Below are 113,003 nucleotides of genomic sequence, written 5' to 3'. Positions count from 1 at the left end.
GGTTTCGACCTGCCGTCCGGCGCCACGCTGCTTGCGACCGGCCATCACTACGAAAACCAGGCCTTCCGCTATGGCGACAAGGCCTGGGGCATCCAGTTCCACGGCGAGCTGACGCTCGCCATGATGCATCGCTGGGTCGTGCGCGGCGCACACCGCTTCGAGCTGCCGGGCGCCCAGATGGGCCGCGCCCATCTCGATGGCCGCCTGCTGCACGATGCGGCGCTGCGCCTCTGGATGACGTCCTTCCTCGACCGCATCTTCCACGAAGACTGACGGCAATTAAACATGTTGGCGGCGCATCCGGCGCGCGGCCTTGCTGGCTGCGCCCGCAATGGCTACATGTCAGCACGAAACCAATTGGAGACATCAATGATAGCGGTCATCAACACCCTATTGTTCATCATCAACATAGCGTGGTTCCTGGTGATCGCCTCGGCGATCTTCTCCTGGCTCTACGCCTTCAATGTCATCAACGCGAACAATCAGGTGATCGCGACCATCGGCCGCTCGCTCTATCAGCTGACCGAGCCGATCTACCGCCCGATCCGCCGCATCCTGCCGAATTTCGGTGGCGTCGATCTCTCGCCGCTCGTCGTGCTCGTCATCCTGTTCTTCCTGGAACAGGTGATCCGCACCGTGCTGGCGCCGGCGCTGCTGTCCTGAGCCAGCAGCAGTAGCCAGAAAAGAAAATCCTCCGGATCGCTGGCGACCCGGAGGATTTTGTCGAACGGTGCGAAGCGCTGGGAGCGCTTACTTGCCTTCGTTGTAGCGGGCGACGGCTTCGAGGATCATCCTCTTGGCGACGTCGACATCCTGCCAGCCGGCGATCTTCACCCACTTGCCGGGCTCCAGATCCTTGTAATGCGTGAAGAAGTGCTCGATCTGCTTGAGCGTGATTTCCGGCAGGTCGGTGTAGTTGGCGACCTTGTCGTAGCGGCGCGTCAGCTTCGGTACCGGCACGGCGATGATCTTCTCGTCCTTGCCGCCATCGTCTTCCATGACCAGCACGCCGATCGGGCGCACATTGATCACGCAGCCCGGAACGAGCGGGCGGGTGTTGGCGATGAGCACGTCGATCGGGTCGCCGTCTTCCGACAGCGTGTGCGGCACGAAGCCGTAATTGCCCGGATAGGTCATCGGCGTGTAGAGGAAACGGTCGACGACGAGCGCGCCGGCTTCCTTGTCCATCTCGTACTTGATCGGGTGGCCGCCGACCGGCACCTCGACAATGACGTTCACGTCGTCCGGCGGGTTCTTGCCAACGGAAATCGCATCGATACGCATGGAGGGGCTCCCTGAACTGCGGTGGTTTGTTTGCGGGCTTCCTAATGCGAATCCCGTTGCAGCGCAACATGACTTTCGCCGCAGGCCGAATAGACCGGCCCGGTCCGCCGTCTCCAAAAGGACCCGGAGGATTACAGATGCGCCCGATACACCTCGTTCTCGCCGCCGCGCTTGCCGCCGCCTCGGCCACGGCTGCCTTGGCCAATGAAAGCACCTATACCGAGCGCAATCTCGACGCCTGCGAGACCCTGTCGCAAACCGACGAAGGCCCGAGCATCACGATGAAATGCGCCGGCTACAAGGACCTGGGCGTCTATTTCAAGGAAGGCGACCTCCGGCAAAGCCAGGCCTATGGGCCGATCGGCAAGGTCTGGCTCGACGAGGCCTTCGAGAGCTTCGGCCCATTCAACCACACCAATGCAAAGGTCGAATGGCGGCTCGGCGCGGATGGGGCGCCTATCGCCACCATCGTGCGCTGGTTCGTCTCCGATCCGGAAACGACGAGCGACACCACCACGCGCTACGGCCAGGTCCTCGTCGTCTCGACGGTGGCGACGGCGGAAGATCCGACAAGCTGCGTCGTCGGTTATGTCGATGCGCTGGAGAACAAGGATGCCAACACGCTTGCCCGCACGGTAGCGGACGAAGAGGCATCCGGCTTCACCTGCGGCAAGAGCGAGCCGCAATGGCATGGCACCCGCGGAAAACTCGCCGGGGAGCCGATGCGCTATCTGCCGCAGAAAACCGAATAGGTCTCGGCTAGCGCCTGCCGTTATCGGGAGGCTTCAGGACCAGACGAAACCGACCTTCTTGAGTTCCTTCTCGCCGAAATTCTCCATGCCTTCGGCAATGTCGCGCCCGCCGGCGGAGCGGAAGAAGCGGTCGGCGTGCTCGCTGTCCTCCAGGCACCAGACGATCATGCCGTTGCAGCCGAGCGACTTCAGCAGGCGCTGCGCCTCTCCGAACAGCAGCCGGCCAAGGCCGATGCCCTGGTATTCCGGGCGAAGGTAAAGCTCGTAGATCTCGCCTTCCTGCGGCAGCGCACGGGCGCGGTTGAGGCCGAGCGTGGCATAGCCCGCCACGGTGCCCGCGACATCGAGCACCAGAAGGGTCGCGGGACCGCGCGTCGCCTTGCGCCACCAGGTCTCGTTGCGGCGGTCGACCATCTGGATCAGCGGTTTGTGCGGAATGAGGCCGCCATAGGCCTGCAGCCACGACACCCGATGCGTTTCGGATATCGCGCGCGCGTCCTGCGGCTCGGCGCGCCGCACATCGATCGACAGTGTTTTCATAACACGACTCTTATTCCGGCACCGATTCCACCGGAATCCCGCGGCAGGAGAAGTCTCTCTTTCCCCACAGGCGAGTTCCGTATGGCACACGGAAAAGTTAACGCTTTTTTAACAAACGTCACAAGTCGTAAAACGATGGCACACACATGAAAAACCCCGGTGCAGGCACCGGGGTTCAAAATGTCTCATTTCGGGAAGAAGCGCTTATGCCGCGCCGGCGGCACGCTGTTTGTCGAATCGCTTACGGTCGTTGGCGTCGAGGAACATCTTGCGCAGACGGATCGACTTCGGCGTCACTTCCATCAGTTCGTCGTCCTGGATCCACGAGAGAGCGCGGTCGAGCGTCATGCGGATCGGCGGGGTCAGCTTCACGGCTTCATCCTTGCCGGCGGCGCGGATGTTGGTGAGCTGCTTGCCCTTCAGCACGTTGACCTCGAGGTCGTTGTCACGGGTGTGGATGCCGATGATCATGCCCGCATAGACCTTTTCGCCCGGCTCGATGATCATCGGGCCGCGGTCTTCGAGGTTGAACATGGCATAGGCAACGGCTTCGCCCGACGCGTTCGACAGCAGCACGCCGTTGACGCGGCCGCCGATCGCACCCTTGTAGGGCTGGTAGTCGTGGAACAGGCGGTTCATGACAGCCGTGCCGCGCGTGTCGGTCAGCAGTTCCGACTGGTAGCCGATCAGGCCGCGGGTCGGCGCCAGGAACTTCAGGCGAATGCGGTTGCCGCCCGACGGACGAAGCTCCGTCATCTCGGCCTTGCGCTCGGACATCTTCTGCACGACGATACCCGAATGCTCTTCGTCAACGTCGACGACGACTTCTTCGATCGGCTCCATCGTGGTGCCGTTCTCGTCCTTGTGCATGACGACGCGCGGACGCGACACGGCCAGTTCGAAACCTTCGCGACGCATCGTTTCGATCAGCACGGCGAGCTGAAGTTCGCCACGGCCGGAAACGTAGAACGAATCCTTGCCTTCGGCCTCTTCGATCTTCAGCGCGACATTGCCTTCGGCTTCCTTGAACAGGCGGTCACGGATGACGCGGCTCGTCACCTTGTCGCCTTCGGTGCCGGCGAGCGGGCTGTCGTTGACGATGAAGGACATGGTGACGGTCGGCGGGTCGATCGGCTGCGCCTTCATGGCTTCGCTAACCGAGGGATCGCAGAACGTGTCGGCGACGGTGCCCTTGGAGAGACCGGCGATCGCGACGATGTCGCCCGCATGCGCTTCATCGATCGCCGTGCGCTCGATGCCGCGGAAGGCGAGGATCTTCGAGATGCGCCCGGTTTCGATCAGCTTGCCGTCCTGGCCGAGAACCTTAACGGCCTGGTTCGGCTTGATCGAGCCGGAATGGATGCGGCCGGTGATGATGCGGCCGAGGAAGGGGTTGGCTTCGAGGATCGTGCCGATCAGGCGGAACGGGCCTTCGGCGACCGTCGGCTCCGGAACGTGCTTCAGCACGAGGTCGAGCAGCGGCGCCATGCCTTCGTCCTTCGGGCCTTCCGGGTTGACGTTCATCCAGCCGTTACGGCCCGAACCGTAGAGGATCGGGAAGTCGAGCTGCTCGTCGGTGGCGTCGAGATTGGCGAACAAATCGAAGACCTCGTTCAGCACTTCCTCGTGACGGCCGTCCGGACGGTCGATCTTGTTGATCGCGACGATCGGCTTCAGACCAACTTTAAGGGCCTTACCGACCACGAACTTGGTCTGCGGCATCGGGCCTTCCGAGCTATCGACGAGAACGATCGCGCCGTCCACCATCGAGAGGATGCGTTCGACTTCGCCGCCGAAGTCGGCGTGGCCGGGGGTGTCGACGATGTTGATGCGAACGCCCTTCCAGTCCACCGAGGTCGCCTTGGCGAGAATGGTGATGCCGCGTTCCTTTTCGAGGTCGTTCGAGTCCATCACGCGTTCGGCGACGCGCTGGTTTTCACGGAACGAGCCGGACTGCTTCAGAAGCTCGTCAACGAGCGTGGTCTTGCCATGGTCGACGTGCGCGATGATCGCGATATTGCGGATGGACATGGTATAATCTCTGAGGTTCGGGGCGCGCAGGGTATGAGGGCGCCGTCTTCAATGGCCGGGCTCTTACATGTTTTTCCGCAATTGCGAAAGGGGCGGGACGCAACTCTGTTATCCTTCCGGCTCAAGGCTCGCCCGGATGCCACACCTCACGACGTGCGCACCGGCGGCAGCGTGACCCGCCATAGCTCCTGGTCCTCCCGGTCCATCAGCCGCACGGTCATCTCTTCGCTCGCCCCGTGGATGTCGACCAGGCCGAAGAATTGCAGGCCGGCGGACGGCGGAAGATTGCTGTCGACGCCGCCCTTCGACGATTTGATGAAGCGGACCTCGGGGCCGAAGGTGCTGTCGAGCGGCTTCGGGCCGTAAGTGCCGGAATGCAGCGGGCCGGAGACGAATTCCCAGAACGGATTGAACTCCTGGAATTTCGCCCGCGACGGATCGTAGTGGTGCGCGGCGGTATAGTGCACGTCCGCCGTCAGCCAGACGACATTGTGGATAGCATTGTCGCGCATGAAGGAGAGCAGGTCGGCGATTTCCCGCTCGCGCGCCGCCGGCGGTCCGTTCAGCCCGTCCGCCACGCCCTCGTAGCCGAGGCTGTTGGAATAATCGTCCCAGATGACGAGGCCGAGCGGCATGTCGCAGGCGATCACCTTCCACACCGCCTGTGAAGCCGCAAGCTCGCGCCGCAACCAGTCCGCCTGCCGCCAGCCGAACAGGCCGTTCTCCGTGCCGCCCTGGTTGGGGCTGCGATAGGAGCGCAGGTCGACGAAGAACACGTCGAGCAGCGGCCCATAGGCGACCTTGCGGAAGATGCGGCCGGGCTCGGTGGGGAAATAGCGGATCGAGGTCATCTCATGGAAGGCGCGCCGCGCGCGGGCCTCGTAGACGCCGATCTCCTTGTCCGGATAGCGCCGGTCCCCGGTGAGATCGCTCGATTCCGACCAGTTGTTCAGCACCTCGTGGTCGTCCCACTGGAAGAAGGTCGGGCACTGGCTGTTGAAGGCGAGCAGGTGCTCATCGAGCAGATTGTATTTCCACTGTCCCCGGAATTCTTCCAGCGTGCGCGCCACGTTGCGCTTCTCGTCGGTGACGATGCGGTTCTTCCAGACCCCACCATCGCGCAACGGGATTTCGTCCGGGATCGGGCCATCCGCATAGACCGTATCGCCCGAGTGGATGAAGAAATCCGGCTCGTGGCGCAGCATGGTCGAATAGGTCTTCATGCCGACATCGTCGATGCCCCAGCCCTGCCCGGCTGTATCGCCCGACCAGACGAAGCGCACCGACCGATTGCGCATCGGCGCCGTGCGAAAGCGCCCGACGATCGGCTCGGAGACGAGATGGCTGGAATAGGGGTCATTCGCCGTGAAGCGGTAAAAAATATCCTGGTCCGGCAGCAGGCCTTGCAGCATGGCCTTGACCGTGTTGTCGGACGTCCCCAGCGCCTTCTGCACCGGCATCCGGGCCGCATTGGTGAAACTTTCGGTGGTCGAATATTCGAGCACCACCTCCGCCGGCCGGTCGGTTCGTGCCCAGACCACGCCGGAGGAACAATCGACATCGCCGGACTGCACGCCGTGGGAGAAGGCCGGACTGCCATGCCGCCGCGCATAATAGGGAACCGCCAGCGCCGAGGATGTGGCCAGCGCGCCGGCCCCCGCAGTCAGAAGAAACGAGCGCCGCGTCAGCGTCTCGGGAACAATCGCCATGCCACCTCCGGCCTGACCCGCGAATCGAAACGCCAGGCGGGCAGACCATGAGTCTTCGCCATGTCAGTCCGGTAACGGGAGCATGACGTTTCGCCGAAAGTTCGGTGACGGAAGGATGACGGTGCGAGGTGGCGCGAGCGGTTGCCAGGGGAAGCAACCGCACCCATGCCGGAGGTTTCCGGCCACAGCCACAACCTCTCCTCCGTCATGGTCGGGCCTGACCCGACCATCCACCCACCGGCACGCCGTGGATGTGGATCCTCGGGTCAAGCCCGAGGATGACGTTGGTGGGTTGTGTGCCCGTCTCCAGAAAGGGTTTAGGCCGCCAGCCCCTTCTTCTCCAGCATCGCCTCCGGGCTCGGCAGCTTGCCGCGGAAGGCCTTGTAGGCGTCTTCCGGGTCGACGGAGCCGCCGACGGCGTAGATGTAGGTCTTCAGCCGTTCGGCCATGGCCGGGTTGAAGGCGTCGCCCGTCTCCGTGAAGGCGGCGAAGGCGTCGGCGTCGAGCACTTCCGACCACATGTAGGAATAATAGCCGGCCGAATAACCGTCACCGGAGAAGACGTGCTGGAAGTGCGGCGTCGCGTGGCGCATGACGATCGATTTCGGCAGGCCGATCTTGTCCAGCACCTCTGCCTGCACCGCCATCGGATCCTCCACCGGACCGCGCGTATGAAACGCCATGTCGACCAGCGCCGAGGAAGTAAACTCCACCGTCGCGAAGCCGGAATTGAAGGTGCGGGCGGCAAGCACCTTGTCGAGCAGCGCCTGCGGCATCGCCTCGCCCGTCTGATAATGCACCGCATAACGCGTCAAAATTTCCGGCACGGTCAGCCAATGTTCGTAGAGCTGCGAGGGCAGTTCGACGAAATCGCGCGACACGCCGGTGCCGGAGACCGAGGGGTAGGTGACGTCGGACAGCATGCCGTGCAGCGCATGGCCGAATTCGTGGAACAGCGTGCGTGCATCGTCGAGCGACAGCAGCGCCGGCTTGCCTTCGGCAGGCTTCGCAAAATTGCAGACGTTGTAGATGATCGGGATTTCGCCGACCGTGCCATTCTTGAGCGGCAGGCGGTGCTGGCTCTGGTAGGAGCTCATCCAGGCGCCCGAGCGTTTCGAGGAACGGGCGAAATAATCGCCAAGGAACATGGCGACAAGCTTGTCGTTGCGATCGCGGATCTCGAAGACCCGCACGTCGGGATGATAGGCCGGCACATCCTTCTTCTCGATCGCGTGGATATCGAACAGGCGTTCGGCGACATCGAAGCAGGCCTCGATGATCTTTTCGAGCTGGAGATAGGGTTTCAGTTCGGCCTCGGAGAAGTTGAATTTCCGGGAGCGCTGCTTTTCCGCATAATAGCGCCAGTCCCAGGGCATGACCTCGTGGTTGCGCCCTTCCTCCGCGACAAGGGCGGCAAGTTCCGCCTCCTCCTCGCGCGCCCGAGCCACAGCCTTTTCCCAGACCTGCATCAAGAGGCCGTTCACCGCCTGCGGCGTCTTCGCCATCGTGTTGTCGAGCTTCAACGCCGCAAAATTTTCGTAGCCGAGCAGGCCGGCCTTTTCGGCGCGCAGCGTCAGCGTCTCCTTGACGATGCCGCGATTGTCCGTAGCCCCCTCGTTTTCGCCGCGCGCCACCCAGGCCCTGAAGGCCTGCTCGCGCAGGTCGCGCCGTGCTGAGGCGGTGAGGAACGGCTCGATGATCGAGCGCGACAGCGTCACCGCATAGCGCCCGTCATGGCCGCGTTCCCGCGCCGCCGCCGCCATGGCGTCTTTCAGGAAATCCGGCAGGCCATCGAGCGCATCGCCCTCGTCGAGATAGAGCGCCCACTCCTTCTCGTCGGCGAGCACGTTCTGGCCGAATTTCGCGCCGAGACCGGCCAGCGTCTCGTTGATCGAGGAGAGCCGTTCCTGCTCGGGCTTTTCGAGCTTGGCGCCGGATTTGACGAAACCCTTCCAGTGCCGTTCCAGCACCCGGGTCTGCTCCAGCGAGAGCCCTAGGGCCTCCCGGCCTTCCCACAGCGCATCGATGCGCTGGAAGAGCGCGGCGTTGGTGCCGATCTTCGAATAGTGCCGCGACATTTTTGGCGCGATCTCGCGTTCCAGCGCCTGGATCACGTCGTTGGTGTTGGCGCCCGCCCGGCTCCAGAACAGCGCCGAGACGCGGGAAAGCTCATCGCCGGCGGTTTCGAGCGCGACGATGGTGTTCTCGAAGGTCGCGGGCTCCGGATTGCCGGCGATCGCGTCGATCTCCGCCTCGTGCGACGCCAGCGCCACATCGAAGCTCGCCGCGAAGGCCTCGTCCTTGACGAGATCGAAACGCGGCAGGCCGTTGAGGCCGGTCCATTCGACGAGGGCGGGATCGATGCGCGTTTCGGTCATGGGGCTGGTCCTTCCTGGCAAATCATCGTGCGGCGAATATAGGAAGGGACAGGGGCATTGGTACAGGGCGCCCACCAGAAAATACGGGAACCGGACGCGCCTGTCCGCGTTTGGACGATGTGGCGCCCTGCCTCTTGACGCGGAAGGCAACTTCGGAGAGAACAGCCCCATCCGCGGCCTTTGACTTGGGTTGCCGCGGGAACCCTGGTGCCGGGCCCCTCTGGCGAGAGTTTTTACGGCGCTCTCGTGATGTCGGTACCGCCAGCAATTAGCCGGCGGATTCATACGCACATGAACATCCTGACCATGCCTTACCCGCATGCCCGTTGTGGTATGCGCAAACTCGTTTCTTCCCTCACCGTGGCTTCCAGAATGGAGGCGCTGTCATGATCGGCAACGGCGAAGGCAAGACCACCCTCTCCTATCTCAAATGGGCATTAATCTCGACCGGCATCGGCCTGGCGCTCGGCGCCTGGCTCGGCTGGCAGACGACCGGAACGATCTCCGGCATGGCGACCGTCTTCTTCATCTGCGCCGTTCTCGCGGTGCTGGAGATTTCGCTCTCCTTCGACAATGCCATTGTGAATGCCAACAAGCTCAAGGACATGACGCCGGTCTGGCAACGCCGGTTCCTGACCTGGGGCATCCTGATTGCCGTCTTCGGCATGCGCATCGTCTTCCCGCTGCTGATCGTCGTCATCGCCGCCGGTATCGGCCCGATCGACGCGCTCATCCTCGCTGCCCGCGAGCCTGCGGAATATGCCCGCATCATGAACGACGCGCATCTGCCCATCGCCGCCTTCGGCGGTACCTTCCTGATGATGGTCGGCCTCACCTACTTCTTCAACCATGAGAAGGATGTGCACTGGATCGGCTTCATCGAGAAGCACATGGCTCGGTCTGCGACCGTCAAGGGCATCGAGATCGCCTTCGTTCTCGCGCTCATCATCGGTTTCTCGAAGCTTCTGGAACCGGCAGAGGCCAACACCTTCGTGCATGCGGCGGTCTACGGCCTCCTCACCTTCCTTGCAGTGGAAGTGATCGGCGGCCTGCTCGATGCGTCGCAGAAGGCGATGTCGGAAGCGGCCAAGGGCGGCCTCGGCGCCTTCATCTATCTGGAAGTGCTGGATGCCAGCTTCTCCTTCGATGGCGTCATCGGCGCCTTCGCGCTGACGCAGAACCTCTTCGTCATCGCCATCGGCCTCGGCATCGGCGCCATGTATGTGCGCTCGATGACCATCATGCTGGTGGAGAAGGGCACGCTGGCCGAATACCGCTATCTGGAGCACGGCGCGTTCTACGCGATCCTGATCCTCTCGGTGGTCATGTACTGCCAGACGCTGGTGCACATTCCGGAGGTCATCACCGGCCTTGGCGGCGCCACGCTCATCGGCATCTCGCTCTGGTCCTCCATCCGCTACAACAGGCGCGAGAAGGAAATGGGGCATCACAGCGCCCCGCATGCCGGCGACCGCGTCGCGGCACAGCTCGGCGAGAAAGCCTAAGAAACCGAGCCGGCCGTTTCGACCGGCCGGCTTCTTCTTACGGAAAGAAGTAACCCCGAAATACAGAAGGCCCGCTGGTCTTGCGACCAGCGGGCCTTTTCATTGGGAAAATTCGCTGACCCGCGTTAGACGCGCGGGAAATCGGCGGGGTTGATGCCGAGGGTCTTCAGGTCGCGTTCCTTCGGGCGGCGGTGCCCTTCGACTGCCGCGGCGGCTGCATTGGCAGCGCTCAGTACGGCGAAGGCCCGGCCGAAGAAGCCCTGGGCGAAGGAGTTGCGGAGGGTGGTCATTTGGATTGCTCGCTTTCTGTTTTAGCTTACGAGCAGAAGATGATGCTTCGGGCCCGAAAGAACAACAGACGGATTGTCAGGCCAGCCATGCAAATGATGCAGGCCGGAAACGAGGTTTCCGGCCTGCATGTTTTCAATCGTTAAAGAACAGTATCAGTCTTCGTTCGCCGCAAACTGCGAGAGAACTTCGCCCTTGCCGCGCGCGCGCAGGATGAGCGGCACGACGACGGCGAGAACCGCGACCGCGAAGAGCACGGCGGCGATCGGCGACATGAAGAGCGAGGTCACGTCGCCCTGGCTGATCGCCAGCGCGCGGCGCAACTGCTGTTCCGCCATCGGCCCGAGGATGAGGCCGACGACGACGGGCGCGATCGGATAGCCGAAGATGCGCATGGCAAAGCCGAGCAGGCCGAAGGTCAGCAACATGCCGAGCTCGAACACCGACGGATTGGCGCCGATCGTGCCGAGGGTCGCAAACAGCAGGATGCCGGCATAGAGCCAGGGCTTGGGGATGGTCAGCAGCTTTACCCAGAGGCCGATCAGCGGCAGGTTCAGCACCAGCAGCATGAAATTGGCGATGAGCAGGCTGGCGATGAGGCCCCAGACGAGCTGCGGATTGGTGGCGAACAAGAGTGGGCCGGGCTGGAGCCCATATTGCTGGAAGCCGGCGAGCATGATCGCCGCCGTCGCCGTCGTCGGCAGGCCGAGGGACAGCAGTGGCACGAGCGTGCCGGCGGCGGACGCATTGTTCGCCGCTTCCGGACCGGCGACGCCCTCGATGGCGCCCTTGCCGAACTCGTCCTTGTGCTTGGAGAACTGCTTTTCCGTCGAATAGGAGAGGAAGCTCGCGATGTCGGCACCGCCGGCCGGCATGGCACCGATCGGGAAGCCGATGAAGGTGCCGCGCAGCCAGGGTTTCCAGGAGCGCGCCCAGTCCTCCTTGCTCATCCAGACCGAGCCCTTGACCGCCTCCACCTTCTCGGGGATGCGGTCGCCCTGACAGGCGACATAGAGCGTCTCGCCGATGGCGAACATGGCCACGGCAAGCGTCGTCACCTCGATGCCGTCGAGCAGGTCCGGAATGCCGAAGGAAAGCCGCGCCTGGCCGGTCTGCTGGTCGATGCCGATGACGGCAAGGCCGAGGCCGACGAAGAGGGCGGTGAGGCCGCGCAGCGTCGAATCGCCGAAGGCGGCCGATACGGTCACAAAGGCGAGCACCATCAGCGCGAAATATTCGCGCGGGCCGAAGGAGAGCGCAAATTTCACCACGAAGGGCGCGATGAAGGCGAGGCCGAGCGTCGCGATGAGGCCGGCGACGAAGGAGCCGATCGCCGCCGTCGCAAGTGCGGGACCGCCGCGCCCGGCGCGCGCCATCTTGTTGCCTTCGAGCGCAGTGACGACCGAGGCGCTTTCGCCCGGCGTGTTGAGCAGGATCGACGTCGTCGAGCCGCCATACATGCCGCCGTAATAGATGCCGGCGAACATGATCAGCGAACCGGCCGGATCGAGCTTGTAGGTGACGGGCAGCAGCAGCGCCACGGTGAGCGCCGGGCCGATGCCGGGCAGAACGCCGACGGCGGTGCCGAGCGTGACGCCGATCAGCGCATAAAGCAGGTTCATCGGCTGGGCGGCGATGGCGATGCCCTGCAACAGGAATTCGAAAGTACCCATTGTCAGGCCCTCAGAAGAACAGGTGCTCGAGCGGCCCGGCGGGCAGCGAGAGTTGCAGGAAGCGGCCGAAGATGATGAAGACGACGAAGCTCAGCGCGATGCCGATCGGCAGCGAGATCCAGAGCTTGCGCCGGCCGAAGCCGAAGGCGGTAAGCGCGAAGAGCACGCCCGTGGCGATGGAAAAGCCCGCGGTCTTGAGCAGCAGCATCTGCGCGGCAAGGCCGGCGACGATCATCACGACCGGCTGGATCTCGATGGGCTCGCGCTCGGGAAAATCACCGCGCCAGGCTTCGAAACCGGTCCAGATGGCAAGCAGTGCCAGGCCGATGGCCACGACATGCGGCACCGTGGCAGGCCCGATTCGGGAGTAGTTGCTCATCTCCGCAAGGCGTCCGGCATCCCACCAGATCACGGCGGCGAGGATGAAGAGGACCGGTGCGATGACCAGCGCCGCCCGATCAGGGCGGCGCTTTCCGTGTGAGGACGGGACCTCGCTCATTTGACGAGCCCGATGTCCTTGAGGATGGCTTCCGTCGAGGCGACATCCTTGTCGAGCTGCGCCTTGAAGGCGTCGCCGGCGAGATAGGTGTTCTGCCAACCCTTGGTCTTCAGGATTTCCTTCCAGGAGTCGGAATTGACCACCTTTTCGATATCGGCGTTGATCGCAGCCACCTGCTCGGCCGAAAGGCCGGGAGCGGCAGCAACCATGCGCCAGTTTTCGACGACGACGTCGAGGCCGCCTTCCTTGATGGTCGGCGCGTCGATGCCTTCGACACGCTCGGCGCTGGAGATGGCGATCAGGCGCAGCGTGCCAGCCTTCACCTGGGCTTCGAACTCGCCATAGCCGGAAATGCCGGCCGTCACCTGGTTGCCGAGGATCGCGGCGAGCGCTTCACCACCGCCCGCATAGGCAATGTAGTTGATCTTGGTCGGGTCGACGCCGGCCGCCTTGGCGATCAGGCCGACGGCGATGTGGTCCGTGCCACCGGCGGAGCCGCCAGCCCAGGAAACCGCGCCCGGATCTGCCTTCAGCGCGGTGACGAGGTCCTGCATGTTCTGGATCGGCGACGATGCCGGAACGACGATCGCTTCATATTCGCCGGTGAGGCGGGCGATCGGCGTGACATCCTTGAGGGTGACCGGCGACTGGTTGGTGAGGATCGCGCCGACCATGACGTAGCCGCCGATGATGAGGGCGTTGGCATTGCCGGAATTCTGGCTGGCGAACTGGGCAAGGCCGATCGTGCCGCCGGCGCCCGGAACGTTGATCACCTGGACGCTGCCGGAAATCTTTTCATCCTGCAGGACCGTCTGCAGCGAGCGGGCCGTCTGGTCCCAGCCGCCGCCGGGGCCGGCCGGTGCGATGATCGAATAATCTGCGGCGAAGGCCGGCAGCGCCATGGCGCCGGCGATAAGGGATGCCAGGAAGAAATGTTTCAAGAGTGTGTCCTCCATCAGGCGCGGCTGAAATCCGCGCGTCGTTGCTTATGGGGGGAGGAACGGATCGGCCGCGGGCAACGCGAACAGGGTTCGCGGGCGCGATTTCGGCTGAAGTCTCCTCCCAGGTCTTCCGTCCGCCTCCACGGACGATAAGAGCCCTAAACCAGCACAAGAAGCTGACATCTACCTGACATGGTAGCGCACGAACCGGCATTGTCGAGCGCCAAGGCCATTATTGCGTGCGCAGGACCTCGTTCCAGCGCGCAATCAGCCGCGCGCGCTTCACCTGGTCGAGATAGACCATGAGGCCCGGGCTCACCGGCACCGGCTTCAGCTGTGCGCCGAGCAGCGCGCTCATCGTGCGCGCCGTGTTGGAACCGGAGACCTCCGGGCTGACGGCGGCGATCTGCAATTCGCGCGCCATGATCGTCTGGCCCTCCTTCGACATGAAGAAGGCGAGGTAGCGCCGGCCAAGTTCCGGCGACGCCGCCGCCTGCGGCACGAGGCCGATGCGCGACATGACGACGGTATAATCCTTCGGCAGAACGATGCCGACATCCGGATGGCGCGACGCCCAGTCCGCGGCGTAGGAGCCGAGAATGTTGTAGCCGAGCACGAAACGGCCGTCGGCGACGCGCTCCAGGATCGCCGAACTCGTCGAATAGAGCTTCACCCCGGCCGCGCCCATCGCCTGGATCACCGTCCAGATATCGCCGAACTGCTCCTGGTCGCGCGCCATGAAGAGGAAGCCGACGCCGGAGCGCTCGATGTCATAGGTGCCGATACGGCCATAGACCTTCTCGCCCTGCCGCTTCAGGTATTCGACGAATTCGGCACGCGAGGCCGGCGGCTTCTCGTCCTTGAAGCTCGGCTTGTGGTAGACGAAGACGGCGGGCTCGAAGGTCAGCGCATAGGCGGTGTTGCGCCAGTTCGCCCATTGCGGCCAGCGGTCGCTCATCGGCAGGTCGCTGCGCTGGGCATAACCGTCATTGCTGAGCTTCACCTGCAAGTCCATCGCCGAGGAAAAGGCGAAGTCGGCGGTCTTCTGGCCGGCATCCGTCTCGCGCACGATGCGGTCATGCACCTCGCCGGTCAGCATCTCGTCATAGCGCACCGCGACGTCGGGGTTGGCCTCCTGGAACCCCTTGATCATCGGTCGGGCGAGCGGCTCGTCGAGCGAGGAATAGACGACGAGCACCGGCGCATCCGCATTGCCGTCGTGCGCCGGAAAGAAGGTCGGCTCGGCAAGAGCGGAAAGGGGGGCCGCAAGCAGCGCAAGAAGGGTGAGGACAAGACGCATGAGATGACCTTGCCAAAGCGGACGCCCGTTCACAAGTGCACCCGCCGCCGTTAGACTTGACCCAGGAGGACGAAACGACGTGCGCATTCTACTGGTCGAGGACAACGAAGCGCTCGCGGACGGCCTGTCCGCCATCCTCAAGGGCACCGGCCATGCCGTGGACGTGGTGCGCGACGGCGCGTCGGCGGACGCGGCCATCGCATCGGAAAATTTTGACCTCGTCATCCTCGACCTGACGCTGCCGGAAATGGACGGCCTCGACGTGCTGCGCGCCATGCGCGCCCGGAAAGACAAGGCATCCGTGCTGATCCTGACCGCGCGCGGCGCGCCGGAGGAGCGGGTGCGCGGCCTCGATCTCGGCGCCGACGACTACATGATCAAACCCTTCGACATTTCGGAATTCGAGGCACGCGTGCGCATGCTGCTGCGCCGCCAGGCGGGCCTGCGATCCTCCGCCATCACCTATGGCGGCGTGGCGCTCGATCTCAATTCGCGCACCTTCTCCGCCGAGGGCGCGCCGCTCGACATTCCAGCCCGCGAACTCGGCCTGCTCGAAATCCTCTTCATGCGTGCCGGAAAGGTGGTGGCCAAGGAGGCGATCATGCAATCGCTCGCCGCCTTCGACGACGATCTCTCGGCCAATGCCATCGAACAATATGTGAGCCGGCTCCGCAAACGCCTCGCGCCGCACGGCCTGACCGTGCGCACCGCCCGCGGCATCGGCTACTACCTCGACAAGGCGCCCGCCGCTTGACCCTCTTCCCGGCCTCCTCGCTCCGCCGGCGCCTGCTTTTATGGCTGCTCGTCTCGACGGCGGTGATCGGCATCGTCGCGCTCGTCGATACCTATCGCGAGGCCGTGAAGACCGCCAACACCGTCTCCGACCGCGTGCTCGCCGGCTCCGCGCTCGCCATCGCCGAACGCGTCGTGGTGACGGAAAACGGCAGCCTGGAGGTCGACATCCCCTATGTCGCGCTGGAAATGCTGACCTCGGCCGCGCAGGACCGCGTCTTCTACCGCGTCGACGGGCCGCCAGGCCAGTTCATCACCGGCTACCAGACCCTGCCGACCATCCCGGACATGCAGGGCCAGTCGATCGGCTTCGAGGATGCGACCTTCCGCGGCGAGCCGATCCGCATCGCCGTGCTGCAACGCTCGGCCTCGACAGGCATCAACTCCGTGCCCTTCGCCGTGACTGTGGCGGAAACCACCATCGCCCGCCGGCAGCTGGCCCAGGCCATCCTGCTGCGCTCGGCGCTGCGCCTCGCCTTCATGATCGCCGGTGCCGCCACCATCGTCTGGATCGCCGTCACCGTGTCGCTGCGCCCGCTCTACCGCCTCAGCGACGCCATTTCCGAGCGCAACCCGAACGACCTGCACCCGATCGAGCAGCGCGTGCCGAGCGAGGTGCAGGGCGTCGTCGATACGGTCAATTCCTTCATGGTGCGCCTGCAATCGGCGCTCGACGCCTTGCGCCACTTTTCCGGCAATGCCAGCCACCAGCTGCGCACACCGCTCGCCATCATCCGCACCCAGCTTGCGCTCGCCAGCCGTGCGGCGACGCTGGAGGAGGCACAGGAGGCCGCCCGCAAGGGTGACGCCGCCGTGGCCCATGCCGAACGCATCCTCGCCCAGCTCCTCCTGATGGCGAAAATCGACGCCGCCGGCTCGAACGAGCCGCAAAAGCCGCCGCCGATCGACATTGCGGCCCTCGCCCAGCAGCTCACCGCCGACCGCGTGCCCGCCGCCGCCGAGGCCGGCATCGACCTCGGCTACGAGGGCGAAGGACCGGCGCTCGCCCGCGCCGAGCCGCTGCTCTTCGGCGAGCTGCTGCGAAACCTCATGGAAAACGCCATCGCCTATGCCGGCCGCGGCGCGGAAGTAACGGTGAGCGTGCGCGAGGCCGCGGATGCCGTGCTGCTCACCGTGGAAGACAACGGCCCCGGCATCGCACCGGAGCGCCGCGGCCTCGTGCGCCAGCGCTTTTCGCGCGGTGAGCACCGCGATGCGCCCGGCATGGGCCTCGGCCTGCCGATCGTCGAGGAGATCGCGGCGCTGTTCGATGCATCGATGGTGCTCGACGACGGGGCGGACGGGCGAGGCCTCAGAGTGACGATCCGCTTTCCGGCAACGAACCTTTAGGGCCGGCGCCAGCCGAGAAGGCCCGGAGCGGCGTGCCAGACCGCCTGCACGGCAAACCCCATGAAGAGCAGGCCGGACATGCGCACGATCGCCAGTTCATGGCGGCGGTAAAAGCGGCGCACCAGGCTGGCGCCGATGATCGCGACCATGATGACGTCGGCCAGCACGAAACCGAAGAACGAGACGGCGAGCAGGGCCGGCAGGGCCTCGAAATCCAGCGCATTCGAGGAACTGGCGAGCAGCGCCGTGAAGGTCGCGAGCGCCACCGGATAACCCTTCGGATTGGTGAGGCCAAAGATCAGTCCGCGGCGTAGCGGCCGCTCGACCGTCATCAGCGCGGCGCCGTCGGTCCGCGGCCGTGCCCGAAGCGCCGACCAGCCGATCCAGGCGAGGTAGAAGCCGCAGAGAAGCCCCAGCACGTCGAACACCATCGTGCCGATCGTCTTGGCGCCGACGATCGCGACCAGCGCCAGCGACGACCAGATAAGATCGCCGACAAGATGCCCGCCCATGAAAAGCGCGCCCGCCTTGCGCCCTTGCCCGGCGCCGATGCCGAGAAGGGCGAGGAAGGCCGGCCCGGGGATGAGCACGTAAAGCAGGGCAGCTATGAAAGCGCCGAACAGCATCGAACCGGTCATACGAAAATCCCCTTGAATCTCCAGGCACTTCAGTCTGCGTCGCGGCTTTCGTCAAGATCGGCTGCCCAGGAATTTGTCATTTCGCAAGGCAGCCATGCATTGCGGCCGGGGCTGGGCTGTTGTCCGCCACGGCAATGCATAGTAAGTTAAACTTACAATAGCCAGAAAGCGATCATGTCCCCTCGTCCCGATCCCGACGCCCTCGGTTTCGTCCTTATCGACGTTGCCCGTATGTTGCGCAGTGCCTTCGAGCGCCGCATCGCCACCGCCGGCCTAGGCCTCACGCCCGGAGAGGCGCGCACCCTGGTGCGCATCGCGACGCTGGAGGGCAGCCGCCAGCTCGACATCGCCCAGCGCATGGGCATCGAGCCGATGACGCTCTCCACCTATCTCGACCGGTTGCAGAGCCTCGGCTTCATCGAGCGCCGCCCGGACCCGGCCGACCGCCGCGCCAAGCTGATCTTCACCACGCCCGCCGCCGACGAGCCCATCGCCAATATCCGCATCGAGCAGATCGAGCTGATGCAGCATGTGACGAGCGGCATCGGCGAGGCGGAGCTCGACATCATGCGCGGCCAGTTGAAGCGGCTGCGGGCCAATCTCGTGGCGCTCGAAGAAGACAGTTCCGCGCTGGCCCTCGTCAAGGAACCGATCCTGTGACTGCGCCACGCATGAGCGAACGGCGCACGAGCATCATCGCCGCCTTCCTCGTGGCCCTCGGTCCCGTCTCCATGGCGCTCTACACGCCGGCCATGCCGGAACTGGTGCACGCCTTCGCCTCAACGGAATCCGCGATCAAGCTGACGCTCTCGGTCTATTTCGCCGGCTTCGCGCTGTCGCAGCTCGTCTCCGGCACCATGTCGGACGTACTCGGCCGCCGCAAGACGACGCTGATCTTCATGGTCATCTACCTCGCCGGCAGCCTGATGGCCGCCTTCGCGCCGAGCGTCGATGTGCTGCTGGCCGGTCGCCTCATCCAGGGCATCGGCGCCTCCGTCGGCATGACCGTCGCGCGCGCCATCGTGCGCGACCAGTTCACCGGCACCGAGGCCGCCCGCATCATGAACATGGTCGGCATGATGCTCGCCATCGGCCCCGCCGTCTCGCCGACGCTCGGCGGCTTCGCGCTCGGCCTGTTCGGCTGGCAGTCGATCTTCTTCCTGATGGTCGGCTTCGCGCTCATCGCCTGCGGCGCGGTTTACGGCTTCATGGCCGAAACCACCGTGCCGGACCGGGCCAAAGGCCATATCGGCCCCATCCTGCGCGGCTATCGCGAGCTTGCGACGAGCAGCCGCTTCGTCTCCGCCACGCTCGTCATGGCGGGCGCCGTCGGCGCGCTTTACGGCCAGGCGACCATGCTGCCCTTCGTGCTGATCGGCAAGGTCGGCCTGACGCCCACACAGTTCGGCGTCGGCATGCTCATGCAGTCGGGCTTCTTCTTCGCCGGTACGATCTGTGTGCGCTTTCTCATGCGCAGCACGGCGCCAGCGCGCCTCGTCTTCCCCGGCCTCTGCTTCATCGGCATTGCCAGCATCCTGATCGCCGGCACCTCGCACCTGATGGTGCCGAGCTTCCTCAGCGTCATGGGGCCGGTCGGCATCTACGCCTTTGGCATCGCCTTCGTCATGCCCTACATGATGACCGCCGCGATGGAGCCCTTCCCGCACATTGCCGGCTCGGCCTCGGCCGCCATGGGTTTCATCCAGATGGGCGCCGGCTTCATCGCCGGCCTCGTCGCCGCCGTCATCGGCCTCCCCCTCTTCGCCTTCGGCACCATCATCCCGGTCATGGGCCTCATGGCCCTTCTCGCCTACGCCTGGTATCGCGCCGTCTGCCTGCGCGACGGCCAGCTTGCGACGGAACCGGCTGAATAACAAAAGGCCCGCTGCCGTCCCCGGCAGCGGGCCTTTTCCTTGATACGTCGTCCGATCAGCCGCGGCGGTTGCGGGCGGCGAGCGTGCGCAGGCGCAGCGCGTTCAGCTTGATGAAGCCGGCGGCGTCCTTCTGGTCGTAGGCGCCCTGGTCGTCCTCGAAGGTGACGAGCTTGTCGGAATAGAGCGACTTCGGCGATTCACGGCCGGTGACCATGACATTGCCCTTGTAGAGCTTCAGCGTCACTTCACCCTCGACATGCTCCTGGCTCCGGTCGATCAGCGCCTGCAGCATCTCGCGTTCCGGCGAGAACCAGAAGCCGTAATAGATAAGCTCCGCATACCGCGGCATCAGGTCGTCCTTGAGGTGGGCGGCGCCGCGATCGAGCGTGATGCTTTCGATCGCGCGGTGTGCGGCCAGCAGGATCGTGCCGCCGGGCGTCTCGTAGACGCCGCGCGACTTCATGCCGACGAAGCGGTTTTCCACGAGGTCGAGGCGGCCGATGCCGTTGTCGCGGCCGTAATTGTTGAGCGTCGCGAGCAGGGTGGCCGGCGACATGCGCACGCCGTTGATCGAGACGGCATCGCCCCGCTCGAAGCCGACCTTGATGGTGGTCGCCTTGTCGGGAGCCGCTTCCGGTGAAATGGTGCGCATGTGCACATATTCCGGTGCCTCGACGGCCGGATCTTCCAGCACCTTGCCCTCGGAGGAGGAGTGCAGCAGGTTCGCGTCGACCGAGAACGGCGCTTCGCCCTTCTTGTCCTTGGCGACCGGGATCTGGTGCTGCTCGGCGAATTCGAGCAGGTGCGTACGGCTCTTGAACGACCAGTCGCGCCACGGCGCGATGATCTTGATATCCGGGTTCAGCGCATAGGCCGAAAGCTCGAAGCGGACCTGGTCGTTGCCCTTGCCGGTCGCGCCATGCGCGATGGCGTCGGCGCCGGTCTTGGCGGCGATCTCGATCAGGTGCTTGGAGATCAGCGGACGGGCAATCGAGGTGCCGAGCAGGTAGACGCCTTCATAGACCGCATTGGCACGGAACATCGGGAAGACGAAATCGCGCACGAATTCCTCGCGCACGTCCTCGATGAAGATCTCCTTGATGCCGAGCATCTCGGCTTTCTTGCGCGCCGGCTCCAGCTCTTCGCCCTGGCCGAGGTCGGCCGTAAACGTCACGACCTCAGCGTTGAGTTCGGTCTGAAGCCACTTCAGGATGATCGAGGTATCGAGGCCGCCGGAATAGGCGAGCACGACTTTCTTCACGTCTTTGTATGATGCCATGATGATGAGGTCCGTTGCATGGAAAGGAACTGCGGCAACCCGCAAGGCCCGGTGTCGCGGCACTTTTAGCGAGATTGGCGCGTGACGCAAGGGTGGCGCCCGACGCGTCATGACGCAAGCCAAATTTGACAGCGCGCCATCGCAACCCATATTCGCCTCAGTGAACCATGGAAGGGGTGACCCATGACGAACATCCAAGACATCATCAAGGAAACCAATGTCGCCGTCATCACGGGCGGTGCTTCCGGCATCGGGCTGGCCACCGCCCGTCGCTTCGCCGAGGCCGGCATGTGCGTTGCCATCGCCGATCTCGACGCCGACCGGCTGGGCGAGGCGCGCGCCGAACTGGAAGCCATTGCCGGCGAGGCGAATGTCATGGCGGTGGAGACGAACGTCGCCCATCGCCATGAGCTGGAGGCGCTGGAACGCGCCGTTCTCCAGCGCTTCGGCCGCGTGCATGTGCTGATGAACAATGCCGGCATCCAGCCGGGCACATCGATTTTCAGCGCCGAGGCGAACTGGGACCATATCCTCACCGTCAACCTGATGGGCGTGATCCATGGCACGCAGACCTTCGGCCCCAACATGCTGGCCCATGGCGAGCCGGGTCTCATCATCAATACCGGCTCCAAGCAGGGCATCACCACGCCGCCCGGCAACCCCGCCTACAATGTCTCCAAGGCTGGCGTGAAAGTCTTCACCGAGGCGCTCCAGCACGAGCTGCGCAACACCGAGGGCGCGAAAATCTCCGCCCACCTGCTGATCCCCGGCTTCGTCTTCACCGGCCTCACCAAAGGCGACCGCACGGAAAAGCCGGACGCCGCCTGGACCGCGGCGCAGACCGTGGACTTCATGATGGAAAGCCTGGAGCGCGGCGATTTCTACATCCTCTGCCCCGACAACGACGTGCCCCGCGCGCTCGACGAGCGCCGCATGGCCTGGGCGATCGGCGACGTCATCGAAAACCGCCCGCCGCTCTCGCGCTGGCACAAGGACTATGCAGAGCCGTTCCGGGCCTTCGTTGAGGGCGAATAACGCCCATCACAAAGCTTGATTGGTATTTTGCCGGAAGCCGGACTAGGGATTTCGCATCCCCTCCGGCTTTCGAGACGCACCCTCATGGATGTCCTGCCCACCCTCCCAACGCTTCTCGCCTTCACGGCCGCAAGCCTGCTTCTCGCCGCCACGCCCGGCCCGGACATGACGCTCTCGATCAGCCGGGCGCTCTCGCAGGGCCGCGGCCCGGCGCTCTTCGTGGTGGTCGGCACCAGCCTCGGCATCGTCGTGCACACGCTGCTCGTCGCCTTCGGCATTTCGGCGCTGATCACCGCGTCTCCGACCGCCTTCATGATCCTGAAAACCGGCGGTGCCGCCTACCTGCTCTGGCTCGCCATCCAGGCAATCCGCTACGGCTCGAATTTTTCGGTCAAGACGGCCGCTGGCCCGCGCGGCACCGCGTTCTCCAACATTTCCAGCGGCTTCTGGGTGAACCTGCTCAACCCTAAGGTCATCATCTTCTTCATGACCTTCCTCCCGCAGTTCATCTCCGCCGGCGATCCGGACGTCACCGGCAAGCTGATCTTCCTCGGCCTGTTCTTCATCGTCGTCGGCATCCCGGTCAACATCCTCGTCATCTTCGCCGCCGACCGGCTTTCCACCTGGCTCCAGGCGAATCCCAAGGTGCTGCGCGGCATCGACTACACCTTCGCCGGCGTCTTTTCGGTCTTTGCGATGAAGATTTTTCTCACGCAGGCGAAGTGAGGGCGGTCACACCCCGTAGCGGTAGTGCCCGGTGATCCTGTAGGCAAAGAGCACATCCTCAAGACGCGCTCCGGCACCTATATTGTGTACGACGAGCGGCCGTGAGCCATCGGAAGAGTGCTCATCCGCCACGATCCCGATATGCGGAAGATTGCCCGGCAGCATCTGCGAGACGATATCGCCCGGCAGATAGTCTACGCCATCCGCGCTCACCGCCAGTGCGGCACCTGCGCGCTTGAAGAACGCCTGGAGGTTGAGCACCCGGCGATGATCGATGTTGCGGTCGGTCTTCTTCAGGCCCCAGAGGGCCGGATAGGCGGAGAATGCCCGCCGCATGTCCTCATGCACCAGCACCTGAAGGTCGATGCCGAGCCCGTCCCGGTAGGCGCGAACGAGCACATCGGTGCACACGCCCCGCTCCCGCGGCACGTCGCCGCCGGGATAATCGAGCCGGGAATAGGCCGCATCATAGGTCAGCGTCACGCCGACCTGTTTTCGCGCGGCCGCAACGAGCCGATCCGCCGGTGTTGCCTCTGCCCGCAAGAGCGACGGCAGCGCGAGCACAAACCCGGAAGACAGGCCACCGGCCAGCAGCGTACGGCGAAACAGCATGAACATCCCCAAAATCCGACAGAAGAAAGCTGCTGCCGGATTCGGGCGCTTTGTGGGCGTCAGCCGATCAGCAGCGCGTCGTCGTCGAGCGTCTGGCCGCGCATCTTGCGGAACATGGCGATCAGGTCCTCGACCTGCAGCGTCTTGCGGCTGTCGCCCGAAACGTCGAGCACGATCTCGCCGCCGTGCAGCATCACCGTGCGGTGGCCGTAGTCGAGCGCCTGTCGCATCGAATGGGTCACCATGAGGGTGGTCAGCTTGCGCTCGGAAACGATCTTCTGCGTGAGCGTCATGATGAACTCCGCCATGCCCGGATCGAGTGCGGCGGTATGTTCATCAAGCAGCAGCACGTCGGAACCGGCAAGCGTCGCCATGACCAGCGAGACGGCCTGCCGCTGGCCGCCGGAGAGCAGATCCATGCGGTCGCGCATGCGGTTTTCGAGGCCGAGGTTCAACTCGGCAATGCGCTCGCGAAAATGCGCGCGGCGCTGCGGACCGAGTGCGGAAGAAAGGCCACGCCGTTCGCCACGGCGGGCGGCGAGTGCGAGGTTCTCCTCGATGGAAAGGGCGCCGCAGCTTCCTGTCAGCGGGTCCTGGAACACGCGGGCGACGCGGCCGGCGCGGGCGGCCGTGCCCTGGCGGGTAACGTCGGCGGTGCCGATCTTCACCTGGCCTTCGGTGGCGATCACGTCGCCGGCCAAGACGCCCAGCAGCGTCGATTTGCCGGCGCCGTTCGAGCCGATGACGGTGACGAACTGGCCTTCCTCGATGGTGAGGCTGACGCCGTTCAGCGCCTGTTTCTGCAACGGCGTGCCCTTGCCGAAGGTGACCTTGATGTCGGAAACGGAGATCATCAGGCGGCTCCCCCGCGACGAAGGCGCGGCAGGACGAGCGCCACGGTGACGAGCAGCGCCGTCACGAAATTGAGGTCGGAGGCCTGGAGCCCGAGTATATCGGACGAGAGCGCAAGCTGGATGGCGATGCGGTAGAGGATCGAACCCAGCACGCAGCCGATCAAGGCCATCAGCAGGCCACGGGTGCCAAACAGCGTCTCGCCGATGATGACGGCGGCAAGGCCGACGACGATGGTGCCGACACCAGAGGTGACATCCGCAAAGCCGTTCGTCTGGGCAAAGAGCGCGCCGCCGAGTGCCACCAGCGCATTGGAGAGCGCGATGCCGAGATAGATCTGGCGGTTGGTATCGACCCCCTGCGCGCGGGCCATGCGGGCATTCGCCCCGGTCGCGCGCATCGACAGGCCGGCATCGCTTTCCAGGAAGCGCCAGACCACCACAACGGCGACGAGCACGAGAATGCCGACGAAAAGCGGGCGGACGTAAAAATCGCGAAGGCCGAGGCCGAAGAAAGGGCTGATCATCGTATCGGCATTGATCAGCGCCACGTTCGGCTTGCCCATGACGCGCAGGTTGACCGAGAAGAGCGCGATCATCGTGAGGATCGAGGCGAGCAGGTTGAGGATGCGAAAGCGCACATTCAGCATCGCCGTCACCAGACCCGCGCCGGCACCGGCCAGCATGGCGACCGCGGCCGAAAGCCAGGGATTGACGCCCGCGATGATCAGCACTGCCGTAACGGCCGCACCGAGCGGAAAGGACCCGTCCACGGTCAGGTCCGGAAAATCCAGCACGCGGAAGGCAAGGTAGACGCCGATCGCCACGAAGGCATAGACCAGCCCCAGTTCGACGGCACCCCAGAAGGCAATCAGGCTCACGGCTCTCGGCTTTCTCTCTTCGCCCGTTCCGCAGCGTTCGCGGGAGGGGTCTTTTTAACAGATCAACCGCCGCCGGGCGATCCGGCAGCGGTTGAACCCGATTTGGACTGTCCAGCGGACCGGCGGATTATTCGATGACGCGGGTCGCGCGGCCGACGACGGCTTCCGGCAGCGTCACGCCCATCTTGCTGGCGGCGGACTTGTTGACGACGAGGTCGGTGCCGGCGGCGACCTTCACGGCGATGTCGCCCGGGTTTTCACCCTTGAGGATGCGCACGACGATCTCGCCCGTCTGGCGGCCGACGTCCTTGTAGTTGAAGCCGAGTGCTGCGATGGCGCCGCGCGAGACGGAATCCGTATCGGCGGTGAACAGCGGAAGCTTGGCTTCCTCGGCAACGGCGACGGCACCTTCGAGCGCCGAGATGATCGTGTTGTCCGTCGGGATGTAGATCGCGTCGGCACGGCCGACGAGCGCACGGGCGGCACCCTGCACTTCGGCAGACTTGGTGGCGGCGGATTCGACGACCGTCAGGCCGGCCTTTTCGGCTTCCGTCTTCAAGACGGCGAGCAGCGACACGGAGTTCGCCTCACCGGAATTGTAGAGGAAGCCGATCGTCTTGGCGTTCGGCAGGATTTCCTTGATCAGCGCCAGGTGTTCGGCAACCGGCGACATGTCGGAGAGGCCCGTGACATTGCCGCCCGGCTTGTCCATGTCCTTGACGAGCTGCGCGCCGAGCGGATCGGAGACGGCCGTGAAGACGACCGGGATATCGCGCGTCGAGGAGACGACGGCCTGCGCCGACGGGGTGGAGATCGGCACGATGACGCTCGGCTCTTCGCCGGCGAACTGGCGGGCGATCTGCGCTGCCGTCGCGGGGTTGCCCTGCGCCGATTCGTAGAGGAAGGTCAGGTTCTCGCCTTCCTTGTAGCCGGCCGCTTCCAGCGCTTCCTTGACGCCGTCACGGGCGGCATCGAGGGCCGGATGTTCGACGATGGCGGTCACGGCAACCGTGACGTTTTCAGCCTTCGCAGGCAGCGAAATCGCGAGCGTGGCTGCAAAAGCGAGCAGAAGTTGACGCATGGAGGATCTCCCTAGAATGATTTTGGCCAGTTTCTAGGCAAAACGGGCCTTCAAATCAATTCTCGGAATCCGCTTCTTCGATCACAATTTCTGATAGGAAGCCGCGGCAAAACGGCCTCAGTCGTCCTCGCCATGGCCGACGATCATCATAGCCTCGAAGGCCATGCGGTCGACCTTGCGCATGCGCTCGGATTCCGATTTCAGCTGGCCGCAGGCGGCCAGGATGTCGCGGCCGCGCGGGGTGCGGATCGGCGAGGCGTAGCCGGCCTGGTTGATGAAATCGGCGAAACGCTCGATCTGCTCCCAGTCCGAACACTGGTAGTTGGTGCCCGGCCAGGGGTTGAACGGGATCAGGTTGATCTTCGCCGGAATACCCTTGAGCAGCTGGATAAGCAGCTTGGCGTCTTCCAGCGAGTCGTTCACGTCCTTCAGCATCACATATTCGAAGGTGATGCGGCGGGCGTTCGACAGACTTGGATAGGCGCGGCAGGCGTCGAGCAGTTCCTTCAGCGGGTACTTCTTGTTGATCGGCACCAGCATGTCGCGCAGGTCGTCGCGCACCGCATGCAGCGAGATTGCCAGCATGACGCCGATCTCCGAGCCGGTACGGTAGATTTCCGGCACGATGCCGGAAGTCGACAGCGTGACGCGGCGGCGCGAGAGCGACAGGCCGTCGCCGTCGGTGGCGATCAGCAGCGCCGTCTTGACGCTCTCGAAATTGTAGAGCGGCTCGCCCATGCCCATCATGACGATGTTGGAGACCTTGCGGCCTTCGGCGGGCGCGATCATGCCGGCCGGCGTGTCGCGGTCCGGGAAATCGCCGAGACGGTCGCGGGCAAGCAGCAGCTGCGCGAGGATTTCCTCGGCCGTCAGGTTGCGCACCAGCTTCTGCGTGCCGGTGTGACAGAAGGAGCAGGTGAGCGTGCAGCCGACCTGGCTGGAAATGCACAGCGTGCCGCGGCCCTCTTCCGGAATGTAGACGGTCTCGATCTCGACCGGACGGCCGGCGCCGCGCGGCGGGAAGCGCAGCAACCACTTGCGCGTGCCATCGGCCGAAACCTGCTCCTCGACGATTTCCGGACGGGCGATGGTGAAATGCTTCTTCAGCATTTCGCGCATGTCCTTGGAGATATTGGCCATATCGTCGAAATCGGAAACGCCGCGCACATAGAGCCAGTGCCAGAGCTGGCTGACGCGCATCTTCACCTGCCGCTCGGGAATGCCCTTTTCGGCCAGCGCCCGGCCCATGTCCTCGCGCGAAAGGCCGATCAGCGACGGCGCCTCAGTGGCCGGAAGGGTGCGGACCACCGGCGCCTTGACCGGCTCGGCCGTGTTCAGAAAATCCATGCTTGCCATCGGCTCATCCTCAGGAACAGGAAACGCCGGCGCAGGCTTTTGCGCCGCAAACGGTTCATGCTCGACAAGAAGTTCATTGCGGGCCGATCAGCGCCGCTCGATGCAGCGCGAAGCCCAGTTGCCGGCCCTTTAGCATTGTTCCGACAGAAAGTCACCTGCCTTGCCGGTCGGCGCAGACCTCGCGCAGGCAGGCCCGCAGCCAGCGGTGCGCCGGGTCGGCATCCATGCGCGGATGCCAGAGCATGGAGACGGTGAATTCCGGCACGTCGACCGGCAGGGCGAAGCTTGCCATGCCCTCGCGAAACCGCGTCGTCGAGCGGTCCGACACCTGCGCGATCAGGTCCGAGCTTCTGGCCAGCGTCACGGCCTCGGAAAAGCTTGCGACGGTGACGGCGATGGTGCGCGTGAGGCCGATACGCTCCAGGGCCTCGTCCACCGGGCCGCGCTCGCGCCGACCCCGCGACACCACGATATGGTCGCCTTGCGCAAAACGTTCCGCGGTCATCAGGCCGTCCAGCAGCGGGTGCCCCTGCCGCACGACGCCGATGAAACGGTCGCGAAGAAGCGCCTGCGCGCGGACCTCCGGCCCCGTCGTGCCGCCGATCACGCCCGTTTCGATGTCCACCAGGCCGTCGCGCAGCGGCGTGCTCTCCTTGTCGGGTTTCGGCACGAAGCGCAGCTTGACCCCGGGCGCCTCCCGCAGGACGCGCGCCAGCAGCGCCGGCCCGAACGTATCGACGAAACCCTCGCGGTTGCGCAGCGTGAAGGTGCGCTCAAGGCTGCCTAGATCGAGGATTTTTGCCGGCCGCAACAGCATTTCCGCCTCCGCAACGACCCGGCCGACCGCGTCGCGCAGCTCCAGCGCCCGCGGCGTCGGCACGAGGCCGCGCCCGGCCCGCACGAGCAGCGGATCGCCGGTCACATCCCGCAGGCGCGCCAGCGCGCGGCTCATCGCCGAGGGGCTGAGCCGCAGCCGCTGCGCCGCGCGCGCGACATTGCCCTCGGCCAGCAGCACGTCGAGCGTGACGAGAAGGTTGAGATCGGGTCGCGACATGGCGTGATCCTAACACGCCCGCGAAAAGATGACATGGCGTCAGATGCATGAATAGAATGCAAATGATGCGCGTTCCGCCATCTCTCGCGACGGCCTATCTGCTTCTCAGGAAACCGCAAGGAGCAGACGATGAACGACACGCAAACCACAACGGCAAACCGCAGCAGGGCGGGTGCGCTCGCCGGCCTCTCGCTCTGCATCCTTTTGTCCTCGCTCGGCACCAGCATCGCCAATGTCGCCCTGCCGACGCTGGCGGATGTGTTTTCCGCCTCCTTCCAGCAGGTCCAGTGGGTGGTGCTCGCCTATCTTCTGGCAAGTACCGTGCTGATCGCCAGCATCGGCCGCCTCGGCGACCTTCTCGGTCGCCGCCGGCTGCTTCTGTCGGGCCTGGCGCTGTTTTCCGCCGCCTCGGCGCTCTGCGGCCTCGCGCCCTCGCTGCCGCTGTTGATTGCCGCCCGCGCCGCCCAGGGACTTGGCGCCGCAGCGATGATGGCGCTCGCCATGGCCTTCGTCAGCGAAACCGTGTCGAAGGAACGCATCGGCAGCGTCATGGGCCTGCTCGGCACCATGTCCGCCGTCGGTACGGCGCTTGGCCCCTCGCTGGGCGGACTGCTGATCAGCGGCTTCGGCTGGCCGGCCATCTTCCTCGTCGCCGTGCCCTTCGGCCTTCTGGCCTTGGTGCTGGTCCAGCGCTTCCTGCCTGCCGATCGCGGCGCGGCCACGGTCGGGCGCTTCGATCTCCTCGGCACCGGCCTGCTGGCCGCCACGCTTTCAGCCTATGCGCTGGCGATGACGGCGGGTCAGGGCCGGCTTGGCGTCGTGAACGTAGCGCTCATCGCCGCCTCCGCCGTCGGCGCAGCGCTCTTCGTCCTTCGGCAGCGCCGCGCCGCCTTTCCGCTGATCCGGCCGGCCGCCTTTCGACGCGCCGGCTTCCCCGCGAGCCTCGCGGCCAACGTGCTCGTCGCAACAGTGATCATGGTGACACTGGTCGTGGGACCGTTCTACCTGTCCCGCACGCTCGGCCTCGGCCCGGCGCAGGTCGGCTTCGTGCTGGCGATCGGTCCTGTGGTGTCCGTGCTGACCGGCTTTCTGGCCGGCCGCCTTGTCGACCGTTTCGGCGCGGCCCCCATGGTCGCCGCCGGGCTCGCCACGATGGCGACGGGCGCCGTGGCGATGCCGGTGCTTTCCGCCCTGTTCGGCCTGCCCGGCTATATCGCGGCGATCGTCGTGCTGACGCCCGGCTACCAGCTCTTCCAGGCCGCCAACAACGCCGCCGTCATGACGGGCATCGCCGCGGATGAACGGGGCGTAACCTCGGGCCTGCTCAATCTCTCGCGCAATCTCGGCCTGATCACCGGCGCCTCGCTGATGGGCACGGTCTTCACGTTGGCCGTCGGCACGAAGGACGTGGCGGGCGCCGGCGGCCCGGCCGTGGAAACGGGCATGCATGTCACCTTCGCAGTGGCCGCCGCCCTGCTGCTCGCGGCGCTGGCGCTCGCCGCACCTCGCCTGAAACGCGCTGCCGCCTGACGGCAGCACAAACAAAAAGGGCCGGCGTGATGCCGGCCCTTTTTGTTTCAGGGATGGAATGCCTCAGCGGCAGCCTTCGATCTGTTTCAGCGCCGCCGAAATGCCGGAGAGCGAATAGGAATAGGCCGTGCCCGTGCCGCGGCGCGATTTCGCCTGGACCTGCATGTCCTTGCCGCTCTTCATGGCATTGACGAGGGCCGGCTCTTCGGCAGCGTTTTCCACCCAGGCCGAGTTGCCCTTGGTGAACATAACGAAGGTGCGGCCGTCGATGACGACGTTGACCTTGGAGTTTTCCTGCAGCGGATAGCCCATCATCGCCTGCGGCTCGTAGCTGATGTTCTGGCCCGGGCGCTGCGAGACGAGGAAGAACACGTCGCCGTGGTCGACGCCGGCCGGGTTCTTTTCCTTCGGCACGGAGAGCACGTAGCAGACCTTGCCGCCGTTCGCCTGGTAGGAATAGGCGCCCCAGGCGTTGAACTGCTGAATGCGCGTCGGCGATTGGGCCGAGGCAACGCCTGCGGTCGCGAGAACGAGGGCGAGTGCGGTTGCGAGCTTTCTTACGAACATGTTTTCCTGCCGGTTGTCTTGCCTGTGGTTTGCCGACCGAAGGCGGCGCCTTCGATGCCGGTGTCGGCCATGCATGATGACGATTTAATTCATTTTGACTTAATTCAGGTTACCAAACCGTCAACAGGGGCCATTTTACTCAGGGTTACCGCGCCGCACCGGGACAAATTTGCGTCGAAATCCCGCCGCTGCCTTCAGAAGAAAGGCGGGCGTCCCCAGTTCCCTTTTGGTGAGATAGAAACCCGTCGAAATCATTTAAGGCACAAGGAATAGGGCAAGAATTTGACTTGCGCTACCGCGGGTGGAGCGAGGATCGGGAAGCGGCCGGATTTACCGGGCGGGCTGCCCGTCCGGCTCGTCCGCCATGGCCTTGTCGGCGGCCACATAATGGTCCTCGCGGATATGGCCGCGGATCGCCGCGAAGGCGGCCGTCAGCACGGCGATGTCGTCGGAAAAGCCGACCAAAGCGAAGAAATCCGGCACGCCATCGAGCGGCAGCACGAAATAGGCAAGCGCCGCCAGCAGAATGCCGCGAACCCGCGTGGGCGTGCGGGAATCCAGCGCGCAGTAGTAGGCGGCCACGAGATCGCGGGAGAACGGAACCTGGCGCATCGCACGCTTCAGGACCGGCCAGAACCGCCGCTTCACGCGGCTTTCCTGGCGCTCCTGCTCGTCCTCGTCTCCCGGCAGAAGGATCTCGCCGATCTTCACATCATCCATGCATGGCCTCCTTCAGGTGGCGATGCCGGAAAAGCCCGGCGAGAATCATATGGGAATGCCTTCACGCGCCTTCAACTCTTCGTGCGTTCGCCCGCAGCCTTGTCCATCGCGGTCGCGAGTTTGATGTCGAGCTCGGTCAACCCGCCCGCATCATGGTTGGTGAGCCGCACCTCGACGCGGTTATAGACGTTGAACCATTCGGGGTGATGGTTGAATTTTTCCGCGGCCAGCGCCCCTTCGGTCATGAAGCCGAAGGCCTCGCGAAAGGTTTTGAACTTGTACTTCTTCTCGATGGCGATGCCGTCGTCCGAACGGGTCCAGCCGTCGAGACCCGCCAGCGCTTCGGAAATCGCCTCTTCGCTCAGTTTTTCCTGTTTCATGGCACCCTCTCCTGTTGCGATCCTACCATATGAAAACGGCGCCCGAAGGCGCCGTGTTCCTTATCGTTGGAAAAGCTCAGACGAAGAACTGGCCGCCATTCGCCGAAACGGTCGAGCCGGTGATGAAGCCGGCATCGTCCGAGGCGAGGAAAACGACGATGCGGGCGATCTCCTCCGGCTCACCGAGGCGGCCGACCGGGATCTGCGGGATGATGCGCTCGTTCAGCACCTTTTCCGGAATGGCGCGCACCATTTCCGTGCCGATGTAACCGGGGCAGATGGCGTTGACCGTGATGCCCTTGGCGGCACCCTCCTGGGCGAGCGCCTTGGTGAAACCGAGGTCACCGGCCTTGGCTGCGGAATAGTTCGCCTGGCCCATCTGGCCCTTCTGGCCGTTGATGGAGGAAATGTTGATGACGCGGCCGAAGCTGCGGTCACGCATGCCGGTCCAGACCGGATGCGTCATGTTGAAGAGGCCGGTGAGGTTGGTGTTGATGACGGCGCCCCACTGGTCGGGCGTCATCTTGTGGAACATCGCGTCCTTGGTGATGCCGGCATTGTTGACGAGAATGTCCACCGGGCCGAGATCGGCCTCCACCTTGCCGATGCCCTCGACGCAGGCCTCGTAGCTCGAAACATCCCACTTGTAGACCGGGATGCCGGTTTCCGTCTTGAAGGCGTTGGCGGCGTCGTCATTGCCGGCATAGCTTGCAGCCACCTTGTACCCGGCTGCCTTCAGCGCCACCGAAATGGCGGCACCGATGCCCCGCGATCCGCCCGTTACCAATGCTACCCTGCTCATGTGGCTCACTCCCCTTAGTTTGTTTTCGTATAGACCCGTCGCCCCGTTGCCGTGCAGGCGGCGGGTCATGGCAAAGCAGATTGTAAGCTGATGCTTACATGCTCTCTACGCACATCGCCACGCCCATGCCGCCGCCGATGCACAGCGTGGCAAGACCCTTCGAGGCGCCGCGGCGCTTCATCTCGAACAGCAGCGTGTTGAGGATGCGGGCGCCGGACGCGCCGATCGGGTGGCCGATGGCGATCGCGCCGCCATTGACGTTGACGATCGAGGGATCCCAGCCGAGGTCCTTGTTGACCGCGCAGGCCTGGGCCGCGAAGGCTTCGTTGGCTTCGACGAGATCGACGTCGCCGATCTTCCAGCCGGCGCGCTCCAGCGCCTTGCGGGATGCCGGGATGGGGCCGGTGCCCATGATCTTCGGATCGACGCCGGCGGTCGCCCAGGAAACGATGCGGGCGAGCGGCTGGATGCCGCGGCGCGAGGCTTCGGCTTCTGACATCAGGAGGGCTGCGGCCGCGCCGTCATTGAGGCCGGAGGCGTTGGCGGCAGTCACGGTGCCTTCCTTGTCGAAGGCGGGGCGGAGCTTGCCCATCGAATCGAGCGTCGCGCCATGGCGGATATATTCGTCGGAATCGACCGACACGTCGCCCTTGCGGCCCTTGACGATGAAGGGAACGATCTCGTCCTTGAAGCGTCCTTCCTTCTGGGCGGCCTCGGCTTTGTTCTGCGAGCCGACGGCGAAGACGTCCTGCTCCTCGCGCGAAAGCTGCCACTGCTTGGCGACGTTCTCGGCGGTGATGCCCATGTGGTAGCCGTAGAAGGCGTCGGTCAGGCCGTCCTTGATCATCGTGTCGATCATCTTGAAATCGCCCATCTTCACGCCGCCGCGCAGATGCGCGCAATGCGGCGCCATCGACATGGATTCCATGCCGCCGGCGACGATGATGCTGGCGTCACCGGTCGCGATCTGCTGCATGCCGAGGGCGACGGCGCGAAGCCCCGAACCGCAGAGCTGGTTCATGGTCCAGGCGGTCGCTTCCTGCGGAATGCCGGCCTTCATGGCGGCCTGGCGGGCCGGATTCTGGCCTTCGCCGGCCTGCAGCACCTGGCCGAGGATCACCTCGTTCACTTCGCCAGCCGCCACGCCTGCGCGCTCCAGAACCGCCGAAACGACCGTCGCCCCGAGTTCGTGGGCAGGCGTGTTGGCGAAGGAGCCGTTGAAGGACCCGACCGCGGTGCGGGCGGCGCTGGCGATGACGATGGATGGGGTGCTCATGGTGGTACGTCCTCAGTTCTATCGACCGGTGGTCGGCCTTGGAACCGGGCTCAACGCGCGAACGACGCGAGCCCGGCGGTTCTCCCGATATCAAAACTGGCAAAGCGGGAGGGGAGAGTCAAACGGGATATCCGGCGCCGCTAAAATTTCATCAAAGCGACGCGCAGCATAAAAATCCATGTTGCGCAGCATTCCTCGCCGCATCGCACAATTCGATTGTCAGGTCGCGACTTTTTGCGGATACTCGACAGGATCAAAAAAGAAACAGGAACACGGGGATGAGGAGACCCTAATGGCCCGCAACGACGGTCAGATCGTCATCAAGAAATATGCGAACCGCCGCCTCTACAACACCGGCACGAGCACCTATGTGACGCTCGACGATCTCGCGGTCATGGTGAAGAAGGGCGAGGAATTCACCGTGCAGGACGCGAAGTCCGGCGACGACATCACCCATTCCGTGCTGACGCAGATCATCTTCGAACAGGAATCGAAGACCGGCAACACGCTCCTGCCGATCTCGTTCCTGCGCCAGCTCATCTCCTATTACGGCGATCAGATGCAGATGGTGGTGCCGAGCTATCTCGAGCACTCCATGCAGGCCTTCACCGACCAGCAGTCGCAGATGCGCGAGCAGATCAACAAGACCTTCGGCGATACCCCCCTCGGCAAGAACCTGCAGGTGCCGATGGCGCTGATCGAGGAAACGACACGGCGCAACACGGAACTGTTCCAGCAGGCGATGAAGATGTTCTCGCCCTTCGCCAATGCCGCGCCGGCAAAAGAGACCCGCAAGGCCGAGCCCAAAGATCTCGACGAACTGAAGGAACAGCTTCGCGCGCTCCAGACGAAGCTCGATAATCTAAGCTGAGAAAAACGGGCTGGCGCGGGGTTGCCCCGCGCCGCGTCAAAGCCCGATCGAGACGTCCCGGCCGGCCGTGCGGATCGACACGGCAAAGCCCGCGATGACATCGATGAAGGTGATCGTCATCAGGATGAAGAAGATCTGCGTCGCAGCCCCCTGCACCAGCAGGAACTCGACGAGAAAAACCACGAACAGCACCATCGACAGCATGTGATCGAGCAGTGCGCGCGAGCCCGGCCGCGTGGCCTTCAGGATTTCCACGAAGAGCAGCACGAGCGCGATGAAGATGAGCAGGTCGCCGAAGGCCATCGTCCAGGTCGTGCCGGACAGCATGTTGACCGCCAGCACCTCGCTGTCGAGCACGGCGACACCGCCCCCGCCGAACAGGCCGGCCATGGCGACGTTATAGAGGGCGAACGGAATGATCAGCAGCGGGATGGCAAAAAGCATAGGCGACGCTCTCCTCTGGCCGCTCCTTGACGAGCAAGCCTTCCGGCCCTCTTAGCCGAAGTTTCGGCACAAGAAAATGTCGTGCGGGACGGAACGAAGCAAATGCCTGAAAAGAAAAGGGCCGGACGAGCCGGCCCCTGATCTCAGCTGATGCCGAAAACGCAGATTATGCGCTTTCCTTCGGCGTCAGAACCTGCCGACCGCGGTACATGCCGGTCTTCAGGTCGATGTGGTGCGGACGGCGCAGTTCGCCCGAGTTCTTGTCTTCGACGTAGGTCGAGCCCTTCAGAGCGTCTGCGGAACGGCGCATACCGCGCTTGGACGGGCTCGTTTTTCTTTTCGGTACAGCCATTTCACTAACTCCACTTATCGGGCAAACACATCCTCAGGCCACCGGACGGGCGACAGGGACATGTCTTTATCTCGGAAATTGGGCCGGCTTATACACAGCAAAACCCTGCTTGACCAGACCCCGGCCTGATTTTTTCGATTCTCTCGCTCAGGCTTCGTCTTCCGGCACGATCCACGGTTCGGCCAGCGCCGCCGCCTGCCACTTCTGCCAGGCGGGGTGCGCCTTCATGCGCGCCATGTAGCCCTGTACCGTTTTGTCCGCGGTGAGGCGATAGATTTCGAAGCGATTGACGACCGGCGCATACATCGCATCTGCCCCGGAAAAATCGCCGAACAGGAACGGCCCGCCGGAGCGCGCCAGCAGCCCCTTCCAGATCGTCTCGATGCGCGCGACATCGTCCATGACGCCCTCGGGCAGGTCGATTTCCGCCGGCGGGCGGCGGATGTTCATCGGACAGGCGCCGCGCAGTGCGCGAAAACCGGAGAGCATTTCCATCGAGATCGACCGCGCCTCGGCTCGCGCCATGCGGTCCTTCGGCCAGATCCCGGCCTCGGGAAAAATCTCGGCGACATATTCGATGATCGCCAGCGATTCCCACACCCGTACGTCGCCATGGTGCAGCACGGGCACGCGGCCCGTCGGCGAGATCGGCTTGAATTCGGGGTTGCCGGCGGGAAAATCGAAGGGGATCACATGATCCGTGAAGGCGATGCCCGCCGCTTCCATGGCGATCCATGGCCGGAAGGACCAGGAGGAATAGTTCTTGTTGCCGAGATAGAGGACGAGGTCGGACATGGTCTTGTGGCACTCCGTTCAGGTGCGGCGGACCGTAAGCATTCAGGCAGGCAAGCGCCAATGAAAAGGCCTGAAGTCACTCATAAAGGCACTTGATATATTCGCCGGAGCGGGTGGCGCGCCGCTCGATCAGCCGGGCGAGCCGTTGCAGGCCGCGGCCCGGCTTACCAGCATTGCGCTCGTAAGGGTTGGGCAGCGAAACAGCCAGCAGCGCCGCCTGCCTGCGCGACAGTTTTGCGGCCGGCACGTTGAAATGATGCTGCGCCGCCGCCTCGATGCCGTAGATGCCCGGTCCCCATTCTGCGATGTTGAGATAGATCTCCATCAGCCGCCGCTTGCTCCAGATGAAATCCGCGGCGACCGCCAGCGGCAGTTCCATCGCCTTGCGCAGGAAGGAGCGGCCGTTCCAGAGGAACAGGTTCTTTGCCGTCTGCATCGGGATGGTGCTGGCGCCGCGCGTCTGTTCGCCGGCCAGCGCCTCGTTGACGACGGCGCGCATCTCGCCCCAGTCGACGCCGCCATGGCGGCAGAACTGCCCGTCCTCGGACATCATGACCGCCTGCACCAGATTGGGCGAGATCGCGTCGAACTCCACCCATTGCCGATCATAGCCGCGCAGGAGCGCCAGATCGCGCAGCATCAGCGTCGAGACCGGGCGGACGAATTCGATCGTGTAAAGCAGGATCAGCACATAGGGCAGCGCGATGAAGGCCAGCACGGCAAGGACGATACGTCGCCAGTTCCGGCGCAGCCGGCTCATCCAACCGTCCCTCTCACCGGCTTCCGCCTCCGTATTGACCGTATCTGCGCGTGTTTCCGGTACGATGTCCAAGAGCCGGCGTCCGTCCTTCCGTCGTTGCGCCTTCATACCGTCCCGGCTCGCCAAAAACCAGTGCGCGCCGCGATTCTTTGAAGCACCCCGGGCATTGCCGTTGCGTCGACCGGGAGCCCATGCCAAAGAGCGGCGATGAGCGAACGTTACCAGGAATTCCAGTCGCACCTCAGGACCAACGCCGAAACGGTGGAGGCGCTGCTGGCGGCGCTGCTCTCCGGCGCCGTGCAGACGGACGAGATCGCGCGGCCGGAACGCCTGCTCGCCGCCATGCGCCATGCTGTCCTCAACGGCGGCAAGCGCCTGCGCCCCTTCCTGGTCATCGAGACCGCCGCCCTCTTTGCGAATGTCGAGCGCGAGACGGCGCTGCGCATCGGTGCGGCGCTCGAATGCATCCACTGTTATTCGCTCGTGCATGACGACCTGCCCGCCATGGACGACGACGACCTGCGCCGCGGCCAGCCGACCGTGCACGTCGCCTTCGACGAGGCCGCCGCCATCCTTGCCGGCGACAGCCTGCTGACGCTCGCCTTCGATATCGTCGCGGCCCCCGAAACGCGCCTGCCCGACGCCACCAAGGCGGCACTGGTGTTGGCGCTCGCCCGCGCTGCCGGCATCGGCGGCATGGCGGGCGGCCAGGCGCTCGACCTTGCGGCAGAGACGGTGGCGCCGGACGAGGACGGCATCGTCACGCTCCAGGCGATGAAGACCGGCGCGCTGCTGCGTTTTGCCTGCGAGGCCGGCGCGATCATCGCCGGCGCCCCGGACGGCGACCGGCTGACGTTGCGCCGCTACGGCGAAACGGTCGGCCTCGCCTTCCAGATCGCCGACGATCTGCTCGATCTCACGGCGGATGCGCAGACCATGGGCAAGGCGACCGGCAAGGATGCCGAGCGCGGCAAGGCGACGCTCGTGTCGCGCCGCGGCCAGGCCTGGGCGGAAAACCGTCTGCGCGAGCTTGTAACGGAGGCCGAGGCGCTGCTTGCGCCGTTCAGCCATCGGGCCGATATCCTGATCGAAACCGCCCATTTCATCGCAAATCGCAGGAATTGACCTCATGAGCAAATTCTGGTCGCCGATCGTCGCCACGCTCAAGCCCTATGTCGCAGGCGAGCAGCCGCGCATTCAAAACCTCACCAAGCTCAACACCAACGAAAACCCCTACGGCCCCTCGCCTAAGGCGATTGCCGCCATGCAGGCCGCCGTCGCCGACAGCCTGAAGCTCTATCCGGACCCCTCCGCCCTGGCGCTGCGCCAGTCGATCGCCCGCTTCTACGATGTCGACGCGGACCAGGTCTTCGTCGGCAACGGCTCGGACGAGGTGCTGGCACACGCCTTCGTGGCGCTGCTCAAGCACGAGAAGCCGCTGCTCTATCCGGATATCACCTACAGCTTCTACCCGACCTACTGCCGCCTGTTCGGCATCGAGGCAGTAGAAATCCCGCTGAAGGACGATTTCACCATCGACCTTGCGGACTACGACCGCCCCTGCGGCGCCATCGTCCTGCCGAACCCTAACGCTCCCACCGGCATCGGAATGCCGCTTGCGGCCATCGAGAAGCTGGTGGCCGAACACCCCGACCAGCCCGTGGTGGTCGACGAGGCCTATATCGACTTCGGCGGCGAAAGCGCGATCCCGCTGACGAAGACATACGACAACCTGCTCGTCGTGCACACGCTGTCGAAATCCCGCTCGCTCGCCGGCCTGCGCGTCGGCTACGCCATCGGCCAGCGACCGCTGATCGACGCGCTGGAGCGCGTCAAGGACAGTTTTAACTCCTACCCGCTCGACCGCATCGCCCAGGCCGGCGCCGCTGCCGCCATCGACGACCGCGCATGGTTCGACGAGACGCGGGGCAAGGTCATCGAAACGCGCGAACGCGTGAGCGGCGCCCTGCGCCAGCGCGGCTTCGAGGTCCTGCCCTCGCAGGCAAACTTCGTCTTCGCCCGCCACCCGGCCCACAGCGGCGAAGCGCTCGCCAAGGGTCTTCGCGAGCGCGCCGTGCTGGTGCGCCACTTCGCCAAGCCCCGCATCTCCGATTTCCTGCGCATCACCATCGGCACGCCGGAGGAATGCGACCGCCTGATCGCCGCGGTCGAGGAAATCGTCTAAGGCCGCGGAAAGCCCCCTCTTCCCTACTGGACGAGGGGGTCATGTGGTGCAATTCCCCAGCTTGGAGCGCACAAGACGATCGGCTATCGTCCACCGACATCCACGCCGGTGAACCATGACCGATCTCACGCCCTACCTTCCGCAGCTTGCTGTCGCTTGGCTCGCCTATTTCATCGCCACGGCCTCACCGGGGCCGGCGATCATTGCCATCATCGCGACCTCGATCAGCCAGGGCCGGCGGGCGGGGCTGGCGCTCGCCTCCGGCGTGCTGACGGGTTCCTATGTCTGGGCGATCCTGACCGTCTCCGGCCTCTCCGCGCTGATCCGCACCTATGGGCAGGCGCTCATCGTGCTGAAGGTCGTCGGCGGCTGTTACCTGCTCTGGCTCGCCTGGAACGCGTTCCGCGCGGCGCGCAGGAGCGAGGAAGTCTATCGCGCGCAGATGGCAGCACTTCCGGCCCTGTCGCCGCGCCGGCAGTACCTCAAGGGCCTCGGCATCCACATCACCAATCCGAAGGCGATCTTCAACTGGATCATGCTGACGTCGCTCGGCATGCCGCCGGGCGCGCCGGGCGGCGTTCTGGCGAGTTTCATCGCCGGCTGCATGGTGATCGGGATCGCCGTCTTCCTCGGCTTCGCGCTGGTCTTCTCGCTCGGCCCCGTGCACCGGGCCTACCTCAAGTCGCGCCGCGCCATCGAAGGCGTCATGGCCGCCTTCTTCGCCTTTGCCGGCTTCAAGCTTTTGACGACGCGGCTCTAAGCCGCGCCAGGAAAAGTGCGAAGCGGTTTTCCGTCCGGCGCGGCGGCTAAAAAAGCTTACTCCGCCGCAGCCTGCCCCTGCCCGTAGCGCTTCTCGATATAATCGCCGACGAGCGCCTCGAAATCGCCGGCGATGTTGGTGCCGCGCAGCGTCATCGCCTTCTTGCCGTCGACATAGACGGGCGCGATCGGCAGTTCGCCGGTGCCGGGCAGCGAGATGCCGATATCGGCATGTTTGCTCTCGCCCGGCCCGTTGACGATGCAGCCCATCACCGCGACCTTGAGGCCCTCGACGCCCGGATATTTTTCCCGCCAGACCGGCATATTCTTGCGAATGTCGTCCTGGATCTTCTGGGCAAGCTCCTGGAAGACTGTCGACGTGGTGCGCCCGCAACCCGGACAGGCGGCGACGACCGGCAGGAACTGGCGAAAGCCCATCACCTGCAGCAATTCCTGCGCCACCTGCACTTCACGCGTGCGATCGCCGCCGGGCTCCGGCGTCAGCGAGATGCGGATCGTGTCGCCGATGCCCTGCTGCATGAGGATGGCGAGCGAGGCGGACGAGGCGACGACGCCCTTGGTGCCCATGCCGGCTTCCGTGAGGCCGAGATGCAGCGCATGGTCGGAGCGCGAGGAGAGCATTGCATAGACGGCGATGAGGTCCTGCACGTTGGAAACCTTGGCCGACAGGATGATGTGGTCCCGCGCCAGCCCGATCTCCTCGGCAAGTTCCGCCGAAAGCAGCGCCGACTGGCAGATCGCCTCGCGCATGACCTGCTGGGCGGTTAGCGGAAAGCCCTTCGCCTGGTTGTCGTCCATCAGCCGGGTCAGCAGTTCCTGGTCGAGAGAACCCCAGTTGACGCCGATGCGCACCGGCTTGTCATAGCGGATCGCCGTCTCGACGATCGCGCCGAACTGCCGGTCCTTCTTGTCCTTGAAGCCGACATTGCCGGGATTGATGCGGTATTTTGCCAGCGCTTCCGCGCAGGCCGGATGGTCCGCCAGCAGCTTGTGGCCGATATAGTGAAAATCGCCGACGAGCGGCACGTCCAGGCCGAGGCGCAGCAGGCGCTCGCGGATCTTCGGCACCGCGGCTGCACTCTCGTCGCGGTCGACGGTGATGCGCACGATTTCCGAACCGGCGCGATGCAACGCCGCCACCTGGGCCACCGTACCGTCGATATCGGCCGTATCGGTGTTGGTCATCGACTGCACGACGACCGGCGCGCCGCCGCCGACGAGCACGCCGCCGACATCGACGCCGACGGACTGGCGCCGCGGCTTCGGTTCAAAATCGAAGGAAAAGGACATGGGAGAGCCTCTTGCTCGAAACGTGGCCGCGATCGGCTTGGGAACGCGCGGCCTTTGCCCTCAGGTGGATCAGGAAACGGGCCTTGTCAACCTTCAGGGCGGGGACGCGCGACGATTTGATCGCCCCGCGCCCTCCCGGCCTCAGCGATGATCGCGCACATCCGCATGCACCGCATGGTGCGCGAGCAGCAGCACGACGATGAACAGCACCGGCATCATGGCGAAGATGATCGCGAACCCCGTATGCTCGGCGATGAAGCCGATGACGGAGGGCGCGAAGAGCGAGCCGGAATAGCCCATCACGGTCGCAACGGAGAGCGCCACGCCCTGCGCGAAGCCCGGCAGGTTGCCGGCGGCGGAAAAGGCGATCGGCACCATGTTGGAAATGCCGACGCCGCAGATGGCAAAGCCCGCCATCGCCACATAGGCATTCGGCGCCGTGCCGGCGACGACCATGCCGATCATCGCCATGATCGTGCAGAAGCGCAGCGTCTTCACCGCACCAAAACGATCGCGCACATGGTCGCCGGCAAAGCGCATGACGGCCATGGTCAGCGAGAAGGCACCGAAGGCGAAGCCGGAGAGCGTCAGCGTCGCGCCGAGCTCGTCGCGCATGTAGAGCGCGCCCCAATCGAGGATCGCACCTTCCGGCACCATGGAAAACAGCGCCATCAGGCCGATCAGCCAGGGCAGCAGCGTCGTCGGCAGGCGCACCTTCTGGCGCTCGTCGCTCGGATGCGGCGCATCGTGCAGCACGAACGGCCAGATAACGAGAAGGGCCGCGGCGCCGATCACGGTGAGCAGGCCCGCATGGCCCATGACGCCGAGCGCCTCGATGAGGAAACCGCCGGTCGCCGCGCCGATGAAGGCGCCGAGGCTCCAGAAGGCGTGGCAGGACGACATGATGGCGCGCCGCATCGACTTCTCCACCTCGACAGCGTTGCCGTTCATCGCCACGTCCATCGCGCCCATCAGCCCGCCGAAGAAGAAGATGGCGACGGCGCCGACGGGGATGTTCGGGGCAATCGAGAGCAGCAGCATGGTCGACAGAAACAGGATCGTCGCGCCCTTCACCATGCGCGTCGTGCCGAAATGAGCGATCAGCAAGCCGGCAATCGGCATCAGGACGAGCGAGCCGATGCCGAAGAACATGATCATCAGCCCGAGCCCGGATTCGGAGAGCCCGAGGCGGGTGGCGAATTCCGGGATCTTGGTCGCCCAGGCGCCGGCAAAGGTGCCGTTCAGAAGGAAGAGGCCGGAAACGGCGAGCCGCGCGGGCGGAAAATAGGTCTTGGCGAAGGATTTGCCTTCGAGGGCACTTTCAGGCGTCGTCATGGGAATTCCATTTCAGGGAAGCTGGTCGGGCGGCGCTCAGCCGGCCCGTATGATGTCGATGCCGGCCGCGGAAAAGGCTGCGGCCTCCGTCTCGTCCGCATCCGCCTCGATCACAGCGCGCGCCACCCGCGACAGCGGCACGACCGAATAGGGGGCTGCGGTGGAAAGCTTGTCGTTCGTGACGGAGATCATCACGGTCCTGCTGCGCGAGGTGAGGAAGCGCTTGAACTCGGCATCCTCGAACGAATAGCAGGTGACACCCGCTTCCCGCTCGATGCCGCAGACACCGAGCACGAGAATGTCCGGCCGCAGCGCCTCGGCATCGCGCATCGCCTTGGCGCCGACGACCCCGCCGACGCGCGGATCGACCAGGCCGCCGAGCTGGATGGTGGGGATGTCGCGTTCGAGAAGCGCGGCGGCGATGGCCGGCGCATTGGTGGCGACCGTCAGGGCGGCGCCGGCGGGCAGCGCGCGGGCAAGCGCGAGATTGGTGCTGCCGGCATCGAGGAAGACGTTCGATCCCGCAGGAAGGAGCCCGGCGGCCGTGCGCGCCAGCGCGGCCTTGCTGTCGCCCGCAATCCCGATGCGCTCGCTCATCGAGGTCAGCGACTGGGAAATGCGCAGCGCGCCGCCATAGACCCGGCGGCAGAGGCCGGACGCGGCCATCTCGCGCAGGTCCCGCCGGATGGTGTCTTCCGACACGCCGAGTTCCAGCGCCAGCTCCGCCGCGATCACCCGCCCCGAAAGGTCGAGCCGCGTGCGGATGAGGTCCTGCCGTTCCCCGAGAAGTAGTTCCTGTCCTGACATCATCCGTCCAAATCATGCATGATTGCGTGACAATGCGCACAACTCGGCAAAACATTCAAGGAAGAGGCGTTCACGTTTGATGACCGGCACAAACAAAAACCCCGCCGTTTCCGGCGGGGTTTTGTCGACCAGCTTGTCCAGCCTGCTTTATTCGCGGTTGCCCAGGAAGCGCAGCAGGAACAGGAAGAGGTTGATGAAGTCGAGGTAGAGCGTCAGCGCGCCCATGATCGCCTTGCGGCCGGCCACGACGTCATCGTCCGCGTCAAAGTACATTTCCTTGATCTTCTGGGTATCCCAGGCCGTGAGGCCGGCGAAGACCAGCACGCCGATCGCGGAAATCGCGAAGTCGAGCGCGGACGACTGCAGGAACAGGTTGACGAGCGAGGCGATGATCAGGCCGAACAGGCCCATGATCAGGAACGAGCCCATCGCGGACAGGTCCCGCTTCGTCGTGTAGCCGAACAGCGACAGCGCGCCGAAGGCGGCGGCCGAGACGAAGAAGGTCTGCGCGATGCTGGCGCCGGTGTAGATCAGGAAGATCGACGACAGCGACAGGCCCATCAGGCCGGCATAGATCCAGAAGGTCGTCTGCGCGGCGCTAACGCTCATCGTGTGGATGCGGAAGCTCAGGAAGAACACCAGCGCGAGCGGCGCCAGCATCACGCCCCACTTCAGCGGGCTTACATAGATCGCCTGGCCGAAGGCGGTCAGCTGGCCATCGGCGAAGGCTGCCTGCGAGGCGCCGAACGCCACGAGGCCGGTGATCGCGAGACCCAGCGCCATCAGGTTATAGACCCGGAGCATATAGGTGCGCAGGCCCTGGTCGATGACGGCGCCGGCCTGGGCACCGGCATTCGCCGTTCGGGTCTGGTAGTTGCGGAGATCAGCCATGTTGTCCTCTTGGTTCAAGCCCCATGTCCTATACGGTGTCGGTCTCCCGGTTATTCGCTCCGATCGCTCGGGGCGCTTCCGGGGTCCAGGCAACCGCTGCGGGGCTCCAGCTTGCCTGTGGTAAATATGAGCATGAATTGTGTCTCGCACAAGACCCGCGACCCCAACGGGAGTGCGGGTCCTGCCAGCGTCAAAGTTCGCGCAGCACCGGCGCCGCCTTCTGTCCCAGAATGCGCCAGGTGCCGGCAAGACCGATGCCGACGGTCATCACCAGCGCGGTCACCACCGTCATCACGGCGACGTCCGGCAGGAAGCTCGATGGCAGCGTCATGATGCGGCTCACCACGAACCAGGCCGCCACCCCGCCGGCAAAGAGCGCGAAGACCGCGGTGGCAAGCCCCAGCATCAGGTATTCGTAGCTGAAGGCGCGGATCAGCGTGGCGCGGGTGGCGCCCAGCGTCTTCAGCACCACGGCATCGTGCACCCGCGCCCGGTTGCCCGCCGCAAGCGCGCCGGCAAGCACCAGGATCGAGGCGATGAGGGCCACGGCGGCCGCCGCGCGGATCGCCGTCGCAAGTTGGCCGACCAGCTCGTTGACCACGTCGAGCGCATCCTTCACGCGCACGCTGGTGATCGTCGGGAAGGCATTGGTGACCGCCTTTAGCGTCGCGGATTCCTGTTCGGCGGTGGCGCCCGGATCGATCATCGTCGCCAGCCACGCATGCGGCGCGCCGGCAAAGGTGTTCGGCGAGAAGACCATGACGAAGTTGATCGACAGCGATTCCCACTCGACATTGCGGAAATTGGCGATGCGCGCCGTGATGTTGCGGCCGAGCACGTTGACCGTGATCTTGTCGCCGATCTTGAGGCCGAGTTCGCGGCCCTCTTCCGCTGCGAAGGAGACGAGCGGCTCGCCGGAATAGTCCTCCGCCCACCATTGACCTTCCGACAGCGTCGAATTTTCCGGCGTGCGCTTGGCATAGGTGATGCCGCGGTCGCCGCGCAGCACCCATTGACCTTCCGGCGGCACTTTGACCTTCGCCACGTCGACGCCGTTCAGCTCCATGACGCGGCCGCGCAGCATCGGCACCTCGACGATCTTGCCATCCGGCATGTTCGCCTTCAGCACGTCGCGGAACCCGTCGAGCTCGGTGCCCTGGATATCGACGAAGAAGAAGTTTGGCGCGCGCTCCGGCAGGTTGCCGGTGAGTTCGCGGCGCAGGTTGCCGTCGATCAGCGTCAGCGTGACGAGCAGCGCCAGGCCAAGGCCGAGCGACAGCACGACGGAGGACGTGAGTGCGCCGGGGCGGTGGATATTGCCGACCGCAAGCCGCAGAGCCGGCGAGTTGACCCGCGGGCTGCGTTTTGCCAGGTCCGTGATCAGCATGGCGACGAGGCGCAGCACGACGAAGGCAAAGGCGATCGCGCCGAGGAAGACGAACGCGATGTAGCGGTCATAGGCCGTGAAGATCGCCAGCCCCGCAAGTGCTGCGAGGAAGACGGCCGCGCCCAGCACATAGGGCCAGCTCGGCAGGCGGCCGGCCTCGAAACCCTGCTCGCGGAAGAGCGCCGTCGCCGGCACCTCGCGGGCGTGGCCGAGCGGCATGATGGCGAAGGCAAGCGCCGTCAGCAGGCCGAAGACGGCGGCCAGCAGCAGGGCCGAAGGATAAAGCGTCGCCTCCGCCGGCACCGGCAGCACGCCTTCGAGGAACTGCATCGCCACCATCGGCATCAGGGCGCCCGCGACAAGGCCGATCAGGATGCCGACCAGGGCAATCAGCGCGATCTGCATGAGATAGACCAGCGCCACCAGCGAGGCGGGCGCGCCCAAGCACTTGAAGGTCGCGATGACCGAGCGCTTGGAATCGAGATAGGCGCGCACCGCATTCGCCACGCCGACGCCGCCGACGATCAGTGCCGTCAGGCCGACGAGCGTCAGGAACTGCGAGAAGCGAGTGATGTTAGCTGTAAGCGAGGGGGCCGCACTGTTCGAGGTACGGATCGACCAGCCGGCCGTCGGGAAGGCCTTGTTGGCGTCCGTGCGGACCTTCGCGAGGGACAGATCGGCATCGGCGAGCCGCACGCGATAGGCGTTTTCGACGAGGCTGCCGGTCTGCACCAGGCCGCTCGCCTGCAAGGCCTCCTCCGACAGCATCAGGCGCGGTGCGAAACCAAAGCCTTCCGACACGGCATCGGGCTCGCGCACCAGCGTCGCCGTCACCTTCAGCCGCGCCGTGCCGAGCAGAATCTCGTCGCCCACGGCGATGCCGAGCCGGTCGAGCAGCAGGGGCGCCACGACGGCGCCATAGGCCTCGCCCTCCTTGGCAAAGAGCGCGGAGGAGGGCTGCTGCGGGCTGGTTTCCAGCGTGCCGTAGAGCGGATAGGCGCCATCGACCCCCTTCGCCTCGACCAGCGTCTGGTCGGACCCATCCGGCAGGCGCGCCATGGAGCGCAGCGCGGAGGACAGCGAGACGTCGCCAAGCCCCTGGAAATGCTTCAGTTCTTCCGGTGTGGCAAAGCGGTTGTTGAATTCGAAGCGTACGTCGCCGGCAAGCAGGCTCTGCCCCTGCGAGGCGATCGCCTGGGTGATGGCGCTCGATACCGAATTGACGCCGGCGATCGCCGCCGTTCCGAGCGCGATGCAGGCGAGGAAGATGTAGAAACCCTTGAGGCCGCCACGCATTTCACGCGTCGCGAGGCGCAGCGCCAGCGGGACCTGCCGGAGGACCTTGCCGATCCTCATGCCGGCACCGCCGCGGCAACGGCTGCGCGGGCGGGTGCGGCGCCGGACACGATCTCGCCGGAGCGCATGGCGACCTGGCGGCCGCAGCGGGCGGCGAGCGACGGATCATGCGTCACCAGAAGCAGCGTCATGCCGCGCTCGGCCTGCTTGGAGAACAGCAGGTCGGCGATCTGCCGGCCGGTCTCGGTGTCGAGATTGCCGGTCGGCTCGTCGGCGATCAGCAGTTTTGGCGAGGGGGCGAGCGCGCGGGCGATCGCCACGCGTTGCTGCTCGCCGCCGGAAAGCTGGCCGGGATAGTGCGACAGGCGCTCGCCGAGCCCGACTGCCGTCAATTCCTGTCGGGCGATCTCGAAGGCATCGCGCACATTGGCGAGCTCCAGCGGCACCGCGACGTTTTCCAGCGCCGTCATGTTGGGAATGAGGTGGAAGGACTGGAAGACGATGCCGATATTGCGGCCGCGGAAATCGGCCACCTGGTCCTCGTTCATCCGGTGCAGGGGGGCGCCATCGATATGGATCTCGCCGCCGTCCAGCCGTTCAAGGCCGGCGAGCACCATCAGCAATGTCGACTTGCCGGAGCCGGACGGGCCGACGATACCGACCGATTCACCCGCATCGATGGCAAGGCCGATTCCCTTCAGCACATGGACCGAGGCAGCCGCCCGGCCGAGGGTGAGATCGGCATTTTTGAGATCGATGATGGTTTTGGCCAAGGAATTCTGCCCTATATGTTCTTCTAACAACTGGAATGCCAGCAATCTAGGAACACCAATATGGCGTTTAAAGCGACTCTCGGATTTTTCGCCGCGCTTGCGATCACAGCTTTGTTATCCGCGGGCGCCGCGCGGGCCGAGCCGGTCAAGCTCGTCGGTTTCGGCGACAGCCTGATGGCCGGCTACCAGCTCCCTGCCTCCGACGCCTTTCCGGTGAAGCTGCAGGCGGCGCTGCGCGAAAAGGGCTACGAGGTCGAGATCGCCAATGCCGGCGTCTCCGGCGACACCAGCTCGGGCGGTCTTGCCCGGCTCGACTGGTCGATCCCGGACGGCACCAAGGGCGTGATCCTCGAGCTCGGCGCCAATGATGCGCTGCGCGGCATTGCGCCGGAAGAGACGGAAAAGAACCTCGACGCCATGCTGACCCGCCTCAAGGAACGCGGCATCGCGGTGCTGCTCGCCGGCATGATGGCGCCGCCGAACATGGGGCCTGAATATGGCGAGCGCTTCAACGGCATCTACCAGCGGCTGGCGCAGAAACATGGCGCCACGCTCTACCCGTTCTTCCTCGACGGGGTCGTGACCAAGGCGAACCTGCAATTGGAAGACGGCATGCACCCCAATACCGAGGGCGTGGACGTCATGGTCCAGACGATGCTTCCGACAGCGGAGACTTTCCTTAAATCCATCACGGCAGGGGAGTAGTTTTCGCGGGTGCGAAATAAGGGTTGCGCAAAAAACGGTTGCGTGATTCGCTGATGTCACATTCCAGTAGGGAGAAGTCGCATGCCGAGACTTTTCGTAGCCCTCGAAGTGCCGCGCAACGCGGCCATGAGCCTCTCGCTTCTGAGAGGCGGCCTTCCCGGAGCCCGCTGGATAGACGTCGAGAACTTCCACATAACCCTGCGTTTCATCGGCGATATCGACGGCCGCACCGCCGACGAGGTGGTCGACAGGCTCGACCGCATCGAGCGCCCGGAATTCCAGCTGGCGCTCTCCGGCATCGGCTCCTTCGGCTCGAAGAAGCCCCATTCGGTCTTCGCCGGCGTCACGCAGGCACCGGAAATGTATGCCCTCCAGGGGGAAATCGAGCGCATCTGCCAGCGCCTCGGCCTACCCGCCGATCCGCGCAAGTTCACGCCGCACGTCACGCTCGCGCGCCTGCGAAACTCCCGCCCCGAAGAGGTCGCCCACTACCTCACCGGCCGCGGCAACTTCCACACCAGCGCCTTCACCGTGAACCGCTTCGTGCTGATGTCCTCGAAGGAATCGGTCGGCGGCGGGCCTTACCTCACGGAAGAAATCTTCCCGCTGTACGAATCGGGCGGCAGCTGGGACGGGGCGGAATTGCACGATCATCCGGTTTGAGAGTCAAACGTTCGAGCAGTCGCGACGGCTTTGCCAACTCATCAATCTGCATCCCGAAGACAGGCTGAATCATGAGCCGACAGCACGCGACCCCTCTGTTGATCGCACCAGATGGTGTCAGCATTCTGCCTCTCATTCCTTTGAGCCTCGGAGTTGCAGGACATGGGTTTAGTGAGGCAGATATTCAGCACTTCATTCACCGTTATCCGAAGTGCCTACCGATTGCGGAAATCGATCCCCTCTTTGTAGGGGCTATTGCCGTATGTAGAGAGCTGGTGACGCCTGCTGGGCTAATCGACAATTTCTTGGTGACTGCGAGCGGATTGCCAGTAATAGTTGAATGCAAGCTTTGGAAAAATCCAGAAGGCCGCAGGGAAGTAATTGGTCAGATTCTCGACTATTCAAAGGAATTAACGAAATGGACGGCCTCAGATTTGCAGCGAGAGGCCAACCGCCGATTAGGTACGAAAGGAAATGTGCTGCTGGATTTGGTCAGAGAAGCTGGACACGACGTTGATGAGATTGCTTTTAACGATGCACTGACCTTCAATCTCCGCCGCGGTCGTTTTCTCCTACTTATTGTCGGCGACGGCATTCGTGAGGGGGTGGAGGCAATAACAGAATATCTACAAGCCCACGCAGGTCTACATTTCACATTGGGACTTGTTGAAATGCCGATCTACCAGGCTCCTGATGGAAGCCGACTGGTCCTTCCAAGGGTGTTGGCGAAAACGCAAATCATCTCGCGAACTGTTATTTCAGTACCGGATGGTATGGCTATAGCTGAAGAAGATGATGATGGGGAAGGTGTATTACCCATTGATTCACCTGAACGAAACGAGGCGCGCGCCTGGCGCAAAGAAAAGCGGCTTGCGTTCTGGACGGACTTACTTGATGGACTTCACCTTGACGATCCAGAGCAAATGCTTCCTTCGCCCTCGCAAGGGGGGCATATACTTTTCAAGCTCGGAGCACCTGGCGGATCAAGTTGGATTACAGTTTACCGAGACATCCGATCCGACATCGTCGGACTGTTTTTGTCGTCAAATCTAAATTCGGCTGGAGAGCGAGCATCGAAATTACTCGCTTCGCAAGCAGATGAAATAGCGGACGAATTGGAAGGTGCTACCGTCGATTTTTCTCAAGATCGCCCACAAATCCTCCAGAGACTTTCCTTGCAAGATCTTGAAAATCCAATTGACCGCGAGCGTGCTCTGGTTTGGCTGAAAAATAGAATTAACGCCTTTGTGAATACCCTTCGGCCGCGCATAAAGTCAGCGTTGATAGAATTGAATAATCAAACGAACTAAGAGTTTTCGATCACGTTTGCATCTTGCAGACCGTCAAAGTGAACAAACCCTGAATCCGCCCGAGTCAGCGATTCGTCGCCGATTCGTTCCGCGACTGTTCCAATAAGCCGGCGAACGACCGGAAAAGCGCTCACTTTCGCCTTGCCCCTTGCCATTGCCGCCCCCGATGGGCATCTGTTGCCTGCCGGATGCGTCTGGCGAGCGTTGAAACAGCCGGGACGTGACTTGTCGCAAGCACCCATGATCTTGAGCGGCCGCGGGGTCACCGCGGTGCTCGGCCCGACCAATACGGGCAAGACCCACTACGCAATCGAGCGCATGGTGGCACATGAGACGGGCGTTATCGGCCTGCCTCTGCGCCTGCTCGCGCGCGAGGTCTATACGCGTCTTGTCGACAAGGTCGGGCAGCACAACGTGGCGCTCGTCACCGGCGAGGAGAAGATCACGCCGCATATGGCGCGCTATTCGGTCTGCACCGTAGAGGCCATGCCGCGCGAGACGCGCGCCTCTTTCGTGGCGATCGACGAGGTGCAGCTTGCCGGCGACCTCGAACGCGGCCACATCTTCACCGACAGGGTGCTGCATCTGAGGGGGCGCGACGAGACGCTGCTGCTCGGTGCGGCCACCATGAAGCCCATCCTGGAGCAGCTTCTGCCCGGCATCCATGTGATCGAGCGCCCGCGCCTGTCGCAGCTCTTCTATGCCGGCTCCAAGAAGATCACCCGCCTGCCGCAGCGCACCGCCATCGTCGCCTTCTCGGCCGACGAGGTCTATGCGATCGCCGAGCTCATCCGCCGCCAGCGCGGCGGTGCCGCCGTCGTTCTCGGCGCGCTTTCGCCACGCACCCGCAACGCCCAGGTGGCGCTCTACCAGGAAGGCGACGTCGAATATCTGGTCGCCACCGACGCGATCGGCATGGGGCTCAACCTCGACGTCGACCATGTCGCCTTCGCGCAGGACCGCAAGTTCGACGGCTACCAGTTCCGCAACCTCAACCCCGCCGAACTGGCCCAGATCGCCGGCCGCGCCGGCCGGCATCTTCGCGACGGCACCTTTGGCGTGACGGGCCGCGTCGATCCGTTCGACGACGAGCTGGTCAAGCGCATCGAGACGCACCAGTTCGATCCGGTCCGCGTGCTGCAATGGCGCACCACCCGCTTCGACTATTCCTCCTTGCAGGCGCTGCGCCAGTCGCTCGACGCGCCGCCGCCGATCGGCGGGCTGACGCGGGCACTGCCGGCCGTCGACCAGCAGGCGCTGGAACATCTGAGCCGCTACCCGGACGTCCGCGACCTCGCGACCGCCCCCGAGCGCGTGCAAAAACTGTGGGAGGCCTGCGCGCTTCCCGACTACCGCCGCATCGCGCCCGCCCAGCACGCAGACCTCATTTCCACCCTCTATGCGGATCTGGTAAGACGTGGCACGGTTAACGAAGACTTCATGGCCGATCAGGTGCGCCGCGCCGACAGAACCGATGGCGAAATCGACACGCTTTCGGCGCGAATCGCCCAGATAAGGACATGGACCTATGTGTCGAATCGGCCCGGATGGCTTGCCGATCCGACACACTGGCAGGAAAAGACGCGGGAAATCGAAGACCGATTGTCCGATGCGTTACATGATAGGTTGACGAAACGCTTTGTTGATCGCAGGACATCTGTGCTCATGAAGCGCCTGAGAGAGAATGCGATGCTGGAAGCTGAAATCAGTGTGAATGGCGATGTCTTCGTAGAAGGACATCATGTCGGGCAGTTGGCCGGTTTCCGGTTCACGCTCGTCTCCGGAACGGAAGGCCCCGATGCGAAGGCCGTGCAGACGGCTGCGCAGAAGGCGCTTGCGCTGGAGTTCGAGGCTCGCGCCGCGCGCCTGCATGCCGCCGGCAATGCCGATCTCGCGCTCGGCTCCGACGGCACCGTGCGCTGGCTCGGCGATCCCGTCGCCCGGCTGTCGCCGAGCGACCATGTCATGCGCCCGCGCGTCATCCTGCTCTCCGACGAGCAGCTGACAGGCAACGCGCGCGACCACGTCGCCGCCCGCATCGAGCGTTTCGTGAACCACCACATCGCGACCGTGCTGAAGCCGCTCGACGATCTTTCGCGCGCGGAAGATCTCCAGGGTCTCGCCAAGGGCCTCGCCTTCCAGCTCGTCGAAAACCTCGGCGTGCTCTTCCGCCGCGACGTCGCGGAGGACGTGAAGTCGCTCGACCAGGAAGCCCGCGCATCGATCCGCAAGCACGGCATCCGCTTCGGCGCCTACCACATCTTCATGCCGGCGCTCCTGAAGCCGGCACCCGCCGAACTCATCACGCTGCTCTGGGCGCTGAAGAACGACGGCCTCGACAAGCCGGGCTATGGCGATCTCATCCCGGTGCTGGCCGCCGGCCGCACCTCGGTCGTCACCGATCCGAGCTATGAGCGCGCCTTCTACAAGCTCGCCGGCTTCCGGTTCCTCGGCAAGCGCGCCGTGCGCATCGACATCCTGGAGCGCCTGGCCGACCTCATCCGCCCGCTCCTCCAGTGGAAGCCGGGCACAACGCGTCCGGACGGCGCCTATGACGGCCGCCGTTTCATGGCGACGACCGCCATGCTCTCCATCCTCGGCGCGACGCCGGACGACATGGAAGAAATCCTGAAGGGCCTCGGCTACCGTGCCGACAGCCTGAAGGCGGAAGAGGTCGCAGCCTTCCTCACCGCGCAGGCCCCTGCAGCCGCGACGGCCGTCGACGCAGCGGCCGATGCGCCTGCCGAAACCTCCGACGAGCACGACGCCGACGTGGCGGATGCCGAGGGCGAAGCTCCGGCCGCAGCCGCGGAAGCACCGGCAGCCGAAACCGCCGAGGCACCGGCCGCTGTAGAAGTGACCGCGGAAGAAGCCGTCGTCGTCGACGGTGAACCGGTCGAAGCCAAGCCCGTCCTGCTCTGGCGTCCGGGCTCGCGCCACGACAACCAGCGCCAGGGCGGCCACCGCCACGGCGGCGAGCGCAACAGCGAACGCCAGGGCGATCGCCAGAACCAGGGCGACCGGCAGAACCAGGGTGAACGCCGCGGCGGCGACCGCCATCGCGGCCAGCCGGCCGGTGGCGAGCGCGGCGAACGGCGCGAAGGCGGCCGCGGCGGCCGTCCCGATCAGGCCAAGGGTCCCCGCGACGGAAAGCCGCAGGGCGGCAACCGCCCGGACCGCGGCGAGCGCAACGACCGTAACGAGCGCGGCGGAAAGCCGCAGCAGGCGAAATTTGAGGCCCGGCCGCCCCGCAAGGAAAAGCCGATCGACCCGGATTCACCCTTCGCCAAGCTGGCTGCGCTCAAGGAGCAGATGAAGAAGTAAGCCTATGGCACGCGACGAGGAACAGCCGGCAGGTCAGGCGCGACAGCGCATCGACAAATGGCTGTTCTTCGCGCGGTTGCGGAAATCCCGGTCGCTCGCGGCAAAGTCCGTGGAAGCCGGCGATGTCCGCGTCAACGGCGCCCCCGTTCGCCAGCCGTCCCACGCGCTACGCATCGGCGACGTCGTCACGGTCTCGCTCGACCGCCACGACATGGTCGTCAAGGTGCTCCAGCCCGGCGAGCGCCGCGGGCCTTATGAGGAAGCCCGCCTTCTCTACCAAGACATGACGCCGCCGCCCCTGTCGCGCGAGGAACGCTCGCTTTTCGAGCAGGCGACGCGCGAGCGCGGCACCGGCCGGCCGACCAAACGGGAGCGCCGCGAAACCGACCGTTTGCAAGGTTTTCTCGGCGACGACGTCGATTAGAATTCTATACCTCGCAAGCGCCCGGCGGCGCATGTATTACGCTTGCAAAGCGCCTCTAAAGCCTTTACCTCAGCCACCGGACGGCCCTCGATGTGCGGGCGGCCTCCTGTCCGGCAAGCCGATCGCGTCATGGGTTCTGCGGTGACGGACCGTCCCGCTGTCGCCGTCTTATGACGATTCTGGAGTAACTCATGACGTATGTCGTGACCGACAATTGCATCCGCTGCAAGTACACGGACTGTGTCGAGGTATGCCCCGTCGACTGTTTCTACGAGGGCGAGAATTTTCTGGTCATCCACCCCGACGAGTGCATCGATTGCGGCGTCTGCGAACCGGAATGTCCCGCCGAGGCGATCAAGCCGGATACCGAGCCGGGGCTCGACAAATGGTTGAAGATAAACGCTGATTTCGCCACCGTCTGGCCAAACATCACGATCAAGCGTGATGCCATGCCGGAAGCCAAGGAGATGGACGGCGAAGAGGGCAAGTACGAGAAGTACTTCTCGGCCGAACCGGGCCAAGGCGATTGATCGCCGCATAAGGCGGCAACCGAAGCTGGGGAAAAAAGCCTGCTCTCATCAAAAGGCGATGGGACAGGCTTGATGACCCATGCGAAGCAAATTATTGATTTCGGCACTTTTTTGTGATAGGGTCTTCTTACTGATCCACATCGCGGCATTTTGCGTGCCCGAACACCACCACGAAAGCAAACGATCCCTCAACGCCGCTCACCTCCCATAGGCAGCTCCGGTTGCTCAAATGTGAACGCGTCGCAGGGACTTTTTTTGCGCATGGCGGACGGACCAGTGGTGACACCGAGAGGTGCCCCCCGTCTTTCCCGGGTCCCCAGACCCACCCGGCCCATGGGCCGGGAGCGTAACAGGGAGTATTTGAACAGAATGACGACCCCGCAGAAGAAATCTTCCACGCGCCACGGCTTCAAGACCGGTGAATCCATCGTTTATCCCGCTCACGGCGTCGGCCAGATCGTCGCCATCGAGGAGCAGGAAGTCGCCGGCATGAAGCTCGAGCTTTTTGTCATCGATTTCGAAAAGGACAAGATGCGTCTCAAGGTGCCGGTTGCCAAGGCCGTTTCCATCGGCATGCGCAAGCTGTCGGAGACCGATTTCGTCGAGCGCGCGCTGAAGGTTGTCCAGGGCAAAGCTCGCGTGAAGCGCACCATGTGGTCGCGCCGCGCGCAGGAATATGATGCCAAGATCAATTCGGGCGACCTGATCTCGATCGCCGAAGTGGTCCGCGACCTGTACCGTGCCGAAAACCAGCCGGAACAGTCCTATTCCGAGCGCCAGCTCTATGAAGCCGCCCTCGACCGCATGGCCCGCGAAATCGCCGCCGTCAACAAGATGTCGGAAACCGAGGCCGTTCGCCTTGTCGAAACCAACCTGAGCAAGGGTCCGAAGCGTGGCAAGGCCATCGAAGAGGACGACTCGCAGGACGAAGCGGCCTGATTTAGGGCACCCTTCGGTTTTTTAAAGCCCGGCTGGAAACAGCCGGGTTTTTTTGTGGAACTTTTTTGCAGCGCACCCGTTTCGCAGACCGAGGACGACCGGCTCTTCCGGCGGCCGCGGGGGTGGCGCAAACCACTTTATTTTCTCGAAAGCCGCTTTCGGGCAATCCGTCGGTCCACCTGAAACGTCATCGTCATATCGGGCGTCGAGGAGATTACGCCTCTTCACGCCGGTTCGGTTCACGTGGAGACACTCGCCATGGCTACGACGACCGCAGACCGCCGCATGATCAAGCTCGCCATGTCCGCCCCCTATCTCGAAAGGGACGAGGAACAGGCCCTGGCCCAGGCCTGGAAGCACGACAAGGATCAGGAAGCCCGCAACCGCATCGCCATGGCGCATATGCGTCTGGTCGTCTCCATGGCGGGCAAGTTCCGCAATTTCGGCCTGCCGCTCGGCGATCTCGTGCAGGAAGGCTATATCGGCCTGCTCGAAGCCGCCGCCCGCTTCGAGCCGGAGCGCCAGGTGCGCTTCTCGACCTATGCAAGCTGGTGGATCCGCGCTTCGATCCAGGATTACGTGCTGCGCAACTGGTCGATCGTGCGCGGCGGCACCAGTTCGGCGCAGAAAGCGCTGTTCTTCAATCTCCGGCGGCTTCGCGCCAGGCTCGCCCGCGGCGATACGCACCTGACCAGCGAGGCCATGCACCAGGAGATCGCCGTGGCACTCGGCGTCAGCACCGCCGACGTGCGCACCATGGACGCCCGCCTCTCCGCCTCCGACGTCTCCCTCCAGGCGCCGATCTCGTCCGCCGAGGGCGAGGGTTCCAACCGCATGGATTTCCTCACCAGCGACGCGCCCCTTCCCGACGAACAGGCCCTCGACAGCATCGACGGCGAACGCCGCCATCATTGGCTGCACGCGGCACTCGGCCAGCTCAATGAGCGCGAGATGAAGATCATCCGCGCCCGCCGCCTGGCGGAGAATGGGGCGACGCTGGAGGAACTGGGCTCCCTGCTCGGCATTTCCAAGGAGCGCGTGCGCCAGATCGAGAACCGGGCGCTGGAAAAGCTGAAGGCCGTGCTGATCAGCAAGACCACGGATTTCGCCTACGCTTGAGGCGCGTTGCCGATGGATCCTCGGGTCAAGCCCGAGGATGACGGAGGGGAGGATTGGCCGGCAAGTCTGGCGATGCTCTCTGCCAGGCAAGCTTGGATAGGGCTGCCAGGCAAGGTCGGATGAGGATTCCATGCGCGGCAACCCATCCGTTATCCTGAAACATCCCCGCAAACTCCGTCATCCTCGGGCTTGACCCGAGGATCCACGGTCTGGCGCCATCCGCACAGGCTAACTCACTCGCTGATAATCTTGAACTTTTCGCCCGGCCGCACCGTGCTGGTCACCGTCATCGCGTTGATCAGCCGGAACAGGTCGAGCTTGCGGTCCGTGCCCATCATGCGCCCGGCAAGCGATGCGACGGTGTCGCCGGCGCGTGCCGAGATGACGCGCACCCTGAGCGGTTTCAGCGAGGCGACTTCCGGGGCCGTCAGCTTGCGGAACGAGGCCCTGAGCGTGGCAGCCGTCGGCTCCAGCGATTTCGAACCCGCCGGCACCGCCGTCAGGAAACGGTAGATCTGGTCGTCGATACGCACCACCGTGACGTCGAAGTCCCAGCGGTCGGCGGCGGCCTTGGCGGTCGCGCCCTCCAGCCCGTTGATCATGATCGGCTGGATGGTTTCCGGCCGCAGCCCCGTCACCCAGCCGCTCGAAATGTAGTTCACCAGATCCTGCTTGCGGCTGTCGGCCACACCGTCGAAGCGGATCGCCACGTCGCCCGGTCCCGTCGCCAGCACCGCATCGGCCTTGTTGTCGATCTGGAACCCGGCCGGCACGTCGAAGCGGATGCCGAGCTTGCCGTGCAGAAAGGTCTGGCCGCGCACATAGCCCTCTTCCGGCGCATCGCCGTAGAGCAGCCCGTCGATGCCGGCGAGGTAATAGTCACGGCCGCGATCGCCGTTCGTGCCTTCCGCGCCGAAGGCGCGCGCATGCAGCCGCGCAAGCTCCACGCGCTGCGGCGCGTTCGGGTGGCTGGACAGGAAGTCCAAGCTCTGGTCGGAATCGGGATCGACCGCGGTGAAGCGCGCATAGGCGGCCATGGAATCGAGGAAGCGCGCCGCCGCATAGGGATCGTAGCCCGCCTCGCCCAGCATGCGCACGCCGATGACATCGGCCTGGAGCTCCTGGTTGCGCGAGAACGCGGCAAGCCGCAACTTTCCGCGCGCCAGCGCCTGCTTGCCGGCGATGTTGCTGGAGAGCACTTCGGCCACCACGCGGCTCGCGATGACTTCCGCCTCTTCCTTCTTCTGCCGCTCAATGCCGTGGTTGGCAGTGACGTGCGCCATCTCGTGCGACAGCACGGCCGCCACTTCCGAGGCGTCGTTGGCGAGTGCCAGCAGGCCGCGCGTCACGTAAAGATAACCGCCCGGCAGCGCGAAGGCGTTGATCGCCGGAGAATTCAGGATGGTGATGCGATAGGACTGGTTTGGGTTTTCCGAGACCAGCGTCAGCGCGCCGGCAATGCGGGCGACGAGCCGCTCGGTTTTGGCGTCCTTGTATTCGCCGCCATAGCTCGCGACGATGCGCGGATGCTCGCGCGCACCCATCTGGGCGCGCGGATCGTTCTTCTGCACCTCTTCGACGATCTGCGGATTGGAGGACGGCGAGATCGTCGGCTCATAGGTCTGCTCGATGATCGACTGGCAGCCGGACAGCAGCATGCCGGCAAGCACCAGCGCCGCGACGGGTCTCAAAACCCCGCGCCCGGATACCATTGCAGCTTCCTGCGTTGCTTTCGCCATCTCTTCTGCCCACAGCCCTAAAGGGTCCACGCCCGAACCGCAACCTTTAGGTGCAGTCGAAACACCCATGTTCGCGCCTTCGAATGGATGAGATAGACGCACCATACCCGGCCGGCAACTCCCGATTCGACAAACGGTTCCCTTGTGGCTCCGGTGACACAGGGGGGCGTCCAAATTGTGGCGGGGTGGCGGGGCAAAAACAGCCCCAGCCCGCTAAATCGCGGAATGACCGAGGAATTTTGCAACGGCTGGTGGATGCCGGCTCACGAGGAATTCATCCACCGGCGCATCGAGCAGGATCGTGCCCGCCTCCAGGAACATCACCCGGTCGGCAAGCCGGCGGATATCCTCCGGCTGGTGGGTGATGAAGAGCAGGGTGCTCTTCGTCTCGGCGCGAAGCTCCGAGAGCAGTTTTGCCATGTCCGCCCGCATGGCCGGGTCGAGCGCTGCAAAGGGCTCGTCGAGCAGCAGGATCGGCCGGCGCCGCACCAGTGCGCGGGCGAGCGCCACCCGCTGCCGCTCGCCGCCGGAAAGCGAGCCCGGCATGCGGCGCTCGTAGCCGCCGAGCCCGACGCGCGACAGCGCAGAGAACACGCGCTGGCGCGCCGCCGTATCGAGCTTCAGCCCCGGATCGATGCCGAGCCCGACATTTTCGGCGACGCTCAGATGCGCGAAGAGATTGTTGTCCTGGAAGATGATCGAGACCGGGCGCTCCGCGGGATCGCGCGCCGCCATGTCCTCGCCGAGCAGCATGACCTTGCCCGTCGCCGGTTTCTGGAAGCCGGCGATCACGTTGAACAACGTGGACTTTCCCGCACCCGACGGGCCTGCGACGGCAACCGCGGCACCGGCGGGGATGGTGCAATCGAAGGCGAGCCGCTTCTCGTCGAAACGCACGGTGACGTCGGAAAGGCGGATCGCGGTATCAGGCATCGGCGGCAGGTCTTTCGGTCGTTCGGTCCGCGGCGGTCGAGGGCAGCGTCAGCAGAAGGCATATCACGCCGAGGATCAGCGCGATGCCCGCGGCGTCCGCCGTGCGATAGCTCGCCATGCGGGAGAAGAGCAGCCAGGGCAGCGTCACGAAGCCATCCGCACCGAAGATGGCGACTGCGCCGAGATCGCCGAGCGACAGCGCCATGGCGAAGGCGAAGGCGGTGAGGAAGGGCTTCTTCAGTGCCGGCCAGTCGATCCATCGCAGGCGATGCATGCCGGTGACGCCGAGGCTCAGCGCCAGCCGCGCGGTGCGCGACAGATGCGTGCGATAGGCGGGCTCCAGCACGCGCACGACGAAGGGCAGCGCCATCAGCGCATTGATGACGGTGATGACGGCGGGCGCGAAACGCCCGGTCTCGCCGAACAGGCGCAGCACCAGGAACCACCCCGTCGCGACGACGACCGGCGGCACCAGCAGGATCAGCGAGCCCGTGGCCGGCAGCGCCCGGCCGATCAGCCGCGTCGTGAGGCCGGCATCGCCGGTCTCGGCAAGGCGCGGCACGAGCACGATGGGCAGCGCAATCGCAAGGCTGAGGCTGGCCGAGGCAAAGGAGATGGCGAGGCTGGTGAACAGCGCCCTGTGCAGCAGCGGATCGACCGCCAGCCGGCCGAAATCCGCGGCAAGGCCGGAGGCAAGGGTGGCCGCGAGCGGCGCCGCGGTGAACAGCGTGAAGGCGAGGATGACGAAACCGTCGGTTACGCGCCGGCGGCGGCCATCGAAACGGCGGATCGCGCGGCCTGCCGTCACCCCCTCGTCCGGCGGCCGGCCGAACAGCGAGATCAGCCAGAGCAGCGCCGCCGTGACCAGGATTTGCAGAAAGGCGAGCAGCACGGCGCGCTGGGGATCGAAATCGAAGCGCAGCGCCTGGTAGATCGCCACCTCGATGGTGGTTGCCGCAGGCCCGCCGCCAAGCGTCAGCACGATGGTGAAACTCGTCGCGCAGAGCATGAAGACGAGGCCCGCTATGCCCGGCAGCACGCGGCGGATCACCGGCCATTCGATCAGCCGGAACACCGCGCCGTTGCCCATGCCGAGATTGGCCGAACTCAGCCAGTATTCCGGCGGAATGCGATCGAGGGCGGCGAGCAGGAAGCGCGCGGCGAGCGGCAGGTTGAAGAAGACATGGGCGATCAGGATGCCGGTGAGCCCATAGACGCTGACGGGATTTTGCAAGCCCCCGAGCCGTAAAAGATCATTGACGACGCCCTGCCGCCCCCAGATCTCTATGACCCCAAGTGCGGCCACCAGCGCCGGCAGGCCGAGCGGCACGACGGAAAGCCGGATGATCCAGACCCGCCCCCAAAAATCCCGCTGCCGGGCGAGTGCCCGGGCGACGGGAATGGCGAGCACGATGGAGAGCAGGGTCGACAGCGTCGCCTGCAGCAGCGTGAACTGCGCGACCCGCCAGATATAGGCGTCGAAGAGCGGCGCACCGCCCCCGCCGCCCGCATGCGCCAGAAGCACGGCCGTCGCCGCGCCGACGAAGACGAGCACGACGCCGAGGGCAAGCCCCCCGGCGACGCGCAGCGTCCGGCGTTCGGCGCGGGCGAAGAACATCACCTTATTTGGCGCTCATGGCGGCGAGCCACTCGTCGATCCAGGCCTTGCGGTTGGCCGCCACCTCGTCGGACGACATCAGGAACGTCTTTTCCGGCTTCACCAGCGCGTCGAAGGCGGCAGGCAGCGGGTCCTTGGTCTTGCCGGCCGGCATCATCCAGTTGGTTTCCGGAATGATCGACTGGAAATCCGGCCCCGTCATGAAGGTCAGGAACTGCCGCGCAAGATCCTTGTCGTCGGAGGTGCGCGTCAGGCCCGCCACCTCGATCTGCACATAGTGTCCTTCGGAGAAGGCGGCCGCCTTGTAGCGCTCGGTGTTTTCGGCGATGACGTGATAGGCCGGCGACGTCGTATAGGACAGCACCATCGGCGCCTCGCCCTTGGTGAAGAGGCCGTAAGCCTCCGACCAGCCGGGCGTGACCGTCAGCACGCGATCCTTCAGCTTGCCCCAAGCCTCGCCGGACTTGTCGCCATAGACCGACTTCACCCAGAGCAGCAGGCCGAGCCCCGGCGTTGAGGTGCGCGGATCCTCGATGACGATTTTCTGCGACGGGTCACCCTCGACCAGTTCCTTCAGGCTCGTCGGCGGCGTCTTCACCGTCTCGGTGTCGTAGATGACGGCGAAATGGCCGTAATCGTAGGGCAGGAACGTATCGTCGGAAAAGCCGCCCGGCACCGTCAGGCCCTCGGGCGAAAGACCATGCGCCTCGAAGAGCCCGGTCGCCTTCGCCTCGGTGATGAGGTTGGTGTCGAGGCCGAGCACCACGTCGGCCTTGGTGCCCTCGCCTTCGAGCTTGAGGCGCGTCAGCAGCTCGACGCCATCGGCGACGCCGACCCATTCGACCTTGCAGCCGCAGGTCTTGGCGAAGGCTTCAGCAACCTTCGGCCCCGGACCCCATTCGGAAACGAAGCTCTCATAGGTATAGACGGTCAGCGTCTTTTCCTGCGCCAGCGCAGGCAAGGCGAAGGAAACGGCAAGGGCCGCAATCGAGGTGAGGAATGTCTTGCGCATCGGCGCCTCCCTGGTCTGTTCACAAAACGGGAATAGGGCGCTGGAATGTGCCGTCTAATCCCTCCGCCGGTACGAGCCGGATCAGGTTCTTCGGGTTGGCGAAACCGCCTCTCAGCCAGTGAGTCGAAAACCCGCGTGGCACCCCGTTAGAGCAAGGCAAGGCATAATCCCGCTTGCAGCGCTACGCAAGAGGCAAGGCCCTGTTCCATGCGGAACAGCGCGCGGCCGGGCGATGCGGGAAAGTCTGATCACTGGATGAGAGAGGCTCATCCCTCAGAGATCAGGAGAAACTTCCATGCGCAAGATCATCATTTCCGCCGCCATCGCCGCCGTCGCCGCCATCTCCTTCGCCGCCCCGTCACAGGCCGGCTATTACAGCTACGGCTACAAGCCGCATTGCTTCATCAAGAAGGTGAAGTCCTACGACTACTACGGCAACGTCATCATCAAGAAGATCAAGGTCTGCAAGTAAGCCTTCTTACGCCGCTGACCTCCCCGAAGGCCCGGATGTCCCCTGCATCCGGGTCCTTTGCCGTTTGCGGTTACGACAGGCGTCCCGCCAAAATCTTTCCCTTTCTGGAGAACATGCGCTAAGGGCATCAGCCATGACCGTGCCCGCACCGACAGACCCGTTCTTCGTCGTCCTCCTGGGAGGCGCGCTCCAGGCGACGCCGCGCCTTGCCGCGGATGTCGCTGGCGCGCGTTTCGTGGCGGCCGATGGCGGCATGCGCCATGCGGCGGCGCTCGGCGTGAGGCCGGAAATCTGGGTCGGCGATTTCGATTCCACCCCGCCGGAACTGCTGGACGCCTGGCCGAATATCGAGCGCCAACCCTATCCCGTCGCCAAGAACGAGACCGATGGCGCCATCGCCGTCGCGGTCGCCATCGAGCGCGGCGCGCGAAAAATCGTGCTGGCCGGCGCGCTGGGCGGCGAACGCTCCGACCATGCGCTGATGCACCTCATCCACGCCGTTTCGCTGGAAGAGCAGGGTTTTGCCATAAAGCTCACCTCCGGCACGGAGGAGGCCTGGCCTCTGCTGCCCGGCACGCGCGAGATCGACCTGCCGAAGGGCAGCCTGTTTTCCGTGCTCGGCCTCTCGCCGCTTGCCGGCCTCGATATCGGCAATGTGCGTTATCCGCTGAAGGACTTTTCCTTGCCCTTCGGCTCGTCGCGCACCATTTCCAACGTCGCGGAAGGCCCCGTTCGCCTTTCGCTCGCCTCCGGCCGCGCGATCGTCATCGCCCGGCCCTATGACCTTTCAGGAGCCTGACCCTTGGCACCGCCCATCCTCAAACTCGACGATATCTTCCTGAGCTTCGGCGGCACGCCGCTGCTTGCCGGCGCCAGCCTGCAAGTGGAGCCCGGCGACCGCATCTCCCTTGTCGGCCGCAACGGCTCGGGCAAGTCGACGCTGATGAAAATCGCCGCCGGCCTGGCGGAAGCGCAGTCCGGCGAGGTGTTCCGCCACCCGTCCGCCACCATCCGCTACCTGCACCAGGCGCCGGATTTCGACGGCTACGAGACGGTCGCCGCCTATGCCGAAGCCGGCCTCGGCCCGAGCGACGATCCCTACCGCGTGACCTACCTACTCGAACATCTGGGGCTGACCGGCGCCGAGCACCCGGCATCGCTTTCGGGCGGCGAGGCGCGCCGCGCCGCACTCGCCCGCGTCATGGCGCCGGAGCCGGACATCCTTCTGCTCGACGAGCCGACCAACCATCTGGACCTGCCGACCATCGAATGGCTGGAAGGCGAGCTGCAATCAACCCGCTCGGCCCTCGTCGTCATCTCGCATGACCGTCGTTTCCTCGAAAAGGTCTCCAACGCCACCGTCTGGCTCGATCGCGGCCAGTCGCGGCGGCTGAACCGCGGTTTCGGCCATTTCGAAGCCTGGCGCGACGAGGTGCTGGAGGCCGAAGAGCTGGAACAGCACAAGCTCGGCAAGGCGATCGAGCGCGAGGAGCACTGGCTGCGCTACGGCGTGACGGCGCGCCGCAAGCGCAACATGCGCCGCCTCGGCGCGCTGCACGATCTGCGCTCGCGCTATCGCGGCCACAAAGGCCCGCAGGGCAGCGTGCAGGCGAGTGCCTCCGACGCCCAGGAATCCGGCAAGCTGGTGATCGAGGCGGACAAGATCACCAAGGCTTACGGCGAGCGCACCATCGTCGCGCCCTTCTCGATCCGCGTGCACCGCGGCGATTGCATCGGCCTCGTCGGCCCGAACGGCGCCGGCAAGACGACGCTGCTCAAGATGCTGACCGGCCAGCTCGCGCCCGACAGCGGCACGGTGAAGCTCGGCACGAACCTCGAAATCGCCACGCTCGACCAGCGCCGCGAGGACCTGAACCTCGACGACACGCTCGGCCATTATCTCACCGACGGGCGCGGCGAGACGCTTCTCGTCAACGGCGAACAGCGCCACGTCACCGGCTACATGAAGGAATTCCTGTTCCAGCCCGAACAGTCCCGCACGCCGATCCGCAACCTGTCCGGCGGCGAGCGCGCGCGCCTCATGCTGGCGCGCATCCTGTCGCGCCCGACGAACCTGCTCATCCTCGACGAACCGACCAACGACCTCGACATCGAGACGCTCGACCTGTTGCAGGAGATCGTCGCGGGCTTTGCCGGCACCGTGCTGCTCGTCAGCCACGATCGTGACTTCCTCGACCGCACCGTGACCTCGACCATCGCGCCTGCCGATCCGGAAAACCCGGACGGCCGCTGGATCGAATATGCCGGCGGCTATACCGACATGATGGCGCAGCGCCGCGGCGCAATCGAGGAGAAGCGGCGGGCGGACAAGGCCGAGAAGGCGAAGACGGTCGATACCGCGGCGCCTGCGGAAGCAAAAGGCAAGGCGAAACTCTCCTACAAGCAGAAATTCGCGCTCGAAAACCTGCCCAAGGAAATGGAGAAGGCGGAAAAGGAGATCGCCGCCCGCGAGGCGAAGATGGCCGATCCCGCGCTCTTCACCAAGGATCCCGCCACCTTCAACAAGCTTGCCGCCGAGATGGAAAAACTGCGCGCGTCCCTCACGAAGATGGAAGAGGAATGGCTGGAACTGGAGATGCTGCGCGAGGAGCTGGAGGGCTGATATAGGCCTGTTCCATTCGAAACAGCGCAGATAACGGCGATGTGGGAAAGTCTGATCACTGGATGAGAGGAGCTCATCCTGTAACCCGAAAGAGATCAGGAGAGTCCCATGCGCAAGTTCATTATATCTGCAGTCGTCGCCGTCGTCGCTGCTGTTTCCTTCGCCGCCCCGTCCGAGGCCGGCTACTACGGTTACGGTCACAAGAGCTACGGCTGGAAAAGCCACGGCTACGGCCACCATGGCTACAACCGGCACTACCGCGTGAAGCGTCATTACGGCGGCTACTACGGCCACCGTTGGGGCGGCCACTGGGGCGGCAAGGTCTACTACAAGAAGCGCCACTACAACTACTACTAAGCGCTTGACGCTTTGAAGGAGCAAGGCCCGGATGCCGATCGCATCCGGGCCTTGCCCGTTTCCCGGGATGGATTGATTCGGAGGGAAACTAGCGCTATCTAAAACGCTCGTGGTGATTTGGCCGGCCGGCTTGCAGCCACGTTAAACAAGTTGCTAAAGGGCCGCGCGAGGAAGACCTTACGTGGACCGGTTGCGACACTGTTGCGGCCGGTTTTTGTTTTTCGATCGAGTGACCCATGCCCATCAAGATTCCCGATACGCTTCCCGCCTTCGAAACCCTCGTCAACGAGGGCGTGCGGGTGATGACCGAGACGGTGGCGATCCGCCAGGATATCCGCCCCTTGCAGATCGGGCTGCTCAACCTCATGCCGAACAAGATCAAGACCGAGGTGCAGATGGCGCGCCTCGTCGGCGCCTCGCCGCTCCAGGTGGAGCTCTCGCTGGTGCGCGTCGGCGGCCACCGCGCCAAGAACACCTCGGAAGACCACCTGCTCGCCTTCTACGATACGTGGGAGGAGGTGCGGCACCGCAAGTTCGACGGCTTCATCATCACCGGCGCGCCGGTGGAGACGCTCGACTACGAGGACGTCACCTATTGGGACGAGATGAAGCGCATCCTCGACTGGACGGAGACCAACGTGCATTCGACGCTCAACGTCTGCTGGGGCGCTATGGCCGCGATCTACCATTTCCACGGCGTGCCCAAGCACACGCTGGATGAAAAGGCCTTCGGCGTGTACCGCCACCACAATCGCAGGCCGTCGTCCGTCTACCTCAACGGCTTCTCCGACAATTTCGAGGTGCCGGTCTCGCGCTGGACGGAAGTCCGCATCGAGGACATCCATGCGGTGCCGGGGCTCAACATCCTGCTCGATTCCGACGAGACGGGCGTGTGTTTCGTGCAGGAGAAGGCCGGCAACCGGCTCTACATCTTCAACCATGTGGAGTACGATTCGACCTCGCTTGCCGACGAATATTTCCGCGACGTCTCGGCCGGCGTGTCGATCAAGCTGCCGAAGAACTATTTTCCGCACAACGACCCGTCGCTGCCGCCGCAGAACCGCTGGCGCGGCCATGCGCATCTGCTTTTCGGCAACTGGATCAATGAAATCTACCAGACCACGCCCTATGATCTGGAAAACATCGGAACAGGAGCCCGATCATGAGCCGTGTCGTCATTCGTCCCCTGCACACAGACGATGAAGGCGAATGGCGGCGCCTCTGGACCGCCTATCTCGCCTTTTACGAAACGGTGCTGCCGGAAGAGATTTTTGCCACCACCTTCGCCCGGCTGACGGGCGAGACGGCCGACGGCGAGTTCCGCGGCCTCATCGCCACACTCGACGGCAAGCCGGTCGGCCTGGCTCATTACCTCTTCCACCGCTCCTGCTGGGCGGTCGGCAATGTGTGCTATCTGCAGGACCTCTATGCCGACCCGGAAGTACGCGGCTCGGGCATCGGCCGGGCGCTGATCGAAGGCGTCTATGCCAAGGCGAAGGAGGCGGGTTCGCCGGAAGTCTACTGGATGACGCAGGAATTCAACGCGACGGCGCGTCAGCTTTACGACCGCATCGCCGACAAGACGCCCTTCATCATCTACCAGAAATCCTTCTGAGGGCGCCTGCCGAAAAGTATGATTTTTTCGGTTGCGGGTGACAGGGAATTGCAGCAGGTTGCCGCGCGTTGAAAGCCGGCGAAGGAGAGGCAAGCGTGGGTGCAGGCAATGAAATCTTCGGCCGCCTGGAAAATGGCGAGACGGTCGAGCGCATCACGATCAAAGGCGGCGGGCTCACCGCCCATGTGCTCACCTGGGGCGCGGTCATCCAGGACCTCCGGCTCGAAGGCCATGACGCACCGCTCGTCCTCGGCTTCGAAGACCTCGCCGCCTACCACGAGCACTCCCCCTATTTCGGCGCGACACCCGGACGCTGCGCCAACCGCATCGCCGGCGGCCGGTTCTCGATCGACGGCCAGGATTTCCAGCTCGAACGCAACGAGCGCGGCGTCACGCACCTGCATGGCGGCAGCGACGGCACCGGCCGGCAGAACTGGAACGTCGCCGGCCAGGGCGCCGACTTCGTCACGCTGACGCTGACCGATCCCTCCGGCCGCGCCGGTTATCCCGGCACCTGCGCCCTCACCTGCACCTACCGGCTCGCGGGCGATGGCGTGCTCTCCGTCACCTACGAAGCGACGACGGATGCGCCGACCCCCGTCAACCTCTGCCAGCACAGCTATTTCATCCTCGACGCCAGCACCGACGCGCTTGGCCACGAGATCCGCCTTCAGGCCGAGCACTACCTGCCCGTTGACGAAAACCTGATCCCGACCGGCGAGATCCGCCCCGTCGCCAGCACGCCATTCGACCTGCGCGACTGGACGCCGCTCCGCCGGCAGACCGAAGAAGGCGGCGTGGCCTTCGACCACAATTTCTGCCTCTCGACCGCCCGGCAGGCAAAACGCCCGGTGGCCGAGGTCCGCAGCCCCCTCTCCGGCATCACGCTTTCGGTGCTGACCACCGAGCCCGGCGTGCAGCTCTATACCGGCGCGAAGGTCGCCCCGCCCGTACCCGGCCTCGACGGCCGCCACTACGGCCCCTTCGCCGGCTTCTGCCTGGAAACCCAGACCTGGCCCGACGCCATCAATCACGAAAACTTCCCGAATGCCGTGCTCAGGCCCGGCGAGACGCTACGGCAGGAAACCGACTACCTTTTCCGCAAGGGTTGAGTGCGCCGAAAACGACTATTGCAGCGCAACAAATTCGAAACCTTTGTAGCGGAGAAACGATCCTGGATTGACCCGGAATGTTCCCGGGTTGTTGAGGGTCAGGACACGCCAGGACAGCGTCGCCCACCCTGTTGGGACCCTGTCCATGAAAATCTCGGATCTTTCGATTTCCCGGAAAATCGGCCTTCTGGTGCTCCTGATGGGGATCGCCGCGGGCACGATCGCCACCGTCGGCAGCCGCGGGCTGAGCTCGCTGGGTGCCGCCCTTTCCGATACCGGCGCGCGCGAAGAAGTGGCCCGCGAGGCCATGGACCTGCGCATCGACGTCATCGCCATCAGCCGCATGACCTACCAGCTGGCGCTGGCGCCGGAAAAGGCGGCCGACTTCGCCGCCGAAACGGAAAAGCGCGCCGGCGAAATGCTCGACCGCCTGCCGAAGATCGCCTCGACCGCCGATGCCAGCGAACAGAAATTGCTCGACGGCGTGCGCGCGTCGCTGACGCCCTATTTCGAGGACATCCGCGCCATGGTGGCCGTCGCCGGCTCCGACAAGGGCCAGGACCGCGCCGCGATCCTCGCAGCCCTCGACAAGGCGCTGGAAGGCCAGAAGGCCGTGACCGCCGCCCTCAAGGAATACACGACCTATTCCGCCGAAACGCTTTCGGGTGCCCGCGCCGTCGCGATCTCCCGCTCGACGACCACGCAGGTCGTGCTGCTGGTCACCGCCTTCACCTGCATCGTCGCGGGCATGCTGCTCAGCATACTTGTCGCCCGCAACGGCATCGTGCGCCCGATCCAGCTTCTGACCGGCGTGATGTCGAACCTCGCCGCCGGCAAGCTCGATGACACCATTCCCTGCACCGAGCGCAAGGACGAGATCGGCGCCATGGCGCGCACGCTCGACGTCTTTCGCGCCAACGAGATGCAGATGCGCGAGATGGAGGCCCAGGAGGCCGCCCTCCAGGCGCAGAGCAAGGACCTGCAATCCAACATCAGCACCATCGTGGCCGCTGCTGCCGCCGGCGACTTCTCCCGCCGCATCAGCAAATCCTACGAGGACGAGGACCTTCGCCGCTTCGCGACGGGCGTCAACGAGCTGGTCGCGAATGTCGACCGCGGCGTCAGCGAAGTGCGCCGCGTCATCGCCTCGCTGTCCCACGCCGACCTGACGCAGGAAATGACCGGCCATTTCCAGGGCGATTTCGCCGAACTCCAGGCGAACGTCAACGGCGCCATGCTGACGCTGCGCAGCACGATGACCGGCATTCTCTCCACCGCCGGCACGATCACCGGCAATTCCCGCGAGCTTTCCGCCGCCGCCGACCAGCTCGCCCACCGCACGGAGCAGCAGGCGGCGTCCCTTGAAGAAACGGCAGCCGCGCTGGAAGAAATCACCACCACGGTGAAGACCTCCACCAACCGCGCGATCGAGGCTTCCGAAATCGTGCGCGAGGCGAAGGACAGCGCCGACAAGTCCGGCGACATCGTCCAGAACGCCATAGACGCCATGGGCCGCATCGAGCAGTCCTCGCAGAAGATCAGCCAGATCATCTCCGTCATTGACGAGATCGCCTTCCAGACCAACCTGCTCGCGCTCAATGCCGGCGTCGAGGCCGCCCGCGCAGGCGAGGCCGGCCGCGGCTTTGCGGTCGTCGCCCAGGAAGTGCGCGAGCTCGCCCAGCGCTCGGCCAATGCCGCCAAGGAGATCAAGACGCTGATCAATGCCTCGGCGGGCGAGGTGAAGGGCGGCGTCTCGCTGGTGCTGTCGACCGGCGACGTGCTGTCCGAGATCAAGGACCTGGTGAACCGCGTCAACGACCACGTCGTCTCGATCACCCGCGCCGCCCAGGAACAATCCGCAGCGCTCGGCGAGATCAACACCGCCGTCAACCAGATGGACCAGATGACCCAGCAGAACGCCGCGATGGTGGAGGAAACCACCGCCGCCAGCCAGGTCCTCGCCAGCGAAGCCACGCAGCTCCAGACGGCCCTGTCACAGTTCCACATCGAGGCGGGCCGCGCAAACCCCGTGTACCAGCGCCGGGCGGCCTGAGCCGTCCCGCCAACAAAAAGGGCCAGCAGTCGCTGGCCCTTTTTCGTTTAAGCAGGTTGAGCCTGCGCTTCCGGCACCTTCGGCTCGCGGATCGTCACCACGGCGAGCGCGCCGATCAGGCAGAGCAGGCCGGCGATGAAGAAGGCCGGCAGGTAGGTCTCGTAGGCGGTCCGGGTGAACCCCGCCCCCCAGGCGGCAAAGGCGGCGCCGAGCTGGTGGCCGGCGAAGACCCAGCCGAAGATGATGGGCGCCCGCGATCCGAAGCGATCGATGGTGAGCTTGATGGTGGGCGGCACGGTCGCCACCCAGTCCAGCCCGTAGAACACCGCGAAGATCGACAATTCGAAGTAGCTGAAGCTGGTGAACGGCAGGTAGACCAGCGACAGCCCGCGCAGGCCATAATACCAGAACAGCAGGGTGCGGCTGTCGAAGCGGTCGGAAAGCCAGCCGGAGCCGATCGTGCCGGCAATGTCGAAAATGCCGATGATCGCCAGCATACCGGCCGCCGCCACCGCCGCCATACCGAAATCGCTGCACAGCGAGATGAAATGCGTCTGAACCAGCCCGTTCGTGCTGGCGCCGCAGATGAAGAACGTGCCGAACAGCACCCAGAAGGTGCGCGTCTGCGCCGCCTCCATCAGCGCGGTGATCGGAGAGACCAGCATCGCCGAAAACGTCTGGCGCGGCGGCGGCGCCGTCGGTAGCGCGCCCGTCGCGCCATAGGGCGTTAGGCCGACATCGGCCGGATAGTCGCGCATGAAGACGAGCACCGCGATCATCGCCAGGAACAACATCGCGAGAATGACCGTCAGCGCCTCCCGCCAGCCAAGGCTTTCCGTCAGCGAGGCCATCAGCGGCAGGAACACCAGCTGCCCGGTCGCCGTGCTCGCCGTCAGAAGGCCGACGACGAGGCCGCGACGGGTGGCAAACCAGCGCGTGGCGATCGTCGCCCCGAGAACCAGCGCCGTCAGCCCGGTGCCGAACCCGACGACGACGCCCCACAGCAGCATGAGCTGCCACAGTTCCGTCATGGCGAAGGAGCCGAGAATACCCGCGCCGATCAGCAGAAGTGCTGCGCTCGCCACCTGCCGAACCCCGAACCGGTTGATGAAGGCCGCCGCGAACGGCCCCATCAGGCCGAACAGCACGAGGCGGATGGCAAGCGCGGAGGATATCTCCGACGTGCTCCAGCCGAATTCCTGTTGCAGCGGACCGATTAGCACGCCCGGCGTGCCGACCGCCCCCGCCGTCACCAGCATCGTCAGGAAGGTGACTGCCGCCACCACCCAGCCATAGTGAATGCCGCGCCGGGCGCAGAAGCGCGAAAGCGCCGTCGTCCCGGCGAAAGACATGTCGTTCTGCATGAAACATCCAATCTACGGGTAGATACCCGCTTCAACGCCAAAAAATCACAGCAGGCTATTCAATTCCGTCAGAAGCGCCAGTTTCTCCGGCCCGAGGCGCCCCGCCACATCGTCCTGGCAGGCCTGCCACAGCGGAACCGAAGCCCGAAGCGTCTCCACCCCCCGCTCGCTCAACAGCACCAGCGCCTCGCGATGATCGTCCCCCTGCCCGAACCGGACCAGCCCCATCCGCTCCAAAACCCGCACATTGCGCCCCAGCGTGGAACGATCCAGCTCCAGATGCCGCCCCAACTCCGTCAAACTTACCGGCTGCCGCCGCTCGACATTCCTCAGCAGCGAAAACTGCGCAATATTGATTCCCATCGGCTCAAGCGCATCATCATAGAGCGCACTGAGCTTCCGATTGGCCATCCTCAAACGATTGCAGTAGCAAGGTGCCGACATGATGCGGGTATATGCCCGAAATAACATCGAAGTCAAGCGAGTCGCCCTGACGGCAGCAGCGCCGAAGGCCAAAACGCAAAAAAGCCCCGGCGAACCGAGGCTTCGAGGGTCTGGAAAAATGGGGCGGGGGAGGCAATTCGAAGGCAGGCAGAAGATAACGCATAGTCCGTTTCTGGCTCAAGGCGGATGGCGGTAGCGCGTGGAGGCCACGGCGGGGCCGTGTCGCCTACAGGCATCATTTGCAGCTATAGAGTTCATCCCAGTTTGGGAATCCCGTAATGAGTTGCTTGTTTCCAGTCTGATTGGCATAAAGAACCGATGAGAAGGTGGGAGGGCTCGTTTTGCCACTTCGTCTTGGTTCGAGATACCAGCGGCTCGCCCATGCATGGGATTGCGTGTGCCACAGTCCACAGACACAGCGGCTGCTCACGCGCCTTGACGATGGTCTGTCTCGTCGTTCGGTTTTGAAAGGCGTTGCTGCGAGCTTTGCAACCCTTACTCTTGGTTCCGCCGGTCCTGCCTTCGCGCAAGACGCAGGAAAGCCTATCCTGCTCCGGAACGTGAAGATTTTCGACGGTACCAGCGGCAAACTTGTCGAAGGTCACGGCGTCCTTGTCGAAGGCAATCTCATCAAGTCATTGGTTGCGGACGCGGACAAGGTTGCCGATGCCGATGTCATAGACTGCGGCGGGCGCACGCTGATGCCGGGCATGATAGACGCGCACTGGCATGCTGTCCTCGCTGGTATATCGCAGATGGCCGCGATGACGGCGGACATTCCTTACGTCCATCTCGTCGCCGCGCAAGAGGCCGAACGCACGCTCTTGCGCGGCTTCACCACCGTTCGCGACGTCGGTGGGCCGTCATTCGCGTTGAAGCGCGCCATCGACGAAGGACGTATCGCCGGGCCGCGCATCTATCCGTCCGGCGCCATGATTTCGCAAACATCCGGCCATGGTGACTTTCGCATGCGCACCGACCTCCCGCGCACGTCGCAAAGCGATATGAGCGTGGCCGAGCAGGCAGGCATATCGGCTATCGCAGATGGTGAGGCCGAGGTGCTGCGCAGGGTGCGTGAACAACTCATGCTTGGTGCCAGCCAGATCAAGATCATGGGCGGAGGCGGTGTCGCATCCGCTTACGATCCGATCGACGCGCTCCAATATTCGGAGCCCGAAATGAGGGCGGCCGTGTCGGCGGCGGCCGATTGGGGCACCTATGTCTGCGTCCACACCTACACGTCTGCCGGCATCCAGCGCGCTCTTGCATGCGGGGTGAAATCCATTGAGCACGGGCAGCTTGCCGACGAGGATACGGTCAAGCGCATGGCGGATGCGGGCGCATGGTGGAGCATCCAGCCGTTCCTGGCTGACGAGGATGCCAACACCTATCCTTCGCCGGAGCAGCGCGCGCAACAGCAAAGCATTGCCGACGGCACCGCCCGCGCGGTCGAGCTCGGACGTAAGTACAACGTCCGCATGGCGCTTGGCACGGATATCCTGTTCAGCCCCAAAGGGACCGCGACCCAGGGCAAGCAGCTGGCCAAGTTCGCGCGGTGGTACGATGCTGCGGACGTATTGCGGCTTCTAACCAGCGGCAATGCGGAGCTTGCCGGCCTTTCGGGCCCGCGCAATCCCTATCCGGGAAAGCTCGGAAGCATCGAGGGCGGTGCCTATGCGGATATTCTCGTTCTCGATGGCAATCCACTGGAGGATATCTCCCTGATCGCCGCCCCCGAGCGCTCGATGCGGCTCATCATGAAAGATGGGCGCATTCACAAGAACACGCTTTCAGCTTGAAGAGGAGGGTCGCTTGAACAGGTACGCTGTCATCCTCGCGCTTGCTGCACTTTGCGGAGCGCCCAATGTCCATGCCGCCGATATCAATGGCCAATCGGAAGAACCGGCGCCCGGTGCGGATGCAAGCTCAACCTGGGCCTTGCAGATTACGCCCTACATGTGGGCGGCGGGTATCAAAGGCGATATCTCGCCGTTCAGGCGCGCGCCGACGATAGGCATCGAGAAGTCGTTCTCCGACGTCATGGACGATCTGAATTTCGGTGGATTCATCAACGTCTGGGCGCGGTACGACCGGTTCGTTCTGTCGGGAGACATGATGTATGTCGACACCACGGATAGCCACGCATTCGGCCCCTTGCCCGCTCTGCCGATAGCGCTGCCGCCGGGCACCATCATCAATGGAAGTGTCGACAGCAAGCAGTTCATGGCTACCCTACAGGGTGGCTACCGCGTCCTAGACACGCCGGATATGACATTCGATGCCCTGGCCGGGGCACGCTTCTGGCACATATCCAACGATGTGACGGTCAGCGCCTTGGGCATATCGCGTACCTATGGGGAAAGCTTTGGCTGGGTCGATCCGGTGGTTGGCGCACGCATGTTCGTTCCTCTTACCGAAAAGCTGTCCGTGCAGGCGCAAGCGGATATTGGCGGTTTTGGCGCGGGGTCCGATCTTACCTGGTCGGCACTCGCGACGGTCAACTATACCGTCACCGATCATCTTTCCATCTCGGCTGGCTACAAGGTGCTCGACGTTGACTATGACCACGATGGCCATGTCTACGATACGCAACTGAGCGGCCCCGTTCTTGGCATGACGTTGCGATTCTAAGCCTCGCAAGGACAGACAGCCATTCCCCGCCTCAGAGAGCAATTTTGGTTTTCTGATTAAAAACCAAGACGATCGCGAGAATGGCCGCAACTGCATGACAGCAGTTGGCACAACGCGAATTCATGCGCGCTCCGTCGATACGTTGTCCGCGGCTCGACACTGCGACTTCATACCGTCCCGATTGCGCGAACTGGCAACCCCGCGGTAACCGCGACTTTCCGCGCGCCACGACTTCAACCGCGCCAAAACGCAAAAAAGCCCCGGCGAACCGAGGCTTGCGACGTCTTGGAAGAATGGAGCGGGTGAGGCGATTCGAACGCCCGACCCCAACCTTGGCAAGCATATAATTGCGATGTTCGCGCTCTGCGTGTCTCTATCGCATAGTTCACTGGAATGCGCAAGAGCGCGCGTTTCGGCGATCATCACGCGCGCAGAAAATTTGAACAGGGCGGTAATCTCGTGAGACGTTGAGCAATACGGTTCAACGGCGAAACGGTGACCGCGGGGTAACCGCACCATAAATTGCCACGTTTGGCTGAAGCCTGTCCTACAGGCTGTCGACATACGGACGACCGCTTCGCGCCGCCGTGTCTGTCATCGGTGTCGTGGTCGCCCACGCCCAAAAACGCACAAGACGCCATAACGCCTGCATGAGCGAAGCCGTGTGATCAATGACGAAATTCAGATCCCCGGATGAGCCTACCAAGACGATTGGGGAATTGCGCCGTTAGGAGTACCCCGTGCTTTCGCTAGGTTCCTTCATAGCTAGTAGACGCAGTGCCACGAGGTTTTGGCTGCGCTTGAATCGATCTATGTACCATCGTTGACTTGGAGCTGCCGCCGTTGACGAGGGTTCGCTCAATAGATGCAAGAATGCTCGAAGCTTGCTGAGTGTTTGCTCCCGCAGCATGGTTGAGTCCTTTGCCGCAATCAGGCTCTCAACGTCGAGACCGGGTAAAGTGTTCGCCAAGGCGCTTCGGGAGAAAATTGGTCGACCGGCTTCCGCAGACTTTGCGATAAGGATCGTTCGAACGACCCATGCCACTCGGCGACCAATTATATCTTGGTCTGAAATTGAGTTGCGATAGTTTATCATAAACCAGCCGAGATCAACTGCCTTGCGGATTTCGGCCGAATAGTCTGACCGGAGCTTGAAGCTCCTTTTCAACATTTCAAAATGTCTGCACGGATCATACAGCGGTCGCCCTTCGAACAGCACATGGTATAGGAACAAGTCGCCAGCCGCAGCTTTCTGCTTCAGGTCTGCCAACGGATAGGAGGAGACCGACACGCCGGCGACCTGTGAATGGAAGACGCGATCGTCGTTGGTCACGTGCAGAAGGTCGACGTCCGAGTATTCTGAGTGGTCCCCTCGGGCGCGGCTTCCAAATAGGGTTTCGGCGACGACTACCATTTCAGCATCATGTCGATCATGCCTCGCCACGAGCCAGTGCCTCTTTGGACATCTGACGGGCGAGCCGCCGCGCATCTTCGACATCCCGTCTGTTCAAGAGGACCAACTGCTGCTTCTGGGGCGATAGTCTGCCTGGTTCCACGTCGAGATTGTGTTCGCTCATCAAATAGAAGCTCAGACTTAGCCGAACGGGCACCTCCATGATGCCGTCACCCATGTCGTATTCAGCGATGACCGCACGCTTTCTTTCTTCCGGCAGTTCAGGATTGGGTCCGATCTTCAAGTTGATCTTCTGCGTCCATTCGTAGTCGTAACCACTTCGCTCCGAAACTGCGATTGTCGACCGTGCTGCTTGAATGCGCCAGAGATTGTAGTCTCTGAAGTCATTGTGTCCCTCGGACCACGCGCGGACGTACCAGCGCCCCGCGCTATAGGAAATTCCATGCGGCGCAATGGTCCGAGACTCGTCTGGCGTGCCGGTCATTGAGCGGTAGTCGATTTCAAGCACCGTCTTGTTGCGGATCGCGTCGACGATCGACAAGACAACCTGGAGATTAAGCTTCTTTGGACGCAGTGCGACGACGTTCAAAGGTGGCAGCTGATCAAACCAAGTGTCCTCACGGTTCATCCAGCCGGACTTCACGGCAACCACCTGAAGCAAATATCGGTTCGAGCTCTCTCCCATCAATACGGGGAGGAAGCTTGCGGAACGAACGAAAGCCTTCTGCGCGCTGTCATAAGACAGGTTCGTCGGAGCCAGCGACTGGTATGTCTTGAAGTCCGTTGAGGCCTGCTGATGGGATAAACCGAAGACATCCTGCAAGTCGCCTCGATTGAGCTTCCCATCCCAAAACAAGCGGAATTCGATGAATTCCAATCGCTTACGGACGCCCCACTTCAGGTCAGCGCCGATATTTCCGGCCATGAATCATCCACTTAATTACATCGTCACTAACATCACGTCCGCTTTCTTGACGGATGAATTCCAACATCCTATATTATGTTGACATAGAACTCGACTCAAAACGACCGGTTTTCGGGCATCGTCCACCGTTTTGGCAAGCCAAGCTAAATCCGGTTCGATGTTAAAGGCGGCCGAGAAATTGCATCGCAGCCGGGGCACGTCCCGGAAGCATCAAGAGCGCCGGCGCTGGGAGGACGACGGCTATCGAAGCGACGGAACGGCTCCGTCATGTAGGAGAGCAATCAATGAACATGCTGCGCCCGAACGAATATGACGCGTTCTTGGACCCCGTCGACCGCCTCTTGGCGCAGATTGCTTTCAACATACAACTTCCACCGTCGCTTCATGACAAGGCCGTCACCCGTTACGAGGCCGTACGGCACTTCCTCGAGGCGACAGCAACTTTCCGCGACGGTATCGAGCATTTCTATCCGCAGGGCTCCATGGCGATCGACGCCACGATTTCGACCCAAGGCACGGATGACGAATTCGACATCGACATCATCGCCCAGCTTGGTCTTCGCTTCCGCGGCATGCAGCCTCTCGAGGTCTTGAAGGCGCTCGAGCGCGAGCTCAAGGACTATCCGGTTAAGAAGGTTCTCCGCCAGACCCGGTGCGTCACGGTTTTCTATGCCGACAAGATGCATCTCGATATCAGTCCGTCGTTCCGCATCTATGGCACACCGGATCGGCGCAGCCGTATTATGCATGCGCCCGGCCCGCTGCCGTCGCCCGAAGACCATCAGGTCCCCACCGACGCCTACGGCTTCGCCGAACACTACAAAGCGAAGACTCCGATTGAGCCCCATGTCTTCCGGGACTTCCAGCGCCGCTGGCAGATGAAGGACGGCGTTCGTGCCGACGCCGATGTTGACGAGGTGCCGGATCAGACCCATTTCGGCGTCAAGAACATGTCGACCTTGGCCCTGCAGCTGACCAAGCGCTTCCGCAACATCCGGCATGACCAGGAGGGCCGCACCGGACGCATGGCACCTTCGGTCATGCTCGCCAACTACGCCGCCAGGACGGCGACGACGGGCCTGACCTTGAGCGAAGCACTCATCCGGCTCTGCACGACGATCATTCGTGACATCGACCTCGCCAGTTCAATGCGCAAGCTCCTCGTGGTCGTCAACCCGACCTTCGACGAGGACGTCTTCACGGACCGCTGGCCCGCCGACATCGCGCAGCAGAACGAGTTCGCCAACGACCTGCGCGACCTCGTCAACGCCATCAAGCTGATCCGCTCCGAAGCCTTTGATCCGTACCGGCTGCCCGACGTCCTGCGCGACCTCTTCGGCCTCTTCGTGGTCAACGACGCCATCGAGCGCATCGCCAAGGAAAGCGGCACTGCCATCCAGTCTGCCAGCCAGGGTTACACCCGGCGCGGGGGTGTCATCGCGTCCGCCGCCGCCATTGCGGTCCCTTCGGCCGTCGCGGCTCGTTCGACGGTCGTGGCAACGCCGCACCGCTTTTTCGGAGACCCGGTCTGATGCCCGAGCTGCCCCACACGATCGATGAGCAAATCCGGGCCATGCGTGACGACTGGCCCGACTTCAGAGTCTTTCGCGACCACCAGCACGATGTAGCACGCTGGCGTGGCTCGCTCACGCCACGCTCAAGGAAATACAAGGTCGAGATCATCTATGGTCTCCAGCTTGTGATTGACGGCCCTATCGTTCGGGTGCTCTCGCCCAAGCTTACGCGACTGCCAGGCAATGCCGAAGGTTCGCTGCCCCACGTATATTTCCGTGACACCGATCCCCAGCTTTGCCTCTTTGATCCGGCCGAACCCGGATGGAGTGGCTGGGACTTCATCTCCAAGACCATCGTGCCTTGGACGTCGGATTGGCTCGCTTCCTATGAGTTTTGGCTTATGACCGGGACATGGCATGGCGGCGGACGGCATCCTCCATCGACAGGAAGGCGCTTTCACGCGGAGAACCGGACATGAACTATCAGCCTCCCCGCCGCTCGGATGGTACCCTGGAGTATCGCCGCGAGAAGCTGCCGTGGCCCGCGGACAAACCGTTCAGGATTCTCTCGATTGACGGCGGCGGCATCCGGGGTCTTTTTGGCGCTGCTTATCTCGCCGAGATCGAACGCCGGTTCCTGGGTGGTGCCTCCATCGGCGACCAGTTCGACATGATCGCCGGCACCTCCACTGGCGGTATCATCGCACTGGGCCTCGCGCGGGGCAAGACCGCGAAGCAGATATCCGAAATCTATACGGAGCGCGGCCATCACATTTTCCCGCCGTCGACAATCTTCAATGGATGGTGGCGCTTTCTCCGCTCACTCTTCAGACCAAAGCACCGCAGGTCCGATCTGCGCGACGAGTTGCTTCGGGTCTTCGGTCATGACGTGCTCGATGCTGTCAAGCGGCGGGTGGTCATTCCTTGCTTTGAAGGCGAGTATGGCGAGCCATTCATCTACAAGACCCCGCATCATCCTGCCTATCAAAAGGATCGTCACAAAGCCATCGTGGACATCGCGCTTCACACCGCCGCCGCGCCAGCCTACCTCGCGGCTGTCGACGACCATGGCTACAAGATGCTGGACGGCGGACTCTGGGCCAACAATCCGATCATGAACGCGGTCGTTGACGTCATGGCTTGCTACGACGTCCTTGCGGAGAATATCAAGGTCTTGTCGATCGGCACGGGCGAAAACACGGTCAAGATCGGGAAACGCCAAATGGCTGGTGGCAAGTTCGCCTGGGGTGTGTCCCTGGACATCCCAATCTTGTTCAGGCTGGCGGCGCGTGCGCAGTCCAAAAACGTGCTTGGACAGGCCTACCTCCTGCTTGGCAAGCCGAACGTCATCCGCGTTGATCTCGACGAGCGGGAGCAACACATGAACCTCGATGACGTCATCCGCGCCAAGGCGGAGATGCCCAGTCTCGCCCGTGCGCACGCAGAGGCGAACGGCGCTCTCATTCAGCAGATGTTCTTGCTTGGCGAAACCGAGCGATTTACCAATTTCGGGAGCAATTGACGCTTCCAGGTTTTAGGCTCGCTGGAGCTTCAATGACCGCTTCGCGCCCCCGCCCCGGCCGTTCGCACGGGCAGCAAGATTTCAAAGCAGCCGCTCGGCTTAGTTGATCCGAATGCCCCATTTTGTTGGTGGTAAGCCGAAAGGTGGGCTTTCGAACAGCAAGTTTCGAAAGCGGATTATCAACAGCCGATGTGGCAAAAAGCGGTGAAGGTTAACAAGAGACGTTGGGTTACAATTTCAGGCCTAAGTCGTGTTGCGGCGTCGCGTCTGAACGCGGATATGGGAACGCGTGATGGCGATCGGTGCATTAGCAGGAGCACAATGCAAGTTGCAACTCGGTACTTCGCTTGTCTCGCGTATCGATTCCTATTTTGCTTGGATGCACTCTAGATGGGACTTGTCGTAGAGTATCATTCAATTAAAGATTGTTGGTCATGGCGTGGAGCGGGGGGCCTCATGAACCAAGCATTGGCTGTTGGTGGATTACTTTCGACAGAAACGGCTTTGCTTTCGGCAATCCGCGAGGGCCGCGTGGTGCTCTTTTTAGGTGCCGGTGCGTCGTTGGGCGCAACGAGAGCAGACGGGAAGAAGATACCGACGGCGAAGGAATTGGGAGCCAGGATTGCGGAGAAATTTCTCGGCCCCGGATTCGATGACGCGGACTTCAAGACGATTTGCGACTTTGCCGCGTCCGCGCAGAGCGTCCGAGCACTACAGACCTTTATCCACGAGGAGCTGTTGAGTTTCGAGCCCGCTGATTTCCATCGGCTGATACCGACATTCATTTGGGCGGGCATCGCGACCACGAATTACGATCTCGTAATCGAGACAGCCTATCGGTCCGTGAACGACCGTCTGCAGGATCTTATTGTCAACTGCAGCGACGGGGACGGTGCGGCAGAGAAGCTCGGGATCAATGGCGTCCTCTACGTGAAGCTCCATGGTTGCATTACGCATTACCAGGACGTAAAGCCTCCACTCATTGCAAGCACCGAGCAAATCATCAACCACAAGGCTGGCCGTGCGGGACAATTCGCCCAATTTCTCGAATGGGCCAAGACCAAGACCATCATTTTCGCTGGATATGGAATGGGGGACTTCAACCTCCGCACGTTGTTTGAAGAAATTCGAAAGGACGGCGACAATCATGCTCGCCACTATCTGGTGCGGCCCGGCATCACAAAAGTCGAGGAGGACTATTGGCTCGAGAGGCGGGTGAAGACGATCAACGCCAACTTCGCCACCTTCCTCAATGCTGCCGATTCAGAGATCAAGGCGACGTCGCGTACGCTTGGCCAATTGGTGGCGACCATCTCCCAGGGGAGGTTCACAAGATTCATATCTAAGGCCAATTCCACGGAAAGTGCCACCCTACTCAAATACCTCGAGTCTCGTTGCGAGCTCGTCTCATCCAGTCTCTCGACAGGGACGGCCGATCCGGCCAAATTCTACAAGGGGTTCGATTTGGGATGGGAAGGGGTGGCGCACGAGCTCGACGTCTCGCGCCGCATAGCACGCGACATCCTTGACGAGCACGTCCTGACTACCACGGCAAAGTCCGGGCAGCAGATGATTGTCCTCAAAGGGCATGCGGGCGGAGGCAAAAGCGTCACCCTTCGACGCATTGCGTGGGATGCCGCGACCAAGCATGATAAACTCGTATTCTGGGTGCGGAGCGGTATCGACCTCGACAAGGTCATGTTTGACGAGATGGCCTCGCTAACCAATGTGCCAATGTTCGTTTTCATTGACGACCTAACGGAGCAACCCAACCACACTGCCGATTTCTTCCGACACGCCAAGCGTCAGAAGTGGCCTTTAGTCGTTATCGGAACCGCCCGTGTCCATGAATGGAACATGCGATGCGAGGAGCTCGAGTCTCTTGTCCAGGAGGTTCATGATCTTCGATACCTGAGCGCTCGGGAGATTTCCGACCTTCTCGACCTGCTGGAGAAACACGGTTGCCTTGGACATCTAGCAAGCCTGACTCAAGAAAAGCGTCAGGAAAAACTGGCTGACGAGTATGGCCGGCAGCTTCTTGTCGCTCTGCATGAGGCGACGGAGAATGCGACATTCCGTGAAATCATCGCCGACGAGTTCGAAAGCATCCAGCCCATGGAGGCCAAGCTTCTCTATCTTGACATCTGCTCCCTTCATCGTTTTGGCCCCCCGGTACGTGCCGGTTTGATATCTCGTGTGCACGGAATCGATTTTGAGGAGTTTAACCAGCGCTTCTTTATGCCACTGGAGGAGGTTATTAGCCTGTCGTCAGACAGGAAAACTAAGGACTGGACTTATCGCGCACGCCACCCGCTGATCGCCGAATTCGTTTATACCGCAGGCCTTCCGACCGTTAGGGACAAATACGATAACCTGATCCGCATTATCAGCCGCCTCAACCCCTCCTATTCGTACGATAAGGAGGTCCTGTTCGAGTTGATCCGAGCGAACAAGCTCGCCGAGATTTTCAGGGACCGGACGCAGGGTGATGATATTTACAGACTTGCTTTGGAGACGGTCGGCGACGATTGGGGCATCTACCATCAGCGCGGCATTTACGAGATGCGCCTAGCCGGAGACACGGCCGGGCTTGATCGTGCCGAAGGCTACCTCAATAAGGCGCTCGGCATGTATTCTACATCGGGCGCGGTAAAACACTCGCTGGCCGAGTTGGCGTTCAAGCGCGCCTCGATCGCGAAGGACGATCAAGAGCGCGAGGCGTGGCGGAAGCAGGCTGAAAAGCAGGCCTCGGCCCTTACCGCTAAGAGCAAGACATCGTATCCAGTCCATACGCTCGCGAAGGTCGCGGTGTCCCGCGTAAAAGATGCTCTGGAGAAAGCTGAGAAAACTGATGACGAGTTGACCCAGCAGGCATTGAGCGCGGCCATTAAACTCGCCGAGGACACCCTGCGTTTGGGCCTTCAAAGCTTTCCGAATGATGATCGGCTTTTAACTGAAGACGCGGCGCTGTCCGCCCTTTTGAAGAACGCGGACAAGGCGCTGACAGCATTGCAAAAGGCATTCAAAACGAATCCTCGCAGCGAACTAATCGCCAAGCGGTTGTCACGCATACTAAGGGCAAAGAGCCGTGTCGACGACGCCGTCGGTGTGTTGCGGGAATCGCTCAGTCTCAATCAAGGAAGCCAAGTTCTCCACTTCGATTTGGGTCAGACGCTGCGGGAAACGGCACCGGACGCAGATACGGCTCAATGCGACTCAATCCTCTACCATTTCCAACGGGCCTTCGTGCCTGGCGACAAGCAATACGAGGCCAGGTTCTGGTATGCGCGCCACCTTTGCCTCGCTGGGAAGTGGCCGGAGGCGAAGCTTATTTTCGAGACGCTAAAGAATTTGTCCATTCCATACAGCCAACGCGCGGGTTTACGTGCTCCCATCCTTAATTCTGATGGAACCGAGCGCCTGTTCTATGGGCAAGTGATGCGTAACCGCGGCGACATAGGCTTCATCAGGACCGATCTCGACGGTACCGAATGCTTCACGTCGCAAGAGTTCACCGATGCCGAAGGGCCGATCCCTGCGGAGCAAACCCGCGTGAAGTTCAATATCCATTTCTCTTTGATGGGACCAGTTGCGAAAGCGGTGGCGATAGCATGATCGACCAGACGGAACATGGTGTCGATGTCGCTGACCTCGAGGCGTTTCTTAAAGAGCACCCAGAGTTGCAGGGTGAGTACGCGATCCTTTCCCAAATCTTGACAGAGTCTCCTAGAGGAATGGTGCTTGTGGCGGCGGCGGAGTTGGATCGATTGTTGCTCGACCTCATGAAGGCCTTCCTGAGGCCCGGCGCGGGGCAGACAGCCCTGTTGTCGGAAGGGAATGCTCCGCTCGCCACCTTCTCCGGTAAAATCGCCGCGGCACATGCGTTGAACCTGATTTCAGACCAGGAATTCAAGGAGCTCGGCATCATTCGACGCATTCGAAACGACTTCGCGCACGAGACTAACGTCAGTTTCGAGAGCCAGACTGTGAAGAGCCGTGTCCGTGAGCTCTCCCAGTTCCGTGCGGGAGAAGATGCTACAGAGAGTTTCGAAGCTTCGGTGATGAAACTCACTTTTGAGCTATCGGCCACTATTAGGGGCATCAGATCGATTGACACGCTACCACCGTCCCAACGGCAATACGAGCAAAGTTGAGCCAGCTTCCTGAAGAGACCAAACACGTTCGTCGCCGCATGGCAGTTCTGCTTGCTGTCGAGTAATGTTGAGGTGCCGGGTTATGGGGCTGTTGCGATGATTTGAATGAACTTGACGTAAAAGTTAATCAAGTTCGCCGTAAGGCCGCCATTTACGCAAAACTGCCGCGTTCTCGACGTCGTACCCCGGAAGCGGACCAGCGGTTGATGCCCCATATCTGCCAATTGTTTCTATGCCTCAGTACCCACCATGCCTCGGTGCCCGCCATGCCTCACGAACGCCCATGCCCCAGTCTTTCATGGTAGCGCGGCTACGCGCAGGCGCGACTACCCCGCATCAGCCCCTCCCCCTCCCTGAGCAGCACCGACTCGGTGTACGACGAGCGCCGTCACCGCCGGCACAGCGTCACCTCCGTGACGGCAGTGACGCTGGTGACGGCACGTTAGCTTTTGCCGCAGCGGTGCTAGCAGGAGGGGTAGGGGTATGACACATGCAGACAGGCCCGCTCATCTTAAAGCAATTTCTGCCGAAGGGTATTGGACACGGATCGAGATGGTATTCGATTCTCTCGTCATCCTTTTGGATATGAAATTCGAAACACTAGATCAGGCCGTTGGCGAAGAAATCCCCGGCAAGACTGGTGACGACAAATGGGCTTCTACGACGCCTAGGTGGGACGGTGTACGCTCCTGGCTGATCTTGCCGTACATCGATGCGTTGGATCAGGACCGATTAATGGGGCAGTTTGAAATAGCTCGAAGATTGGCTCCGATAGTCCGTGAACAAATTGCGAAACGGGAACTCTCCCCTGAGTTTCTGGACCATTGGGGTCGTTTTCGTGCAGCTTGCGGCCTGCTTGAGTTTGTTTATCACTCGAAGACCTCGATTGGTCATCGGCGCTCAGCCCATGCCGGTGGGCAGGCGAAGGTGCAAATTAGCGAAGACCATCAGCGTTGGTTTGCGCACTATTTCCTAAGTAAATATCAGCGCGGGAGACGGCGAGAAGCCGAGCAGGCCATAACAAAGCTCATAAATGCAATTGTGGATGGTGATGTCGATGCGGGCCAGTATCGTGATGTGAAATGGTTTGAGCATTTCCTCAACATAGAGGATGCTCACGCCGACAATTATCTCACCCTGAAAGAAGCCTACCGGGAGCACAATTTTTCCGTAAAGCGCATGCGGGAACTCGTCACTCAGGGCACGGAAGGGATTCCGCCAGTAACTCTCGAATTTCCGGACCCTTAGGTCCGGGGGAAGATTTTCATATCGCCGCCAGCCAATATTTCCTGGTCGGTGGCCACCGATGTTTCACCCAAGTCCTACTATTTTCAGGGAAAACATCGTTATGAAAACACACCTTAACGATCTGAGCTATCAGGTCGATATCGAACCCATGCTCACTATCCAGAAGGCTGCCGAAATCCTCGGTGTCCATGTGTGGGCTCTTCGCCGTGCAATCAAAGCCGGCACTATCCCCGCCTATGCGCCCTTCAATGGGCGTAAGCTTGTTCGCCTCTCCGAAGTCGCCGCAGCGATTAATGCTGCCAAGATTGGAGGCTGAACATGGCTGACTCCATCTTCCGCGACGAGGCAGGCAAATTCTGGGCTCGCAATCTGCCCGCTACTCCGGCCGAAGGTAAAGCGCCGATTCTCAAGGGCTGGCAGGGCCAGCTTGCCGCAATCCCCCAAGATGAGAAGCGTAAGCAGTGGCAGGACCAGTATTATGACAAGAATATTGCTCTGCTGACCGGCTTCGATGTTGGCGCAGGCAATATCTTCGTTGGCCTGGATGTCGATGATGATCGCCTGCTGCATCTCGTCCTCCGGGTGTTGGGCCTCAAGCGTGAACAGCGTCGTGCCGTTCTTTCCGGCAAAAAGGGAAAGAAGGGAGCGACCATCTTCACCCGCGCCGCGAAAGCGGTGAAGTCCACTATCATCAAGGGCGCTGCCGGCCTTGGCAACATAGACGTCCTCGCCGCAGGCAAGGTCACGATCATGCCGCCGTCCATCCATCCGGACACCGGCAATCCCTATGAAGTCTATGGCAAGCCGCTACTCGATGTTGACTTCGCAGAGCTTCCGGAGATCACAGAGCACCAGATCAAGCTCATAAAGGTCACGCTTGGCTCCGAGCATGCCATCACCTTGATTTTCGGTGAGGCTACGCATGACGCTGGTGTCGCCCTCGTTGCGGCGCTGGTTCGCGCCGGCGCAACCGATGAGGAGATTTCTGAGATTTTTGTCGGCCTTCTGCCGGAAGATTATAAGGGCAATTCGCTCGATGAACTACCGGGTTGGATCGCTTCGGCCCGTACAAAGGGCTTTGGCGACGCAAGCGATGAAGACGCGCCGACGCTCACCCACGCGCTCGTCTCGCTGGCAGTCAACGCGGGCATCGAACTGTTCAACGATGGCGATGGGACCGCATTTGCAACGCTGCCCCACACTGGGTCGGCCATTGTGTACCGCGTCAAGTCGGATGCCTTCAAACAGTGGCTGCGTTATAAGGCCTATGTTGTGATGGAGAAGGCGGTGAATTCGACGCCGCTGATGGAGGCAGCAGCCACCCTTGAAACGAAGGCGCTCTTCGACGGCTTGCGTTATCCAGTGTTCGCCCGAGTGGCCGGTGATGGCAAAAACGTCATTATCGACATCGGGGCGGCAGACGGTCGGGTTGTTGAAATCGACAACGCAGGCTGGTCTGTCGAGATCGGCAGCCGTCTGAAGTTCGTGCGCGGTGCGGGCTTTGACACCTTGCCCATTCCTGAGAAAGGCGGCAGCCTTGCCAAGCTGAAGGACTTCCTCAGCCTCGATGAACACAACTTCCGCCTCTTGGTCGCCTTCCTGATCAATGCGCTTAAGCCGCAAGGTCCCTACTTCATTCTCCTCGTGGAAGGCGAACAGGGTTCCGGCAAGAGCGTGTTCTGCGAGATAGTGAAGCGCATCATCGATCCGAATAAGGCGATGCGCCTTCGTCTGCCCGACAAGCCGCAGGACCTCATGATCCAGGCCAAGGAATACCGGCTGCTGTCTTTCGACAACGCCTCCGGTATGAAGGCAGAGATGTCGGATGCTCTCTGCACGGTCGCGACGGGAGGCGGCATTGCCGTTCGCAAGCTCTATAGCGACGGCGAAATTCATGTGATGAGCTACACGCGTCCGTTTATCATCAACGGCATCTCCGGCTATGCCAATCGCCCTGACCTCATGGAACGGGCGATTCCGATCCGCCTCACGCCGATGCCCGAAGGCGGTAGGAGGACGGAAGCGGAACTGCTTGCCGAGTTTGAGGGGCTGCTTCCTGGCATCCTTGGTGCCCTTTACGATGCGATAGCCATGGCCTTGGCGAATTTCGCTACGGTGGAGCCGCCGCGCCACCTTCGAATGGCAGACGCCGCAAAATGGATCAAGGCGGCCGAGCCGGCGCTGAAACTGGAGGGCGATAGCCTCATCGACGCAATCGGAAAGGCGCAGGACGACTTTGTGATTGAGAAAGTCAACGAAGACCCGCTCGTAGCGATGCTCCGCCTCGTCTGCCGTAGCGGCCCCTTCGAAGGCTATGCGATTGAACTCTTTTCGGAGTTCAAGACCTTTCGGGAGATGATCCCCGAGCATGCTTTGCCAAAGACAGCATCTCATCTTTCGAACCAGCTTAAGCGGATGCGTCCGGCCATGGCAAAGGTCGGTGTCCACGTCGAGTATCTTGGCAAGGACCGTAAAGGCATGAAAATTCGCGTATCGCACGACGGTGGCTATCTGCAAGCCTTCTAGCGTGACGGTGTGACGGCGGTGATGATCCTCAACGGCCGTCGCGCTGAGCAGCAGTAGGTAGGGGACTCCCCTTCCTACCCGCCCAGGCCACGCTACCTGCCGGCCACCGTCACCAGCGCCACACCGTCACTCTTACGACCGCGATTTCAACCCGGATGACCGGGGAATCCGCACCATTCAGAGGCCCCGTCTCGTCGGGGCCTCGCCCTCCCAACACATAGCAAGGTCACCTTCTCGGTCATCGCCTAGCCTGTCGTAAGCACCTCTTGTGCTGCCTCCGCGATTACTTGTGTCGGTCACTTCGCCATGATTTTATTGAGATTTTTTGCCTCAACGAGCAGGAACATGACTGACATCAACATCTCCGTTACCTCCACCACGCGCCGCCGTAAGCTGACGAACGGCACCATGGCCGCCTATCCGCAATGGTATGTTAACTGGCGCGACCCCAAGTCCGGCAAGCGTATTCGCCGCGCGTTTGATCGCAAAAAGGACGCGGAGGCGAGCCGCAACGAACTTCTGCGTAAATTCGCCGAAGGATCGTACGTCGGTGAGCGGACGGCCCCGACTGTTGCCAAGGCCCTCGACCATTGGCTTGCCAACAAGGAAGGGCAGGTCAAGGCTTCTACGCTGAAGGGCTATAAGGTCGTGGCGAACGGTGCGATCCGTGGCCCTCTGCTAATCGGCACGCGGCAGGAACGTGCCGACTACACCGAGAGCGGCGTTGCGCCGAAGGGCGCTCGCTTCATCAAGCTCTTGGGCGACATCAAGCTCACCGACCTCACCACGGCTGGTATCCGCGTCTGGCACCGAACCATTGTCGAGCAATGCGGCAACTACACTGCCAACCGGGCAAAGTCGCACCTCAAGTCCATCCTGGCTCTCGCGGAAGAGGACTTCGGCATTCGCGCGCCGTCCATGCCGACCGGCCTCACGCGGGCTCGCCACAAGCCGAAGAAGGCAATCCTGACGCCGGAGGACATCGCCAAGCTCATTACCGCCGCCAAGATGGACGCCGAACACGGAATCTACTACGCCTTCCCGTTCCTCGCGGGCACGCGCCCGTCCGAGCAGCTTGGCCTGCTTTGGAGCGAAGTGGACTTCGACAAGAACATCATCCGCATTCGCCGCATCCAGGAACGTGACGGCACGCTCACTGAGACGGCTAAAACGGCAGCGGGCGTGCGCGACATTCCCATGGGCACGACGCTGCGCGAGATGTTGCTGGAATGGCGTCTTCGCTGCCCACGAAAGGGTAAGGAGCTTCACCGCGTCTTCCCCGGCCCCGGTCGCCTTCAGGAATGGCCGAAACTGCGCATCGGCGGCGGCGGTCCATTGCTCTACCAGAACTACCGCAAACGTTACTGGGCACCGGCCTTCAAGAAGCTGCGCCTTCCGTATGTCACGCCGCACAGCGCCCGGCATTCGTTTATCTCGACGCTCCAGGCCCAGGGCATCGAGGTCGGTTTGGTCGCGCAGATCGCCGGCCATGCCAATCCGACGGTGACGCTCGGGCACTACACGCAGGCTGTACGCGGCGGCGCTGCTGCCGTGGCCGCCCTAGAACGCGCCTACGTGCCGCAGCGGGTTGGCGTACAGCACGGCGGGCCGGCCTGACGCCCTCGGGCCTCGCCGTTAGCTCACGACCACGGCCTCCGGTGGCGCTGCTGCCGGAGGCCGTTCTGTATATGACTGTAATTACGCGATAAATTGTGCCGAGGCTTTCGCTGTGCTTCAATTTTCCCAAAGCGGGAGACTGTGCATGGACTACCTTCTGGTCATCGACAACGCGACGGGTGAAAGCCGGATTATGACGTTGGCTGAAGCGGCGGCGTTGACGCACGTCGAGCCGGAAGACATCGCACGCTCGATCGGGGCTTTCGGTGTCTGCCAGTCCATCGATTTCGTCATTGTGGACACGGAAGCAGCGGACGACGTTCTCGCCGCTTGACCCTTATATATTGGGCCAGCTTTGGCCGTGACGTTTCCGGGGCTTTGGTTCAAACCCTCCCCCCATGCGGTCGATTAGGGCTGTGTCCGGGGGACCCAGGAGATACCGCCAAGTTCGGACGGCCTGTACGCGTATACGCGGCGACCACCATACTTAGGCAACCGCCGCGCTACATAGCCGACTATTCCACCACGTATTTGAGGGCATTCGCCGAGACGCTGACGACGCGCAGCGTCCTGCCCTGGATCGTAACACTTTGGCCGTTTCCGAGCGTGATCGCGATGGGCCGCTGCGCCGTCGCGTATTGCGACGAGCCGCGCGGCGGGATGTACTGGTAGGAGGTCGAACGTGCCGTTCCGTACACGTCGGTCCGGCCGACTGTGCCTTGCACGGTGGTCGTCGTGGAATGCGGAATGATCATCGGGCTCTCGCTCATCGTCGTTGCGTTGCTTTCAACGGTCACGTCGGTCCTTTCGAATACGGCGCGAGAGCCATTCGTGCCGACGAAGCGAACCGTCGTGCCGCCTGCATTCGTGGTGCGGCCGAAGATATCGGCACCGCCAACGACGTTAGGCAGCGCCTTGCGGGACTGGAACGACATGACCACGTCGCCGGCGCCGGCGGAGCGGATTTGGTTCCCGGCCGGCGTCATCAAACTGGTCTTGGTCTCCACCTGAGCGCAGCCAGCAACGAGCGGGAGCAGTACAGCGACGAGAACGAGTGCAGTCTTCTTCATTCGAGCTATCCTATTGAAACGAAAAACTTTCCAAAAAACATGGTCGAAAAGCGCCGTCAATTATGGGGTCTGCGGTTCGATACCTAGGAAGCGTCCGGATATGAACTCCGGTGCCCATCGAGAGCAGGCGGCGTCTGCGGCGGAATGCAGGCGGGCAGGGCTGGCGGGGTGTAGCAGCAGGAGGAAGACCACATGGGCGGTCGTGAATGCCCACAACGACGCGCCGGGTGCCACGGCGCGCAGCCGCTCGGCGCAACGGGCCAAGAACGCCGTCCGCTCGACCCTTGGAAAGTGCTGGTAGATGAGCAGGGATTGGCCGGAAGCGTAGAACGCAGCCACCTCGTCGAGGTAGAGATATTTGGACGAGTCCTTGCGACCCTTCGGCTTCGCCACCTCCAGACCATTATCCGGATCGAAAAAGATCAGGTCAACTTCGCGGAAGGCGTAGGCGCAACGGCCCATGAAAGCGTGGCGGGCGGCAAGTTCGTCAGGCAGCAGGTCATTGTGGTAGAGCGCGCCTGGAATGGCACCTTCATCCTCTATTGTCGCCAAGCGGCGGCGTTCCGGTGCGGACGCGGCATGCGCAAGAATGTCGAACAACTCGGGATCGACGTGGCGATCACGCTCGGGCTGCTGGAGGTAGGCGAGCTTGCCGCCGTCCATCCCACCGTCTGACGGTGTTAGCATCCAGCAGACGCCGATGCGGTTTGCGCCGCCCGACGACAGCGTGCGCAGCAGCGCATACTTGCGATAATCGTTGATGTCCCCGACGTATTGGTCCTTCACGCGCTACCCCACGTTTCGGCGTTTCTAATGACGCCATAACGTACATAGACCCGTGGTGCATGTCATGAACATTTCGTTCGTATGGATTTGTTTGCGACAAACCTCAGAAAGCGCGCAGAGGAACTCGGTATTTCCAATGCTGAAGTCGCACGACGCGCGGGCCTTAGTGAAAGGCGATACGGCAACTACGTTAGCGGCCGGCGCGAGCCAGACCTCGCGACGCTCGTGAAAATCGCGTCCGTGTTGGCAACAACGCCTAACGAACTATTGAGCAGTGCTATTCCAGGGAAGACGCCGCACGAATTGGCTCTTGAAAGAGCAGTGGCCGCATTGGCTGCGTTGCCTATCGAAGATATTGAGCGGGTGGCGATTATGGTCGAGGCGCTTGCAACTCGGCGAGCTTAGAGGCATTTATAAGATTGCCAATATAAGTTGACCTTCACCAAAAAATTACTCTCGGGGCGTTATTTTGCGTGTTATTTCTTCGCACTTAAAAAAATTTCGTCGATTTGCCGACCTTCAGATTATAGGCCTTCCGACAACAGCTAAACTCGTGGTTTTGGCAGGCCCGAACGGCTCAGGAAAGTCGTCTTTGTTCGATGCCTTCCTGCTGCGCTATCGCATAGATACTGGGTACGGTTGGAATGGTGACAGCAAATACTATGATAGGCCCAATGACGCGGTAAGCGATCTCAATGAGCGGATTGTGGTCACTACCGACAAAGGGAGCCAATTCGTTCGCGGCGGAGTCTATGTTCGCTCCGCCTATCGGAATGATCATGAATTTTCGTTGAGTTCATTATCCCGCCAAGGTGCGATTCTGGACAACATCAATTTGAATAGGATGATCGAGCCAGACGCTACAGTCAGTGCAAATTACGGTAGGTTGGCGGCTCAAGCGATGGAAGACGTCTTTGTCAACGAGGACGCCAAGACCACTATGGGTGATTATCGTGAAAAGCTAATCGGTGAGGTTAGGGAGCCACTGAAGCGCTTGTTCCCCGATCTCACCTTCATCGGCGTGGGTAACCCACTCGATCAAGGTACTTTTCAATTCGATAAGGGGACCTCAAGGGGTTTCGACTACAAGAACCTTTCAGGCGGAGAGAAGGCGGCGTTCGACCTCATCTTAGATTTCGTTGTGAAGCGCCGGAGCTACGGCGATGCCATCTACTGCGTCGATGAGCCGGAAACGCATATGAATACCAAACTTCAAGGCGCTCTCCTCGGAGAATTGGTGGGGCTATTACCAGGTGCTTCTCAGCTTTGGATCGCTTCCCATTCGATTGGGATGATGAGAAAAGCGCGCGAACTTTATGACGCCGATCCGGACTCTGTGGCTTTCCTCGATTTCGGCGGACACGACTTCGATCTGCCGACCGTCATCACGCCATCCAAGCCTACTCGTGCCTTTTGGGAGGGGGTGATGAATGTTGCGCTGGATGATCTCACCGCTCTTGTCGCACCGCGCGAAGTGGTGGTCTGCGAGGGTAATCCGGCGGGACCAATTGCGGGTAAGAATGCTGAGCACGATGCACGCGTCTACTCCACAATCTTTGACGAGGAGTTCCCAGATGTAACGTTTATCTCGGCTGGTAGCGCCAATCAGGTGTCTGGTGACTTTTTCGGACTTGCTACCGCATTGCCGAAGATTGCATCGGGCATGAAGGTAACTCGCTTAATAGATCGCGACGACCACGCCCCAGTTGATGTGATCAATCTCCAAAAAGATGGAATCACGGTGCTCAGCCGCAGGCACTTAGAAGTCTATCTCTACGACGACGAGGTTCTGGCTGCCTTGTGCGATTCGGTTGGTAAGTCTGGCGACCTCCCTACTGTTTTGGCAGCCAAACAGAAGGCCATTGCCGACAGCGTTGCGCGCGGCAATCCCCAAGACGACATTAAAAAAGCTGCAAGCTCTATCTATGTCGAGACCAAACGAATTCTTGGTTTACGGCAAATGGGTAACGACCAGATGGCTTTTGTCCGCAATGCTCTTGCCCCGCTGATTAAGCCTGGGATGGCCGTTTATGCGCAACTCAAATTGGATATTTTTGGTCCTTAGAGCGCGAATTGCCACGAACGGCGCTTGCGCAGCGACGTCATTTCGTCTCGCTTTTATGAACTTGTAACCCGACGGTAACCGTGCCTCCATGAGTCGCTTCCGTTCAGCGCGACTTCAACCGCGCCAAAACGCACAAAAGCCCCGGCGAACCGAGGCTTGCGACGTCTTGGAAGAATGGAGCGGGTGAGGCGATTCGAACGCCCGACCCCAACCTTGGCAAGGTTGTGCTCTACCCCTGAGCTACACCCGCTCATCGTCGACGGCCTGGGGTAGTCGGTGGCCGAAGGTCGCTGCGTTGCGGCGACGGGCGCTATATCGCTCAAGCCCTTTCCAAATGCAACAGGGAAATGTCAGTTTTTGCAGAAAAAATCGCGATGACTTTCAAAGTCGCGGATTTTCAGGCGGTTGCGCGCGGGCGGCGGACGTCCTATCAGCGGGCAGGACCAAATCATGCCGGGACGCGCCAAATGACCGACACGCAGCCGAAGACCGACAAGGATCTTTTCCAGTTTCTCGATGGGCTCGGCATCGCCCACAGCACCAAGGAGCACGCGCCGGTCTTCACCGTCGCCGAATCGGTGGCGCTGCGCGACGAGATCCCCGGCGGCCATACAAAGAACCTCTTCGTGAAGGACAAGAAGGACAACTACTTCCTGATGACCGTCGAGGAACATGCGACGGTCGACCTGAAGACGGTGCACACGATCATCGGCGCGTCGAGCCGCGTTTCCTTCGGCAGGCCGGAGAAACTGATGGAATATCTCGGCGTCATCCCGGGCGCCGTCACCGCCTTCGGCGTGATCAACGATGCGGGACGCCAGGTGAAGATCATCATCGACGCGGACCTGATGGCCTATGATACGATCAACGGCCATCCGCTGCGCAACGACGCGACGACCTCGATCGGTTCGAAGGATCTTCTGCGCTTCATCGAGGCGACGGGACACGAGCCGCTTGTCTTGAAAGTCACGTCCTGACATACGATTTGAGGGGCGGTACTTTCCGGGCCGGACACGAGGATCGAAGGCGCGACGCGCGCGCCACAGGAGCAGACCATGAGTGCAAGCGACAACCCCTATGCATCGTCCTATGGCGGGCAGATGAACGTTTCGGCGAGCTATGGCGGCGGCGCGGCACCGGCGGCGGATGACAGCGTCAAGGACACGACGACGGCGAATTTCTCCCGTGACGTGCTGGAGGCATCGCGCCAGCAGCCCGTGCTCGTCGATTTCTGGGCGCCCTGGTGTGGCCCATGCAAGCAGCTCCAGCCGATCATCGAAAAGGTCGTGCGCGAGAGTGCGGGCCGGGTGAAGCTCGTCAAGCTCAACATCGACGACCATCCCTCCATTCCCGGCCAGCTCGGCATCCAGTCCATTCCCGCCGTCATCGCCTTCGTCGGCGGGCGGCCGGTCGATGGCTTCATGGGCGCCGTGCCGGAAAGCCAGGTGCGCGAATTCATCGACAAAGTCGCCGGCCCCGCGGGCGCCGACGAGAAGGCCGAGATCGAGGCGCTGCTCGCCGAAGCCAAAACCCTGTTCGACGCGGGCGATCTTGCGGGTGCGGCCGATCTCTACGGCGCGCTGCTTCAGGCCGATCCGGAGAATCCGCTGGCGTTGGCCGGCATCGCCGAATGCATGATCGCCGCCGGCCAGCCGGAAAACGCCCGCCAGATCCTCGCCAATGCGCCGGAAGCGGTCACCGCCGATCCCGCCGTCGCGGCGGTCCTCAAGAAGCTCGACCAGATCGAGGAGGCGCGCAAGCTCGGCGATCCGGCAGCGCTCGAACAGGCGCTGGCGCTGAACGCCGACGACCATGCGGCACGGCTGAAGCTTGCCAAGATCCGCAATGTCGAGGGCGACCGCCAGGCGGCGGCCGATCACCTGCTCTACATCATGAAACACGACCGCACCTTCGACGACGATGGCGGGCGCCGCGAGCTGCTGCAATTCTTCGAGGTCTGGGGGCCGAAAGATCCGGCAACGATCGCCGCCCGGCGCAAGCTGTCGTCGATCCTGTTTTCCTGAGGCTTTTTTGCCGCGGAATGGCACGGGTCCCTTGAGAAACGCCGTGCCTACCCCACATTGCGGGGAGGCGCCATGGCGAAGGGCGGGCGATGTTTCGCCGTGCTGCGGAATGGGCCGCGGAATGGGAAGGCAATGCCATGCATGTGGGAAATGCGCGTTATCTGAAGCCGGCGGACCTGCCTGAAGCCATCCCCGTCTTTCCGTTGACGGGTGCCCTGCTGCTGCCCGGCGGGCAGCTGCCGCTCAATGTCTTCGAGCCGCGCTATCTCTCCATGTTCGACGACGCGCTCGCCTCGCACCGGCTGATCGGCATGGTGCAGCCGGTCTTCGGCGCCGACAAGGTGGACGATGCCTCAAGCGAGACGCCGGCACTCTGCCAGGTCGGCTGCATCGGCCGCATCACCTCCTTTGCCGAAACGGGCGACGGGCGCTACATCGTCTCGCTCACCGGCGTGTGCCGCTACCGACTCCTGGAAGAGCGGCGCGACGACAAGTCCTACCGCAGCTTCCACATCGCCCCCTTCATCACCGACCTGACGGCAAGCGACGACGAACAGAGCGTCGACCGCGATGCGCTGCTGGCCGCCTTCAAGGCCTATCTAGACGCCAACAAGCTGGAAGCCGACTGGGAAAGCGTGGAGCGCGCCAGCAACACCACGCTGGTCAATTCCATGGCGATGATGTCACCCTATGGCCCGGCGGAAAAGCAGGCGCTGCTGGAAGCACCGGACCTGAAGACGCGTGCGGAAACCCTGATCGCCATCACCGAGATCGTGCTGGCGCGCGAATACGGCGACGTCGACACGATGCTGCAATAGAGTGCCCGCGATGAATGCCAGCACCAGCCGGGTCGATCCCAAGCTGCTCGAACTTCTCGTCTGCCCGCTGACCAAGGGGCGGCTGAGCTACGATGCCAAGACCGGCGAACTCATTTCCGAAAAAGCAAAACTCGCCTATCCGATCCGCGACGGCATTCCGATCATGCTGATTTCCGAGGCGCGTGAAATCAAGGACTGAGTGCCGGGTGCCGGCAAAAGCCTGGCAACCTCTCCTCCGTCATGGTCGGGCTTGACCCGACCATCCATGCCGCGGGTGCCGTGTGGCAATAAGCCGTCAATCAGATCGGCTGACCGACCAGCATGCGCGGATGCCCGCTGCCGGAGGTGCCTTCGGCCTGGCGGATGAAGAAGGATTTGAGGCCGGGCAGGCGATCGACCACGCCGAGGCCGACATCGCGCAGCACGCGCAGCGGCGTCACGTCGTTGGAGAACAGGCGGTTCAGCACGTCCGTGGTGATGCCCATGCGCACCGTATCGAAGCGGCGCCAGGTCTCGTAGCGCTCCAGCACCGACGTCGCGCCGATATCGAGGCCGAGGCGGTCGGCCTCGACGATCGTTTCGGCGAGTGCCGCCACGTCCTTGAAGCCGAGATTGAGGCCCTGGCCGGAAATCGGGTGAATGCCGTGCGCGGCGTCGCCGGCGAGCGCGAAGCGTGGGCCGACGAAGGCGCGCGCCAGCGTCAGGCCGAGCGGGAAGGCGCGGCGGCCGCCGGCGACCTTGAGCGGGCCGAGCTTGTGGCCGAAGCGGCGCTCCAGCTCTTCCTCGAAGACCAGGTCGTCGCTCTCGACGAGGCGGCGGGCATCCTCCGTGCGCTCGGTCCAGACGAGCGAGGAGCGGTTGCCGGTGAGCGGCAGCGTGGCGAAGGGGCCGGCGGGCAAAAAGTGTTCTTCCGCGGTGCCCTCATGCGGGCGCTCGTGCTCGACCGTGGTGACGATGCCGGACTGGCCATAGTCGAAATGCACGGTCTTGATGCCGGCCATGTCGCGCAGCTTCGAGCGCACGCCGTCGCAGGCGACGAGCAGGCGGGTCTGTCGTTCGGAGCCGTCGGAGAGGCGCACGGCCGTCGCGTGCAGGCCGGTGGCAAAACCGTCCGCCGAGGTCGACCAGCGCACGGCAATGCCGAGGATTTCGGCCTGGCGCAGCAGGCTGCCTGTCATGGCGCGATTCGGCACCATATGGGCGAAGGGCTGGCCGTCGTCGCCGGAGCCGGCACCTTCGAACGTGAGGAAGACGGGGCGCACCGGATCGGCCGTGCGCGAATCGGTGATGACCATGCGGCGGATCGGCTCCGCCTCCGGCGCGATCTCGTTCCACACGCCGAGCACGTCGAGCAGGTTGCGCGCGGCCGCCACGATCGCCGAGGCGCGCTCATCCTTCTGCCAGACATGCTCCGGCGCGCCATCGACGACTTCCACGGCGAGATGCGGCGCGGCTTTCTTGATGGCGACAGCGAGCGACAGGCCGACATAACCGCCGCCGGCGACAAGCACGTCGAGCATGGTGCCTTCAGACATGGTCTTCTCCTGGCCGCTTGAGGTCTCCTGCCCCTCTATATAGAGGAGGAAGTACCGTATTCCTACCTTGGGGAGCCACGTCCAAATGTCGCGCCAGCCCGCAAAAAACCCCGCCATGGACCTCCTGCTGGAGACGCTCGACCTCGAACGGCTGGAAACCCGGCTATTTCGCGGCAAGAGCCCGCAGGTCGGCTGGCAGCGGGTGTTCGGCGGGCAGGTGATCGGCCAGGCGCTGGTTGCGGCGACGCGCACGGTGGAGAAGGAAGGCCGCTTCGTGCATTCGCTGCACGCCTATTTCGTGCGGCCGGGCGATCCGTCCGTGCCGATCATCTACGACGTGGAAAACATCCGCGACGGCGGCTCCTTTGCCACGCGCCGGGTCGTCGCCATCCAGCACGACAAGCCGATCTACTTCATGACCGCCTCCTTCCAGGACGACGAAGACGGTTTCGAGCATCAGGCACAGATGCCGGACGTGCCGCAGCCGGAAAACCTGCTCGGCGAAGCGGATCTCAAGGAACGCTTCATGACCGAGGCGCCGGACCATATCCGCGCCTACTGGCAGCGCCCGCGGCCGATCGAGCTGCGTCCCGTCTCGCTCGACCATTATTTTTCGCGCGACAAACTGGAGCCGCGCCAGAACATCTGGGTGCGCACCACCGGCCCGGTGCCGGCCGAGCGCCACCTGCAGGCCGCCGTGCTCGCCTATCTCTCCGACATGACGCTGCTCGATACGTCGCTCTTCGCGCATGGCACCTCTGTGCTTGATCGCACCTTGCAGGTGGCGAGCCTCGACCATGCCATGTGGTTCCACCGCCCACCGGTGCTCGACGACTGGCTGCTCTACAGCCAGGACAGTCCCTCGGCCTTCGGCGGGCGCGGCATGACGCGTGGCGCAATTTTCACCCGCTCCGGCACCCTCATTGCCTCCGTGGCCCAGGAAGGGCTGATTCGGAAAAAGGCAACTGACTAAATTTTGCCCATTATTCCAATAGCGCCTATTTTTTGACCATCTGCGCTGGTGAAATTTTGCGCCGCAGCATGGCGCGTATTTTTATTGCAATCATTTCAGTTGATTAGAGACGCCGTTCGAATCTGGCACGCCCCTTGAATGTGTAGCTCTTAGTCGTTGCGGCGAAGGTTGCCAACGGCAAGGAGAGATGGCCCCGGCTGGGGGAACAAGCACGAAGGATGGGAAACCAGATGAAAATTGTGATGGCCATTATCAAGCCGTTCAAACTCGATGAGGTGCGCGAGGCCCTCACCACCGTTGGCATCCAGGGCCTGACCGTGACGGAAGTAAAGGGTTACGGGCGCCAGAAGGGGCATACGGAAATCTACCGCGGCACCGAATATGCCGTCAGCTTCCTGCCGAAACTGAAGATCGAGATCGCCGTGCCTGCCGACCTCGTCGACAAGGCGGTCGAGGCGATCGCGTCTGCCGCCAAGACCGGCCAGATCGGCGACGGCAAGATCTTTGTCTACTCCATCGACCATGCCGTGCGCATCCGCACCGGCGAAACCGATTCCGAAGCGCTCTAAGCAACCGGCATATTCAGGGAGCATTTTCAAAATGTCGTCATTCAAGCCTTCTCATACCCTCGCCCGCGTGGCTGCTGCCACCACGGCCATGCTTGCGCCGGTTGTCGCTTTCGCGCAGGAAACCGCGCCCGCAGCCACCGAAGCCGTCGCCGCAGCCCCCGTTCCGGACAAGGCGGATACCGTCTTCATGTTCCTGTCGACGCTGCTCGTCTTCTTCATGCTGATCCCGGGTCTGGCACTTTTCTACGGCGGCCTGGTGCGCGCCAAGAACATGCTGTCGGTCCTCATGCAGTGCACCGTCATCGGCGCCATGATGATGATCATCTGGGTCGTCTACGGCTATTCCTTCGCCTTCGGCGGCTCGACCAGCGCCTATTTCGGCGGCTTCGCCAAGATGTTCCTGTCGGGCGTGACCGTTGACAGCACGGCCGCCACCTTCTCCGACGGCGTCGTCATTCCGGAATATATCTTCATCCTGTTCCAGATGACCTTCGCCGCCCTCACCCCGGCCCTCATCATCGGCGCCTTCGCCGAGCGCATCAAGTTCTCGGCCGTCCTGCTCTTCACGGCACTCTGGGCCACCTTCGTCTACTTCCCGATCGCCCACATGGTCTGGGATGCCAACGGCCTGATCTTCGGCATGGGCGCCCTCGACTTCGCCGGCGGCACCGTCGTGCACATCAATGCCGGCGTGGCAGGCCTCATCGGCGCGATCATGGTCGGCAAGCGCACCGGCTTCGGCAAGGACATGATGGCCCCCCACTCCATGACGCTCACCCTCGTCGGTGCCGCCATGCTGTGGTTCGGCTGGTTCGGCTTCAACGCCGGCTCCAACCTTGAAGCTTCGGGCGGCGCGGTTCTCGCCACCGTCAACACCTTCGTCGCAACGGCTGCCGCAATCCTCGCCTGGTCGCTCGTCGAGACCTTCACCCGCGGCAAGGCTTCGCTGCTGGGTGCGGCTTCCGGCATGATCGCCGGCCTCGTCGCCGTCACCCCGGCTGCCGGCTCCGTCGGTCCGTTCGGCGCCATCGTGCTCGGCCTCATCGTCTCGCCGGTCTGCTACTTCTTCGTCGCCGTCGTGAAGAACAAGTTCGGCTACGACGACACGGCGGACGTCTTCGGCGTACACGGCATCGGCGGCCTCATCGGTGCGCTCGGCACCGGCATCTTCACCGCCCCGTCGCTCGGCGGCACGGGCGGCGCGGATTTCTCCATCGCCTCGCAGTTCATGACGCAGCTCACCGCCGTCGTCATCACCATTGCCTGGTGCGGCATCGTCTCGGCGATCCTCTACAAGGTGGTCGACATGATCGTCGGCCTGCGCGTCACCGTCGAAGCCGAGCGCGAAGGCCTCGACCTCTCCTCGCACGGCGAAGCGGCCTACCACTCCTAATGGCTTCGCGGCGGCTCCAGCAGCCGCCGCAAAACGTCCCGTCGCGGCCATAGGAAACTATGCCGCCCTTGGCCCGGACCCAAAAAGTCCGGGCCTTTTTCACGCCCGAGGCCGAAACCGGCGCCACGAAAGCGGCATGGTTAACATGCCATTAAGGCTTCCTTCGTAGGGTTCACAGTCAGGCACATCCGCGAATCGCGCGGAATCGGTGCGGTTTTCCTTGGACGGACTATAGGCTGTAACCATGAGCAGAAGCATCTCGGCAGGACTGGATAACCGTCACGACCGCTTCGTTCTGTCGGCATTCGTCTGGCGACAGTTGCAGATCCTGTTCGGGCTCTGCACCTTCCTCGGCCTTGCCTTCGCGGTCGCCGCACTCTCCACCTGGAACGTCTCCGACCCGAGCCTCTCCTATGCCTCGAGCGGCGCGCCGGCCAATATCCTCGGTTATCCCGGCGCCGTCTTCGCCGATATCTTCATGCAGTTCTTCGGCATTGCCAGCGTCATCGCGCTGCTGCCCGTCGTCGCCTGGGGGCTGGCGCTGATCAGCGGCCGGCGCTTCAACCGCGTGCCGCAGCGCGCCGGCGCCTGGCTCGGCGGCGCGATCCTCGCCTCCGCAGCGCTTGCCTGCGTGCCCGCACCCGTCACCTGGCCGCTGCCGACCGGGCTTGGCGGCGTCTTCGGCGACATGATCCTGCGCTTCCCCGCCCTCTTCACCGGCGCCTACCCGACCGGCCTCTTCGCCAGCATCCTCGGCGGCATCATCGCCATCCCGGCCGCCTGGCTGATGGTTTTCGCCGCCGGCCTGATCGGCTCCGTCACGATCGAGGACGAGGAGGATTTCGCTCCCGTCCCCACACCGAGCCGCGCGCGCACCATCGCCGAGGAGAACGAGGACGACGACGACCGGGAAGGCCCGCTCACCGTTTTCGCCGGCGCCATGACCCATGCGTGGTACACCGGCCATGCCCGCATGCGCCGCCTCTTCGGCCTCGCCAACCAGCGCCGCAAGGCGCGCGGCATCGAGCAGCCCTATGATTTCAACGAGGATGAGTTCGGCACGCTGAACGAGCCGGTGCGCGCCCGCACCCCTTCCCGCGGCGCCTCCGAGCGCGTCGAACCGTCGCTCGACGGCCGCCGCGTCGTCGTCGCCCCGCCGATGGCCGGCGACGAGGACGACGACCTGCCCTTCGACAGGGACGACGAACCGATGCGCCGCCCGAGCGGCATCCTGCCGGACGACGATGCGGACGACGTCGCCGCCGACTGGGCGCCGCGCCGCGCCCCGGCCCGCCAGCCCATGCCCGCCACCACCGCCCGCGTCGTGCCCCCCGCCGCCCGGCCCAAGCCCGGCCAGCGCATCGAGCGCGAGGCGCAGACCTCCTTCGTCGGCCCGGACGGCTTCGCGCTGCCGCCGATCCACCTGCTCGCCGAGCCGAAGGGCCAGGTGCGCGACACCACGCTGTCGGCCGACGCGCTGGAGCAGAATGCCCGCATGCTGGAAGGCGTGCTGGAGGATTTCGGCGTCAAGGGCGAGATCATCCATGTGCGCCCCGGCCCGGTCGTCACGCTCTACGAACTGGAGCCCGCACCCGGCATCAAGTCGTCGCGCGTCATCGGCCTTGCCGACGACATCGCCCGCTCGATGAGCGCGATCGCCGCCCGCGTCGCCGTCGTGCCCGGCCGCAACGCCATCGGCATCGAGCTGCCGAACCAGAGCCGCGAGACCGTGTACCTGCGCGAACTCATCGCCAGCCGCGATTTCGAGACCTCCAAGGCCAAGCTCGCCATGGCGCTGGGGAAGACGATCGGCGGCGAGCCGGTCATCTCCGACATCGCCAAGATGCCCCACCTGCTCGTCGCCGGCACCACCGGCTCGGGCAAGTCGGTCGCCATCAACACCATGATCCTCTCGCTGCTCTACAGGCTGAAGCCGGAACAGTGCCGCCTGATCATGATCGACCCCAAGATGCTGGAACTCTCCGTCTATGACGGCATCCCGCACCTCCTCTCCCCCGTCGTCACCGATCCGAAGAAGGCCGTCGTCGCCTTGAAATGGACCGTGCGCGAGATGGAGGAGCGCTACAAGAAGATGTCGAAGATCGGCGTGCGCAACATCGACGGCTTCAACAGCCGCGTCGAGCAGGCGCTGGCCAAGGGCGAGCAGATCAGCCGCACCGTGCAGACCGGCTTCGACCGGCAGACCGGCGAGGCGATGTACGAGACGGAGGAATTCGATCTCCAGCCGATGCCCTATATCGTCGTCATCATCGACGAAATGGCCGATCTGATGATGGTCGCCGGCAAGGACATCGAAGGCGCGGTCCAGCGCCTCGCCCAGATGGCCCGCGCCGCCGGCATCCATGTCATCATGGCAACGCAGCGCCCCTCGGTCGACGTCATCACCGGCACGATCAAGGCGAACTTCCCGACCCGCATCTCCTTCCAGGTGACCTCGAAGATCGACAGCCGCACCATCCTGGGCGAACAGGGCGCCGAACAGCTGCTCGGCATGGGCGACATGCTCTACATGGCCGGCGGCGGGCGCATCCAGCGCGTGCACGGCCCCTTCGTCTCGGACGGCGAAGTGGAGGCCGTCGTCGCCCATCTGAAGACGCAAGGTTCCCCGCAATATCTCGACGCAATCACTGAGGACGACGACGAGGATGGTGAGGGCGGCGGCGGCCCGGCCGGCACCGCAAACCTCGAGGATTCGGACGATCCCTACGACCAGGCCGTGGCCGTGGTGCTGCGCGACGGCAAGGCGTCGACCTCCTATATCCAGCGCCGCCTCGGCATCGGCTACAACCGCGCCGCCTCGCTGATCGAGCGCATGGAGAAGGAGGGCCTGATCGGCCCCGCCAACCACGCCGGTAAGCGCGAGATCCTCGTGCCGACGGAAGAGTAAATTTCGGAACGACGACCGGGAACGGGGCGCCGTCTGCGGCGTTCCGCCCGCAAGTTCCGCGTCAGGGCCGGATGCCATTATGGCGCCGTGTTTGGCCCGCATGACACGCAGATGAAGGAGACCAACATGATCCCATCCGAGAAAGGCCAGGCGACCGGCATGCTGACCCGCCGTGGCTTCACCTGCCTGATGGCCTTCACGCTCGCAACCGGCCTTTCGGCGCTGGCGCCCGCCGATGCTTCGGCGCAGGCAAGCGGCGCCGCCCAGAAGATCGCCGACCACTTCGCCTCCGTGAAGACGATGATCGGCGAATTCGTGCAGTTCGGCCCGCGCGGCGAACAGACCGGCGGCAAGTTCTACATCAACCGTCCGGGCAAGATCCGCTTCAACTACGAAGAGCCCTCGCCGATGCGCGTGATCGCCGACGGCAAGTCCGTGGTCATTGGCAACCGCAAGCTCAAGACCTGGGATATTTACCCGCTCTCCAAGACCCCGCTCAACCTGCTGCTCGGCGAGAAGATCGACCTCTCCGCCAAGATGGTGCGCAACGTCAAGGAAGAGGCGGACCTCACGACCATCGTGCTCGGCGACCGCAACATGTTCGGCGATTCGACCATCACCATGATGTTCGACCCGAAGACCTATGACCTGCGCCAGTGGACGATCACCGACGCGCAGGGCAAGGACACCTCCGTGATGATCTTCAACGTCAAGACGGGCGTCGCCCTCGACGAGAAGGTCTTCTCGATCCCCTATGACGAGGTCCGCAACAAGGGCGCGAACTGAGAAAGCCGTTTCCGTTTCGTCATGCATGCGCTAAGACGCCCCGGACAGATTTCCGGGGGCAGGCATGGCACTTTCGATTGCGACGTGGAACATCAATTCCGTGCGGCTGCGCATGCCGCTCGTCGAACATTTCCTGACGACCTTCTCACCGGATATCCTGTGCCTGCAGGAAACCAAATGTCCGAACGACCTCTTCCCGTTGAAGCCGCTGAAGGCGCTCGGCTACGAGCACATCGTCTTTCACGGCCAGAAGGGCTACCACGGTGTCGCGACCATTTCCCGCCTGCCGCTGACCGAGATCGTCGAGCGGCGTGACTATTGCGGCGTGGGCGACGCGCGCCACATCTCGGTCGTCTTCCATCACCGCGGCAAGTCGATCCGCCTGCACAATTTCTATGTGCCGGCCGGCGGCGACGAGCCGGACCGCACGATCAACCAGAAATTCGGCCATAAGCTCGATTTCATCGAGGAGATGAAGCTGCTGCACGCCGAGGCAGAGGCCGGCATCTCCTCGATCCTCGTCGGCGACCTCAACATCGCGCCCTTGGAGCACGACGTCTGGTCGCACAAGCAGCTCCTGAAGATCGTCAGCCACACGCCCATCGAGACCGAGGGCCTGATCGACGTGATGACCAAGGGCGCCTGGGTCGACCTGATGCGCCGCAAGGTGCCGGCGCACGAAAAGCTCTATACGTGGTGGAGCTACCGCTCGGCCGACTGGGTCGCCGCCGACAAGGGCCGCCGCCTCGACCACATCTGGTCCTCCGCCGACCTCGAACCGCATCTCACCGATATCAAGGTCATCCGCGAAGCCCGCGGCTGGGAACGGCCGTCGGACCATGTGCCGGTGATTGCGGAATTCGACTTTTAAGGATTAAGCAAAACGCCCCGCGAGGCTGCGCATCTCGCTGATCATCGCTGCGAGGTTTTCGCGGATGCGGGCGTCGACGAGGACGGCGACGTCCGGGTATTCCTCCAGCATGCGCCGGAAGAGCGGGCGGTTGATGCGGATGACCTCGCTGTCCTCGGTCGCCACCGCCGTATATTTGCGCTCGACGGCGGAAATCATCGCAAGCTCGGAGAGCAGCGTGCCGGCCTGCGCCGTGCCTTCGTCGCGGGTCGAGCCGTCGCGAAGCGTCGAGGTGAGGCCGAACGCACCGGAGGCGACGACGAAGCCGCAATCGGCGGACGTGCCCTCGCGAAACAGCGTCTGCCCCTCGACCAGCCGGCGGCGCTCGGCGCCAAAAGCCATCAGCCGGAGCTTGTCGTCGGCGAGCCCCGCAAAGAGCGGCACGCGGGAAAGCAGGGCGATGTCGTCGCTGAGAGCCACGGTGGGCATCCCTCCAAAAGCAATTCCGGGACGTTAAAAACCTTACGGTACGATCTTGTAGCCGCCGTTTTCTGTCACGAGAATCTCCGCATTGGAAGGGTCCCGCTCGATCTTCTGGCGCAGACGATAGACATGGGTCTCCAGCGTGTGGGTCGTCACGCCGGAATTGTAGCCCCAGACCTCTTCCAAGAGCACGTCGCGCGTCACCACCTTCTGGTCGGCGCGGTAGAGGTAGCGGATGATCGCCGCCTCCTTCTCCGTCAACCGGATCTTCTGGCCGTTTTCGAGCGTCAGCAGTTTCTGGCCCGGCTTGAACGTATAGGGGCCGACGGTGAAGGTGGCGTCCTCGCTGCTCTCGTGCTGGCGCAGTTGCGCGCGGATGCGCGCGAGCAGCACGGCAAAGCGAAAGGGCTTCGTCACATAGTCGTTGGCGCCGGCTTCCAGCCCGAGGATCGTGTCCGAATCGGTGTCGTGCCCGGTCAGCATGATGATCGGCGCCTTGAAGCCGCCCTTGCGCAGCAGTTTTACGGCTTCGCGCCCGTCCATATCCGGCAGGCCGACATCCATGATAAGCAGGTCGATCTGGTTGGCGCGGGCCGTCTGGATGCCCTTGCCGGCCGTCATTTCCTCGAGCGTGGAGAATTCCTCGTAGAGCGAAAGCTGCTCGACGAGCGTCTCGCGAAGGTCGTTGTCGTCATCGACAAGAAGGATGGTGCGGGATGTCATGCTTTACCTCTCGGCATTCCTCTGAAAGTAAGGGAACTGGCGCTTTTGGCAAGCCCGTCCATGGCTTAGCCAGTCAAGTTGCCACAAGGCGCGAATATGGCGGAATGACATGAGCCGGATCACATCTCCTAAACATTGCGTGAAGACCATCCTCGTGCGCCCCGCACCGGGCCGGAAGACCCGCGCCATCGTGCAGGTCGGTTCGTTGCGCATCCCCGCCGCAATCGGCCGCACCGGACGTACCAGCGTCAAACGCGAAGGCGACGGCGCCACGCCCATCGCCGCCATGCCGCTGCTCTCCGGCTTTGTGCGCGGCGACCGCGTGGCCTTGCCGGGGACCACCCTGCCCTTCCGCCGCATCCGGCCCTCCATGCTCTGGTGCGACGCGCCGAGCCATCCGAGCTACAACCGCCTCGTGCGCGCGCCGTTCAAGCCGAGCCACGAAGAGATGCGGCGCGCGGACGGGCTCTATGACATCTGCCTCGTGCTCGACTGGAACGTCACCTCGCGCCGCCGCAACAAGGGCTCGGCGATCTTCTTCCACCTGATCCGCCCCGGCTACGAGCCGACGGCCGGCTGCGTCGCCATCGCGAAGCGCGACATGCTGCGCATCCTGCCGCATCTGCGCCGTGGCACGGTCGTGCGCGTGCTCTGACGATTTTGCCGGCAGGCGGGCTGAAATGCTGCGCTGCGGGACCTATATCAGCCTCGACCGTCGCCGGGCTGCAAGGCGCCACGGGAAACCCGTCTGGGTTCAAGCACGCCAAACCTTTTTCACGGAGAGATTCTGATGAGCGATCAACCGACAATCCTGTTTCATGATGGCAACAGCATTCCCCAGATCGGCCTCGGCGTCTGGCAGACGCCGAACGACACGGCCGTGACCGCGGTCAAGGCGGCACTCGACAGCGGCTACCGCCATGTCGATACCGCGGCGATCTACGAAAACGAGCAGGGCGTCGGCGAGGGCATCCGCGCCTCCGGCGTCGACCGCGCCGAAATCTTCCTCACCACGAAGCTCTGGAACGGCGACCAGGGCCACAATGCGACGCTGAAGGCCTTCGACGCCAGCCTGAAACGGCTCGGCACCGATTATGTCGACCTCTACCTCATCCACTGGCCGGCGCCGAAGCGCGGCCAGTTCGTCGACACCTGGAAGGCCTTCATCCAGCTCCAGAAGGAAGGCCGCGCCCGCTCGATCGGCGTGTCCAACTTCTATCCGGAACACCTGCAGCGCCTGATCGACGAGACCGGCATTACCCCGGTGATCAACCAGATCGAGCTGCATCCGGATTTCCCCCAGAAGGAAACCCGCGCCTACCACGAAAAACACCGCATCATCACGGAATCCTGGAGCCCGCTCGGCCAGGGCACGCTGCTGACAAACTCCGTCGTTGCCGGTATCGCGGCAAAACACGGCCGCACGCCGGCCCAGGTCATCACCCGCTGGCACATCGACAACGGCCTGGTGGTCATCCCGAAATCGGTGACGCCGTCGCGCATCGCGGAAAACGTCAAGGTCTTCGACTTCAAGCTTGACGACGAGGACATGGCGACCTTTGCCGGCCTCGAAAAAGGCGGCAAGCGAATCGGCCCGGACCCGATGACGGCGAGCTTCTGATTCTGCAACGAGTGGCACCGGTTGTTTTTCGACCGCCGGAAAAATCCGCTGACCTCTCCTCCGTCATGGTCGGGCTTGACCCGACCATCCATGCCCCAACGCGGGTGGATCCTCGGGTGAAGCCCGAGGATGACGTCGGGGGTGGGGCGACCTCAGTCGTCCGTTTCAATTTAAGCCAGCGTTTTCGGCGTCACGAAGGCTTCAAGCCGGCCCGAGCCGGGCGCGACATCCGCCCAGCGCTCGTGATCGAAGGCGATCACCGCCAGCCCCGCCGTTGGGTATTTCGTGCGCAATCGACCGAGCGCATCGGCCTCGCCCTGCGTTGCCAGGAGCGCGGCCAGCTCTTCAAAACCCGGATTGTGCCCAATGACAAGAAGAGTCCCGCTCTCATCTGGCGCCTCGTGGATCGCAGCCAGAATCGCCGCCGGTGCGGCCTCGTAGATCGACGGCACGGTGCGGGATGGGCAGGGTCTCGCAAAGGCCGGCGCGACCAGCGCCCAGGTCTCCTGCGTGCGGCGGGCGGATGACACCAGCGCGAAATCCGGCTCAAGGCCCGCGGTGGCCATATGGATGCCCATGCGCGGGGCATCGCGGCGGCCCCGGTCGCCGAGCGGCCGGTCGTGATCCTCGACGCCATCCGGCCAGGCCGATTTTGCATGACGCAGGAGGAGAAGGCGTTTCATGGAAATCTCCTTCAAACGAGAGGCCGGCAAACAAAAAGGCCGGGAGCTATCTCCCGGCCTTTTATCACAACGCCAATGCGGCCGTGATCATTTCCATTCGCGGATATCGACGAAGTGGCCGGCGATCGCGGCGGCGGCGGCCATGGCCGGCGAGACGAGATGCGTGCGGCCCTTGAAGCCCTGGCGGCCCTCGAAGTTGCGGTTCGAGGTGGAGGCGCAGCGTTCGCCCGGCTTCAGGCGGTCGTCGTTCATGGCGAGGCACATGGAGCAGCCCGGCTCGCGCCAGTCGAAACCGGCTTCCTTGAAGATCTTGTCGAGGCCTTCGCGCTCCGCCTGTTCCTTCACTAGGCCGGAGCCCGGAACGATCATGGCATCGACCGTGGAGGCGACCTTCCGGCCCTCGACGACGGCGGCGACGGCGCGCAGGTCCTCGATGCGGCCATTGGTGCAGGAGCCGATGAAGACGCGGTCGATGGCGATGTCGGTGATCTTGGTTTCCGGCTTCAGGCCCATATAGTCGAGCGCGCGCCACTTGGAGGAGCGCTTCGTCTCGTCCTCGATCTCGTCCGGGTTCGGCACGACGCCCTGCACGGAGACGACGTCTTCCGGCGAGGAGCCCCAGGAAACGATCGGCGGCAGGTTGGCGGCATCGAGCACGACGACGCGGTCGAAATGCGCGCCTTCCTCGGTGTAGAGCGTCTTCCAGTATTCCAGCGCCATGTCCAGCGCCTTGCCCTTCGGCGCGCGCGGCTTGCCCTTGATATATTCGAAGGTCTTTTCGTCCGGCGCGATGAGGCCGGCGCGCGCGCCGCCTTCGATCGTCATGTTGCAGATCGTCATGCGGCCTTCCATCGACAGCGCACGGATCGCCTCGCCCGCAAACTCGATGACATGGCCGGTGCCGCCGGCGGTGCCGATCTCGCCGATGATGGCGAGAATGATGTCCTTGGCGGTGACGCCCGGCGGCAGCTGGCCGTCGACGCGCACCAGCATGTTCTTCGCCTTTTTCTGGATCAGCGTCTGGGTGGCCAGAACGTGTTCCACTTCCGAGGTGCCGATGCCGTGCGCCAGTGCGCCGAAGGCGCCATGCGTGGAGGTGTGGCTGTCACCGCAGACGATGGTCATGCCCGGCAGCGTAAAGCCCTGCTCGGGGCCGACAATGTGCACGATGCCCTGGCGCACGTCCTTTTCGGAGTAATATTCGACGCCGAATTCCGCCGCGTTGGTGGCGAGCGCCTCGACCTGGATGCGGCTTTCCTCGTTCTTAATGCCCTGGGCGCGATCCGGCGAGGTCGGCACGTTGTGGTCGACGACGGCGAGCGTCTTTTCCGGCGCGCGGACCTTGCGGCCGGCCATGCGCAGGCCTTCGAAGGCCTGCGGGCTCGTCACCTCGTGAACCAGGTGACGATCGATGTAGAGAAGACAGGTTCCGTCTTCCTGGCGGCTGACGATGTGATCGTCGAAAATCTTGTCATAGAGGGTACGGGGTGCACTCATGGCTCTTCATCCGCTTGGCATGTGTTGGGGTACTGGAAATCGGCGAGCGCAGCGCTCGCAAGGATCGCAAGCGATCAGGCTAGGCGGCTGGTGAGCGCCCCGAAGACGCGCGCAAAGAAGCGTGCCGGCAGGCGCTTGTGATCCTGCAGCACGACGACATGCTTTTCCGTGCATCCGAACTTGGATTCCATGGCCCGCATATAACGATTTTTGCGGCGCTCGGCAAGTTGCCGGCCGGCACCGCCGTTTACGCTCTTCCTAAAATTTCCCGCGCGCCGCCTTGCCGCAGCCCCGAATTTTTGACACTCGGTATACGTATCCGGCTAAGCGTCGGCTTGAGGGGACTTACATGAAGACGATTACCTGGCGCGACCGCGCGCGCTACCAGTTCGACAAGAGCATGGCGGCAGGGCCAATCGCGCTGATCGGCTGGCTTGCGGTCATCTCGCTGGTCGTCATCCTCGTCGCCGGCCTGTTCCTCGCCCTGACCGGCATCAAGCCGGATGGCGGCGAGCCCGTGTCCTTCATCGAAGGCGCCTGGGAATCGCTGATGCGCACCATGGATGCCGGCACGATGGGCGGCGATGTCGGCTGGAGCTTCCGCGGCGTCTCGCTCGCCGTCACCGTGGCGGGCATCTTCGTCTTCTCCGCGCTGATCGGCGTCTTGAGCTCCGGCCTCGACGAGAAGCTCGACGAGCTGCGCAAGGGCCGCTCGCATGTGCTCGAAAAGGATCACACGATCATCTTCAACTGGTCGCCCTCGATCTTCGACGTGATCTCCGAACTGGTCATCGCCAACCAGAGCCGCCGCAACCCGCGCATCGTCATCATGGCCTCCAAGGACAAGGTGGAGATGGAGGACGAGATCGCCGACAAGATCGCGGACCTCGGCAACACCCGCATCATCTGCCGCAGCGGCGACCCGACCGACCTATACGACGTCAATATCGTCAACCCGCAGGCCTCGCGCTCGATCATCGTGCTGTCGCCGGAAAGCGACTATGCGGATTCGCAGGTCATCAAGACCGTGCTGGCGCTGGTCAACGACCCGGAGCGGCGCAAGGAGCCCTACCGGATCGCCGCCGAGATCCGCGATGCCAAGAATGCCGAGGTCGCCCGCATCGTCGGCGGCCCCGAGCTGCAACTGGTGCTCGCCGACGAGCTGATCTCGCGCATCGTCGTCAGTTCCAGCCGGCAGGCCGGCCTTTCGGCCGTCTATACCGAACTGCTCGATTTCGACGGCTCGGAAATCTACGCCGTCGAGCAGCCGGCGCTCACCGGAAAATCCTTCGGCAATGCGGTGATGGCCTATGACACGTCGACGCTGATCGGCATCTGCGACACCGACGGCGTCGTGCACCTCAACCCACCGACGAACCGCATCATGCTGGCCGGCGAAAGGGCGATCCTGATTGCCGAGGACGACGCGACGATCAAGCTCAGGACCGCCGATTTCGAGGTCGACCGCGAGATCGTGCGCCCGCGCGTCAACCGCGAACCGGGGCCGGAGCGCACGCTGCTGCTCGGCTGGAACCGGCGCGGGCCGATCATCACGCAGGAACTGTCGCGCTACGTCGCGCCCGGCTCGGAGCTGATGATCGCCGCCGACACGCCGGAATTCGAGGCGGATGTCGCCAAGCTTCAATTTATCAAGGAAAACCTCTCCGTCCGCTGCACCGTCATCGACACCTCGAACCGTGCCGCGCTCGATGCGCTCGACGTGCCCGCCTACGACCATGTGCTGGTGCTCGGCTACAGCGACCACATGGCCGCCCAGCCGGCCGATACGGCAACGCTTGTCACGCTGTTGCAGCTTCGCAAGATCGCCGACGCCGCCAACCAGCATATCGGCATCGTCAGCGAGATGATCGACGTGCGCAACCGCAACCTCGCCGCCGTCACCCGCGCCGACGATTTCGTCGTCAGCAACAAGCTGGTGAGCCTGATGCTGGCGCAGGCCTCGGAAAACGAGCTGATGGCGCAGATCTTCGACGAGTTGCTCGACGAGGACGGCTCGGAAATCTACATGCGCCCGGTGACGGACTATATCGCCATCGACCGGCCGGTGAATTTCTATACCGTCAACCTCGCGGCCCTCATCCGCGGCGAGGTGGCGCTCGGCTACAGCCACGCGAAACGGGCGGGGCACGACCCGCGCAATATGGGCGGCGTCGTGGTCAATCCGGCGAAATCGGAAAAGGTGACTTTCGATCCCTCCGACCGCCTGATCATCCTCTCCCGCACGTAAAAATTTCAGGTCCGCCGCAGGCGCTTTTCCAGGCCGCGCAGGCCGAGCGAAAGGCCGATCGTCAGGATGAGATAGACATAGGCGACGATGGAATAGGTCTCGAAGAACCGGAAGGAGCCGGAGGCATAGACCTTGCCCATCTGCGTGATATCGGCGACGCCGAGCACGGAGACGAGCGAGGAATCCTTGACCATCGCCACGAAATCATTGCCGAGCGGCGGCAGGATGACACGCACCGCCTGCGGGAAGACGACGAGCCGGAAACGCTGGAAACGCGACAGGCCGAGCGCCTTGGCCGCCTCGATCTGCCCCTTGTCGACGGACTGGATGCCGGCGCGAAACACCTCGCCGATGAAGGCGGAATAGCCGATCATCAGCGCGATGATCGCCCGCC

Annotated in this window: 107 protein-coding genes, 1 tRNA gene and 2 riboswitches (2 of these 110 cut by a window edge); of the genes, 58 read left to right on the top strand and 50 right to left on the bottom strand. The window is 63.3% G+C overall.

Annotated features, from left to right (window positions below; genetic code table 11):
* Positions 1-273 carry the 3' portion of a glutamine amidotransferase gene (locus AC1RWL_RS17770; protein ID WP_256119445.1) on the top strand. The gene continues 444 nt to the left of window position 1, outside the view, so 273 of the gene's 717 nt are visible here — the last part of the coding sequence; its start codon lies beyond the left edge, outside the window; its stop codon occupies positions 271-273.
* A 96-nt stretch (positions 274-369) separates the two neighbouring features.
* Positions 370-663: a YggT family protein gene (locus AC1RWL_RS17765; RefSeq protein ID WP_256119446.1), complete on the top strand. Its 294-nt coding sequence runs from the start codon at positions 370-372 to the stop codon at positions 661-663.
* Positions 664-750: 87 nt separating this feature from the next.
* Here AC1RWL_RS17765 and ppa read toward each other — a convergent pair whose 3' ends face one another.
* A complete protein-coding gene (ppa, locus tag AC1RWL_RS17760) occupies positions 751-1,284 on the bottom strand; it encodes an inorganic diphosphatase (RefSeq protein WP_256119447.1) in 534 nt (177 codons plus the stop codon).
* A gap of 137 nt (positions 1,285-1,421) precedes the next feature.
* On the opposite strand from ppa, the gene AC1RWL_RS17755 reads away from it, so the two are divergent.
* Complete coding sequence (locus AC1RWL_RS17755) at positions 1,422-2,036, top strand: hypothetical protein (protein WP_493095428.1); 615 nt, start codon at positions 1,422-1,424, stop codon at positions 2,034-2,036.
* A 33-nt stretch (positions 2,037-2,069) separates the two neighbouring features.
* Here AC1RWL_RS17755 and AC1RWL_RS17750 read toward each other — a convergent pair whose 3' ends face one another.
* The 4 genes from AC1RWL_RS17750 to AC1RWL_RS17735 form a co-directional block, all read right to left on the bottom strand.
* Positions 2,070-2,576, bottom strand: a complete 507-nt coding sequence (locus AC1RWL_RS17750; RefSeq protein ID WP_256119449.1) for a GNAT family N-acetyltransferase — start codon at positions 2,574-2,576, stop codon at positions 2,070-2,072.
* A gap of 204 nt (positions 2,577-2,780) precedes the next feature.
* Positions 2,781-4,607, bottom strand: coding sequence for a translational GTPase TypA (gene typA / locus AC1RWL_RS17745; RefSeq protein WP_493095429.1), 1,827 nt, complete (start codon positions 4,605-4,607; stop codon positions 2,781-2,783).
* 146 nt (positions 4,608-4,753) lie between these two features.
* Complete coding sequence (locus AC1RWL_RS17740; RefSeq protein ID WP_493095430.1) at positions 4,754-6,316, bottom strand: alkaline phosphatase D family protein; 1,563 nt, start codon at positions 6,314-6,316, stop codon at positions 4,754-4,756.
* Between the two features lie 317 nt (positions 6,317-6,633).
* Positions 6,634-8,694, bottom strand: coding sequence for a M3 family metallopeptidase (locus AC1RWL_RS17735; RefSeq protein WP_493095431.1), 2,061 nt, complete (start codon positions 8,692-8,694; stop codon positions 6,634-6,636).
* Positions 8,695-9,080: 386 nt separating this feature from the next.
* Between AC1RWL_RS17735 and AC1RWL_RS17730 the strand changes: the two genes are divergently transcribed.
* A complete protein-coding gene (locus AC1RWL_RS17730) occupies positions 9,081-10,199 on the top strand; it encodes a DUF475 domain-containing protein (RefSeq protein ID WP_493095432.1) in 1,119 nt (372 codons plus the stop codon).
* Positions 10,200-10,324: 125 nt separating this feature from the next.
* Here the strand turns inward: AC1RWL_RS17730 and AC1RWL_RS17725 are convergent, their stop codons facing one another.
* From AC1RWL_RS17725 to AC1RWL_RS17705, 5 genes are all read right to left on the bottom strand, one after another.
* Entirely contained in the window at positions 10,325-10,489 is a 165-nt protein-coding gene (locus AC1RWL_RS17725) for a hypothetical protein (protein ID WP_171902425.1), read from the bottom strand.
* 153 nt (positions 10,490-10,642) lie between these two features.
* Positions 10,643-12,160, bottom strand: coding sequence for a tripartite tricarboxylate transporter permease (locus AC1RWL_RS17720; RefSeq protein ID WP_493095433.1), 1,518 nt, complete (start codon positions 12,158-12,160; stop codon positions 10,643-10,645).
* A 10-nt stretch (positions 12,161-12,170) separates the two neighbouring features.
* On the bottom strand, positions 12,171-12,659 hold the full coding sequence (locus tag AC1RWL_RS17715; RefSeq protein WP_493095434.1) for a tripartite tricarboxylate transporter TctB family protein: 489 nt from the start codon (positions 12,657-12,659) through the stop codon (positions 12,171-12,173).
* Positions 12,656-13,600, bottom strand: coding sequence for a Bug family tripartite tricarboxylate transporter substrate binding protein (locus AC1RWL_RS17710; protein WP_493095435.1), 945 nt, complete (start codon positions 13,598-13,600; stop codon positions 12,656-12,658). Before AC1RWL_RS17710 ends, AC1RWL_RS17715 begins: the two co-directional genes overlap by 4 nt.
* A 232-nt stretch (positions 13,601-13,832) precedes the next feature.
* The gene (locus AC1RWL_RS17705; RefSeq protein ID WP_256119457.1) at positions 13,833-14,900 is read right to left on the bottom strand and encodes an ABC transporter substrate-binding protein; all 1,068 of its coding nucleotides are present in this window, start codon (positions 14,898-14,900) and stop codon (positions 13,833-13,835) included.
* Positions 14,901-14,979: 79 nt separating this feature from the next.
* On the opposite strand from AC1RWL_RS17705, the gene AC1RWL_RS17700 reads away from it, so the two are divergent.
* Positions 14,980-15,654: a response regulator gene (locus AC1RWL_RS17700; protein ID WP_256119458.1), complete on the top strand. Its 675-nt coding sequence runs from the start codon at positions 14,980-14,982 to the stop codon at positions 15,652-15,654.
* Positions 15,651-17,042 carry a sensor histidine kinase gene (locus AC1RWL_RS17695; protein ID WP_439626577.1) on the top strand — a complete coding sequence of 464 codons (1,392 nt, stop codon included), beginning with the start codon at positions 15,651-15,653 and terminating at the stop codon, positions 17,040-17,042. The genes AC1RWL_RS17700 and AC1RWL_RS17695 overlap by 4 nt, the downstream gene beginning before the upstream one ends.
* Here AC1RWL_RS17695 and AC1RWL_RS17690 read toward each other — a convergent pair.
* Positions 17,039-17,680, bottom strand: a complete 642-nt coding sequence (locus tag AC1RWL_RS17690; protein WP_493095436.1) for a LysE family translocator — start codon at positions 17,678-17,680, stop codon at positions 17,039-17,041. The two genes, AC1RWL_RS17695 and AC1RWL_RS17690, sit on opposite strands and share 4 nt — an antisense overlap.
* A gap of 174 nt (positions 17,681-17,854) precedes the next feature.
* Here AC1RWL_RS17690 and AC1RWL_RS17685 point away from each other — a divergent pair, with 174 nt between their 5' ends.
* Complete coding sequence (locus AC1RWL_RS17685; protein WP_439626575.1) at positions 17,855-18,340, top strand: MarR family winged helix-turn-helix transcriptional regulator; 486 nt, start codon at positions 17,855-17,857, stop codon at positions 18,338-18,340.
* Positions 18,341-18,351: 11 nt separating this feature from the next.
* Complete coding sequence (locus AC1RWL_RS17680; RefSeq protein WP_493095623.1) at positions 18,352-19,554, top strand: multidrug effflux MFS transporter; 1,203 nt, start codon at positions 18,352-18,354, stop codon at positions 19,552-19,554.
* Positions 19,555-19,609: 55 nt separating this feature from the next.
* Here AC1RWL_RS17680 and AC1RWL_RS17675 read toward each other — a convergent pair whose 3' ends face one another.
* Complete coding sequence (locus AC1RWL_RS17675) at positions 19,610-20,833, bottom strand: argininosuccinate synthase (RefSeq protein WP_256119462.1); 1,224 nt, start codon at positions 20,831-20,833, stop codon at positions 19,610-19,612.
* Positions 20,834-21,016: 183 nt separating this feature from the next.
* On the opposite strand from AC1RWL_RS17675, the gene AC1RWL_RS17670 reads away from it, so the two are divergent.
* Positions 21,017-21,868, top strand: coding sequence for an SDR family NAD(P)-dependent oxidoreductase (locus tag AC1RWL_RS17670; RefSeq protein WP_493095437.1), 852 nt, complete (start codon positions 21,017-21,019; stop codon positions 21,866-21,868).
* An 84-nt stretch (positions 21,869-21,952) separates the two neighbouring features.
* Positions 21,953-22,594: a LysE family translocator gene (locus AC1RWL_RS17665; RefSeq protein ID WP_493095438.1), complete on the top strand. Its 642-nt coding sequence runs from the start codon at positions 21,953-21,955 to the stop codon at positions 22,592-22,594.
* A 6-nt stretch (positions 22,595-22,600) separates the two neighbouring features.
* Here AC1RWL_RS17665 and AC1RWL_RS17660 read toward each other — a convergent pair whose 3' ends face one another.
* The 6 genes from AC1RWL_RS17660 to AC1RWL_RS17635 all read right to left on the bottom strand — a co-directional run bounded on the left by AC1RWL_RS17660 (position 22,601) and on the right by AC1RWL_RS17635 (position 28,429).
* Positions 22,601-23,206 (bottom strand): DUF1287 domain-containing protein, encoded by a 606-nt coding sequence (locus AC1RWL_RS17660; RefSeq protein WP_493095439.1) that lies wholly within the window; start codon positions 23,204-23,206, stop codon positions 22,601-22,603.
* 59 nt (positions 23,207-23,265) lie between these two features.
* On the bottom strand, positions 23,266-24,060 hold the full coding sequence (locus tag AC1RWL_RS17655) for an ABC transporter ATP-binding protein (protein ID WP_319324755.1): 795 nt from the start codon (positions 24,058-24,060) through the stop codon (positions 23,266-23,268).
* Positions 24,060-24,938, bottom strand: coding sequence for an ABC transporter permease (locus tag AC1RWL_RS17650; RefSeq protein WP_256119467.1), 879 nt, complete (start codon positions 24,936-24,938; stop codon positions 24,060-24,062). Before AC1RWL_RS17650 ends, AC1RWL_RS17655 begins: the two co-directional genes overlap by 1 nt.
* Before the next feature lie 127 nt (positions 24,939-25,065).
* Positions 25,066-26,019, bottom strand: a complete 954-nt coding sequence (locus AC1RWL_RS17645; RefSeq protein ID WP_493095440.1) for an ABC transporter substrate-binding protein — start codon at positions 26,017-26,019, stop codon at positions 25,066-25,068.
* A gap of 117 nt (positions 26,020-26,136) precedes the next feature.
* Positions 26,137-27,375: a dual-specificity RNA methyltransferase RlmN gene (gene rlmN / locus AC1RWL_RS17640; RefSeq protein ID WP_435268300.1), complete on the bottom strand. Its 1,239-nt coding sequence runs from the start codon at positions 27,373-27,375 to the stop codon at positions 26,137-26,139.
* Positions 27,376-27,526: 151 nt separating this feature from the next.
* On the bottom strand, positions 27,527-28,429 hold the full coding sequence (locus AC1RWL_RS17635; protein ID WP_493095441.1) for a LysR family transcriptional regulator: 903 nt from the start codon (positions 28,427-28,429) through the stop codon (positions 27,527-27,529).
* 129 nt (positions 28,430-28,558) lie between these two features.
* Between AC1RWL_RS17635 and AC1RWL_RS17630 the strand changes: the two genes are divergently transcribed.
* Positions 28,559-29,959, top strand: a complete 1,401-nt coding sequence (locus AC1RWL_RS17630) for an MFS transporter (RefSeq protein WP_493095442.1) — start codon at positions 28,559-28,561, stop codon at positions 29,957-29,959.
* A 63-nt stretch (positions 29,960-30,022) separates the two neighbouring features.
* On the opposite strand, the gene AC1RWL_RS17625 is transcribed toward AC1RWL_RS17630, so the two are convergent.
* From AC1RWL_RS17625 to AC1RWL_RS17605, 5 genes are all read right to left on the bottom strand, one after another.
* Positions 30,023-30,526: an invasion associated locus B family protein gene (locus tag AC1RWL_RS17625; protein WP_256119472.1), complete on the bottom strand. Its 504-nt coding sequence runs from the start codon at positions 30,524-30,526 to the stop codon at positions 30,023-30,025.
* Between the two features lie 330 nt (positions 30,527-30,856).
* Positions 30,857-31,246, bottom strand: a complete 390-nt coding sequence (locus tag AC1RWL_RS17620) for a YkvA family protein (protein ID WP_256119473.1) — start codon at positions 31,244-31,246, stop codon at positions 30,857-30,859.
* A 71-nt stretch (positions 31,247-31,317) separates the two neighbouring features.
* Positions 31,318-31,626: a 4a-hydroxytetrahydrobiopterin dehydratase gene (locus tag AC1RWL_RS17615; RefSeq protein WP_435268303.1), complete on the bottom strand. Its 309-nt coding sequence runs from the start codon at positions 31,624-31,626 to the stop codon at positions 31,318-31,320.
* 76 nt (positions 31,627-31,702) lie between these two features.
* The gene (locus tag AC1RWL_RS17610) at positions 31,703-32,428 is read right to left on the bottom strand and encodes a beta-ketoacyl-ACP reductase (protein WP_493095443.1); all 726 of its coding nucleotides are present in this window, start codon (positions 32,426-32,428) and stop codon (positions 31,703-31,705) included.
* Positions 32,429-32,522: 94 nt separating this feature from the next.
* On the bottom strand, positions 32,523-33,704 hold the full coding sequence (locus AC1RWL_RS17605; protein ID WP_256119476.1) for an acetyl-CoA C-acetyltransferase: 1,182 nt from the start codon (positions 33,702-33,704) through the stop codon (positions 32,523-32,525).
* A 292-nt stretch (positions 33,705-33,996) separates the two neighbouring features.
* Here AC1RWL_RS17605 and phaR point away from each other — a divergent pair, with 292 nt between their 5' ends.
* A complete protein-coding gene (phaR, locus tag AC1RWL_RS17600) occupies positions 33,997-34,575 on the top strand; it encodes a polyhydroxyalkanoate synthesis repressor PhaR (RefSeq protein ID WP_256119477.1) in 579 nt (192 codons plus the stop codon).
* Positions 34,576-34,611: 36 nt separating this feature from the next.
* Here the strand turns inward: phaR and AC1RWL_RS17595 are convergent, their stop codons facing one another.
* The 4 genes from AC1RWL_RS17595 to mtgA all read right to left on the bottom strand — a co-directional run bounded on the left by AC1RWL_RS17595 (position 34,612) and on the right by mtgA (position 36,998).
* Positions 34,612-35,019, bottom strand: a complete 408-nt coding sequence (locus AC1RWL_RS17595) for a hypothetical protein (protein WP_435268305.1) — start codon at positions 35,017-35,019, stop codon at positions 34,612-34,614.
* A 166-nt stretch (positions 35,020-35,185) separates the two neighbouring features.
* The gene (gene rpmF / locus AC1RWL_RS17590) at positions 35,186-35,371 is read right to left on the bottom strand and encodes a 50S ribosomal protein L32 (RefSeq protein WP_024271259.1); all 186 of its coding nucleotides are present in this window, start codon (positions 35,369-35,371) and stop codon (positions 35,186-35,188) included.
* A 147-nt stretch (positions 35,372-35,518) separates the two neighbouring features.
* Positions 35,519-36,166, bottom strand: a complete 648-nt coding sequence (locus AC1RWL_RS17585; protein WP_493095444.1) for a glutathione S-transferase family protein — start codon at positions 36,164-36,166, stop codon at positions 35,519-35,521.
* A gap of 76 nt (positions 36,167-36,242) precedes the next feature.
* Positions 36,243-36,998, bottom strand: a complete 756-nt coding sequence (gene mtgA, locus AC1RWL_RS17580) for a monofunctional biosynthetic peptidoglycan transglycosylase (protein ID WP_439626551.1) — start codon at positions 36,996-36,998, stop codon at positions 36,243-36,245.
* A 135-nt stretch (positions 36,999-37,133) separates the two neighbouring features.
* Between mtgA and AC1RWL_RS17575 the strand changes: the two genes are divergently transcribed.
* The 3 genes from AC1RWL_RS17575 (at position 37,134) to AC1RWL_RS17565 (ending at position 39,871) form a co-directional block, all read left to right on the top strand.
* Positions 37,134-38,051, top strand: coding sequence for a polyprenyl synthetase family protein (locus AC1RWL_RS17575; RefSeq protein WP_493095445.1), 918 nt, complete (start codon positions 37,134-37,136; stop codon positions 38,049-38,051).
* Positions 38,052-38,055: 4 nt separating this feature from the next.
* A complete protein-coding gene (gene hisC, locus AC1RWL_RS17570; protein WP_493095446.1) occupies positions 38,056-39,111 on the top strand; it encodes a histidinol-phosphate transaminase in 1,056 nt (351 codons plus the stop codon).
* A gap of 115 nt (positions 39,112-39,226) precedes the next feature.
* Positions 39,227-39,871, top strand: coding sequence for a LysE family translocator (locus AC1RWL_RS17565; RefSeq protein WP_435268310.1), 645 nt, complete (start codon positions 39,227-39,229; stop codon positions 39,869-39,871).
* 56 nt (positions 39,872-39,927) lie between these two features.
* On the opposite strand, the gene ispG is transcribed toward AC1RWL_RS17565, so the two are convergent.
* The 6 genes from ispG to AC1RWL_RS17535 form a co-directional block, all read right to left on the bottom strand.
* Positions 39,928-41,181: a flavodoxin-dependent (E)-4-hydroxy-3-methylbut-2-enyl-diphosphate synthase gene (gene ispG, locus AC1RWL_RS17560; RefSeq protein WP_493095448.1), complete on the bottom strand. Its 1,254-nt coding sequence runs from the start codon at positions 41,179-41,181 to the stop codon at positions 39,928-39,930.
* Between the two features lie 141 nt (positions 41,182-41,322).
* Positions 41,323-42,516: an MFS transporter gene (locus AC1RWL_RS17555; RefSeq protein ID WP_493095449.1), complete on the bottom strand. Its 1,194-nt coding sequence runs from the start codon at positions 42,514-42,516 to the stop codon at positions 41,323-41,325.
* Between the two features lie 36 nt (positions 42,517-42,552).
* Positions 42,553-43,323, bottom strand: a complete 771-nt coding sequence (locus AC1RWL_RS17550; RefSeq protein ID WP_493095450.1) for a DeoR/GlpR family DNA-binding transcription regulator — start codon at positions 43,321-43,323, stop codon at positions 42,553-42,555.
* Positions 43,324-43,470: 147 nt separating this feature from the next.
* The gene (locus AC1RWL_RS17545; RefSeq protein ID WP_493095451.1) at positions 43,471-44,214 is read right to left on the bottom strand and encodes a Bax inhibitor-1/YccA family protein; all 744 of its coding nucleotides are present in this window, start codon (positions 44,212-44,214) and stop codon (positions 43,471-43,473) included.
* Positions 44,215-44,404: 190 nt separating this feature from the next.
* On the bottom strand, positions 44,405-46,957 hold the full coding sequence (locus tag AC1RWL_RS17540; protein ID WP_439618056.1) for an ABC transporter permease: 2,553 nt from the start codon (positions 46,955-46,957) through the stop codon (positions 44,405-44,407).
* Positions 46,954-47,670 (bottom strand): ABC transporter ATP-binding protein, encoded by a 717-nt coding sequence (locus AC1RWL_RS17535; protein ID WP_256119489.1) that lies wholly within the window; start codon positions 47,668-47,670, stop codon positions 46,954-46,956. Before AC1RWL_RS17535 ends, AC1RWL_RS17540 begins: the two co-directional genes overlap by 4 nt.
* Positions 47,671-47,730: 60 nt before the next feature.
* Between AC1RWL_RS17535 and AC1RWL_RS17530 the strand changes: the two genes are divergently transcribed.
* The 8 genes from AC1RWL_RS17530 to AC1RWL_RS17495 all read left to right on the top strand — a co-directional run bounded on the left by AC1RWL_RS17530 (position 47,731) and on the right by AC1RWL_RS17495 (position 56,684).
* On the top strand, positions 47,731-48,375 hold the full coding sequence (locus AC1RWL_RS17530; RefSeq protein ID WP_493095452.1) for an arylesterase: 645 nt from the start codon (positions 47,731-47,733) through the stop codon (positions 48,373-48,375).
* Positions 48,376-48,456: 81 nt separating this feature from the next.
* Complete coding sequence (gene thpR, locus AC1RWL_RS17525; protein WP_492648751.1) at positions 48,457-49,038, top strand: RNA 2',3'-cyclic phosphodiesterase; 582 nt, start codon at positions 48,457-48,459, stop codon at positions 49,036-49,038.
* A 71-nt stretch (positions 49,039-49,109) separates the two neighbouring features.
* On the top strand, positions 49,110-50,348 hold the full coding sequence (locus AC1RWL_RS17520) for a hypothetical protein (RefSeq protein ID WP_493095453.1): 1,239 nt from the start codon (positions 49,110-49,112) through the stop codon (positions 50,346-50,348).
* A 240-nt stretch (positions 50,349-50,588) separates the two neighbouring features.
* A complete protein-coding gene (locus tag AC1RWL_RS17515) occupies positions 50,589-53,672 on the top strand; it encodes a helicase-related protein (protein WP_493095624.1) in 3,084 nt (1,027 codons plus the stop codon).
* Between the two features lie 4 nt (positions 53,673-53,676).
* A complete protein-coding gene (locus AC1RWL_RS17510) occupies positions 53,677-54,096 on the top strand; it encodes an RNA-binding S4 domain-containing protein (RefSeq protein WP_493095454.1) in 420 nt (139 codons plus the stop codon).
* Between the two features lie 191 nt (positions 54,097-54,287).
* A complete protein-coding gene (fdxA, locus tag AC1RWL_RS17505; protein ID WP_256119494.1) occupies positions 54,288-54,626 on the top strand; it encodes a ferredoxin FdxA in 339 nt (112 codons plus the stop codon).
* 369 nt (positions 54,627-54,995) lie between these two features.
* Positions 54,996-55,565, top strand: coding sequence for a CarD family transcriptional regulator (locus AC1RWL_RS17500; protein ID WP_256119495.1), 570 nt, complete (start codon positions 54,996-54,998; stop codon positions 55,563-55,565).
* A 258-nt stretch (positions 55,566-55,823) separates the two neighbouring features.
* Positions 55,824-56,684, top strand: coding sequence for an RNA polymerase factor sigma-32 (locus tag AC1RWL_RS17495; RefSeq protein WP_439626529.1), 861 nt, complete (start codon positions 55,824-55,826; stop codon positions 56,682-56,684).
* Positions 56,685-56,917: 233 nt separating this feature from the next.
* Here AC1RWL_RS17495 and AC1RWL_RS17490 read toward each other — a convergent pair whose 3' ends face one another.
* The 4 genes from AC1RWL_RS17490 to thiB form a co-directional block, all read right to left on the bottom strand.
* Positions 56,918-58,396 (bottom strand): M48 family metalloprotease, encoded by a 1,479-nt coding sequence (locus AC1RWL_RS17490; protein WP_256119497.1) that lies wholly within the window; start codon positions 58,394-58,396, stop codon positions 56,918-56,920.
* Positions 58,397-58,636: 240 nt separating this feature from the next.
* The gene (gene thiQ / locus AC1RWL_RS17485; protein ID WP_493095455.1) at positions 58,637-59,356 is read right to left on the bottom strand and encodes a thiamine ABC transporter ATP-binding protein; all 720 of its coding nucleotides are present in this window, start codon (positions 59,354-59,356) and stop codon (positions 58,637-58,639) included.
* Positions 59,349-60,974: a thiamine/thiamine pyrophosphate ABC transporter permease gene (gene thiP / locus AC1RWL_RS17480; protein WP_493095456.1), complete on the bottom strand. Its 1,626-nt coding sequence runs from the start codon at positions 60,972-60,974 to the stop codon at positions 59,349-59,351. Before thiP ends, thiQ begins: the two co-directional genes overlap by 8 nt.
* Before the next feature lie 4 nt (positions 60,975-60,978).
* Positions 60,979-61,986: a thiamine ABC transporter substrate binding subunit gene (gene thiB / locus AC1RWL_RS17475; RefSeq protein ID WP_493095457.1), complete on the bottom strand. Its 1,008-nt coding sequence runs from the start codon at positions 61,984-61,986 to the stop codon at positions 60,979-60,981.
* 41 nt (positions 61,987-62,027) lie between these two features.
* Positions 62,028-62,142, bottom strand: a riboswitch (TPP riboswitch).
* 139 nt (positions 62,143-62,281) lie between these two features.
* Between thiB and AC1RWL_RS17470 the strand changes: the two genes are divergently transcribed.
* The 8 genes from AC1RWL_RS17470 (at position 62,282) to AC1RWL_RS17435 (ending at position 70,218) form a co-directional block, all read left to right on the top strand.
* Positions 62,282-62,458, top strand: a complete 177-nt coding sequence (locus tag AC1RWL_RS17470) for a hypothetical protein (RefSeq protein ID WP_256121560.1) — start codon at positions 62,282-62,284, stop codon at positions 62,456-62,458.
* A 133-nt stretch (positions 62,459-62,591) separates the two neighbouring features.
* Positions 62,592-63,257, top strand: a complete 666-nt coding sequence (locus AC1RWL_RS17465) for a thiamine diphosphokinase (protein ID WP_493095458.1) — start codon at positions 62,592-62,594, stop codon at positions 63,255-63,257.
* 3 nt (positions 63,258-63,260) lie between these two features.
* Positions 63,261-65,081 carry an ABC-F family ATP-binding cassette domain-containing protein gene (locus tag AC1RWL_RS17460; RefSeq protein ID WP_493095459.1) on the top strand — a complete coding sequence of 607 codons (1,821 nt, stop codon included), beginning with the start codon at positions 63,261-63,263 and terminating at the stop codon, positions 65,079-65,081.
* A gap of 108 nt (positions 65,082-65,189) precedes the next feature.
* Positions 65,190-65,438: a hypothetical protein gene (locus AC1RWL_RS17455; RefSeq protein WP_435268323.1), complete on the top strand. Its 249-nt coding sequence runs from the start codon at positions 65,190-65,192 to the stop codon at positions 65,436-65,438.
* A gap of 99 nt (positions 65,439-65,537) precedes the next feature.
* Positions 65,538-65,615: riboswitch (SAM riboswitch) on the top strand.
* A 59-nt stretch (positions 65,616-65,674) separates the two neighbouring features.
* On the top strand, positions 65,675-66,604 hold the full coding sequence (gene metA, locus AC1RWL_RS17450) for a homoserine O-acetyltransferase MetA (RefSeq protein WP_493095460.1): 930 nt from the start codon (positions 65,675-65,677) through the stop codon (positions 66,602-66,604).
* The gene (locus AC1RWL_RS17445) at positions 66,601-67,053 is read left to right on the top strand and encodes a GNAT family N-acetyltransferase (protein WP_493095461.1); all 453 of its coding nucleotides are present in this window, start codon (positions 66,601-66,603) and stop codon (positions 67,051-67,053) included. Before metA ends, AC1RWL_RS17445 begins: the two co-directional genes overlap by 4 nt.
* Positions 67,054-67,148: 95 nt before the next feature.
* Complete coding sequence (locus AC1RWL_RS17440; protein ID WP_493095462.1) at positions 67,149-68,165, top strand: aldose epimerase family protein; 1,017 nt, start codon at positions 67,149-67,151, stop codon at positions 68,163-68,165.
* Positions 68,166-68,310: 145 nt separating this feature from the next.
* A complete protein-coding gene (locus tag AC1RWL_RS17435; RefSeq protein ID WP_493095463.1) occupies positions 68,311-70,218 on the top strand; it encodes a methyl-accepting chemotaxis protein in 1,908 nt (635 codons plus the stop codon).
* A gap of 47 nt (positions 70,219-70,265) precedes the next feature.
* On the opposite strand, the gene AC1RWL_RS17430 is transcribed toward AC1RWL_RS17435, so the two are convergent.
* The gene (locus AC1RWL_RS17430; protein ID WP_493095464.1) at positions 70,266-71,582 is read right to left on the bottom strand and encodes an MFS transporter; all 1,317 of its coding nucleotides are present in this window, start codon (positions 71,580-71,582) and stop codon (positions 70,266-70,268) included.
* Positions 71,583-71,627: 45 nt separating this feature from the next.
* On the bottom strand, positions 71,628-71,993 hold the full coding sequence (locus tag AC1RWL_RS17425) for a MarR family winged helix-turn-helix transcriptional regulator (RefSeq protein ID WP_493158413.1): 366 nt from the start codon (positions 71,991-71,993) through the stop codon (positions 71,628-71,630).
* 593 nt (positions 71,994-72,586) lie between these two features.
* Here AC1RWL_RS17425 and AC1RWL_RS17420 point away from each other — a divergent pair.
* A complete protein-coding gene (locus AC1RWL_RS17420) occupies positions 72,587-73,825 on the top strand; it encodes a metal-dependent hydrolase family protein (RefSeq protein ID WP_493095465.1) in 1,239 nt (412 codons plus the stop codon).
* Between the two features lie 82 nt (positions 73,826-73,907).
* Positions 73,908-74,657: a porin family protein gene (locus tag AC1RWL_RS17415; protein WP_493095626.1), complete on the top strand. Its 750-nt coding sequence runs from the start codon at positions 73,908-73,910 to the stop codon at positions 74,655-74,657.
* Between the two features lie 727 nt (positions 74,658-75,384).
* Here the strand turns inward: AC1RWL_RS17415 and halB are convergent.
* Together halB and AC1RWL_RS17405 are read right to left on the bottom strand one after the other, a co-directional pair.
* A complete protein-coding gene (halB, locus tag AC1RWL_RS17410; protein WP_493095466.1) occupies positions 75,385-76,071 on the bottom strand; it encodes an anti-phage Hailong system nucleotidyltransferase HalB in 687 nt (228 codons plus the stop codon).
* 16 nt (positions 76,072-76,087) lie between these two features.
* Entirely contained in the window at positions 76,088-76,996 is a 909-nt protein-coding gene (locus AC1RWL_RS17405; protein ID WP_493095467.1) for a WYL domain-containing protein, read from the bottom strand.
* 284 nt (positions 76,997-77,280) lie between these two features.
* Here AC1RWL_RS17405 and AC1RWL_RS17400 point away from each other — a divergent pair, with 284 nt between their 5' ends.
* From AC1RWL_RS17400 to AC1RWL_RS17355, 10 genes are all read left to right on the top strand, one after another.
* A complete protein-coding gene (locus AC1RWL_RS17400) occupies positions 77,281-78,528 on the top strand; it encodes a nucleotidyltransferase domain-containing protein (protein WP_493095468.1) in 1,248 nt (415 codons plus the stop codon).
* Complete coding sequence (locus AC1RWL_RS17395) at positions 78,528-78,989, top strand: type II CBASS E2 protein (RefSeq protein ID WP_493095469.1); 462 nt, start codon at positions 78,528-78,530, stop codon at positions 78,987-78,989. Before AC1RWL_RS17400 ends, AC1RWL_RS17395 begins: the two co-directional genes overlap by 1 nt.
* Positions 78,986-80,032: a CBASS cGAMP-activated phospholipase gene (locus tag AC1RWL_RS17390; RefSeq protein WP_493095470.1), complete on the top strand. Its 1,047-nt coding sequence runs from the start codon at positions 78,986-78,988 to the stop codon at positions 80,030-80,032. Before AC1RWL_RS17395 ends, AC1RWL_RS17390 begins: the two co-directional genes overlap by 4 nt.
* Positions 80,033-80,488: 456 nt before the next feature.
* Positions 80,489-83,647 carry a P-loop NTPase gene (locus tag AC1RWL_RS17385; RefSeq protein WP_493095471.1) on the top strand — a complete coding sequence of 1,053 codons (3,159 nt, stop codon included), beginning with the start codon at positions 80,489-80,491 and terminating at the stop codon, positions 83,645-83,647.
* Positions 83,644-84,186: a hypothetical protein gene (locus AC1RWL_RS17380; protein ID WP_493095472.1), complete on the top strand. Its 543-nt coding sequence runs from the start codon at positions 83,644-83,646 to the stop codon at positions 84,184-84,186. Before AC1RWL_RS17385 ends, AC1RWL_RS17380 begins: the two co-directional genes overlap by 4 nt.
* A gap of 483 nt (positions 84,187-84,669) precedes the next feature.
* On the top strand, positions 84,670-85,434 hold the full coding sequence (locus AC1RWL_RS17375; protein WP_493095473.1) for a hypothetical protein: 765 nt from the start codon (positions 84,670-84,672) through the stop codon (positions 85,432-85,434).
* Positions 85,435-85,534: 100 nt separating this feature from the next.
* Positions 85,535-85,750, top strand: a complete 216-nt coding sequence (locus AC1RWL_RS17370; RefSeq protein ID WP_493095474.1) for a helix-turn-helix domain-containing protein — start codon at positions 85,535-85,537, stop codon at positions 85,748-85,750.
* A gap of 2 nt (positions 85,751-85,752) precedes the next feature.
* A complete protein-coding gene (locus AC1RWL_RS17365) occupies positions 85,753-87,960 on the top strand; it encodes an AICE element replication initiation protein (protein WP_493095475.1) in 2,208 nt (735 codons plus the stop codon).
* Between the two features lie 345 nt (positions 87,961-88,305).
* Complete coding sequence (locus AC1RWL_RS17360; RefSeq protein WP_493095476.1) at positions 88,306-89,577, top strand: tyrosine-type recombinase/integrase; 1,272 nt, start codon at positions 88,306-88,308, stop codon at positions 89,575-89,577.
* A gap of 145 nt (positions 89,578-89,722) precedes the next feature.
* Entirely contained in the window at positions 89,723-89,911 is a 189-nt protein-coding gene (locus tag AC1RWL_RS17355) for a hypothetical protein (protein WP_493095477.1), read from the top strand.
* Between the two features lie 181 nt (positions 89,912-90,092).
* Here the strand turns inward: AC1RWL_RS17355 and AC1RWL_RS17350 are convergent, their stop codons facing one another.
* Both AC1RWL_RS17350 and AC1RWL_RS17345 read right to left on the bottom strand, forming a co-directional pair.
* Positions 90,093-90,647: a hypothetical protein gene (locus tag AC1RWL_RS17350; protein WP_493095478.1), complete on the bottom strand. Its 555-nt coding sequence runs from the start codon at positions 90,645-90,647 to the stop codon at positions 90,093-90,095.
* Positions 90,648-90,707: 60 nt separating this feature from the next.
* Positions 90,708-91,433, bottom strand: coding sequence for a hypothetical protein (locus AC1RWL_RS17345; protein ID WP_493095479.1), 726 nt, complete (start codon positions 91,431-91,433; stop codon positions 90,708-90,710).
* A gap of 81 nt (positions 91,434-91,514) precedes the next feature.
* Here AC1RWL_RS17345 and AC1RWL_RS17340 point away from each other — a divergent pair, with 81 nt between their 5' ends.
* Positions 91,515-91,838 carry a helix-turn-helix domain-containing protein gene (locus tag AC1RWL_RS17340; RefSeq protein WP_493095480.1) on the top strand — a complete coding sequence of 108 codons (324 nt, stop codon included), beginning with the start codon at positions 91,515-91,517 and terminating at the stop codon, positions 91,836-91,838.
* A gap of 64 nt (positions 91,839-91,902) precedes the next feature.
* The gene (locus AC1RWL_RS17335; RefSeq protein WP_493095482.1) at positions 91,903-93,498 is read left to right on the top strand and encodes an AAA family ATPase; all 1,596 of its coding nucleotides are present in this window, start codon (positions 91,903-91,905) and stop codon (positions 93,496-93,498) included.
* A gap of 175 nt (positions 93,499-93,673) precedes the next feature.
* Here the strand turns inward: AC1RWL_RS17335 and AC1RWL_RS17330 are convergent.
* Positions 93,674-93,748 (bottom strand) — tRNA-Gly (locus AC1RWL_RS17330).
* A 217-nt stretch (positions 93,749-93,965) separates the two neighbouring features.
* Here AC1RWL_RS17330 and AC1RWL_RS17325 point away from each other — a divergent pair.
* From AC1RWL_RS17325 to AC1RWL_RS17310, 4 genes are all read left to right on the top strand, one after another.
* Positions 93,966-94,475 carry a prolyl-tRNA synthetase associated domain-containing protein gene (locus AC1RWL_RS17325; protein ID WP_319324740.1) on the top strand — a complete coding sequence of 170 codons (510 nt, stop codon included), beginning with the start codon at positions 93,966-93,968 and terminating at the stop codon, positions 94,473-94,475.
* A 78-nt stretch (positions 94,476-94,553) separates the two neighbouring features.
* A complete protein-coding gene (trxA, locus tag AC1RWL_RS17320) occupies positions 94,554-95,522 on the top strand; it encodes a thioredoxin (RefSeq protein WP_493095483.1) in 969 nt (322 codons plus the stop codon).
* A 137-nt stretch (positions 95,523-95,659) separates the two neighbouring features.
* Positions 95,660-96,340, top strand: coding sequence for an LON peptidase substrate-binding domain-containing protein (locus AC1RWL_RS17315; protein WP_256119582.1), 681 nt, complete (start codon positions 95,660-95,662; stop codon positions 96,338-96,340).
* Between the two features lie 10 nt (positions 96,341-96,350).
* Positions 96,351-96,539 (top strand): Trm112 family protein, encoded by a 189-nt coding sequence (locus AC1RWL_RS17310; RefSeq protein WP_256119510.1) that lies wholly within the window; start codon positions 96,351-96,353, stop codon positions 96,537-96,539.
* A gap of 100 nt (positions 96,540-96,639) precedes the next feature.
* Here AC1RWL_RS17310 and AC1RWL_RS17305 read toward each other — a convergent pair whose 3' ends face one another.
* Positions 96,640-97,860 carry a ubiquinone biosynthesis hydroxylase gene (locus AC1RWL_RS17305; RefSeq protein WP_493095627.1) on the bottom strand — a complete coding sequence of 407 codons (1,221 nt, stop codon included), beginning with the start codon at positions 97,858-97,860 and terminating at the stop codon, positions 96,640-96,642.
* 100 nt (positions 97,861-97,960) lie between these two features.
* Between AC1RWL_RS17305 and tesB the strand changes: the two genes are divergently transcribed.
* The 6 genes from tesB to AC1RWL_RS17275 all read left to right on the top strand — a co-directional run bounded on the left by tesB (position 97,961) and on the right by AC1RWL_RS17275 (position 105,375).
* A complete protein-coding gene (tesB, locus tag AC1RWL_RS17300) occupies positions 97,961-98,848 on the top strand; it encodes an acyl-CoA thioesterase II (RefSeq protein ID WP_435268332.1) in 888 nt (295 codons plus the stop codon).
* A 218-nt stretch (positions 98,849-99,066) separates the two neighbouring features.
* Complete coding sequence (locus tag AC1RWL_RS17295; protein WP_305112267.1) at positions 99,067-99,417, top strand: P-II family nitrogen regulator; 351 nt, start codon at positions 99,067-99,069, stop codon at positions 99,415-99,417.
* 31 nt (positions 99,418-99,448) lie between these two features.
* Positions 99,449-100,810, top strand: coding sequence for an ammonium transporter (locus tag AC1RWL_RS17290; RefSeq protein WP_256119513.1), 1,362 nt, complete (start codon positions 99,449-99,451; stop codon positions 100,808-100,810).
* 244 nt (positions 100,811-101,054) lie between these two features.
* Positions 101,055-103,718: a DNA translocase FtsK gene (locus tag AC1RWL_RS17285; RefSeq protein WP_493095484.1), complete on the top strand. Its 2,664-nt coding sequence runs from the start codon at positions 101,055-101,057 to the stop codon at positions 103,716-103,718.
* Between the two features lie 111 nt (positions 103,719-103,829).
* Positions 103,830-104,504, top strand: coding sequence for an outer membrane lipoprotein carrier protein LolA (locus tag AC1RWL_RS17280; protein WP_493095485.1), 675 nt, complete (start codon positions 103,830-103,832; stop codon positions 104,502-104,504).
* A 64-nt stretch (positions 104,505-104,568) separates the two neighbouring features.
* The gene (locus tag AC1RWL_RS17275; RefSeq protein WP_439618074.1) at positions 104,569-105,375 is read left to right on the top strand and encodes an exodeoxyribonuclease III; all 807 of its coding nucleotides are present in this window, start codon (positions 104,569-104,571) and stop codon (positions 105,373-105,375) included.
* 3 nt (positions 105,376-105,378) lie between these two features.
* Here AC1RWL_RS17275 and AC1RWL_RS17270 read toward each other — a convergent pair whose 3' ends face one another.
* On the bottom strand, positions 105,379-105,834 hold the full coding sequence (locus AC1RWL_RS17270) for a cyclic nucleotide-binding domain-containing protein (protein ID WP_256119517.1): 456 nt from the start codon (positions 105,832-105,834) through the stop codon (positions 105,379-105,381).
* A gap of 42 nt (positions 105,835-105,876) precedes the next feature.
* A complete protein-coding gene (locus AC1RWL_RS17265; RefSeq protein WP_256119518.1) occupies positions 105,877-106,560 on the bottom strand; it encodes a response regulator transcription factor in 684 nt (227 codons plus the stop codon).
* A gap of 109 nt (positions 106,561-106,669) precedes the next feature.
* On the opposite strand from AC1RWL_RS17265, the gene AC1RWL_RS17260 reads away from it, so the two are divergent.
* Positions 106,670-107,215 (top strand): L,D-transpeptidase family protein, encoded by a 546-nt coding sequence (locus AC1RWL_RS17260; RefSeq protein WP_493095487.1) that lies wholly within the window; start codon positions 106,670-106,672, stop codon positions 107,213-107,215.
* A 135-nt stretch (positions 107,216-107,350) separates the two neighbouring features.
* The gene (locus tag AC1RWL_RS17255) at positions 107,351-108,181 is read left to right on the top strand and encodes an aldo/keto reductase (protein WP_493095488.1); all 831 of its coding nucleotides are present in this window, start codon (positions 107,351-107,353) and stop codon (positions 108,179-108,181) included.
* Positions 108,182-108,351: 170 nt separating this feature from the next.
* Here AC1RWL_RS17255 and AC1RWL_RS17250 read toward each other — a convergent pair whose 3' ends face one another.
* Together AC1RWL_RS17250 and leuC are read right to left on the bottom strand one after the other, a co-directional pair.
* Complete coding sequence (locus tag AC1RWL_RS17250) at positions 108,352-108,864, bottom strand: SixA phosphatase family protein (protein ID WP_493095489.1); 513 nt, start codon at positions 108,862-108,864, stop codon at positions 108,352-108,354.
* An 87-nt stretch (positions 108,865-108,951) separates the two neighbouring features.
* Positions 108,952-110,361, bottom strand: coding sequence for a 3-isopropylmalate dehydratase large subunit (gene leuC, locus AC1RWL_RS17245; RefSeq protein ID WP_439618077.1), 1,410 nt, complete (start codon positions 110,359-110,361; stop codon positions 108,952-108,954).
* Between the two features lie 349 nt (positions 110,362-110,710).
* On the opposite strand from leuC, the gene AC1RWL_RS17240 reads away from it, so the two are divergent.
* Positions 110,711-112,609, top strand: coding sequence for a CASTOR/POLLUX-related putative ion channel (locus AC1RWL_RS17240; protein ID WP_493095490.1), 1,899 nt, complete (start codon positions 110,711-110,713; stop codon positions 112,607-112,609).
* Between the two features lie 5 nt (positions 112,610-112,614).
* Here AC1RWL_RS17240 and AC1RWL_RS17235 read toward each other — a convergent pair whose 3' ends face one another.
* Positions 112,615-113,003: the 3' portion of an amino acid ABC transporter permease gene (locus AC1RWL_RS17235; protein WP_493095491.1), read on the bottom strand. 418 nt of this gene lie beyond the right edge of the window; 389 of the gene's 807 nt are visible here — the last part of the coding sequence; its start codon lies off the right edge, out of view; it ends in the stop codon at positions 112,615-112,617.

This window comes from Shinella sp. GW821-FHT10F02, from assembly GCF_058809275.1.
This window is presented reverse-complemented; position numbering and strand designations above follow the sequence as displayed.

Bases quoted from the DNA above. Each gene is read 5' to 3' on its own strand.
- AC1RWL_RS17765 (WP_256119446.1), top strand. From the start codon at position 370: ATGATAGCGGTCATCAACACCCTATTGTTCATCATCAACATAGCGTGG.
- ppa (WP_256119447.1), bottom strand. From the start codon at position 1,284: ATGCGTATCGATGCGATTTCCGTTGGCAAGAACCCGCCGGACGACGTG.
- AC1RWL_RS17755 (WP_493095428.1), top strand. From the start codon at position 1,422: ATGCGCCCGATACACCTCGTTCTCGCCGCCGCGCTTGCCGCCGCCTCG.
- AC1RWL_RS17750 (WP_256119449.1), bottom strand. From the start codon at position 2,576: ATGAAAACACTGTCGATCGATGTGCGGCGCGCCGAGCCGCAGGACGCG.
- typA (WP_493095429.1), bottom strand. From the start codon at position 4,607: ATGTCCATCCGCAATATCGCGATCATCGCGCACGTCGACCATGGCAAG.
- AC1RWL_RS17740 (WP_493095430.1), bottom strand. From the start codon at position 6,316: ATGGCGATTGTTCCCGAGACGCTGACGCGGCGCTCGTTTCTTCTGACT.
- AC1RWL_RS17735 (WP_493095431.1), bottom strand. From the start codon at position 8,694: ATGACCGAAACGCGCATCGATCCCGCCCTCGTCGAATGGACCGGCCTC.
- AC1RWL_RS17730 (WP_493095432.1), top strand. From the start codon at position 9,081: ATGATCGGCAACGGCGAAGGCAAGACCACCCTCTCCTATCTCAAATGG.
- AC1RWL_RS17725 (WP_171902425.1), bottom strand. From the start codon at position 10,489: ATGACCACCCTCCGCAACTCCTTCGCCCAGGGCTTCTTCGGCCGGGCC.
- AC1RWL_RS17720 (WP_493095433.1), bottom strand. From the start codon at position 12,160: ATGGGTACTTTCGAATTCCTGTTGCAGGGCATCGCCATCGCCGCCCAG.
- AC1RWL_RS17715 (WP_493095434.1), bottom strand. From the start codon at position 12,659: ATGAGCGAGGTCCCGTCCTCACACGGAAAGCGCCGCCCTGATCGGGCG.
- AC1RWL_RS17705 (WP_256119457.1), bottom strand. From the start codon at position 14,900: ATGCGTCTTGTCCTCACCCTTCTTGCGCTGCTTGCGGCCCCCCTTTCC.
- AC1RWL_RS17690 (WP_493095436.1), bottom strand. From the start codon at position 17,680: ATGACCGGTTCGATGCTGTTCGGCGCTTTCATAGCTGCCCTGCTTTAC.
- AC1RWL_RS17685 (WP_439626575.1), top strand. From the start codon at position 17,855: ATGTCCCCTCGTCCCGATCCCGACGCCCTCGGTTTCGTCCTTATCGAC.
- AC1RWL_RS17680 (WP_493095623.1), top strand. From the start codon at position 18,352: ATGAGCGAACGGCGCACGAGCATCATCGCCGCCTTCCTCGTGGCCCTC.
- AC1RWL_RS17675 (WP_256119462.1), bottom strand. From the start codon at position 20,833: ATGGCATCATACAAAGACGTGAAGAAAGTCGTGCTCGCCTATTCCGGC.
- AC1RWL_RS17670 (WP_493095437.1), top strand. From the start codon at position 21,017: ATGACGAACATCCAAGACATCATCAAGGAAACCAATGTCGCCGTCATC.
- AC1RWL_RS17665 (WP_493095438.1), top strand. From the start codon at position 21,953: ATGGATGTCCTGCCCACCCTCCCAACGCTTCTCGCCTTCACGGCCGCA.
- AC1RWL_RS17660 (WP_493095439.1), bottom strand. From the start codon at position 23,206: ATGCTGTTTCGCCGTACGCTGCTGGCCGGTGGCCTGTCTTCCGGGTTT.
- AC1RWL_RS17655 (WP_319324755.1), bottom strand. From the start codon at position 24,060: ATGATCTCCGTTTCCGACATCAAGGTCACCTTCGGCAAGGGCACGCCG.
- AC1RWL_RS17645 (WP_493095440.1), bottom strand. From the start codon at position 26,019: ATGCGTCAACTTCTGCTCGCTTTTGCAGCCACGCTCGCGATTTCGCTG.
- rlmN (WP_435268300.1), bottom strand. From the start codon at position 27,375: ATGGCAAGCATGGATTTTCTGAACACGGCCGAGCCGGTCAAGGCGCCG.
- AC1RWL_RS17635 (WP_493095441.1), bottom strand. From the start codon at position 28,429: ATGTCGCGACCCGATCTCAACCTTCTCGTCACGCTCGACGTGCTGCTG.
- AC1RWL_RS17630 (WP_493095442.1), top strand. From the start codon at position 28,559: ATGAACGACACGCAAACCACAACGGCAAACCGCAGCAGGGCGGGTGCG.
- AC1RWL_RS17625 (WP_256119472.1), bottom strand. From the start codon at position 30,526: ATGTTCGTAAGAAAGCTCGCAACCGCACTCGCCCTCGTTCTCGCGACC.
- AC1RWL_RS17620 (WP_256119473.1), bottom strand. From the start codon at position 31,246: ATGGATGATGTGAAGATCGGCGAGATCCTTCTGCCGGGAGACGAGGAC.
- AC1RWL_RS17615 (WP_435268303.1), bottom strand. From the start codon at position 31,626: ATGAAACAGGAAAAACTGAGCGAAGAGGCGATTTCCGAAGCGCTGGCG.
- AC1RWL_RS17610 (WP_493095443.1), bottom strand. From the start codon at position 32,428: ATGAGCAGGGTAGCATTGGTAACGGGCGGATCGCGGGGCATCGGTGCC.
- AC1RWL_RS17605 (WP_256119476.1), bottom strand. From the start codon at position 33,704: ATGAGCACCCCATCCATCGTCATCGCCAGCGCCGCCCGCACCGCGGTC.
- phaR (WP_256119477.1), top strand. From the start codon at position 33,997: ATGGCCCGCAACGACGGTCAGATCGTCATCAAGAAATATGCGAACCGC.
- AC1RWL_RS17595 (WP_435268305.1), bottom strand. From the start codon at position 35,019: ATGCTTTTTGCCATCCCGCTGCTGATCATTCCGTTCGCCCTCTATAAC.
- rpmF (WP_024271259.1), bottom strand. From the start codon at position 35,371: ATGGCTGTACCGAAAAGAAAAACGAGCCCGTCCAAGCGCGGTATGCGC.
- AC1RWL_RS17585 (WP_493095444.1), bottom strand. From the start codon at position 36,166: ATGTCCGACCTCGTCCTCTATCTCGGCAACAAGAACTATTCCTCCTGG.
- AC1RWL_RS17575 (WP_493095445.1), top strand. From the start codon at position 37,134: ATGAGCGAACGTTACCAGGAATTCCAGTCGCACCTCAGGACCAACGCC.
- hisC (WP_493095446.1), top strand. From the start codon at position 38,056: ATGAGCAAATTCTGGTCGCCGATCGTCGCCACGCTCAAGCCCTATGTC.
- AC1RWL_RS17565 (WP_435268310.1), top strand. From the start codon at position 39,227: ATGACCGATCTCACGCCCTACCTTCCGCAGCTTGCTGTCGCTTGGCTC.
- ispG (WP_493095448.1), bottom strand. From the start codon at position 41,181: ATGTCCTTTTCCTTCGATTTTGAACCGAAGCCGCGGCGCCAGTCCGTC.
- AC1RWL_RS17555 (WP_493095449.1), bottom strand. From the start codon at position 42,516: ATGACGACGCCTGAAAGTGCCCTCGAAGGCAAATCCTTCGCCAAGACC.
- AC1RWL_RS17550 (WP_493095450.1), bottom strand. From the start codon at position 43,323: ATGTCAGGACAGGAACTACTTCTCGGGGAACGGCAGGACCTCATCCGC.
- AC1RWL_RS17545 (WP_493095451.1), bottom strand. From the start codon at position 44,214: ATGGCTGATCTCCGCAACTACCAGACCCGAACGGCGAATGCCGGTGCC.
- AC1RWL_RS17540 (WP_439618056.1), bottom strand. From the start codon at position 46,957: ATGAGGATCGGCAAGGTCCTCCGGCAGGTCCCGCTGGCGCTGCGCCTC.
- AC1RWL_RS17530 (WP_493095452.1), top strand. From the start codon at position 47,731: ATGGCGTTTAAAGCGACTCTCGGATTTTTCGCCGCGCTTGCGATCACA.
- thpR (WP_492648751.1), top strand. From the start codon at position 48,457: ATGCCGAGACTTTTCGTAGCCCTCGAAGTGCCGCGCAACGCGGCCATG.
- AC1RWL_RS17520 (WP_493095453.1), top strand. From the start codon at position 49,110: ATGAGCCGACAGCACGCGACCCCTCTGTTGATCGCACCAGATGGTGTC.
- AC1RWL_RS17515 (WP_493095624.1), top strand. From the start codon at position 50,589: ATGATCTTGAGCGGCCGCGGGGTCACCGCGGTGCTCGGCCCGACCAAT.
- AC1RWL_RS17510 (WP_493095454.1), top strand. From the start codon at position 53,677: ATGGCACGCGACGAGGAACAGCCGGCAGGTCAGGCGCGACAGCGCATC.
- fdxA (WP_256119494.1), top strand. From the start codon at position 54,288: ATGACGTATGTCGTGACCGACAATTGCATCCGCTGCAAGTACACGGAC.
- AC1RWL_RS17500 (WP_256119495.1), top strand. From the start codon at position 54,996: ATGACGACCCCGCAGAAGAAATCTTCCACGCGCCACGGCTTCAAGACC.
- AC1RWL_RS17495 (WP_439626529.1), top strand. From the start codon at position 55,824: ATGGCTACGACGACCGCAGACCGCCGCATGATCAAGCTCGCCATGTCC.
- AC1RWL_RS17490 (WP_256119497.1), bottom strand. From the start codon at position 58,396: ATGGTATCCGGGCGCGGGGTTTTGAGACCCGTCGCGGCGCTGGTGCTT.
- thiQ (WP_493095455.1), bottom strand. From the start codon at position 59,356: ATGCCTGATACCGCGATCCGCCTTTCCGACGTCACCGTGCGTTTCGAC.
- thiP (WP_493095456.1), bottom strand. From the start codon at position 60,974: ATGTTCTTCGCCCGCGCCGAACGCCGGACGCTGCGCGTCGCCGGGGGG.
- thiB (WP_493095457.1), bottom strand. From the start codon at position 61,986: ATGCGCAAGACATTCCTCACCTCGATTGCGGCCCTTGCCGTTTCCTTC.
- AC1RWL_RS17470 (WP_256121560.1), top strand. From the start codon at position 62,282: ATGCGCAAGATCATCATTTCCGCCGCCATCGCCGCCGTCGCCGCCATC.
- AC1RWL_RS17465 (WP_493095458.1), top strand. From the start codon at position 62,592: ATGACCGTGCCCGCACCGACAGACCCGTTCTTCGTCGTCCTCCTGGGA.
- AC1RWL_RS17455 (WP_435268323.1), top strand. From the start codon at position 65,190: ATGCGCAAGTTCATTATATCTGCAGTCGTCGCCGTCGTCGCTGCTGTT.
- metA (WP_493095460.1), top strand. From the start codon at position 65,675: ATGCCCATCAAGATTCCCGATACGCTTCCCGCCTTCGAAACCCTCGTC.
- AC1RWL_RS17445 (WP_493095461.1), top strand. From the start codon at position 66,601: ATGAGCCGTGTCGTCATTCGTCCCCTGCACACAGACGATGAAGGCGAA.
- AC1RWL_RS17435 (WP_493095463.1), top strand. From the start codon at position 68,311: ATGAAAATCTCGGATCTTTCGATTTCCCGGAAAATCGGCCTTCTGGTG.
- AC1RWL_RS17430 (WP_493095464.1), bottom strand. From the start codon at position 71,582: ATGCAGAACGACATGTCTTTCGCCGGGACGACGGCGCTTTCGCGCTTC.
- AC1RWL_RS17425 (WP_493158413.1), bottom strand. From the start codon at position 71,993: ATGGCCAATCGGAAGCTCAGTGCGCTCTATGATGATGCGCTTGAGCCG.
- halB (WP_493095466.1), bottom strand. From the start codon at position 76,071: ATGGTAGTCGTCGCCGAAACCCTATTTGGAAGCCGCGCCCGAGGGGAC.
- AC1RWL_RS17405 (WP_493095467.1), bottom strand. From the start codon at position 76,996: ATGGCCGGAAATATCGGCGCTGACCTGAAGTGGGGCGTCCGTAAGCGA.
- AC1RWL_RS17400 (WP_493095468.1), top strand. From the start codon at position 77,281: ATGAACATGCTGCGCCCGAACGAATATGACGCGTTCTTGGACCCCGTC.
- AC1RWL_RS17395 (WP_493095469.1), top strand. From the start codon at position 78,528: ATGCCCGAGCTGCCCCACACGATCGATGAGCAAATCCGGGCCATGCGT.
- AC1RWL_RS17390 (WP_493095470.1), top strand. From the start codon at position 78,986: ATGAACTATCAGCCTCCCCGCCGCTCGGATGGTACCCTGGAGTATCGC.
- AC1RWL_RS17385 (WP_493095471.1), top strand. From the start codon at position 80,489: ATGAACCAAGCATTGGCTGTTGGTGGATTACTTTCGACAGAAACGGCT.
- AC1RWL_RS17380 (WP_493095472.1), top strand. From the start codon at position 83,644: ATGATCGACCAGACGGAACATGGTGTCGATGTCGCTGACCTCGAGGCG.
- AC1RWL_RS17375 (WP_493095473.1), top strand. From the start codon at position 84,670: ATGACACATGCAGACAGGCCCGCTCATCTTAAAGCAATTTCTGCCGAA.
- AC1RWL_RS17370 (WP_493095474.1), top strand. From the start codon at position 85,535: ATGAAAACACACCTTAACGATCTGAGCTATCAGGTCGATATCGAACCC.
- AC1RWL_RS17365 (WP_493095475.1), top strand. From the start codon at position 85,753: ATGGCTGACTCCATCTTCCGCGACGAGGCAGGCAAATTCTGGGCTCGC.
- AC1RWL_RS17360 (WP_493095476.1), top strand. From the start codon at position 88,306: ATGACTGACATCAACATCTCCGTTACCTCCACCACGCGCCGCCGTAAG.
- AC1RWL_RS17355 (WP_493095477.1), top strand. From the start codon at position 89,723: ATGGACTACCTTCTGGTCATCGACAACGCGACGGGTGAAAGCCGGATT.
- AC1RWL_RS17350 (WP_493095478.1), bottom strand. From the start codon at position 90,647: ATGAAGAAGACTGCACTCGTTCTCGTCGCTGTACTGCTCCCGCTCGTT.
- AC1RWL_RS17340 (WP_493095480.1), top strand. From the start codon at position 91,515: ATGGATTTGTTTGCGACAAACCTCAGAAAGCGCGCAGAGGAACTCGGT.
- AC1RWL_RS17325 (WP_319324740.1), top strand. From the start codon at position 93,966: ATGACCGACACGCAGCCGAAGACCGACAAGGATCTTTTCCAGTTTCTC.
- trxA (WP_493095483.1), top strand. From the start codon at position 94,554: ATGAGTGCAAGCGACAACCCCTATGCATCGTCCTATGGCGGGCAGATG.
- AC1RWL_RS17315 (WP_256119582.1), top strand. From the start codon at position 95,660: ATGCATGTGGGAAATGCGCGTTATCTGAAGCCGGCGGACCTGCCTGAA.
- AC1RWL_RS17310 (WP_256119510.1), top strand. From the start codon at position 96,351: ATGAATGCCAGCACCAGCCGGGTCGATCCCAAGCTGCTCGAACTTCTC.
- AC1RWL_RS17305 (WP_493095627.1), bottom strand. From the start codon at position 97,860: ATGCTCGACGTGCTTGTCGCCGGCGGCGGTTATGTCGGCCTGTCGCTC.
- tesB (WP_435268332.1), top strand. From the start codon at position 97,961: ATGTCGCGCCAGCCCGCAAAAAACCCCGCCATGGACCTCCTGCTGGAG.
- AC1RWL_RS17295 (WP_305112267.1), top strand. From the start codon at position 99,067: ATGGGAAACCAGATGAAAATTGTGATGGCCATTATCAAGCCGTTCAAA.
- AC1RWL_RS17290 (WP_256119513.1), top strand. From the start codon at position 99,449: ATGTCGTCATTCAAGCCTTCTCATACCCTCGCCCGCGTGGCTGCTGCC.
- AC1RWL_RS17285 (WP_493095484.1), top strand. From the start codon at position 101,055: ATGAGCAGAAGCATCTCGGCAGGACTGGATAACCGTCACGACCGCTTC.
- AC1RWL_RS17280 (WP_493095485.1), top strand. From the start codon at position 103,830: ATGAAGGAGACCAACATGATCCCATCCGAGAAAGGCCAGGCGACCGGC.
- AC1RWL_RS17275 (WP_439618074.1), top strand. From the start codon at position 104,569: ATGGCACTTTCGATTGCGACGTGGAACATCAATTCCGTGCGGCTGCGC.
- AC1RWL_RS17265 (WP_256119518.1), bottom strand. From the start codon at position 106,560: ATGACATCCCGCACCATCCTTCTTGTCGATGACGACAACGACCTTCGC.
- AC1RWL_RS17260 (WP_493095487.1), top strand. From the start codon at position 106,670: ATGAGCCGGATCACATCTCCTAAACATTGCGTGAAGACCATCCTCGTG.
- AC1RWL_RS17255 (WP_493095488.1), top strand. From the start codon at position 107,351: ATGAGCGATCAACCGACAATCCTGTTTCATGATGGCAACAGCATTCCC.
- AC1RWL_RS17250 (WP_493095489.1), bottom strand. From the start codon at position 108,864: ATGAAACGCCTTCTCCTCCTGCGTCATGCAAAATCGGCCTGGCCGGAT.
- leuC (WP_439618077.1), bottom strand. From the start codon at position 110,361: ATGAGTGCACCCCGTACCCTCTATGACAAGATTTTCGACGATCACATC.
- AC1RWL_RS17240 (WP_493095490.1), top strand. From the start codon at position 110,711: ATGAAGACGATTACCTGGCGCGACCGCGCGCGCTACCAGTTCGACAAG.